Origin of the sequence: Streptomyces sp. NPDC001668 (assembly GCF_042893155.1) — a bacterium.
In the GTDB taxonomy this organism is placed as follows: Bacteria; Actinomycetota; Actinomycetes; order Streptomycetales; family Streptomycetaceae; genus Streptomyces.
In genome coordinates this window covers 1-113,231 of record NZ_JBIAUQ010000015.1, presented here as the reverse complement: position 1 = coordinate 113,231, position 113,231 = coordinate 1, and the positions used below count along the sequence as shown (strand labels likewise).

Genomic DNA, 113,231 nt, shown 5'->3' with positions numbered 1-113,231 from the left:
GTTCCCGCCGACCGGATCATCGCGATGGTCTGGGGTGACGAGGCGCCGGTCCACGCCCTCAACCTCGTGCAGAAGTACGTCTCGGGGCTTCGGCGCTGTCTGCCCGTCTCCCTGCCTCTCACCCATTCCCAGGCCGGCTACGTGCTCGGCGCGCCGGGCGGGTTCGACTGCGATCTCCTGGAGTTCGAGGAGCTGTTCGCCGCCTCCCGCGCCCTGGGTGAGTCGGGCCGGCCGGCGGAGGCCGCCGAAACCCTGGCCAGGGCGATCGCCCTGGCCCGTGGCCCGCTCGCCGAGGGGATCGAGGGCCGTGGAATCGAACTGGAGCGCGATCGCCTCCAGGAGCGCCGGCTGTCCGCACAGGAGGAGCTGTACGCCCTGGACATCTCGCTCGGACAAGGCGAACGCCATCTCCCCGAACTCATACGCCTCATCAGTGAGCATCCGCTCCGAGAGCGCCTGCACGCCCTGCTCATGCGGACGCTCGCCGGCAGCGGCCGGCAGGTGGAGGCGCTCGACGCCTATGCGCGGATCCGAGAGCGGCTGGTCGAGGAGTACGGCGTGGAGCCGGGCGCCGAACTCAGGGACGCCCACCAGTTCGTCCTGAACGCGGTGCTCCCCGTGGAGCGGGCTCCGGAAGCGGCCCTCACCCCGCACCAGTTACCGACCGCGGTGCGGGACTTCACGGGGCGCGCGGGGGAGATCGCGCGGATCACGGGCCGGCTGCGCTCCGGGAAGACGCCTCTCGTCTGTGTCGAGGGCACCGCGGGGATCGGCAAGACCGCGCTGGCCGTGCACTGCGCCCACCTGGTCGCCGACGACTTCCCCGACGGCCAGCTCTTCGTCGACCTCAGGGGCTTCGACCGCCTCGGCGCGGCGGATCCGTGCGAGATCCTCGGCTCGTTCCTGCGCGCGCTGGGGGTGGCGGCCCAGCACGTCCCGACGGACTGCGTCGAACGGGGCACGCTCTTCCGCTCGGTCCTCGCCACCCGCCGCGTGCTGATCGTCCTGGACAACGCGGCCGACGCCGACCACGTACGACATCTGCTGCCCGGTGCGCCGGGCTGCGCCGTCCTCGTCACCAGCCGCCGCGCCCTGGTCAGCCTGGCGGTGCACGAGGACGCGCAACGCATCGTGCTGCCCGTGCTGTGTCCCGAGGAGTCGGCGGAGCTGTTGAGAAGCGCGCTGGGCCGCCCGCGTGCCACCGGGGAGCAGGATCCCGCGGTCGCCGCGATCTCCCGGCTCTGCGGCCATCTTCCGTTGGCCCTGCGGGTGGTGGCGGCCGGGTCCGCGGTCACACCGCACTTCGACCTCGGGTCCGTGGCCCGGGAGCTCGCCGCGGCCGGACCGCTGGCCGGAGCCTCTTTGGCGGACGACGAGAGGGCGTCCGTGGGGGCTTCGCTCGACCTGTCCTACCAGCGGCTCGACGACCGGTGCCGCCGCGCCCTGCGCCTGCTCGGCCTTCTCCCGGGCCCCGATCTGACCTGCGCGGCCGCGGCCGCTCTCACCGGCGCGGACGAGGCCGCCGTCCGGCCCCTGCTCAACGCCCTCACCACCGCGAACCTCCTGGTCCAGCACGCTCCCGGCCGCTTCCGCTTCCCGCACGACCTGCTCCGCGAGTACGCCTGGAAGCGGGCCGGGGACGAGGAGCCGAGCGCATCACGGCAGGACGCCCTGAACCGCCTCATGGGCTGGTACACCCAGGTCGCGACCGTCCTGGACGGGCGCGTCAACCGGATACACGTGGTGGGACAGCAGTCCCCCGCCACCGAGCACGCGCCGATCTCGGCGGAGGACGCGGAGGCCGAACTGCGCAATCTCACCGCCGCTGTGGAGCACACCGCGGAGCACGGCCCGTATGTCGTCGCCTGGACACTCGCGGGCATGCTGCGCGACACCTGCAAGCGCCGGTCGCGGGTCCCCGAGTGGCTCACCGTCGCGCGGGCCGGGCTGCGGGCCGCGCAACGGGGGGCGAATCCGCGCGCGGAGACCGAGCTGTCCCTCAGCCTTGTCGACGCCTCGCTCACCGCGGGTCTCGTCGACGCCGCGGAGCACTACGCCCAGCGCGCCCTCCAGCTCAGCGAGCGCCACGGCTGGCCGGATCTGCTGGCCGCCTCCCGTGAGGAGCTGGGCCGTGCTCGCTGGACCACCGGCGCGCTGGACGAGGCGCGCCGGCACCTGACGGAATCCATCAGGCTCTACTCCACGGGAACCGACCATCTGCGGACCGCGCTCGCGTACGGCGCGCTCGCCCGGGTCGAGCTGGACTCCGGGGTGCCCGAGGCCGCGTACCGCCTGTACTCCCGCTGCCTGCGGTTGAGTCGCTCGCAGTCGCATCGCGGGGTCGAGGCGATGACCCTCGTGGAGCTGGGCCTTGTCCATGAGGCGCTGGGCCGCCCGCACACCGCCTCACTCTCCCTCGAAGCCGGCCTCGCTCTCAGCAGGGACAACCGCGGCCTCCAGCGGCCAAAAGCTCTGGCCCAGGCCTATCTGGGTGCTCTGAAGGCGAAAACGGGCGACCGTGAGAGCGCTCGTTCCCTGTGCCTGGCCGGCATCGAGGTGGCGGAGGAACTCGGCGACCTCTGGGCTCAGGCGGAGTGCCGCAACGCGGCGGGGCGGGCGATGGCCGCACTCGGCTGCCCCCGCGAGGCCGCGGAGCACCACCGCGAGGCCCTGCGCATCGCACGGGGTCTGCATTTCCACCGAGCGGAGCGGCATGCCCTGGCGGGCCTTCGCACCCCCGTCTTCGAGCCCTGCGGGGTCGGGTGACGCTCCACGCACCCGCTGACGCGGTGTCCTCTCCCACGGGCCGTCACCCCTCGTAGACGGTGAGGGCGGCACCGTCGATCTCGATCCGGCGGCCCGCCCTCAGGCCGTCGCGGCGCAGTGCTTTCAGACAGGTGTGGAACAGCGGCAGCTCGTCCGCGTCCAGGACGGCGGCGGCCAGTTCCAGGAGTTCGGTCACTGACTGGTCGGTCAGTACCTCGGGCAGCTCACCGGAGAGCAGAACGACCGATTCTCCGGCAGGCCCGCGGACCACGGCCGTGGCCGGTCCGCCATGCACGAACAACACATTCCCCCCTGGGAGCCCGGGGTCGTGCGGCTCTCGCTCCTCGGGCAGGACGAGAGACTAGCGGGGGGAGCCGGACACTTTCGGCCACAGTCGAATTCTTTTTCCGACTGCACGGAAGAGTGAACATTCGCGGTCGTGGACTGCCGGTACCAGCCTTCGGACGGTCACTTCTTCGGTGCGCGAGGCGTGGAGCGGTCCAGCAGGGACTCCACGAGCGCGGCCACATGCCGGCGGTCGTCCGCCGAGAGCTGCTGGACGCTGGCGATGAGCAGGTCCACCTCGGGGTCGGCCGGGCGGGCGGTGCCCTCGGGGTCCTGGCCGGCCGGGGTGCCGTACACGTGGATGCCGCAGGCCTCCGCGGCGGCGCGGCGGACGGTGTCCAACGGGAGTTCCAGGCCCTTGGACAGTCCCTCCAGGGTCGTCGACTGGGGCATGCGGACGACGCGGTCGGTGGTCGCCAGGTGGTGGACGGTGGAGCGCGGGATGCCACCGCGGCGCGCCACCTCGCCGTAGGACCAGCCCTTGCGGTCCAGGCGCTCACGGATCAACTGCTGGAGTGCGTTGGCCACGGGTGGGTCACTTCCTGCTCGCCGCTCGGCGGAACCGTCCATGTCGGAGCCGATTCTACGGGCGGCCCCGCCCGCCGCCGAAAGAGTGATTCCCCGAACGGGTTGCGCAGTCGCCCCGCGAGGCCCTAGTGTCCAATCTCGTTGGACAGCACGTCCGACCAAGTTGGACAGAGTGTGGGGGGAACCTGACTCGGTCCGACCGGAAATGCCCATCCCTGAGGGGGAATTGATCATGATGGACGCTCACGAGCTCGAGGCCGAGTCCGCGGAACTGCTGCCGGGCCGCGAGGCCCTCGGCCGTCTGAAGTTCAGCTTCAACAAGACGACCAACGTCACCAAGCACATCGCCAACGTCGAGGCCCACAACTCGTCCCTCGCCGTCAACGACCACTCCTTCGCCTCGGCCGCCGCCTCGCAGGCCGGCCAGAACATCACCGTCACCCAGTAACACCCGCGCACCACCTCGAACCCGATCCACATCACCTGAAAGGACGTCCGTCATGAGCATGGACATGCACGAGCTGGAGACCGAGTCCGCCGAGCTGCTGCCGGGCCGGGAGGCCCTCGGCCGTCTGAAGTTCAGCTTCAACAAGACGACCAACGTCACCAAGCACATCGCCAACATCCAGGCGGACAACCAGTCCGCGGCGCTCAACGATCACTCCTCCTACTCGGTCGCCGAGTCGCAGGCCTCGCAGTCGATCGTCGTCAAGCAGTAACGACGGCGTGACCACGGCCGTCGGGGTGGGCCGCCCGCACCAGCGGTGCGGTCCACCCCGACGGCCATGCAAGGCGGGAAGCGGGGCGGACGTGGGGGGAGACCACATATGACGGTGCTCGGAGACGGGCCCCCGACGCTGTACGACACCGGGCCCGTGCCCGGGCCGGGCGGCTGGCCGGTGACGTACGAGCAGGTGGCGACGGGCAGCCTGCCGGTCGTCGAACAGCGGCTCGTGCCACGGCTGAGCGCGGGACTGCGGCTGCACGGCGAGTACCAGGGGTCGGGTTTCACCGAGCCCAAGTACATCGCCCGTCGGGGGGACGGGCAGGTCGTGCAGCTGTCGCGGCTGCTGTATCTGGTGGCGTCGTCCGTCGACGGCGTGCGCGACACCGAGTCGATCGCCCACCGGGTGAGCGCGCGGTTCGGCCGCGAGGTCAGCGGCGACAACATCCGCTTCCTCGTGGAGAAGAAGCTCGAACCCCTCGGGGTGACGGTCCCCGAGGGCCAGGAGAGCGACGAGGTCGAGGCACCGCGCTCCGACCTGCTGCTCGCCCTCAAGGGCCACCGGGTCATCTTCGACGAACGGCGCACGGCACGGGTCGCGGGGCTGTTCGCGTGGCTGCACCGGCCGGTCGTGGTCGCGGCCGTGCTGCTCTCGGCCGTGGCCATGGACGTGTGGCTGTTCGGCTTCTTCGGGGCGATCGAACCGGTCCTGGAGGTCCTCGACCAGCCGGTACTGATCCTGATCGTCTTCGCGCTGACCGTGGCCTCGCTCGTCTTCCACGAGTTCGGCCACGCGTCCGCGTGCAAGTACGGCGGCGCCCGGCCCGGCTGCATCGGCTGCGGGATCTTCCTGATCTGGCCGTCCATGTACACCGACGTGACGGACGTGTACCGGATCGGACGCGGCGGGCGGATCAGGACCGACCTCGGCGGGGTCTACTTCAACGTGGTGTTCATGCTCGGCATGGCCGGGCTGTACTTCGCCACGGGGGAGCAGTTCTTCCTGGCCGCGGTGTACCTCGGGCACTTCGAGATCCTCGAACAGCTGATGCCCGCGGTGCGGCTCGACGGCTACTACATCCTCGGCGACCTCGCCGGCGTCCCCGACCTCTACGGCAAGATCAAGCCCATCCTGCTCGGTCTGGTACCGGGGAGGAAGGGGCGGGCCGCGCGGAAAGAGGTCGCCGGGCTGAAGAAGTCGGCGCGGACCATCGTGGCCGCGTGGGTGCTCACCATGGTGCCGCTGATCATCGGTGAGATGGGCTACGGGCTGTGGAACCTGCCCCGGATCATCGCCACGATGATCCGGTCCATGGTCGAGCAGTTCTCCGGCACCGGGGCGGCCTTCGCGGACGGCCAGGTCGTCGAGGGGCTCGTCGGGGTGCTGGGCTGTCTGATGCTGCTCATCCCGATGGGCGGTGTCGCCTACCTCTCCGTGAAGATCGGAGGGCGGATCTGGCGGGGCGCGAAGCGGTCCACGGCGGGGCGGCCCCGGTTGCGGGTGGCGCTGTGCGCGGTGGCCCTCGCCGGGCTGGCGGGCCTCAGCTACGCGTGGACGTCCGGACTCACGCCCCAGCCGCTGCCGAAGAAACCCCCGATCGCGCCGATCCTTCAGCCCGGGGTGTCGACGGAGGAACCGCAGCCCCGGCAGGCCACGACTCCGGACGGCGACGCGTCGGTCTCGGAGGACGGTCCGTCGGACGGTCCGTCGGACACCGGCCCGGGTGCGGTGCCGCCGTCGGCCGGGGGCCCCTCGGGCTCCGACGCCCCCTCGGCCGGCGCCTCCGCGGCCTCGGCGTCCGCCTCCCCTGCCTCGTCCGCGGCCTCACCGGGCGCGGCGACCGGAGGGTCCTCCCGGGCGCCGGCGTCCCCGGCCCAGGGCACCTCGGCGGGCCCGGAACCGTCGTCACCGGGCACGGGCGAGGCCCCGTCGAGCCAGCCCCCGTCCCCGGTCCCGTCGGAGAGCATCCCACCGTCACCGACGGACGCCCCTTCCCCGTCACCGGCCGGCGGATCACCCGCGGCGTCCTGAGGGAACGGCGGCGGCGACCGTACGGCCGACCCGGCGGCGGCTGTTCCGAGTCGCTCCCCCCGGCGCCCCCACATCCGTACTCATCCATCCACCCAAGGAGACCTCTTGAGCAGCCACCGAAAACCCCGTACCTCAACCCCCTTCACCCGGCGTGCCGTTCGCGTCGGGCTGTTCGCCGCCGGTGTCGCCGGTGTGGCGACCGCCGTGCCGGCGCAGGCCGCGACCGCCGGGACCACCAAGGTCGCCGTCGCGTCGGACCACGTCTTCAGCCACGCCGACCGTCGCGACCACACGGAGGAGAAGGACTCCTTCACCATCCGGCAGTTCGGCAAGGTGACCGCCGCCTCCGTGCGCAACCAGGCCAATGCCGTCTCCTCGGGCTGCACCGCCGACGACGACTGCCGTTCGGTGGCGCTGTCGTTCCAGATCGTCACCGTCGCGGGCGAGCACACCCGTCTGAACGCCGTGAACCTCAGCGACGCCACCAACAAGAGCTGCACCGGCTGCCAGACCCTGGCCGGCGCCTACCAGTTCGTGGTCTCCACGCCCGGCCCGCTCACCCTCGACTCCGCCCACCGCCGACAGCTCGCCGACATCCACCGCCGGCTGGACGCCCTGACCCGCTCCGACGTCCCCGCGACGGACCTGCGCACCCGCGCCGACGCCCTCGCCGCCGAGGTCAACACCGTCCTCCAGGACGCCGTGGCCGACGCCCCGAAGGGCGACGCGCAGGAGGACGTCACCATGCACCGCCACCTGGACGGCTGGCCCGGCCGCTGACCCGGTCGGCCGTCCGGCCCGCGGCAGCCAGCCGTGGGCCGGACGGCCGCGCGCAGACCGTTGACATCGGCAGACCCTGGGCGCAGACTCGCTTCACCTCAGTGAAATAAAGTTCACCAGGCGAACACGAGCTATTGTGCACGCCAGCCACAAGGTCCCCGAAGGGAACGCCCGATGCGTACCACCGTCGGCATCATCGGAGCCGGCCCCGCCGGCCTCCTCCTCGCCCGGCTCCTCCACAACGCCGGCATCGACTCGGTCGTCCTGGAGAGCCGCGACCGCGCCTACGTCGAGCAGCGCCAGCGCGCCGGGATCCTGGAGCAGGGCACCGTCGACGTACTGCGCGCGGCCGGCGCGGGCGAGCGCATGGACCGCGAGGGACTCCCGCACGACGGCATCGAGCTGCGCTACGACAGGAAGCGCCACCGCGTCGACTTCCCCGCCCTCACCGGCGGCCGCTCCGTGATGGTCTACGCCCAGACCGAGGTCTGCAAGGACCTCATCGCCCTCCAGCTCGAAGAGGGCGGCCCGCTGCTGTTCGAGGCGGAGGCCCTGGCCGTCGAGGACGCCGACACCGGCACCCCGAGGATCCGCTTCCGGCACGAGGGGCGTGAGGACGTCCTGGAGTGCGAGTACGTCGTCGGCTGCGACGGCTTCTGGGGGGTGGCGAGGAAGGCGGTCCCCGCCGAACTGACCCGGGTCTTCGAGCGGACGTACCCCTTCGCCTGGCTCGGCATCCTCGCCGACGTCCCGCCCTCCCACGACGAACTCGTCTACGCCCGCCACGACCGCGGCTTCGCCCTGCTGTCCATGCGCTCCCCGTCCGTCTCCCGCCTCTACCTCCAGGTCCCCGAGGGCACGGACGCCGACAGCTGGGGCGACGAGGAGATCTGGGACGAGCTGGAGCGCCGCTTCGAGACGGACGACGACTGGAAGCTCGACAGGGGACCGATCACCCAGAAGTCCGTCACCCCCATGCGCTCCTACGTCCACGAGCCCATGCGCCACGGCCGTCTCTTCCTCGCCGGCGACGCGGCCCACATCGTCCCGCCCACCGGAGCCAAGGGCCTGAACCTCGCCGTGGGGGACGTCGTCACCTTCGCGAGGGCGCTGGAGCACCTGAGGGAGACCGGTTCGGCCGAGCGCCTCGACGCCTACTCCGAGACCTGCCTGCGCCGGGTGTGGCAGGCCGAACGGTTCTCCTACGACATGACGAGCCTGCTGCACCGGTCGCCCGACGCCACTCCCTTCGAGGACCGGATGCAGCTGGCCCGGCTGGAGCGGATCGCGGGGTCGCGGGCCGCCGAGACCGACCTCGCCGAGGGGTACACCGGCTTCCCCTTCGGCTGAGGCCCCTCCGGTGCCGGGAATCACGCGTGCGCGTAGCGTGTTGGCCGGAGCAACGAGGGAAGATCCTCCTCAAGCACTAGGGTCATTCCTTTGCCTACCCATTACTCTTGAGGGCAAGGTCCACAGACGGTGGCCATGGAGGAGTGAAATGAGGAGCAGCAACCCGGTCTTCTCGCGACGGGGGTTCAGCCGCGACAACGGCTACGCGGGCTTCAACACCGCGCCGCAGGCCGGGGGCGCAGCCGTGGGCACGCAGGGCAGCCCCTACGCGCAGCCGCAGGGCAACCCGTACGCGACCAACCCCTATGCCCAGCAGGGCCTGCAGCAGGGCGCACCGCCACAGGCCCCGGTGACCACCGGCCGGATGACGATGGACGACGTCGTCATGCGCACCGGCACCACGCTCGGCATCCTGATCGTCACGGCCGCGCTCGCCTGGGCGCTGCTGCCCGTCGACGACGCCAACATCGGCCGCTCGTACGGCATCGGGATCGGCGCCGCGCTCATCGGCATGGTCCTGGCGCTCGTGCAGTCCTTCAAGCGCACGGCCACGCCCGCGCTGATCGTGTCGTACGCCGCGTTCGAGGGTGTGTTCCTCGGCGTCGTCTCCAGCATCGTCGACAACCGCATCGCGAGCGGCGCGGCCATGCAGGCCGTGATCGGCACCCTGGCGGTCTTCGCCGCCGTACTGGTGGCGTACAAGGCCGGCTGGATCCGCGTGAACCGTCGGTTCTACGGCTTCGTCATGGCGGCCGCGCTCGGCTTCGTGCTGCTGATGGTGGTCAACATGCTGTTCGCCGTCTTCGGCGGCGGTGACGGCCTCGGCTTCCGCAGCGGCGGCCTCGGCATCCTGTTCGGCATCATCGGCGTCCTGCTCGGCGCGTGCTTCCTCGCCCTCGACTTCAAGCAGGTCGAGGACGGCATCGCCTACGGCGCGCCGAAGGAGGAGGCCTGGCTGGCCGCCTTCGGTCTCACACTGACGCTGGTGTGGATCTACATGGAGTTCCTGCGGCTCGTCGCGATCCTCAACAGCAGCGACTAGTCCCCGACGGTCGTTCGGGTCGTACGGCGAAGGGCCCCCGGTTCCGACCGGGGGCCCTTCGGCATGTGCGCAGCTCAGAAGTACCTGCGCGCGGCCCTCCTCAGGTCGTACTCGTGGATGATCGCCTTGGCGTGGCCGTACGCGAGGTTGTGTTCGTGGCGGAGCCAGCTGACCTTTTCCTCGAAGCGGAAGAGGGCCGGGCCTTCGTCGACGGTGCGGAGCCAGTCGGAGACTTCACGACCGGTGCACTGGGGGATGCGGGCGAGCAGGTTGCGGTGGGTCTCCTCGGAGAGGACGTGGGACATCGGCGCCTCCGGACGCAAAGGGGATGTAAGCCGGTCCTTCAGGTCACCGTGCCTGAGCGTTCGCCTGTTGGCAACAGTCCCGGTGGGACGCGTACGGTTGCCGGGTGGCTGATACTTCGCGTCTGACCCGGGCTGTGGACCACTTCGCCGACCGGCTCCGGGCCGCACCGCAGAGCCGTCTGCAGCGGGGAGCCGCTGCTGAGGCGCTCGGACTGGCCCGGGAGATGGCCCGCCGGGCACAGCTCCTGGAGGAGCCCGGCACCGAGCTCCGCGAGATGCCCGATGCGGGGATGTTCGCGGCCGCCGACCAGATCACCGTGGCCGTGCACGACTTGGCCCTCGTGCTGGACGACGAGGGCCAGGTGTCCGAGGCTGTGCGGTTGGTGGAGGAGGCGCAGAAGAGGGCGGGGGTCTGAGGTTGCGTCGGCGGGTGCGGGTGCGGGTGCGGGTGCGGGTGCGGGTGCGTGGGGGCTGATCGCGCAGTTCCCCGCGCCCCTGGGTGGGGACAGGTCCCCGGCGCCTCAAAGTGAAGCTATGACCCGGTCCGCCAGGATGTAGACGTTCTCCCCGCCGCACGCGAACGTCAGCGTGTACGCGCCCGAGATGCCCGAGCCGCCCAGCAGCACCGGGGTCTCGCCCGCGCGCAGGGCCGCCGAGAGGCGCTCGGCGGTCTCGCGGTGACCCGGGGTCATGCACAGGGTCGTGCCGTCGACGAAGACGTAGACGTCGAGGGTGCCGAGGGGACCCGGGCGGACGTCGGCCAGCGCGGTGCCGGAGGCGGCCAGGTCCTCCAGGGTCGCCACCGTGCGCTCGTGGTCGCCCACGACCGGTGAGCCCACCGGCACGAAGTCCGGGTGGGAGGGGTGACGGCGGCGGGCCGCGGCCAGTTCGGGGCTGTCGCCGGCGAACTCGTCCGCGTCGGCCGAGGATTCCGACACCGGCTCCAGCGGCTCCAGACCCACGAAATCGGCCTGCCGGGGCAGGAACAGCTCACTGTCGGGCAGCCCGAGCAGCGAGGGCGCGTCGGAGGCGTCACGGGCCTCCTGGGCGGCCCAGAAGGCACGCGCCTCGGCGAGCTCGCGCTCCCGCTCCTCGGCGAGGGCCTCGGCCACGGCGGCGCGTATCTCGTCGACGTCAGCGGCGGGACGGGCGGCCGGTACCAGACCCCGTACGGGCGCGGTGTTGTTCCTGGCGAGCTCGGTGTGCAGGGCGGCGACCTGCCGGCGCAGCACCATGAGGGTGCGCAGGACGGCGACGCCCACGGCGCCCGTGGCGGCCGTGGTGACCAGCAAGGCGATCGGCATGGCGCTCACTGACGTACTCCCGGTTCAAAGTCGACCCCCGACTTCCTACATCAGCTTGAAGGGCGGACTATCCAGCTGTCAGTGCGTAACGTCACGAATCGGACAGGAACTTGGGTCCGGGGTTTAGTGGTGAAACGGCTCTGACCTGCGTAAATCCCTTGCGGAAGGGAGATAGGTCACATCCTGGGGGAGATTGGATCACAAATCGGCCCAGAACCTTGGAGTTTCCCCGGTTCTGGGCCAAAGAGTGACGCTGAGTCCCCGTACGCGTACGGAGAGTTGGGCGATCAGCTCAGGCGCTCGATGACCATCGCCATGCCCTGGCCGCCGCCCACGCACATGGTCTCCAGACCGAACTGCTTGTCGTGGAACTGGAGGGAGTTGATGAGCGTGCCGGTGATGCGGGCGCCGGTCATGCCGAAGGGGTGGCCGACGGCGATCGCGCCGCCGTTGACGTTCAGCTTCTCCAGCGGGATGTTCAGGTCGCGGTAGGAGGGGATCACCTGGGCGGCGAACGCCTCGTTGATCTCGACCAGGTCGATGTCCTCGATCGTGAGACCGGCGCGGCGCAGGGCCTGGTTCGACGCGTCCACCGGGCCGAGGCCCATGATCTCGGGGGACAGGCCCGAGACGCCGGTCGACACGATGCGGGCGAGCGGGGTGAGGCCGAGCTCGCGCGCCTTGGTGTCGCTCATGATGACGACCGCGGCGGCACCGTCGTTGAGCGGGCAGCAGTTGCCGGCCGTGACCATGCCGTCGGGGCGGAAGACCGGCTTCAGACCCTGGACGCCGTCGAGCGTGACGCCGGCGCGCGGGCCGTCGTCCTTGGAGACCACCGTGCCGTCGGGCAGCGTGACCGGGGTGATCTCGCGCTCCCAGAAGCCGTTCTTGATGGCTTCCTCGGCGAGGTTCTGCGAGCGGACACCGAACTCGTCCATGTCCTGGCGGGTGACGCCCTTGACGCGGGCCAGGTTCTCCGCGGTCTGGCCCATCGCGATGTACGGGTCGGGGAGCAGGCCGTCCTCGCGCGGGTCGTGCCAGGTGGAGCCCTCGGAGGCGGCCGTGGCGGCGGTGCGGGCCTGGGCCTCGTCGAAGATCGGGTTGGTGGTGTCCGGGAGGCCGTCCGAGCTGCCCTTGGCGTAACGGGAGACCATCTCGACACCGGCCGAGATGAACACGTCGCCCTCGCCCGCCTTGATGGCGTGCAGGGCCATGCGGCTCGTCTGCAGCGAGGAGGAACAGTAACGGGTGATCGTGCAGCCCGGCAGGTGGTCCATGCCCATCTGCACGGCCACGATGCGGCCCAGGTTGTAGCCCTGCTCACCGCCGGGCAGGCCGCAGCCGAGCATCAGGTCGTCGATGTCGCGCGGGTCCAGCTCGGGGACCTTGGCGAGGGCGGCCTGGATGATCGTGGCGGTCAGGTCGTCGGGGCGCAGGTCCTTGAGGGAGCCCTTGACGGCGCGGCCGATGGGGGAGCGGGCGGTCGAGACGATCACGGCTTCGGGCATCACGGCTCCATTGGCGTACGGGGTGTTCTTCCGGACGGGGCTCCTTGGGAAGTTACCCGGACGTATGGCCCGGGTCACGGGGGTGGCGGTGTGACCTATGTCTAAGCGCTTGCTTGGGCCTACGGCGCTTGAGCCGACACAGCCGCGGGCCGGTGGGGCGCAGCCCCGTCCTGGGGGCTGTGCCCCCAGACCCCCATCGGCCCGAAGGGCCTCGTCCGCCTCGTCCTCAAACGCCGGACGGGCTGGAATCGCCTGGACCGGCATTCACGGCAGGAGCCGGTTCCGTCGCCCGCACCCGCCGCCTGCGCCTGCGCTTCAGCAGCGCCCAGGGCCCCGTCGGACCGGTCGGCATCGCCGCCGCCACCTCCGTACCGGCCTCCGAGGCCGCCTCCGCCGCCGCCCGCGCCACCGGCAGGAAGCCCTCGCGGCGCGAGACGTCCGGACGGTCCTCGTCGGCCGGCCACAGGCTCAGGGCCGCACAGACCGTCGGCAGCACCGCCATCGCCGCCGTCGCGTACCCCTCCGCCGAGGGGTGGTAGTTGTCCGGACCGAACAGCTCACGCGGGTTCGCCTCGAACTCCGGGCCCAGGAGATCGCCCAGCGACACCGTGCGCCCGCCCTGCTCCACCGCGCCGATCGTCTGCGCCGCCGCCAGCTGGCGCGAGGCCCGGCGGGCCAGCCACCGCAACGGCTGCTGGACCGGCTCGATCGTGCCCAGGTCGGGACAGGTGCCGACCACGACCTCCGCACCGGCCGTGCGCAGCCGCCGTACCGCCGCGGACAGATGCCGTACGGAACGCGTCGCCGGCATCCGGTGCGTCACGTCGTTCGCGCCGATCATGATCACGCAGATGTCCGGGACCCGCTCGGGATCCGCCAGTGTCAGCGCGACCTGGCGGTCCAGGTCGTCCGAGGTGGCCCCGGGCAGGGCGACGTTGCGCAGTTCCACCGGGCGCTCCGCCACCGCCGCGAGCCCCGAGGCCAGCAGCGCGCCCGGAGTCTGGCCCGCCCGGTGCACGCCCTGGCCCGCGGCCGTGGAGTCCCCCAGCATCGTCAGGCGCAGCGGCGGATCGCCGACGGCCGCGTAGACGTGGCCGTACCGGCCCTCGGCCTGCGGGACGTGCGGCGTCGTGCCGTTGCCCACCTGCCGTCTCGCCAGCCGCACCTCCGCCAGCAGCAGGCCCATGGCCGCCGCCCCGACCAGACCGATCCCGCCGCCGCCGTATGCCGCGCCGGCTGCGATCCGCCTGGCCGTCCTCGCCCTCGACATGCTCGTCATACGTCGCCGCCACCTCCGTCGTACCCGCTACACCCACTCCTTGCCCCGCACGGACCGTGGCCCAATCCCAACGGGGAGTGAACGGCCGTCATGGCGCCCGAACAGGCCATAGGCTGGCTGGACCACTAGGACCACTTCTTTTGCAAGCATCCGGAGACAACGGTGCAATTCCACGACTCGATGATCAGCCTCGTCGGCAACACCCCGCTCGTGAGGCTCAACAGCGTGACCAAGGGCATCAAGGCGACCGTCCTGGCCAAGGTCGAGTACTTCAACCCCGGCGGCTCCGTGAAGGACCGCATCGCGCTGCGCATGATCGAGGCGGCGGAGGAGAGCGGCGCGCTGAAGCCCGGGGGCACCATCGTCGAGCCGACCAGCGGAAACACCGGGGTCGGGCTCGCCATCGTGGCGCAGCAGAAGGGGTACAAGTGCATCTTCGTGTGCCCCGACAAGGTCTCGACGGACAAGATCAACGTCCTGCGGGCCTACGGCGCCGAGGTCGTCGTCTGCCCGACCGCCGTGGACCCCGAGCACCCGGACTCGTACTACAACGTGTCCGACCGGCTGGTGCGCGAGACGCCCGGCGCGTGGAAGCCCGACCAGTACTCCAACCCGAACAACCCGCTCTCCCACTACCACTCCACCGGCCCCGAGCTGTGGGAGCAGACGGAGGGGAAGATCACCCACTTCGTGGCGGGCGTCGGCACCGGCGGCACCATCTCCGGCACCGGCCGCTACCTGAAGGACGCCAGCGACGGCAGGGTCCAGGTGGTCGGCGCCGACCCCGAGGGCTCGGTGTACTCCGGCGGCTCCGGACGGCCGTACCTCGTCGAGGGCGTCGGTGAGGACTTCTGGCCGACCGCCTACGACCGCACGGTCGCCGACGAGATCGTCGCCGTCTCCGACAAGGACTCCTTCCAGATGACCCGCCGCCTCGCCAAGGAGGAGGGCCTCCTGGTCGGCGGCTCCTGCGGCATGGCCGTCGTGGCGGCCCTGCGGGTCGCCGAGCGCCTGGACGAGAACGGCGTGGTGGTGGTCCTGCTGCCGGACAGCGGACGCGGGTACCTCTCGAAGATCTTCAACGACGAGTGGATGGCCGACTACGGCTTCCTGGAGGACGAGGGCCCCAGCGCCCGCGTCGCCGACGTCCTCAACGACAAGGTGCACGGCGCCATCCCCTCCCTCGTCCACATGCACCCGGACGAGACGGTCGGCGAGGCCATCGAGGTGCTGCGCGAGTACGGCGTCTCGCAGATGCCGATCGTCAAGCCGGGTGCCGGTCACCCGGACGTGATGGCAGCGGAGGTCGTCGGCTCGGTCGTCGAACGCGAGCTGCTCGACGCCCTGTTCACGCAGCGGGCCTCGCTGGAGGACCCGCTGGAGAAGCACATGTCGGCCCCGCTGCCCCAGGTCGGCTCCGGCGAACCGGTCGGCGACCTGATGTCGGTCCTCGGCTCGGCGGACGCCGCGATCGTCCTCGTCGAGGGCAAGCCCACCGGGGTGATCAGCCGGCAGGATCTGCTGGCCTTCCTCGCCAAGGGCGGGAAGTAGCGGCAAACGTCCGGTGAACCCCGGGTGCCGGCGGCGGACCTTGCGGTTTCCTACCGAAAGGGTGGACTTCGCGGAACTGGTACGAGCGTGTCACGTCCGCGCAGCACACGCTTAACACGGGTCCGGCACATTGGTGGATGTCGGCAGGGCGGGAGCGGCTCCCCGCCAGGCCGGCACCGAACGTCCAAGGACCTCCGGAGCGGCTCCCGGACCTCCATGGACGCCGGACGTGAGACCCGGCCTGACCCGGTCAACGTCCCTCGCGGGGACCGCCGTCGTCCCGCCCCCCGGCAACGGGGGTGCGGCGGTCCCCGCGATATTTTTTTGCGCGCGGCTTCTGCGCGCGGCCTCAGCGCGCGGGGCTCGACGCCCAGCTTCCCAGCAGCGCCAGCCGCTCCGCCGTCTCCGAGCCCGGTTCCGGGGTGTAGACGAGCAGGCTCTGGTCGCCGTCCCCGGGGATCGTGAGGGTCTCGTACGGGAAGGTGAGCAGGCCCGCCACCGGGTGCCGGAGGCGCTTCACACCGTAGGCGCACTCCCTGACCTGGTGGTCGGCCCACAGGCGGCGGAAGTCCTCGCTCTTGAGGGAGAGTTCGCCGACGAGCGAGGTCAGTTCGCGGTCCTCCTGGTGATGGCCCGCCAGGACCCGCAGGTGGGCCACGCTCTGGGCGGCCACGGCCTGCCACTCCGGGTAGAAGTCACGGGCGGCGGGGTCGAGGAAGACGTACCGCGGGACGCTGCGCGCCTTGGCCGTGGCGGCGCTGTAGCCGAACACCGCGTCGGCCAGGGCGTTCCAGGCGAGGACGGTCATCCGGCGGTCCAGGACGAAGGCCGGGGTGCGGTCCATGGCGTCGATCATGAGCTGGACGCCCGGGCGGACGCGGGGGCGGGTCGGGCGCTCGGCCTGTCGGCGGGGGCGGGCCACCGCGTGCAGGTAGGCGCGCTCGGTCTCGTCCAGGCGCAGGACGCGCGCGACGGCGTCCAGCACCGCGTCCGAGACTCCCCCGGACTTCGTCCGGGAGGGGCCCCCAGGACCCCTGCCCTGCTCCAGCCGGATGTAGTAGTCGACGCTCACTCCGGCCAGTTGCGCGACCTCCTCCCGGCGCAGCCCGGGCACGCGGCGCCGGCCGTGCGAGGGCAGTCCCACCTCCTCGGGCCGGATGCGGGCGCGGCGTGAGCGTAAGAAGTCTCCGAGGTCCCCGTCCATGGGTTCGATCGTAGGGGAGGACGGGGCCGGGAACCTGGTACTGGCAGACCCAGGAAAAGCGCATCCCTGGGTACGGCGGCCGGGGCGCCGCAGGGTGGTGTCCGAGGCCGGGGAGTCACCCCGGCGGACATCCCAGCCGAGGAGCACGTCGATGTCGTACGAGAATCTGGCCGGACGTACCGCTGTCGTCACCGGGGCGGCGAGCGGGATCGGTGAGGCGGTCGCCGTGCTGCTGGCCGCGCAGGGGGCGCGGGTCGCGCTGCTGGCGCGGCGCGGTGAGCGGCTGGAGGCGGTCGCCGGGAAGATCCGGGCCGACGGCGGTCAGGCGCTGGCCGTGGTCGCCGACGTGACCGACGACGCGTCGGTGGCGGCCGCGGTGGAGAGCGTCCACGCGGCGTACGGGGCCGTCGACCTGGTGGTGAACAACGCGGGCGTGATGCTGCCGAACCCGATCACGGACGCCCGGGTCGACGAGTGGCAGCGGATGATCGACACCAATGTCACCGGTGTCCTGCGGGTCATCGGCGCGTTCGCCGGGGACCTGAACGAGGCGGCGGCGCAGGGCCGTAGCGCGGATCTGGTGAACGTCTCGTCGATCGGCGCGCACGTCACGACCTTCACCGACTTCGCCGTCTACGGGGCGACGAAGGCCGCGGTCACCCAGCTGTCGGCGCTGCTGAGGAACGAGTTCGGGCCGCGCGGTGTGCGGGTCACCAACATCGAGCCGGGGCTGACGGAGTCCGAGCTCGGCACGCACATCGACAACGACGGGCTGCGCGAGCAGCTCGGCGGGATGGCCGAGGCGACGGGCATGCTGGCGGCCACGGAGCTCGCGGACCTCGTCGCCTACGTCACCAGCCGGCCCCGGCACGTCAACCTGCGCCAGGTCGTGGTGCTGCCGACCGCGCAGGTGTGAGCGCCGGGGTCAGCCTTCCCAGTCGCTGCTCCGGGAGGACGGCTTGGCGCGTCGGCCGCCGCGGAAGAGGTCGGGGTTGAGGCGCAGCGCCTGGAAGGCGTTGACGCCGACGATGCCGACCCAGGTGACCAGCAGGCCGGGCAGGTGGGCGACGCCGCCGCCGATCCCGGAGAGCGGGATGGCCAGCACCAGCGAGACGATGCCGAAGCCGAAGCGTTCGCCGAAGGAGTCGGTGGGTTTGGGCGAGCGGGCGCCGCGGGCCGTCACCATCTGCTGCTCGGCGAGCTGCCGGCGCAGCCGGCGGTCCACGGCGCCGTCGATCCGCTGGTCGACCTTCTCCAGGAACGAGTCGACCAGCGCGGACTCGTACTCCTCGCCGAGTTCCCTGCGGGCCTGCAGGGTGGCGTTGAGTTCCTTCTTGAGTTCGGGGTCCCGCGCATCCATTCCGGTCATGGGAACCACGGTAGGCAGGGGGACGGGTGCCCGCACTGGGGATATCCCCCCTGTTGCGCCGGGGGTCCTCCTAGGCCAGCCCGTGCTGCTTCGCGTAGGCGTTGGCCACGTCCTCCGGGTCCTTCTTGTCGTTGTCGACCTGGCTGTTGAGCTGGGTGAGCTGGGCCGTGGTGAGGATGTTGCCGAGGCGGGCGAGGGCCTTGCGGACGGTGTCGTCGGCCTTGCGGTCGGCGATGAGGGGGACGATGTGCTGGCTGGGGATGAGGTTCTTGGGGTCGGTGAGGACGACCCAGTCGTGGGCGGCGATGTCGGTGTCGGTGGTGAAGAGGTTCGCCACGTCGACGTCGCCCTTCCTGAGGGCGCCCTTGACGAGCGGGCCGTCGGAGTCGAGGGACTTGAACTCCTTGAACTCGACGCCGTACACGTCCTTGAGGCCGACGGCGCCGACCCGGCGCTTCTTGACCTCGGGGGCGGCGCCGATGACCAGTTCGCCGTTGTGCTTGGCGAGGTCGGCGAGGGTGACGAGGCCGTACTTCTTCGCGGTGGCGCGGGTGACGGCGAAGCAGTCGGAGTCGGCGGCCTGGCCGTAGGGGAGGACCTGGAGGCCGGCGGGCAGGGCCAGGGTGAGGGCGTTCTGCATGGTGCCGGGCTCGGCGGAGGCGTCCTTGGGGGCGAGGTAGTTGAGGAGGGCGCCCTGGTACTCGGGCAGCAGGTCGATGTCGCCGGCCTTGAGGGCGGGGATGACGATCTCGCGGGTGCCGAGGTTGGGGCGGACCTTCACCTTGACGCCGGCCTGCTGGAGCACGGCCGCGTAGAGGTAGCCGAGGACCTGGTTCTCGGTGAAGTTGGCGGTGCCGATGGTGATTCCGCCCTTGCCGGCGCCGCTGCCGCCGGAAGTGGTCCCGCCGCCGTCGAGGGAGGTGATGCCGCTGGAGCAGGCGGAGAGGGCGGGGACGGAGGCCGCCGCGAGGAGGCCGCCGAGGAGGGTGCGTCGGTTCATCGGAGGGTCCTTACGCGGTGCGGTGGCGGAAGAGGAAGCGCTGGAGGGCGGAGAGGAGCAGGTCGAGGGCTACGGCGATGACGGCGACCAGCACCGCGCCGCCGAGGACCTGCACGAGGTCGCGCTGGGCGAGGCCGTCGAAGACGTAGCGGCCGAGGCCGCCGAAGGAGACGTAGGCCGCGATGGTCGCGGTGGCGACGACCTGGATGAGTGCCAGGCGCAGGCCGGTCATGATCAGGGGGAGGGCGAGGGGCAGTTCGACCTGGAACAGCACCTGGTGGCCGCGCATGCCCTGGCCGCGGGCGGCGTCCTTCACGTCCGGGTCGACGGCCGTCATGCCGGCGTAGGTGTTGGTGACGATCGCCGGGACGGCGAGGGCGACGAGGGCGACGTAGACCGGGAGCATGGACAGGCCGCCGGCGAGGAAGACCAGGACGACCAGGCCGACGGTGGGCAGGGCGCGGCCGAAGGACGCGAGGTTGATAGCGACGAAGGCGCCCTTGCCGGTGTGGCCGATGAGCAGGCCGAGGGGGAGGCCGATCGCGGCCGCGATGAGGGTCGCGAGCAGTGAGTACTGGAGGTGTTCGGCGAGGCGGTGGGCGATGCCGTCGGGGCCGGCCCACTGGGAGCCGCTGGTCAGCCAGGTGCCGAGGTTCTTGAGGAGTTCGTACATCGCTCAGGCTCGCTTCCGGCGCCACGGGGTCAGGGCGTACTGCACGGCCACCAGCAGGGCGTCCGCGACCACGGCGAGCAGGAGCGTGAGGACCACGCCCACGATCACCGGGGTCGGGAAGTCGCGCTGGAAGCCGTCGGTGAAGAGCTGGCCGAGGCCGCCGTCGCCGATGTAGGTGGCGACCGACACCAGGGAGATGGACATGACCGTGGCGATGCGGACGCCCGCCATGATCACGGGGAGTGCCAGGGGGAGTTCGACGGTCAGCAGGGTGCGCAGGGGGCGGGTGCCCATCGCCTTCGCGGCTTCCTTGGTCTTCGCGGGGACCGAGTCGAGGCCCTCGACGGTGTTCCGCAGCAGGACGACCAGGGTGTAGACGGTCAGGCCGATCACGGTGGTGGTGCGGGTGAGGCCGCTGACCGGCAGCAGGAGCACGAAGATCGCGATCGAGGGGATCGTGAACAGGACGTTCGAGAGGCCGAGCAGGAAGCCCCGCAGGGGACGGATCCGGTGGGCGACCACCGCGAGGGGCAGGCTGATCAGCAGGCCGAGGAAGACGGCGGTCAGGGCCGCCTGGAGGTGGGAGACCGTCAGGGTGGTCAGGTCGTCGGTGTGGCCGGAGATCCACGACCAGTCGATGGTCATGCGGCCACCCGGGCTTCGCTGTGGGCCAGGCCCGCGTGCCGGTGGATGTCGTCGCGGGAGGTGACTCCGGTGAGGACGCCGTCGGCGTCGACGCGGGCGACCAGGCTGGTGGGGGAGGCGACGGACTCGTCGAGGGCGGCGAGCAGGGAGTCGCCGTCCTTGAGCGGCCGTACGGGGACTTCGGCGGCGTCGGTCGCCCAGTGCAGGGGCCTGCCCGCCGCGTCGCACACGAGGGACCAGGCGGTCCCTTCCGGCGCGGGGCCCTGCGGGACCTGGGCGAGGGTCTTGAGCGAGAGCAGTTTCAGGCCGCGCTCGGCGCCGAGGAAGTCGGCCACGAAGGCGTCGGCGGGGCGGGCGAGGAGTTCGGCGGGCGGGGCGCACTGGACGAGGTGGCCGCCGGTGCGGAAGATCGCGATGCGGTCGCCGAGGCGGACGGCTTCGTCGACGTCGTGGGTGACGAAGACGATGGTCTTGTTCAACTCCTTCTGGAGTCGGAGCAGTTCGTCCTGGAGCTGGGTGCGCACCACCGGGTCGACCGCGCCGAACGGTTCGTCCATGAGGAGCACCGGCGGGTCGGCGGCGAGGGCGCGGGCGACGCCGACGCGCTGCTGCTGGCCGCCGGAGAGCTGGTGCGGGTAGCGCTTGCCGGCCTCGGCGGTCAGGCCGACGGTCTCCAGCAGCTCGGTGGCGCGGGCGCGGGCCTTCCTGCGGCCGTGGCCGAGCAGGAGCGGGACGGTGGCGATGTTGTCCAGCACCGTGCGGTGCGGGAAGAGGCCGGACTGCTGGATGACGTAGCCGATGGAGCGGCGCAGTTCGGCAGCGTCCTGGTCGGTGACGTCCTTGCCGCCGACCTTGATGGTGCCGGAGGTCGGTTCGACCATCCGGTTGATCATCCTGAGGGTGGTCGTCTTGCCGCAACCGGAGGATCCGACGAGGACGGTCACGCCGCCTTCCGGCATGTCGAGGGTGAGATCGTGCACTGCTGTCGTGCCGTTGGGAAAGCGTTTGTGGACCGCGTCGAACTGGATCATGAGATGTCCCTTGCCCGGCTGTATAACGTCATGCAGAGTTCTCGGTAGCTGAATAGTTTGTCAACGGTTCGGTGTTAATCCGAGGTAACGGATGACCGCCAGGCAAGATCAGGTGTCCGCCTTGAGGGGAGTTTGGGCTATATGTCGTCTCGGATCGTGGACTCTCCTGATCCCATCACGGCCGGGCACACCGGCCTGGTGATCCTCGACGGGATCGGGCTCGGCGTCGCGGACGTCGTCCGCCTCGCCGACGGGAGCGCGCGACCGGTGCCCGGGACCGACGCGATGAAGCGGGTCACCGAGTCCTGGGACGCCGCCCGGCAGATCGCCGCGACCGGACGCGTCTACGGCCGCTCGACCGGCGTCGGCGCCAACCGGAACGAGGACGTGCCCACCGAGGCGGCCGCCGAACACGGCCTGCGGCTGCTGCGCAGCCACGCCGGCGCCATCGGCGAGGAACTCCCCGCCCGGCAGGTCCGCGCGACGCTCGCGGTCCGCGCCAACCAGCTCCTCGCGGGCGGTGCCGGACTGCGGCCGACGGTGGTGACGGCCCTGTGCGAGGCGCTGGAGAGCGGCGCCCACCCGGTCGTCAACGAGTTCGGCTCGGTGGGCACGGGTGACATCGCGGCACTGGCCCAGGTGGGTCTTGCGCTGGCCGGAGAGCACCCCTGGAGAGGACCCGGCGCCCCCGAGCCCCAGCAGCTCGACAACAACGACGCCCTCGCCTTCATCAGCAGCAACGCCCTCACCCTCGGCCAGGCCGCCCTCGCCCTGCACGAGTTGCGCGGGCTCGTCGAGGCCACCCAGGTCGTCGGGGCACTGTCGCTGCTCGCCGTGGACGGGTCGCACGAGGCGTACGCCGCTCCCGTGCACGCCGCCCGCCCGCACCGCGGGTCCGCCGAAGTGGCCCGGAGGATGCGGGAGTTGATCGGAGCCCAGGACCGGCCCACCCCGCCGCTCGGCCGCATCCAGGACCCGTACGGCTTCCGGTGCCTGCCTCAGATCCACGGCCCGGCGCACGACGCCGCCGACGCCCTGGAGGAGGTCCTCGCGATCGAGATCAACGCGGCCGCCGAGAACCCCCTCATCTGCCCCGAGGACATGGCCGCCTACCACCACGGCGGCTTCTACCAGGCCCAACTCGCCCTCGCCCTGGACCACTTCAGGCTGGCCCTCACCCAGGTCGCCCGGCTGTCCACGTCCCGGCTCTCCACCCTCAACGAGCCCGCCTTCACCCGCCTCAGGCCCTTCCTCGCCGACCCGGAGCCCGCCTCCTCCGGCGTGATGATCCTGGAGTACGCCGCCGGAGCCGCCCTCGGCGACCTGCGGGCCTTCTCCGCGCCCGCCTCGCTGGGCCACGCTGTACTCTCCCGGGGCGTCGAGGAACAGGCCAGCTTCGCCTCGCTCGCCGCCCGTCAGACACTGCGGGCGCGCGGCGCGTACCGTCTCGTCGTCGGCTGCGAACTCGTCGCCGCCGTACGGGCGCTGCGCCAGCGCGACCTCCGGCCCGACCCGGACCTCCCGGTGGGCCGCGCGCTGGAGCTCGCCGAGGCGGTGCTGGCGGAGGACCCGGCCGACCGGCCGCTGACCGGCGACGTGACGGCGGCGGCGGCACTGCTCGACCGGTTCACGGACATCTGGAGGGGGATCGAGGCATGAGCGACATGGGTGGGGCGATGGGCGGGGCGGGTGTGGCGGACACTCCCGCGGGACGGCTTCAGGCACTGTTCGAGGGGCACCGGCTCACACCGACCCAGCGGCGCATCGCGCACAGCATGGTGCGGCGCGCCGCCGACGTGCCGTTCCTGTCCAGCGTGGAGCTGGCCGAACTGGCCGGGGTCAGCCAGCCCTCCGTCACCCGCTTCGCCGTCGCCCTCGGCTTCGACGGCTACCCCGCGCTGCGCCGGCACCTGCGCGAGGTCGCGCCCGCCGAACAGAGCGCGGACTCGGCCTCGTACAACGAGTACCAGCAGGCCGTCGAGGCCGAGATCGAGAACCTCAGGCACCTGGCGGAGGTCCTGGCCGACCCGCGCCCGGTGCGGAAGGCCGGCCGGCTGCTCGCCGCCTCCCGCCCGCTGCCGGTGCTCGGTCTGCGGGCCGCCGCCTCCCAGGCGTACGGCTTCGCCTACTTCGCCGCCAAGGTCCATCCGGACGTACGGCTGCTCCACGAGGGCGGCACGATGATCCACGACCGGATCGACGCCGCCGTCCGCGCGGGCGCCTCGGCCCTGCTGTGCTTCGCGCTGCCCCGGCATCCGCGCGAGGTCGTCGACACCCTCGCCTACGCCAAGGAGGCGGGCCTGAGCGTCGTCACGGTCGCCGACTCCGCCTTCGCCCCCGTCGCCAAGGTCTCCGACCTCCTGCTGCCCGCCGCCGTCGGCACCGGCCTCGCCTTCGACACCGCCTGCGCGCCGATGCTGCTCGGCCGGGTGCTGCTGGAGGCGATGTGCGACGACCTGCCGGACGCCCAGGCCCGGCTGGAGGAGTTCGACACGCGGGCCGCGGCGCGCGGACTCTTCGTCGAGTAGGGCGCTTTTTCAGACTGGTCTCACGTTCGCTCGCTACCCTCCCCGACCGGCAGGACTGTGCCAGGACGACGAGGAGGCGGGACGTGGCACACGCAGATCGCAGGACTCAGGGGCTGGCTCGGGTGGCCGTCGTCGTGCGCGCCGGGGCCGCACCCCTGTGGTGGCTCGGGGTGTTCGCGGCGGGCGTCGGGCTGCTGATCCCGGGGCTGACCGGGCGCCGGATCGGGGTGATGGCGGGCGCGGCGCTGTTCATCGTCGCCGTGGCCGTGGTGTCGTACGGCCGGCGCGGGCGGTACACCGCGCTGGGGCGGGCGGCGGCCCGCGCGGGCCGGCACGACGTGCTCCAGGACCGGGCGGTCAGTGTGCGCAACTGGCGCAGAGGGCACCGCTGGTGGCTGCTGCTGGCCTGGCTGGTCGCGCTGGGCTGCAACGTCGCCGTGCCCGTCGCGGGCGGCATGCTGCTCGCCGGGTGCGGTACGGGCCTCGCGCTCAAGGCCGCCTGGCTCGGGCGGCGCGAGCGGGACCTGGACGCGCTGCTGTGGGTGCGGGTGGACTGGCTCGCCGCGGACGGCGGACGCCCGGCGGGCAAGGCCGTCAAGGCGTACCGCAGCACGGGTATCGCGGCGGGCGACGCGGCCCCGGGAGGAGCGCGCCGCCGCACCGCGGCACTCGTCTAGCCTCTGCTTCGGGGCGGGGTCACACCTCCAGGTCGGCTTCGATGGCCCGCAGCTGGTGGCGGGCCATCGCGAGGTTGGAGCGCTTGGCGTCCAGGACCAGGTAGAGGAAGAGCCCGTTGCCACCGCGCCCGCTGATCAGGCGGATCAGGTGGTACTGGTCGGACAGGGTGATCAGGATGTCCTCGATCTGGCCCTTGAGCCCGAGGTGCTCCATCGTGCGCATCTTCGCGCGGACCACGTCGGTGTTGCCGGCGGCGGCCACGTTCAGGTCGAAGCCCTTGCTGCCGCCCATGGTGCCGAGCGCCATGCCGCTGGTGTAGTCGACGAGCGCGACGCCGGTCGCGCCCTCGATGGAGGCGAGGGCCTCCTTCAGTGCGGTTTCGGTGTTGGCCATGACTGTGTCTCCTCGGTTCTCTCAACTTTCGGTGGTGGTGCGGGCCGCCGTCGGGGCGGTGGCCGCGGCGCGGGTGTCCACGGGCTTGGCCCGGGACGTGCGGGCCGCTCTGGCACGGGCCGGAGCAGGCTTCGCGGGCGCCTTCGTGATGGCTTGTGCGGGTTCGGCGAGCGCGCTGTCGACGAGCTCCCCGATCCGGGCCCCGGCCCGGCGGCCCTCCAGGTGGAGGCGGCCGACATTGACCCGGTCCTGCGCGAGCAGGGTGACGACGGCCCCGGCGCCCGCCCCGTACGCGGCGACGTAGCCGTACACGCCCCGCACGAGCAGTTCGCGCAGGTCCCCCTGGCCGGTCTCGTCGGACAGCTGGGCGGCGAGCGCCCGGGTGGCCGCGGTGAGCGCGGCCACGGCCTCCGGGTCGACGCCCGGGGTGTCCTGGGCGAGGACGAGACCCTCGGCGTCGGCCACGAGGGCGCCGGTGAGCTGCGGCACCCGGGCTCTGAGCCGGCGCAGCTCCTCCAGGATGGTGTCCTGAGCTGCTGCCATCAGGTCTCTCCTCTCGGCACGGATCCGCTGCCGCTCAAAGGGCCTCCAGCGCATCCCTGAGCCTCTTCAGCAACGTGATGTGGGGATCGACGGGCTCGACGGGGGAGCCCTCGGCGGGCATACCGGAAAGACCGGAAAGACCGGGTAGGCCGGGCTGAGGTTGCGTGAGGGAGGCGGGCGGACGGGGCGAGACCACTCCGGCCGCCACCAGCCGCCGTACGTCCACCAGCGTGTGGAAGGCCGGGCGGCCCAGCTCGCGCGCGATCTCCGCCGCCGTGCGGACGCCGTCCACGCGGGCCAGCACCGCCTGCCGCCGGGCCGGGAGCAGCGGGGGAGCGGGGCGGTGCTCCCGGGTCAGCGGCACCTCGTCGGGCAGGGCGTCCGGCCAGATGCGGTGCAGCAGGTCGCGGCGGCGCAGGGTCTCGCGCTCCAGCTCGGCGACCGGCACGGGGTGCGGGACGCCGGGGGTGTCGTCGGGGGCGTCGTCGGGGGCGTCGGCCTCGCCGGGAGGTCCGTCCGGGCCGTCCTCGGTGCCGTAGCGGAAGCGGCCCGGTGTGCTGCTCGGGGCGAGGGCGAAGTAGGCCGCGTCGTAGAGCGCGGTCAGCCGGCACAGCTCCAGGGCGCCCGGGGTGAGCAGCCCGCCCTCGACCAGCCGGCGGCCCGCCCGGTGCACGGCCTGGGCACCGGTGAGACGGCGGGCCCCGGTGCCGGCGCTCCCGGAGCTCGCGATGCTCTCGGCCAGGGCCTGCCGCCACACCTCGGCGTCCAGCGTGCCGTGGGCGGCGAGCAGGACGTCGGCGCCGGGGGCGGCCGGGCTCTCGGCGTGCACCACCTTGCCGTCGGCGAGGTGCAGGGTGCCGCGCTCGCGCACCAGGATGCCGGTGGCGCGCTCGGCGGCGAGCCGGGTCAGCATCGGCGAGACTCCGCCCCAGCCGCGGTCCGTCGCGGCCGCCTTGTCGCGCACCGGGAGCCGGGGCGGCGGGGTGGCGGGCGTGGTGCGGACCGCCGTCATCCGAGCTCCAGCCGTCCGGCCATCTCACCGAGCCGGATCCGGGCCAGCGCGAGGTTGCCCTCCGCGCGGGCCAGCCACAGGTGCAGGAACACGCTGCTGTCGAACGACGTCGGCACGAACCGCAGGACGTGGTAGCTGTCCCGGTTGCTGAGGATGAGGTCCTCGACCGGTGGATCCGGCTCCTCCCCGGCGGCCCCCGCCTCGGTGACCGGGAGGCTCTCGGAGGCGAACGCGCGCTGCTCGGCGGCGAGCCGGGCGAGCTCGGCGGCCTCCGCGGCGGCCGCCTCCTGGTCGCCGCCGGGGGATTCCCCCACGGCGCCCAGGGCCAGCCCGCTCGTCCAGTCGACCAGCGCGGCCCCCCGCGCACCCGGCAGCCGCATGGCTTCCAGCAGGCACTCGTCGATTCCCTGCACCGTGGTTCCCCTCCCACCTGGGGTTCGGCTGAGTGACGCCGAAACTACGCAACGTGTGCGCGAGGGGTGAGGGATCTGGCATTTTCCGGTGGAACATGCTCAGGGTGGCTAGAGTGGGTCAACTTGCCTTGATTTACCGGCCCATTGATCGGCGCATCCCGCGGTGTGTGTCAACGGTTCCCGGGCGCGTGCAGGGTGGTGAGCGCACCGGCGTGCGCCCCTCCGGATTCGGCCACGATCGAGGCGAGCGTCTGCGGGGCCCGCACGGTCGCGAAACGTACGCCTCCCGTCCGCGGGTCCGGGGCGAAGCCGTGGACGCCCGGGCGGGCCAGCGAGTTGTACGCGTAGTGGTGCGCGAAGTAGTACGCGCCCGTGTCCAGCGCCGCCGCATAGTCCCCCTGCTCCAGCAGCGGCAGCGCGCGCCCCTCGGCGAGCAGGTCGCCCGCGAAACAGGCCGGTCCCGCCACGTCCTGGACCACCTCGGGCCCGCTCTTCGGCCGCCCCTTGCCGTCGTACGCCGCGATCCGCAGCGGCCACGAGTCCGGTACGTACACCGTCCGCGTCGCCACCTGCACGCCCGCGTGCGTCACCGCGACCGGCCGCCCGCCCGCGCTCTTGGCGTACTCCACCCGCGCCACGATGGTGCCGTGCTTGGCCAGCAGCGACCGCCCGAACTCGGTGACCAGCCCGTACCGCCCGTCGAACAGCCCCGGCACCGCCTCCCTGAGCGCCCGCGCGTACTCCCCGTACGTCGGTGTCGTCACGTCCGAGGCGAAGTTCACCGGCAGTCCGCCGCCGATGTCGATGGTGTCGATCTGCGGCCGCCCGATGCGCCGGTTGATCTCCTCGGCGAGCGCGTACGTCTCCGCGATCCCCTGGGCCATCAGGGAGAGCGGGACGCCCTGCGAGCCGGTGTGCGCGTGCAGCCGGGAAAGCCAGGGCCGGTCGAGGAAGGCCCGCACGACCCACTCGCGCGCCCCCTCGTCGCGCAGCGCCACCCCGAACTTCGAGGTCTGAGTGGCCGTGGAGGTCGCCCCGATGGAGCCGCCGCCGACCTGCGGGTTGACCCGGATGCCGAGCGGGGAGCGGCTGACGGCCGACCTCATGAGGCCGTCGATGCGGTCCAGCTCCTGCGGGTTGTCCGCGTTGACCGCGATGCCCAGCGCCAGCGCCTCCCTGAGCTCGGCCGGCGTCTTGGCGGGCGAGTCCAGCACGGTCCGCTCCGGCGGGAGCCCGGCCGCCCGCGCCAGCGCGAGTTCGCCCGGGCTCGCCACCTCCGCGCCGATGCCCTCCTCGCGCAGCAGTCGCAGCACCGGCACCAGCGGGGTCGCCTTCACCGCGAACGCGTGCAGCACCGGGGTGCCCGGCGCCGTGACCTCGGCGAAGGCCGCGCGCAGCTCCGCCGCCGACTCCCGGATGCCGGTGACGTCGAGAAGCCCGACCACGGGAGCGTCCGGCCCCAGCAGGCCCTGCTCCACGGCCGCCCGCACCGCCTCGTCCCGGCGGACGGCCCGCCCCTCGCCGGTGGTGCCGTACTCGTCCATCACGTCCCCGTCCTGCTCGTCACGCGCCTCGGGTGTCCAGCCGTACATCCCTGTCCTGAAACTTCTCTCTCCTACCGATGCTGACGCCAGAACGTATTGACTAGTTCTATTCAGAAAGACAGGATGTGAATATCGACAGCAACAACCGGCACGCGACCATCCGCGGCAGAGCCCCCAGGAGGCAGACCATGTCAGGACCCCGCCCCGTACGAGCGTCGCGCGGTACGGAACTGAGCGCCCTGGGATGGCAGCAGGAGGCCGCCCTGCGGATGCTGCAGAACAACCTCGACCCCGAGGTCGCCGAACACCCCGACAAGCTCGTCGTCTACGGCGGCACCGGCAAGGCCGCCCGCGACTGGCGCTCCTTCGACGCCATGGTCCGCACCCTGCGCACCCTCAAGCAGGACGAGACCATGCTGGTCCAGTCCGGCCGCCCGGTCGGCGTGATGCAGACCCACGAGTGGGCCCCGCGCGTCCTGATCGCCAACTCCAACCTGGTCGGCGACTGGGCCAACTGGGAGGAGTTCCGCCGCCTGGAGGCCCTCGGCCTGACCATGTACGGCCAGATGACCGCCGGTTCCTGGATCTACATCGGCACCCAGGGAATCCTCCAGGGCACCTACGAGACCTTCTCCGCCGTCGCCGCGAAGAAGTTCGGCGGCACCCTCGCCGGGACGATCACCCTCACCGCCGGCCTCGGCGGCATGGGCGGCGCCCAGCCCCTCGCGGTCACCATGAACGACGGCGTCGCCATCTGCATCGACTGCGACCCGCGTGCCATCGAACGGCGCATCGAGCACCGCTACCTGGACGTGAAGGCCGACAGCCTGGAGCACGCGCTCCAGCTGGCCGTCGAGGCCCGTGACGCCCGCCGTCCGCTCTCCATCGGCCTGCTGGGCAACGCCGCCGAACTGCTGCCGCGCATGCTCGCCGAGGGCGCGCCCATCGACATCGTCACCGACCAGACCTCGGCGCACGACCCGCTCGCGTACCTGCCGGTGGGCGTCGACTTCGACGACATGGCGGCCGCCGCGGCCAAGGACCCGGCCGGGTTCACGGTCCGCGCCCGCGAGTCGATGGCCCGCCACGTCGAGGCCATGGTCGGCTTCATGGACGCGGGCGCCGAGGTCTTCGACTACGGCAACTCGATCCGCGGCGAGGCCCAACTCGCCGGATACGACCGGGCCTTCGCCTTCCCCGGCTTCGTCCCCGCCTACATCCGCCCGCTGTTCTGCGAGGGCAAGGGCCCCTTCCGCTGGGCCGCGCTGTCCGGTGAGGCCTCCGACATCGCCAAGACCGACAAGGCGATCCTGGAGCTGTTCCCCGAGAACGAGTCCCTTTCGCGGTGGATCAAGATGGCGGGTGAGCGGGTGCACTTCCAGGGCCTGCCCGCCCGTATCTGCTGGCTCGGCTACGGCGAGCGCGACAAGGCCGGCGAGCGCTTCAACGACATGGTCGCGAGCGGCGAGCTGGCGGCACCCCTGGCGATCGGACGCGACCACCTGGACGCCGGGTCCGTCGCCTCCCCCTACCGGGAGACCGAGGCCATGCTCGACGGCTCCGACGCGATCGCCGACTGGCCGCTGCTGAACGCCATGGTCAACGTGGCGTCGGGCGCCTCCTGGGTGTCCATCCACCACGGCGGCGGCGTCGGCATGGGGCGGTCCCTCCACGCCGGCCAGGTCACGGTGGCCGACGGCACCAAGCTGGGCGGCGAGAAGGTCCGCCGCGTGCTGACGAACGACCCGGGCATGGGCGTCATCCGGCACGTGGACGCCGGGTACGACATCGCCGAGTCCGTCGCCGACGAGCGGGGCGTGCGGGTTCCGATGCGCGAGGGTGACTCGGCGTGACGGTGGGCGGAACCTCGGGAACCTCCGGAAATTCCGGAACCTCCGGAACGGCGCAAAGCCACAGCACCCCCTCCTTCCACCAGATGTGGCGCGAGCTGCTCCCCGTCGGACGGCACCCCGACTCCCACGGCTACCGCCGGTTCGCCTGGACCGGGCCCGACGCCGAGTGCCGGGCCTGGTTCAAGGAGCAGGCCGAGGCGCGCGGACTGGCCTACGAGGTCGACCGCAACGGCAACCAGTGGGCCTGGCTCGGGGACCCGGCCCAGGGGGACGCCGTCGTCACCGGGTCGCACCTCGACTCCGTGCCCGACGGGGGCGCCTTCGACGGGCCCCTCGGAGTGGTGTCCTCCTTCGCCGCACTCGACGAACTCCGGTCGCGGCGGGCCGAGTTCGCCAAACCCCTCGCCATCGTCAACTTCGGTGACGAGGAGGGCGCCCGCTTCGGGCTCGCCTGTGTCGGGTCCCGGCTCACCGCCGGGCAGCTCACCGTCGAGCAGGCGCACCTGCTGACCGACGGGGACGGCGTCACCCTCCCGCGGGCCATGGAGGCGGCGGGGTACGACCCCGACGGCATCGGCGCCGACCCCGAGCGGCTCGCCCGCATCGGCGCCTTCGTCGAACTCCACGTCGAGCAGGGCAGGGCGCTGGACCTCTCCGGCGACCGGGTCGGCATCGCGAGCGCCATCTGGCCGCACGGGCGATGGCGGTTCGACTTCCGGGGCGAGGCCAACCATGCCGGCACCACCCGCCTCGTGGACCGGCGCGACCCCATGCTGTCGTACGCCGAGACCGTGCTCGCCGCCCGCCGCGAGGCCGAACTCGCCGGTGCCGTCGCCACCTTCGGCAAGATCTCCGTCGAGCCGAACGGCGTCAACGCCATCCCCTCCCTGGTGCGCGGCTGGCTCGACTCCCGCGCCGCCGACCAGGACAGCCTCGACCAGGTGGTCGGCGGCATCGAGAAGGCGGCCCGGGAGTACGCCGACGCTCACGGCATCGCCCTCGACATCGTCCGGGAGTCCTTCACCCCCGTCGTCGAGTTCGACCACGCCCTGCGCGACGAACTCGCCCGGATCCTGGGCAGCGACACCGACCTCAAGGTGCCCGTCCTCGGAACCGGCGCCGGACACGACGCCGGGATCCTCTCCGGGAGCATCCCGACCGCCATGCTGTTCGTGCGCAACCCCACCGGTGTCTCGCACTCCCCGGCGGAGTCCGCCGCCGAGGACGACTGCGTCGCCGGAGTCCTCGCACTCGCCGACGTACTGGAAGGGCTGGCCTGCAGGTGACAGCGAAGACCTACTGGCTGGAGCACGCCTGGCTCGACACCCACGTCGAGCCGGGCGTGGCCATGGACGTACGGGACGGCCGCATCACCGGCGTCCGCACCGGCCTCGCCACCCCGCCCCCCGGCGCCGAGATCCTGCGCGGACTGACCCTGCCGGGGCTGGCGAACGCCCACTCGCACGCCTTCCACCGGGCCCTGCGCTCCACCGTCCAGGTCGGCTCCGGAACCTTCTGGACCTGGCGCGAGGTCATGTACTCGTTCGCCGACAAGCTGACCCCGGAGACCTACCACGCCCTCGCCCGCGCCGTGTACGCGGAGATGGCGCTCGCGGGGGTGACGGCGGTCGGCGAGTTCCACTACGTGCACCACGCGCCCGGCGGAACCCGTTACGCCGACCCCAACGCGATGGGCGAGGCGCTGATCGAGGCCGCCGCCGACGCCGGCATCCGCATCGCCCTCCTCGACACGGCCTATCTCTCCTCCGGCTTCGGTGAGCCCCCCAACACCCACCAGCTCCGCTTCTCCGACGGCACGGCCGACGCCTGGGCCGAACGCTGTTCAGTTCTCAAGGACCGGGATCACGCGAGGATCGGTGCGGCGATCCACTCCGTACGGGCCGTGCCCGCCGACCAGTTGGCGACCGTGGCGCGCTGGGCCGGGGAGCGGCGGGCCCCGCTCCACGTCCACCTGTCCGAGCAGACCGCCGAGAACGACGCCTGCCGTGAGGCCCACGGCTGCACGCCCACCCGGCTGCTCGCCGAGCACGGGGTCCTCGGACCGCGCACCACCGGCGTCCACAGCACCCACCTCACGGACGAGGACATCGCCCTGATCGGCGGCAGCGGCACCGGCACCTGCATGTGCCCGACGACCGAACGGGACCTCGCCGACGGCATCGGGCCGGCCGTGGCCCTCCAGCAGGCGGGGTCACCGCTGTCCCTCGGCTCCGACAGCCACGCGGTCATCGACCTGCTCGAGGAGGCACGCGCGATGGAGCTCAACGAGCGCCTGCGCACCCGCAGACGAGGTCACTGGACGGCGGCGGCCCTGCTGCGGGCGGCCTCGGCCGACGGCCACGCGGCCCTCGGCTGGGACGATGCCGGCACCCTGGAGCCGGGCGCGCTCGCCGACTTCACCACCATCGCCCTCGACTCGGTCAGGACGGCAGGGCCGCTTCCGCGGCTCGGGGCCGAGACGGCCGTATTCGCCGCGTCGGCAGCAGACGTGTCGCACACGGTCGTGGGAGGCCGGCACGTCGTACGGGACGGGGTCCACGCCCTCGTACCGGATGTGCCGAAAGCCCTCGCGGACGCCGTAGCAGCCCTGCGCGGATGAAGCGCCGGAACCCGGGCAGCGAGCCCGCCCCCACCGCCGACCAGGCCACCGAGGACGCCATGAGCAACGCGACGACCGTCAGCCCCGCCCACTCCGCGAGCACCGCAAGCACGCTCATCACCAACATCGCCGCCCTGGTCACCAACGACCCCTCCTCCGGTGACGGATCCCCCCTCGGACTGATCCAGGACGCGGCCGTCGCCATCGAGGGCGACCGTGTCGTGTGGACCGGTGATCAAAGCAAAGCACCCGCCACTGACAATCGGGTCGACGCAGGTGGCAGGGCGGTCCTCCCGGGCTTCGTGGACTCCCACTCCCACCTCGTCTTCGCGGGCGACCGCACCCAGGAGTTCAACGCCCGCATGTCCGGCCGGGCCTACAGCGCGGGCGGTATCCGTACGACGGTCGCCGCCACCCGTGCGGCCACGGACGCCGAGCTGGAGGCCAACCTCACCCGCTACCTCGGCGAGGCCCTCCGCCAGGGCACGACGACCTTCGAGACCAAGTCCGGCTACGGCCTGACGGTCGAGGACGAGGCGAGGGCCCTGCGCATCGCCGCCGCCCACACCGACGAGGTCACCTACCTCGGCGCCCACATCGTCTCCCCGGACCACGCCGACGACCCGGCGGCCTATGTGGCCCTGGTCACCGGCGAGATGCTCGACGCCTGTGCCCCGTACGCCCGTTGGATCGACGTCTTCTGCGAGAAGGGCGCCTTCGACGGCGACCAGGCCCGCGCCATCCTCACCGCCGGCAAGGCGAAGGGCCTGCACCCGCGCATCCACGCCAACCAGCTCTCCTACGGCCCCGGGGTGCGGCTGGCGGTCGAACTCGACGCCGCCAGCGCCGACCACTGCACCCACCTCACCGACGAGGACGTGGACGCCCTGGCCAACAGCCGTACCGTCGCCACACTCCTCCCCGGCGCGGAGTTCTCCACCCGCGCCGAGTGGCCGGACGCCCGCCGCCTCCTGGACGCGGGCGTCACGGTGGCCCTCTCCACGGACTGCAACCCGGGCTCGTCCTTCACGTCCTCGGTCCCCTTCTGCATCGCCCTGGCGGTACGCGACATGGGCATGACCCCGGACGAGGCGGTCTGGTCGGCCACGGCGGGCGGGGCGGCGGCGCTACGACGCGAGGACGTGGGCCGCCTCACCCCGGGCGCCCGCGCCGACCTGCTCCTCCTGGACGCCCCGAGCCATGTGCACCTGGCCTACCGGCCGGGGGTGCCGTTGGTCAGCGGGGTGTGGCGGAAGGGCATGCGTGTAGCAGGGTGATCCCCGCAGTTGCCCCATCGTCCCCCCGCAGTTGACTGACGTTGACTACGCTTGGGCCATTCAGGTCTGGGCCGGACAACTTGTGGCCTCGGCGCCGGTTGAATGGAGAGGGGCGGCCTGTGGCCGAACATCTGGCTGCGGAGTACGTGGACGAAATCGATCCGGGGCTCGGCGAACCACTGCGAGTCCTGCAGTTGAGCCCTACTCGGCTTCTGGCAAGCATGCCCTGGGGCAAGCTGCGGCAGATCGTGCCCGATCCACGGCTCTCGGAGAACGTGCGCGTGCTCCAGGCACTCTCCCCTGAGGTGCAGCGACAGGCCGATGTACGTACTCAGGTCCAGCGGGTCATCAAGTCCACCAAGAAGGCCGAGAACGCCAAGGACTATGCCCGTTACCTGGCGACCGTCATACGGGGTGAGCGCGGCGAGCACTGGGCGACTCCGCCCTTTGCGTTGTGGACCGACGATCAGTTGACCACGGTCAAGGCAAGGAGCCCCTTCGGCGTCGATCACCTGGTCTATCTGCCGTACTCGGTGACCGGGGTGCTGGTCGATGCGGAGACCCAGCACCTGGCGCACTTTTTGCTCTTGGACGATCCCGCCGCTTACGGCGTGACGGCACAGCAGGTCAATGGGCGGACAGTCGGTGTGGAGATCTACCACGGCATCGAACTGAGCGCGGCCCGGCAGATCTTCCACGATCGCAACCTGCTCGGCGTCGTCCCCAACAAGAACGTGGCCTTGGCCTCGGACTCATTGAACAAGGCGACCCAGATCGCGAACGCGCTCTTGACGACGATGTCCGTCGTGGACCCCGAGTCGGGCGAGGCCGTCTTGTTGGAGGAACTGATCGCCGTACGGCAGCGGCAACTGAAGGCCGCTGACCACGCATGGATGACCCTGTCCACGCTGCGTTCGTTCGTGGTGACCGCGATCTTCGGCAAAGCCGGCTTCGAGCGGACGAGCGGATCGATCCATGACCTGCCTGAGCACTGTGACCGGGAGCAGGCCGAGGAGTCCATCGCAGAGGTCCTCGGCCTGCTCTTCGACGAGTTCGCCTTCTGTTTCGCGGACCGGACCCGGCATGTCATCGCGGCCCCAGCGGTGTTCGCCGCGCTGGGCGCCGTCGCCCACCGGTCCATGCCCTGGGCCCCCGCTCCACATCGGAGTCTGGATGAGCTCATGGAACTACTCAAGGGTGTCCAGTGGGCCAGGGACCCCAAGTACTGGGACGGTATCTGCGGCAAGCGCACCAGTAACGGAACCTTCTCTCTGGCGGGGGGCGTCAAGGATTCGGGTTCGCGCACGGCAACGGCCCTGGAGGATCCGGAGTCGGAGAGGTACCGATGGATCCGGTTCGGCCAAGACAGGTAGCGGGATGACAGGAAGTGCGGGGCCCGCACTTTGCTCGTCGTCCGCGCAACAGGTGCGACTTTCCAGGGCGAGGGAGCTACTGGAGGCATCCAAGGTGTCCTGAAGCGTGCCTGGTTCACGATCCGGCGTCCGAACGGCCGTGCAAGAGCGCGTACTTGGGTATCGTCTCTGACTATCCAGCCACGGAGGTGCGTATTGGCTCCTTGGCTCCCCTTTCGGACGCACAGGAGCATCAGGTGGGCGTACAGGTCGCCTCATTGGACATCAGCGGGGGCGACCTCGCCGCTGGGTCGCCGCCAGGAGGGTGGCTGCCCTGGGCGGCCACCCTCCTGCTCCCTCTGGCGTTGGCTCTGCTTTTCCACCGGATCGGGCGGGGCGATCGCTACCAGGATCGGGCGGCAGAGGCAGTGTGTGACTTCAAGGCGCTGGTCGACGAAATCAACCTGGAGGGGCACCGGGTACTTGGGCAAGTGGTGTCGGAGGTTGACCTCAAGCCCCTGCGTGATCTGCAGGTGAAGGCTGAGTTGGCTCCCGACCGGCTGCCCCAGCCACTGCAGTTGTGTGCGCGAGAACTGGAGTCGAGGCTTGCCAAGTACCTTGCGGTGGCCGGGCCTGCGCCGACCGCGTACTCCGTCGAAGAGCGTGAAGCCCGGATGGAGCGGCGCCTGCGTGCGGGCAACCACCTAACGCGCGCCATCGAGGCGGCGTTCAAGGACCTCGACGCGTACAGGACTCGTCGGAAGGACTGACCTGCTCTGGTATTCAGATGTATTCTCTGTCTATGGCCGACACCACGATCAAGATCAGCGAATCAATAAGGGACCGCCTCCGCATGCTGGCGGAAGAGCGGGGTTTGAGTACGCGGGCATACGTCGAGCGGATTGTCGCCGCCACGCCCACTGAGGTCGAGCGGGCCGAGCGGACGGCTCGGGCGGTGGCCTATGTGCGCGCGCACCTGCGCGAGGACTTCACCGAGGGCGACGTGCGGGACGCGCAGGATTGGCGGGCGGCGATCGCCTCCGGCCAAGTGGGGAGTCGTAGGTGATCATTCTGGATCACACCGCGGTCCTTGCCCTCTGTCGTGGGCACCGGTTGCTGTCAGGGCTGGCAGTCGTGGAGGTCGACGATCCGGCCCAGCGAGCCCATGTTCCCGCCCTGTGCCTCGTCGCAGCCAGTTTGGAGCGCCCCGGTGTGGCAGCCCATGTCGGCGCCCTGCCGGGTCTGGAGTTCCTGACGCTCGATTTTGCGGGGGCCGCTGCCGTTGAACAGGTCGTGTCCGCCGGTCTGGACTGGCCGTTCGGCCATGCGGTCTACGCCGCCGCCTCCGGCACTGTCGAAGGGCAGATCCTGACCGCGACGCCGGACGCTTATGACGGTACGGGAGTGTGGGTCGTGGACATCGGCAAGCCGTAACAGTGGGACACCGGGCCCCGTTACGTCGCCCCCGCCCGCCACCGCTGCTCCGCACCTCCGGTCAGCGGTTCCAGAGAGACACCGCCGCCTGCCGGGGTCATCCCCGTCGCGATGGCGATCGCCGGGCGGATCACCCCGTCGGAGTCGACCGTGAAGCGCAGGTTGTCGCCGTTGTCGCCGTCGACCGAGTCGCAGGGCCAGATGCCGAGGCCCTTGTCGACGTCGCCGCGGCTGTCCAGGCAGAAGTCGGGGTCGGCGAAGGACTGCAGGACACCGCGCGCGGTGTCGGCGCGCCAGCGTTGGGAGGGGGCCGAGGTGCAGGGGGCCGTGACGACGTCCGTGCCCTTGGCGAAGTCCCCGGAGACGTCCAGGCAGCGGGCCGTGGAGACGTTGACCACCTGGGCGTAGGCGCCACCCGGCGCGCGGAACGGGGGCGGGTCGGCCCGGCGCGGCGGCTTCGTGCTCTTCGACGGGGAGGGCGACGGGGGCCCGCTCGTCGAGGAGAGCGAGGGGGAGGGCGACGGCGAGGCGGAGGGGGAGACCGTGGCCGTCACCGTCACCCGGGGCGGATCCGGCAGCGCGCCGCCCGCGGCGGAGGCGGAGGGCGACGCCCCGGAGGGCGAGTCGCCGCCCTGCGCCACCAGGAACAGCAGCAGCGGCGCCAGCGCCACCCCCAGCGCCGCCGACGCCAGCACGAGCCGACGCGGCCGCGGCCAGCCGCCCGACGGGCCGCCCCGGGAGAGCGCCCGCCGCCCGGCTCCCGGCCGCGCCCCCGGCGCAGCCACGCCGACTCGCGCCCCGGGCTCACCCGTGCCCGGCCCCGCCCCGGCGTACGCCGTCCCGCCCCACGGCAGCAGCCCCTCCGCCAGGGCCGCCCGCGGGGTGTCCCGCAGGGCGCACAGCTCCTCGTGGGCCGCCGCGCAGTGCGGGCAGCGGGCCATGTGGGCGTGCAGGTCGGTGCTGGCGCGGGGGCTGTCCGGTCGTACGGACTCCTCGATGAGGCGGCGGAAGTCCGCGCACCGGGGATCGTCCGAGGCGGCGAGACGGAACTTCAGAGACGTCCGGGCCAGGGCTTGAAGGGCCCCCTCCGTGCCGTAGACCACGTCCTCGCGGGTGATGCCCAGGTGCTCGGCGGTACGGGGCTCGGGCTCGGCCTCCACCAGGCCGTACCAGACGAGGCCCTGGGTGCGGGCCGGCAGGGACTCGAAGGCGGCCAGCATGGGCGGCACCGGGGCCCCGGGGCCCGCGGTGTTCAGCAGCAGGAGGACGTTCGGGTCCAGGCCGCCCGCCCGGTCGTCCCCGGCCCAGTCCGCCGCGGACCGGGCCGTCAGCAGGAGGAGCCGGTGGCGCCACGGCACCCCTGGGTCGACCCCCCGGGCCGTCTCCCGGGCCGCGAGGGTGAAGGCCTGCGCGGCCAGCTGCCGGGCGGCGCTCTCCCCGGCCGTGCACAGGCGGGCGTAGGCCAGGACCGCGGGCCGGTGGCGGGCGCGCAGCTCCAGCAGGGCCGCGTACGCCGTGGCCGTGTCGGAGCGCAGCAGCTCCGTGAGCCGGGCGTCGGACGCCCCGTCGGGGCGAGTCATGCGCACCCTCCTCCTGACGTACCGGCCAGTCTGTGAGGGACCCATAGTGAGGGAAGTGAACCCTTGGGGAAAGGGTTTCGCCGGGTAATCAGGAGGTAATCAGGAGGTAATCCGGAGGGGCCGTGGACGCACGGTGCCCGGTGTCCCCCAGGACACCGGGCACACGCGCAGGTCAGTGGTGCCGAGACGTCACTCCTCGACGGTCAGGCCCTTCCTCAGGCGTACCAGAGTCCGCGACAGCAGCCGCGAGACATGCATCTGGGAGATCCCGAGCTCGTCGCCGATCTCCGACTGGGTCATGCCCGCGACGAAGCGCAGCGACAGGATCTGACGGTCCCGGGAGGGCAGTTCGGCGATCAGCGGCTTCAGGGACTCCACGTACTCGATGCCCTCGAGCCCGTGGTCCTCGTAACCGATCCGGTCGGCCAGCGCGCCCTCGGAGTCGTCCTCCTCGGGCTGGGCGTCCAGCGAGGCGGCGGTGTACGCGTTCGACGCCGCCATGCCCTCGACGACCTCCTCCTTCGACAGCCCGAGCCGTTCGGCGAGCTCGGCCACGGTGGGGGCGCGGTCGAGCTTCTGGGCCAGTTCGTCGCCGGCCTTGGCCAGGTCGAGCCGGAGCTCCTGGAGGCGGCGCGGCACCCGCACCGACCAGGACGTGTCACGGAAGAAGCGCTTGATCTCACCCACGATGGTTGGCATCGCGAAGGTGGGGAACTCCACACCCCGGCTGAGTTCGAAGCGGTCGATCGCCTTGATCAGGCCGATGGTGCCGACCTGGATGATGTCCTCCATCGGCTCACTGCGGGAGCGGAAGCGGGAGGCGGCGAACTTGACCAGGGCGAGGTTCAGTTCGACGAGCGTGTTGCGGACGTACGAATACTCGTGCGTGCCCTCCTCCAGCGACTCCAGCCGCGCGAAGAGGGTCTTGGAGAGCGCTCGCGCATCCATGGCTCCCACCTCTTCGAAGGGCGGGATCTCCGGAAGCCCGGCGAGCACATCGCCTTCGCTGTCCTGCTCGATGGGATTCAGATGTTCCGGGGGGGATGTCGACGTCGCCTGATGGGTATGCGAGGCGTCGAGCCGGGGTGACATGATGTCCTCCATCGTTCTCGGCATAAGGCTGCCGAAGCCAGTTCGTGCACTGCGGTGTGCGGCGCCTCCAAAGCCGGCCGTGTCGAGTACGTGTCTGTACTAGCCCTACCCGGTTTCCCGACACGACCGCAAGTGTGTTATGTGCGGTTATGTCCGTTTGTGGGTGATTGTTCGGGTGTCGGAGGGTGTGGAGAAGGCGTAGTGTTCGAGGGCGTCATCAGCAGCCACGACGTCGGGAGAGAGAGACGGCATGGACCGCGGGACGGTCGGCAGCGCACAGTCTGGCCGGCTTCTGGTTGAGGTGCGGCAAGAGGGCTCCAGCGCCGTCGTGACTCCAGCAGGTGAGTTGGATCACCACACGGCCGATTTGTTGCGTGAGCCACTCGAGGAATGCCTCGCCAAGGGGAAGAGCCGGCTTGTCGTCGACTGCACACGGCTGGAGTTCTGTGACTCCACCGGACTGAATGTGTTGCTGGGGGCACGGCTGAAGGCCGAGGCGGCGGGGGGTGGCGTACATCTCGCGGGCATGCTGCCGGTCGTGGCGCGGGTCTTCGAGATCACGGGGGCCGACGCGGTCTTCACCGTGCACGACACGCTGGAGGAGGCCCTGGCCGGCGAGACCGGCGCCTGAGGCGGCGACCCGGGTGGCGGCCGCGGTGCCCCGCTCGGGCCCCGTACGTCTCCCGCGGCCGGTGTCCACCGGGTGTCACACTCCTTGTAGCGGACATACGTCTCGTATGGAGTGGTGTTCTCCCGGTCCGCTCGGGCAGGAGACATCCGTACTGACTGTTCGGTGAGCGACCATGCAGTGACGTTTTGAATCGTGAACCGGTGAATCGGTGAGGTGAAGCGCTGATGAGCACCACCCGGCCCTACTCGCCGGGCGACCGTGACCCGGAGCCCAGCGTGGAGCCTGGCGGCGAGGCCGAGGTGCCGACGGGACGGCAGGTCCGTCGGCTGAGCTTCGAGGGGGAGAGCGGGGTCGTCCCGCTGGCGCGCGATTTCACCCGGCAGGCGTTGCAGGCGTGGGGGTGGCTTCCGGCGGCGTCCGCGGACCGCAGGGCCGTGACGGAGGACGTCCTGCTCGTGGTCTCCGAGCTGGTGACCAACGCGTGCCTCCACGCGGAGGGCCCGGACCAGTTGCGGATCTCCAGTGACAACAAGGTGATCCGGGTCGAGGTCTCCGACCGCGGGACCGGACAGCCCGCACCGCGCACTCCGCACCGCGCGGGGCGGCCCGGCGGGCACGGCATGTTCATCGTGCAGCGGCTCTGCCTGGACTGGGGGGTCGTACGGGCTCCCGGGCTGGCCGGCAAGACCGTGTGGGCGGAGCTCGGAGCACCCGCCTAGCATCCCCGCGGTGTTCTCCCGGCACCGTCCCCACAGTTCCGACACTTACTTTCTCTTCCTTCCTCCGGTGCCCCGGCGTACCTTGACGGCCGATCTGATGTGCCGTCAGGAACGAGTAAGGGGAGCGGAACCGTGTCGTACCCGAAACGAACCGCCGCGCTCGCGTCCGCCGCGGCTCTGGCCGGCTCGGCGGTGCTCATGGCCGCCCCCGCTGCCCGCGCCGAGGTCGTGAACGTCAACTACCAGTGCAAGACCCCGATCGGCGACAAGAGCGCCGTCTCGCCCATCGACATCAAGGGCGTCAGGAGCGGCGGCGGCTACAAGGTCACCATGTCCTGGCAGAAGGGCGTCTCCTCCAGCCCCGTCGACCTCGGCAAGGGCGCGATGAACCCGAGCGCCACCATCAAACTGGGCGGCGCGGACAGCGGGACGATGAACGTGACCGGCCCCGCCAACCAGGCCGTCGTGCCGGCCAACACCCCCATCAAGATCAACGACCTGACCGGGACCTACACCCCGAAGAAGTCCGGCAAGGTCACCTTCACCGCGGGCGTGCTCACCATCAAGGCGCTCGGTACGACGACCACCTGCACGCCGACCAACAGCCCCGGCGCCTCCCTGACCCTGGACGTCACCGCCGCCTCGGGCTCCTCCGGCGGCGGCACGCAGAGCGACAGCGGCAGCGACGACTCGGGCGCCGCGCTCCCGCAGACCGGCCCCGAGGACTCGGCGATCGCCCTCGGCACGCTCGGCGGCACGGTGCTGCTCGCGGGCGCGGCGGGCGCGCTGTGGCTGACCCGGCGCCGGCAGACGGTCCGCGCACGCCACTGAGCGGCCCGGTCCGGTCCACCGGGTCCGCCCGGTCTGGCCAGTCCGGTCCGGTGCGGGTTCGTGCGGGTTCGTGCGGGTTAGTGCGGTCGACGGGGCACCGGCCGCGTCCCGTGGCGTGGCGGTCCGGGGCGGCCGGTTCGTCGTACGGCGGCCAAGGCGTCGCAGGGCCGGTCCCGTACCTGAAATCGCGCCCGAATCCCCTCCACAGAAGCCGAGTTGACGGGAGCGACGACGTGAGCCCGAACGGCAAGGTGCGGTGGGCGGCGATGCTGGCGGTGCTCGCGCTGCTGCTCGCGCCCCTCGCGGGGACGGCGGCCGCGGCGGACGGGCCGCGTGTGAAGCTGTCCGAGTCCCAGGCGGGCAGCGGCGGTTCGATCACCGTGAGCGGCAGCGGCTGGCGTGCGCGGGCGCTGCTGATGATCCTGGTCTGCGGACAGGCGGTCCCGTCGCTCGGGGTGCCGGGCGGCACCAACTCCTGTGCCAACGCGGACGGCCGGGCCGTCACCACGGACGCGCAAGGGGGCTTCAGCAGGAAGCTGCCCGTCGCCGAGCCGCCGGTGCCGTGTCCCTGCGTGGTGCATGTGGCCACCGTGACCGGGCCGAAGGCCGAGGCCGACGCGATCCTCCAGGTGGCCGGGCACGCCGTGGAACCGCTGCCCGCCCAGACCGACGGCGGGCGGCTGTCCGCCCTCACCGACACCCGCCTCGACGGCTCCGGGGGACTGCTGACCTGGTTCGGGGCGCCCCCCGTCCGCACCCTCGTCCTCACGGTCGGGAACGTCGGCACCTCCGACGTCAAGAACCCGGTCTTCCAAGTCGGCACCGCGCACGGCGTGTTCGCCCCGCAGTGGGAGGAACAGCAGTGGCGCGGCACGATCCGGCCGGGCGGCAAGGCACGGATCGAACTGCCCGTCGAGCTCACCGGCGGCGCGCACGGCGCGTACACGGTGTCCTTGAAGTACGGCGGCAAGGTGCTCGCCGAGCAGCCCTGGGGCGTGGGCCGCCCTTGGGGCGTGACCCTGTTCTGGGTCCTGGTCTGCCTGGTGGTGCCCGCGGCCCTGTTCCGCATCGGCATGGCGGTGGTGGACCGGGCCCGGCCACGGCCCGCCGGAGGCATCCGGCACCGCGGTCTGCGGCTGCCCGGACCCGCTCTGCGCCTGCCGGTGTTCAAGCCCTCCACGGCCGCCCACGCGGCCCCCGCTACCTCCACCCTGCCGTGGTTCACCCCGGACGCCGATCCGGGCGCGGCCGGTGAACGGCTCTCCGCACCGCACGACGACAGCCCGACGAGTCCCACGACTCCCACCAGAGAGGGTTCCACGTGAGCAAGCGAAGGAGAGTCACGCCGGCCGACGGGCCGAGAAGAGCGAGCGCGGCCGGTGTGGCGCTGGTGCTGGCCGGGGCGGGCCTGGTGCTCGGCCTCGGTGCCGGGCCCGCCCAGGCCGCGGAGGTGTCGTTCGCGACCCGGTGCGTGCCGCCCGCGGGCGTCGGACTGGAACCCGTCGACGGCACCACCAAGGTCGAGATCACCGCGCCGGCCGGCGCGAAGGCCGGGGACGAGATCGACGTGGTGTGGAAGTTCACCCAGGCCGCCTCCAAGAACCCGGACCTCATCGACCTCCCGGCGAACTCGGTCCAGCCGACCGGCACGCTGAAGGTGAGCGGCGCGCAGACCGCCGACCTCGCGATGAGCGGCCCGCGCGAGAACCCGGCCATTCCCAAGGGCGGTGCCATGGTGCTGTCCGACATGAAGGGCACGCTGAAGCTGACGGCGGCCGGAAAGGTCACGCTGACGCCGGGCGCGTACACGGTGAACGCGCTCGGGACGAACACCGTGTGCACGCCGACGGAGACGGTGCCGGCGGCGGGGACGATCGACGTGGCGCAGGGGGACGGGACCGCCACGCCGACGCCGGATCCGACGGACACCGCCACCCCCGCACCGAGCCCGACCGACACGGCCACGCCGACCCCGACCGACACGGCCACGGCGACCCCGAGCACCACCCCCTCCGACGACGGGCAGACCGATTTCACCGGCAAGGCGGTCGACGTCCCCTACACCTGCCAGTCGCCCCTCGGCGAGAAGAGGGCCACCTCCACGATCCAGATCAACGCCAAGAAGGACGGCGGCAGTTACGGCCTCACCGTGCAGTTCAAGAACTCCCCGATGGACAGCCCCGCCGACATCCCCGCGGACTCGGTCAAGCCCTCCATGGAGGTGGCCCTGGGCGGCGCCGACAAGGGCTCGGTCCATGTCGAGGGTCCCACCAACTCCGCGCCCATCACGTCGGGCGACCCGATAGAGATCCCGGACATGACGGGCACGTACAAGCCGGGCGCGACGGGTGAGTCGACGCTGTCGCCGGGAGTTCTGACGATCAAGGCTCTGGGTACGACCACGACCTGCAAGCCGGACAGCACGGCGGTCTCCCTGACCCTGACCACCGAGGAGCAGGAGGGCGGGGCGTCGGGCGGTTCGTCGGGCACCTCGGGCTCCTCCGGCTCGGGCGGCACCGGCGGTTCGTCCACGAGCGGCGGCCTGGCGGCGACGGGCGCCGACGATCACGCGGCCCTGAAGGCACTGGGCCTGGTGGCGGGCACGGCGGTGCTGCTGGGCGGCGCGGTGTTCACGTTCATGCCCGGGAGAAGGGCACGCTGAGACAGGGGCGCGGGGAACCGCGCACAGCACCTGGAACGACGGGGCCGCCGGAACCCACCTGGATTCCAACGGCCCCGTCGGCTCAGACCCGCGTCAGCGTACGCTGCCCATGAGCTCCTTGACCCGGTTGCGGTACATCCACACCGCGACACCGGCCAGCACGGCGAGCGTGGCCTCCAGAGCCACCACGCCGGTCTTGTTGAGGTCGACCCCGGCGATGGACAGCAGTCCGGTCGTGGCGTCGCCCGCGGTCACCGCGAGGAACCAGACGCCCATCATCTGCGAGGCGTACTTCGCGGGAGCCATCTTCGTGGTCACCGACAGACCCACCGGGGACAGCAGCAGCTCACCCACGGTCTGCACGAAGTAGATCGCGACCAGCCACAGCGCTGCGGCCTTGTGGCCACCGTCCGCGATGGCCAGCGGCGCGAGGAACAGGAAGAAGGACGCACCGACGAGCACCAGACCGGAGGCGAACTTCACGGCCGTGCTCGGCTCCTTGCCGCGCCGGTTCAGCGCCAGCCAGAACCAGGCGAAGACCGGGGCCAGCGCCATGATGAGGACGGGGTTGACCGACTGGTACCAGGAGACCGGGAACGTCCAGCCGAGGACGCTGTTCTCGGCGGAGGAGTCGGCGAAGATCGACAGGGTCGAGCCGCCCTGGTCGTAGATCATCCAGAACACGGCCGCGGCCACGAAGAACCAGATGTACGCGGACATCGACTTCTGCTCGGTGCGGTCCAGGTCCTTGTCGCGCTTGATGTTGACCAGGACCATCACCGGAATGATCACGCCGAGCAGGGTCAGCGGGACCAGGATCCAGTTCAGCGTGTAGTGGCCGGAGAAGCCGACGATCGCGTAGAAGACGACGGCGATCGCGGCCCAGATCGCGGCCTTGCGCAGGGTGGACGCCTTCTCCGCGGCGGACAGCGGCGTCGGGACGACGCTGGAGCGGTCGGCCAGATGGCGGCTGCCGATCAGGAACTGGGCGAGACCCAGGGCCATGCCGGCCGCGGCGAGGGCGAAGCCCAGGTGCCAGCTGACGTTCTCGCCGATGGTGCCGATGACCAGCGGCGCGGCGAAGGCGCCGAGGTTGATGCCCATGTAGAAGACGGTGAAGCCGCCGTCGCGGCGGGGGTCGTCCGGGCCCTCGTAGAGGTGGCCGACCATCGTGGAGATGTTGGCCTTCAGCAGACCGGAACCGATCGCGACCAGGCCGAGGCCGGCGTAGAAGGTGCCCGAGGAGGGCAGCGCAAGCGTGAGGTGACCGAGCATGATCACCGCACCGGCGACGGCCACGGTCTTGCGGGGGCCCCACACGCGGTCGCCGAACCAGCCGCCCGGCATCGCGAGCAGGTACACCAGCGACACGTACACGGAGTAGATCGCGGTCGCGGTCGCGGCGCTCAGGTGCAGGCCGCCCGGGGCGACGAGGTACAGCGGGAGCAGAGCCCTCATGCCGTAGTAGGAGAACCTCTCCCACATCTCGGTCATGAAGAGTGTGGCCAGTCCGCGGGGGTGGCCGAAGAAGGCTGTGTCGGAACCGGGGGTGCCCGGAGTCACCGAGTCCTTCGTCAGGCTGGACGCCATGGTCGTTCCTTGCTGGTGGGGATTACCGCACACAAAAGAGACCTTCAGCGACGGATGCGCGCCAAAGGTCCCCACGATGCGACAGGCATTGATTCACCATACGACAGGATACGGACGGAAATGGAAGGACTTGAGAGCTGAATCACAGGTGACCGAGGAACCGTACACCCGGTTTCTAAGGTCCTTACAGGATTGGCACCGCACAGTCACAGGTTCACACCAGATCCTTGAAAGGTAAGAACCACGGGGTTGCGATCACACCCCAGCATCTGTCAAGAGCGGTCTACCATCAGCTCATGACCCGTGTACTGCTCGCCGAGGACGATGCGTCCATTTCGGAGCCGCTGGCCCGCGCCCTGCGCCGGGAAGGGTACGAGGTCGAGGTGCGTGAGGACGGCCCCACCGCACTCGACGCCGGAATGCAGGGCGGCATCGACCTGGTCGTCCTCGACCTGGGTCTGCCCGGCATGGACGGCCTCGAGGTGGCCCGCCGACTGCGCGCCGAGGGCCACGCCGTACCGATCCTCATCCTGACCGCGCGCGCCGACGAGGTGGACACCGTCGTCGGTCTCGACGCGGGCGCCGACGACTACGTGACCAAGCCCTTCCGGCTCGCCGAGCTGCTCGCCCGGGTCCGGGCGCTGCTGCGGCGCGGGGCGGCCGAGCCGGCGCAGCCGCCCGCCACCCACGGCGTGCGGATCGACGTCGAGTCGCACCGGGCGTGGATGGGCGACGAGGAACTCCAGCTCACCGCCAAGGAGTTCGACCTGCTGCGGGTCCTGGTGCGGGACGCCGGCCGGGTGGTGACCCGTGACCAGCTGATGCGCGAGGTCTGGGACACCACGTGGTGGTCGTCGACCAAGACCCTCGACATGCACATCTCCTGGCTCCGCAAGAAGCTCGGCGACGACGCGGCCAACCCGCGGTACATCGCGACGGTACGAGGCGTGGGCTTCCGCTTCGAGAAGAGCTGAACCCCGGGTACCCCTCGCGGTATCCGCCTGGCAGGTAAGAGGACATGCGCCGTCGACTGATCCAGTCCACGCTCGCCGTGGTGCTCGTGGTGATCGCCGTCTTCGGCGTCTCCCTCGTCATCGTCGAGACCCGCACCATCAGCAACAGCGCCCAGGAACGGGTCGACTCCGAGGCGATCCGGCTGGCCGGGATCGTGGACAGCCGGCTGTTCGCCGCGGAGGACGTGACGTCGGAGATCCTGCGCGACCAGGTCGGACCCGACCGCCACGCCGTGATCCGGATCTCCGGCCAGCCGCCGATCGAGGTCGGCGCCAAGCCCTCCGGCCAGGTCATCAGCTCCACCGAGAAGGGCGAGGAGGGCGAGACGGTCACCGTGCAGGAGCCGCGCTCCTCGGTGACCCGCGAGGTCGGCCGTACGCTCCTGATCATCGGCCTGGTGGCGCTGCTCGCGGTGATCGCCGCGGTGCTCCTCGCGATCCGCCAGGCCAACAAGCTCGCCTCGCCGCTCACCGACCTCGCCGAGACCGCGGAACGCCTCGGCTCCGGCGACCCGCGCCCACGGCACAAGCGGTACGGCGTCCCCGAGCTCGACCGGGTCGCGGACGTACTGGACTCCTCCGCCGAGCGCATCGCCCGCATGCTGACGGCCGAACGGCGCCTGGCCGCCGACGCCTCCCACCAGCTCCGCACCCCCCTGACCGCCCTGTCGATGCGCCTGGAGGAGATCACCCTCACCGAGGACCTGGACACGGTGAAGGAGGAGGCGAACGTCGCGCTCACCCAGGTGGAGCGGCTGACGGACGTGGTCGAACGGCTGCTCACGAACTCCCGCGACCCCCGCGCAGGCAACGCCGTCACCTTCGACCTCGACGAGGTCATCCAGCAGCAGCTCGCGGAGTGGCGGCCGGCGTACCGCAGCGCGGGCCGGGCGATCGTCAGCTCGGGCAAACGCCACCTCACGGCCGTCGGCACACCGGGCGCGGTGGCCCAGGTCCTGGCCGCGCTGATCGAGAACTCCCTGATGCACGGCGGCGGCACGGTGGCCCTGCGCACCCGCGTCACCGGCAACCAGGCCGTCATCGAGGTCACCGACGAGGGCCCCGGCGTCCCCGCCGACCTCGGCGCCCGCATCTTCGAGCGCACGATCAGCGGCCGCAACTCCACGGGTATCGGTCTCGCGGTCGCCCGGGACCTCGCGGAGGCCGACGGCGGCCGCCTGGAAATGCTCCAGGCCCAGCCCCCGGTCTTCGGCCTGTTCCTCTCCCGCACCCCGCTGAAGTCGACGCTGCCGGACGACGAGGAGCCGATGGTGCGGTGAGCTGCGCGGGCTTGAGCGGGTACGGGTTGGTGGGGCCGGGGGGCAGCCGTTCAGGTGCGGGTCGGTGGGGGCGGGCGTTTTGCGCAGTTCCCCGCGCCCCTGAGCCGCTCGCCGCGTGCGTGGGCGTCAGAGGACTCGCTGGCGCGGTCGGAGTTTCCCGGCCGTACCCTGCTCCGCCTCCTCCAGGAAGGACTCCGCGCTCGCCACGGCCTCGCGGGCCGGGAGGGTCTTGAAGACCCAGCTGCGGTAGGACCAGAAGCGGAAGAGGGTGGCGATGCCGATGCCGACGAACTTGAAGATGTTGCTCTGCAGCGGGCTGTCCCAGCCGAAGCCGTAGGTCGCCGCGTACAGGATGCCGTTCTCGATGACGAGGCCGACCACGCTGAACAGCAGGAACAGGGTCAGTTCCTTCGTACGCCCGCTCTTGTCGCGGTCGCGGTACGTGAAGTAACGGAACCCTATGTAGTTGAAGACGATCGACACGACCGTCGCGATCACGCTCGCCCGGACCACCGGAAGGTCGGTGAGATGGCGGACGACGTTGAAGACGAGGAGGTTGACGAGGAGCCCCGCTCCGCCCACCGCACCGAATTTGGCGACCTCGCGAACGATCCTTCGCAGCCCTGAGGAACCATGTCCCATGGTTGTACAGTCCCCCAGTCGGGTCAGTCAGTCGAGTGATTTCGTCAACCCAGCCATGCTAACCATCCCCTCTGCCCGTTGCCTGTGGATGAACTCACACACAGGGAAACAAGCTGGTAAGAGGACCGGTAAGAGGCGCGGAATCCGGCCGCCGTGGCGCGACCGATACCCTGGTGCCGTGACGTTCCCGGTAGTCGGCATGGTCGGCGGGGGCCAGCTCGCGCGTATGACACACGAGGCAGGCATCCCGCTCGGCATCAGGTTCAAGCTTCTCAGTGACACCCCTCAGGATTCCGCGGCGCAGGTGGTGAGCGATGTCGTCATCGGCGACTATCGCGACCTCGACACGCTCCGCGAGTTCGCGAAGGGCTGCGACGTGATCACCTTCGATCACGAACACGTACCCACCGAGCACCTCAGAGCCCTGGAGGCGGACGGCATCCCCGTGCGCCCCGGCCCCGACGCGCTCGTGCACGCCCAGGACAAGGGGGTCATGCGCGCGCGGCTCGACGCGATCGGCGTCCCGTGCCCACGGCACCGGATCGTCAGCGATCCCGAGGACGTGGCGGCCTTCGCGGAAGAGGGTGACGGCTTTCCCGTCGTCCTCAAGACCGTCCGCGGCGGCTACGACGGCAAGGGCGTGTGGGTCGTGGACTCCGTCGAGGAGGCCGCCGACCCCTTCCGGGCCGGTGTCCCCGTCCTCGCCGAGGAGAAGGTCGACTACGTCCGCGAGCTCGCCGCCAACGTCGTACGGTCGCCGCACGGCCAGGCCGTCGCCTACCCGGTCGTCGAGTCCCAGCAGGTGAACGGCGTCTGCGACACGGTGATCGCCCCGGCCCCGGACCTGGACGACTCCCTCGCCCTGCGCGCCGAGGAGATGGCGCTCAACATCGCCAAGGAACTTGACGTCGTCGGCCACCTCGCCGTCGAGCTGTTCCAGACCCGCGACGGCCGCATCCTCGTCAACGAGCTCGCGATGCGCCCGCACAACTCGGGCCACTGGTCCATGGACGGCGCGATCACCTCGCAGTTCGCCAACCACGTCCGGGCCGTCCTGGACCTCCCGCTCGGCGACCCGCGCCCCCGCGCGAAGTGGACCGTGATGGTCAACGTCCTGGGCGGCGACTTCCCCGACATGTACTCCGCGTACCTGCACTGCATGGCCCGCGACCCCAAGCTGAAGATCCACATGTACGGCAAGGACGTGAAGCCCGGCCGCAAGGTGGGCCACGTCAACACCTACGGCGACGACCTGGACGACGTTCTCGAACGCGCACGTCACGCTGCCGGCTACCTGAGAGGCACGATCACCGAATGAGCCCCGTTGTAGGCATCGTCATGGGTTCGGACAGCGACTGGCCCGTCATGGAGGCCGCCGCCCAGGCCCTCGACGAGTTCGAGATCGAGTACGAGGTCGACGTCGTCTCCGCGCACCGCATGCCGCGCGAGATGATCGCGTACGGCGAGCAGGCGGCCGAGCGCGGACTGAAGGCGATCATCGCGGGGGCCGGGGGAGCCGCCCACCTCCCGGGCATGCTCGCCTCCGTGACCCCGCTGCCGGTCATCGGCGTCCCGGTGCCGCTGAAGTACCTCGACGGCATGGACTCGTTGCTCTCCATCGTGCAGATGCCGGCCGGCGTCCCCGTGGCGACCGTGTCCGTCGGCGGCGCCCGCAACGCCGGTCTGCTCGCGGCCCGCATCCTCGCCGCGCACGACGAGGAACTCCTCGGCCGGATGCGGGAGTTCCAGCAGGAGCTCAACGACCAGGCCACCGAGAAGGGCAAGCGCCTGCGGTCCAAGGTCGAGGGCTCCAACGGCTTCGGTTTCGGCAAGTGACGGCCGTGTCCCCGCTGGAGGCGGCCCGGGAACTCCTGCGCGAGTTCCCGGTCGTCGACGGCCACAACGACCTGCCGTGGGCCCTGCGCGAGCAGGTCCGCTACGACCTCGACGCCCGGGACATCGCCACCGACCAGTCGGCCCACCTGCACACCGACCTGGCGCGCCTGCGGGCCGGCGGGGTCGGCGCGCAGTACTGGTCGGTGTACGTCCGCTCGGACCTGCCCGACGCGGTGCCGGCGACGCTGGAACAGATCGACTGCGTCCGGCAGTTGATCGCGCGGTACCCGCAGGCGCTGGCGCCCGCGCTGACCGCCGCCGACATGGAGGCGGCGCGCGGGCAAGGCCGTATCGCTTCCCTCATGGGCGCCGAGGGCGGCCACTCGATCGCCAACTCCCTCGCCACGTTGCGCGCGTTGTACGCGCTCGGCGTGCGCTACATGACCCTCACCCACAACGACAACGTGGACTGGGCGGACTCGGCGACCGACGAGCCCGGCGTCGGGGGCCTGTCGGCCTTCGGCCGGGCGGTGGTGGCGGAGATGAACCGTGAGGGCATGCTCGTCGACCTCTCGCACGTGGCGGCGACGACCATGCGGGACGCGCTGGACGCGAGCGCGGCCCCGGTGATCTTCTCGCACTCCTCCGCGCGGGCGGTGTGCGACCACCCGCGCAACATCCCGGACGACGTCCTGGAGCGCCTGCCGGCCAACGGCGGTATGGCGATGGTGACCTTCGTGCCGAAGTTCGTCCTCCAGGCCGCCGTCGACTGGACGGCCGCGGCCGACGAGAACATGCGCGAGCACGGCTTCCACCACCTCGCCACCACCCCCGAGGCGATGAAGGTGCACCGCGCCTTCGAGGAGCGCACCCCCCGCCCGGTCGCCACGGTCGCGACGGTCGCCGACCACCTGGACCACATGCGCGAGGTGGCCGGAGTGGACCACATCGGCATCGGCGGCGACTACGACGGCACGGCCTTCACTCCTGACGGCCTGGACGACGTCTCCGGCTATCCGAACCTGATCGCCGAACTCCTCGACCGGGGCTGGTCGAAGCCCGACCTCGCCAAGCTGACCTGGCAGAACGCGGTCCGGGTACTGGGCGCGGCGGAGGATGTGGCACGGGATCTCCAGGCGACGCGGGGTCCGTCCCACGCGACCCTGTCCCAGCTCGACGGCTGAGCGTCCGGGGAGTCTTCGGCCTGGTGGCCGGGGCGGCGCGCGGTACCCGAACCGGGGTACCCCCGAACGCCCCGCCCACCAGGAAGCCCCCCGCGCTCCGTGCGACGGTGACCGTACGGCGATCAGAAGGATCACGACGTACGGAGCCCGTCATGGCAGATCTCCAGGACGAACTGGACCCCGCGGCCGAGGTGGGAGAGCTGCCCCAGCTCTTCGAGGCGGTGCCGGAGCGGTACACCCCCGTCTCCGACCCGGACACCGAGCCCCTGGAGCGGGCCCGCGCCATCCTCGCCGCGCATCCCGTCGCCGACGGCTACAGCGGGCTGCCCTGGGCGCTGAGGCATCTGCCCTGGTTCGATCTGGAGCTCGGCGAGAGCGCCGTGGACACCGATGTGCCGAGGCTCAGGGAGGGGCACGTGGGCGCCCTGATGTGGTCGTTGCACCTGCCCGAGGGGCTCGACGGGGACCGGGCGGTGGGGGCCACGCTGGAGCAGCTCGACCTGGTGAAGACGGTCGTACGGAACCATCCGGAGGGCCTGCGGCTCGCCTGTACCGCCGGTCAGATCACCGACGCCCGCAACTGCGGACGCGCCGCCGTCCTGCTCGGGCCCGCCGGTGCCGCCGCCCTCGGCGACTCGCTGGGCATCCTGCGCTCCCTGCACGCCCTGGGCCTGCGCGCCCTCACGCTGTCCGGGGTGTCCTGGGCGAGCGCGGTGGGGCTCACCCGGTTCGGTGAGGAGGTGGTGCGCGAGATGAACCGGCTCGGCGTCCTCGCCGACCTCTCCGGCGCCTCCGACGCCACCATCCGGCGGGCCCTCGCGGTGTCCAAGGCGCCCCTGCTGTTCACCCGCTCCGCCGCCCGCGCCCTGCGCCCCCACCCGGCCAACCTCCCCGACGACCTGCTCGCCGAGGTGGGCGCCGCCAACGGCCTGTGCATGGTGCCGCTGACCGCCGAGCAGACCGGCCCGACGGTCCGGGACGTCGCCGACCACCTGGACCGGGTGCGCGAGATCGCGGGCGCCGGGTGCGTGGGCCTGTCCGGCACCTACGACGCCGGCACCGCCCACCCGCAGGAGCTCGGCGACGCCTCCTGCTACCCGCACCTCGTCGCCGAGCTGCTGCGCCGCGGCTGGGAGGAGGCCGACCTCGCGCTGCTGACCTGGGGCAACGTCCAGCGGGTGCTGCGCGAGTCCGACTTCACCGCACGCGCGGCCCAGCAGCGGCGCGAGCCGTCCACGGCGAGGATCGCCGAGCTCGACGGGTGACCCGACGACGGTCGGCGGGTGACCGGTGCCGTTACACCGGGTCGATCCGGCACAGGCAGAAGGGGTGGCCCGCCGGGTCCGCGTACACCCGGAAGTCCTCCTTGTCCTCGGCGTGCAGCAGCCGGGCGCCGAGCTCCAGGACCTTGGCCTCGGCCGCGTCGATCTCCTCCCAGGTGGTCCCGCCGTCGAAGTCGAGGTGGAACTGCTGGGAGTTGCGGTCCGCCCGCGGCCACTCCGGCGGGGTGAGCCCCGGTGCGCTCTGGAAGGCCAGGCGGGGGCCGGCGGGGACGCGCAGGACCACCCAGTCGGGGTCGTCGTCCTCCGGGGTGCCGCCCACGATGCCCGCGTAGAAGCGGGCGAGGGCGCGGGGATCGGGGCAGTCGAGCACGACGGAACGGAAACGGGCGACAGTCACGAGAGCTCCTCGGGGTTCGGCTGGCGTTTCAGCAGGCGCAGAGGCAGAACGGGTGCCCAGCCGGGTCCGCGTACACACGGAACGTGCGGGAGCGGTCCTCGGCGTCCAGCGGCTTCGCCCCGAGCGCCAGCACCTCCTTCTCGGCCGCGTCCAGGTCCTGGACGGTCAGGTCCAGATGGAACTGCTGCGAGGCGTCGGCGGCGGGCCACTTCGGCGGGACGAAACCGGGGGCGGCCTGGAAGGCCAGTGACGGCCCGGCCGGGGTCCTGAGGTCCACCCACTCGCCCTCGCCCTCGACGGTGCCGCCGAGGACACCGGCGTAGAAACCGGCGAGCGCGCGGGGATCCGGACAGTCCAGTACGACGGCGCCGAGTTCGGCGACGGCCATGGCTTCCTCCTTGAAGCGCGGTTACCTGTAGAGGCGGGTAACCAGTAACGGTTACCGCATGCTCCCGCATCGGAGGTAACGTCGCAAGGGAATTCACTGGTTCACCAGCTAGGTAGCGTGCAGCCATGAGTGAGCGATCGCCCGCGCCCGGGGGCCTGGCCCTGGTCGAGTCCCTGGTCAACTCCGTGGACCTGGAGTCGGGCGCCGACGCGCTGGACACGGCGCAGGGGCGGGCGCGGTTCGGGATCGCCGAGGCCGAGCTGGCGCGGGCGCGGGAGCTGCGGGAGTCGCTGCGGGTCGCTCTGCTGGCCCACGCCGGGCATCCGCCGCACCGCACGGTGACGCCGCTCGGGGAGCTGCTGGCGGCGGCGCCCCTGCTCCTCACGGTCGCCGCGGCCGACGGCTCGGCGGCGCTCACCCCGGCCGACGCCCGGCCCCTGCTCTCCCGCGTCGCCGCCGCCGTCGCCGAGTCGCTGGTCGCGGGCACATGGACCCGCCTCAAGGCCTGCGAGGCCGTGGACTGCCACTGGGCGTACTACGACCGCAGCCCGGCGGGGCGGGGGCGCTGGTGCTCCATGCAGGTGTGCGGGGCACGGGCGAAGATGCGGCGGTACCGGGCCAGGGGGTGAGGTCCGCCGTCAGGTCAGGGTTCCTCCCGCTGTGCCCGGGACGTCCTGGAGCCCACCAGCAGCAGACACAGGACCGCCACCCCGGCCACCAGTCCGGCCAGGACCAGCAGGGGATCCAGGGGACGGGCTGTGGAGGCCGCCGTCTGGATCGCGGGCTGCGGTGACGCCTGCGGCGCGGTCTGCGGTCCGGTCTGCGGTACGGCCGCCGCGGACGCCGTCGGGGACGGGGACGCCGACGGCATGGTCATCGTCATCGACGGGGTCGAGGGGGCCGCGTGTGACGGGGTGCGGGCCGGTGCCGGTGCCTCCTGGCGCGTCGGAGCGCTGGTGTGCACGTGCTGTGGCGGCGCCGGTGCCGGTGCCGCCGCCCGGACCGTGATCCCCGCGGTCATGTCGGGGTGGACCGTGCAGACGTAGCCGTAGGAGCCCGCCGTGGTGAACGTGAAGCTCCAGCTCTGGCCCTTGTTCAGCATGGGGGAGTGGATCGAGAGCGGCCCTGAGGTGGTCTTCACGTCGTGCGGGGCCGTGTCGTAGTTGGTCCACGTCACCGTGGACCCGGCGGGCACGCTCAAGGACGCGGGCGAGAAGGCGTACCCCTTCATGGCCACGGAGTAGCTCGCCGCCGACGCCTGTCCCGACGGCAGCAGCCACACGACGAGGAGGGCGAGCGCCGCCGCGGCCCGCAGCAGCCCCCTCATGCGAACTCCGCCGCGACGAGCAGCCTCAGCCGCGTGGCCGGCAGGCGCCACGGCAGCCGGAACCCGGTGGCCCGGCGCAGCAGCCGGTACGGCAGCCGGGCGGTGCCCAGGACCAGCAGCCGGTCCTGTGTGCGGTCGATCACGCGCATCCTCAGCAGGACGGGGAAGGCGGCCTCGTCGAAGGTGAGGTCGCCGGTGAGCTGGAGGCGGTCGCCGGGCAGGTCCTCGACCTGCTCGGAGGTGAGGACGGCCCGCAGCTCGCGGTCGTCGAACTCGAAGCGGTACGCGGGGTGCCCGGTGTCCGCGGGCGTCTCCAGGGCTGCCGCGGCGAGCGGTACCCGCCGGCGCCGTACCGGCAACGGCCCGTACCAGGCGGTGAGTTCGGCGAGCGAGCGGCCGGGGGCCACGGTGAGGCGGCGGGGTGGAGGAACGGTGGGCAGGGTGACGGTTGTCATCCCGAACTCCTTGGAAAGCGGTTCCCGAAATGTGGCGGGGGTGTGGAGAATGGCGGTGGACGCCGTTCCGGCCGGCTGAGCCCCGGCCGGAACGGCGTCCACCTGTCCGTCAGCAGCTGGTGGTGAGGAAGTCCGTGGTGGGCGTGAGCAGGTGCTCGGCCCAGACGGTGTGCATCTTCACGTAGGCGTCGGGGTTCAGCAGGTCGCCGACCTGCTGTCCGAGCGACTCCTCCAGGTGCGCGGAGTTGATGTGGGCCAGCAGCACGCTGAGCGTGCTGTCGAGCACCGTGGAGCCGTCGTTGACGGCCGGCTTGAGGATGCTCTCGATCCACACCGTGTGCATCTTGATGTACGAGTCGAGCGCCAGCGCGTCCTGCACCTGCTGGCCGGGCGACTCCTCCAGGTGGGCCGCGTAGAGGTGCTGGAGGATCGGCAGCAGCTCGTTGCGGATGCTGGTGCACTGCTCACCCGAACCGGAACCGGAGCCGCCACCGCTGGTGGGCGTGGCCGTCGGAGTGGCCGTCGGCATCGGCATACCGGTCGGAGTCGACGTGGGGGTGGCCGTCGGCGTGCTCGTGGGGGGTGCCGTCGGACCCGTCGTGGGGGTCGCGGTGGGCGTCGGCGCGGGAGTCGTACCGCCGCCGCCGGAGGCCGCCACGACCTTCACGGAGGACACCATGTCCGGGTGCACCGCGCAGTAGTACTCGTACGTCCCCACCTTGGTGAAGGTGTACGACCACGAGTCGCCCTTCTGGAGCGTCCCCGAGTCGAAGGCCACCGGGGCCTTGGTCGTGGTCACGGTGTGCGGAGCGCTGTCGTGGTTGGTCCACCGGACGGTCTGGCCGACCTGGACGACGAGCTGCTTGCCGTTGCCGAACTTGTAGCCGGTGATGTCGACCTGGTAGTCGGGGGTGGCGGCGGCCTTCATGGCGGCGGCGTCGGCAGCGGGCGCCTGAGCCGCGCCCGCGGCCTGCTGCGAGGCCGCCGTGGAACCCGTGGCCGCGCTCAGCAGTCCGAGACTGAGCACGGCGGCGAGGGCCGCCCCGAGGCCGGCGAACAGCAGGGACCGGTTACCGGTCGGCGACTTGCTGCGCCGGCCACCGGTCTCGTCTTTGCTTCTCACTGCAACTCCTTTTGCTCTTGCGGGTGTCAGCGGCCGGGATCGGCCGTGACCAGCAGACTCGTCACGGCGAGCACGACGAGGACCAGCCCCGTCTCGGCCGCGACCGAGTAACCGAAGGGCCGCACGGTGGCGGCGTCGCCGCGCAGCAGCACGGCGAGATCGAGGCGGGTGCGCACCCACTGGCGGCTCGCGTAGGCGGCGACCAGGACGCTCCCGAGGACGGCGGTCTTGATGAGCAGCAGATGCCCGTAGGAGGTGTGCAGCAGGGCGTCGTACGACCCCACGACCTGCCACGCGAGCACCAGCCCGGCGCCGACGATGCCGGTGACGCTCAGCGCCGCCAGCCGCGAGTAGCCCGGCACGACCTCCGCCAGCTCAGCGGCCCGGCGGCGCGGCAGCACGGCCAGCGCGAGCATCGCGAGCCCGCCGATCCACAGCGCGGCACCGAGCAGGTGCACGAAGTCGGCGACGGCACCCCAAGTGGGCTCGCTGCCTTCGGAGTTGTGGCCCGTCATGCCGGCGGTGCGCAGCAGCCCGAAGGTCACCGCGAGCGCGCCCACCCGCCAGCCCGGGGAGCGCGCGGCACCCTGGAGCAGCGCGGCTAGCACCACGGCCGCGAGCACCCACATCAGCCCGCGCGCGGCGAGCACGATGCCGGGTTCGGTGGCCAGGACGTCGGCGTAGGTCGCCGGGCGCAGGGCGTCCCGCAGGCCGCCGAGGGAGGCGTACGCCCCCTGGAGCCCCACGGTCGCCACGGTCGACAGCAGTCCGCCCGTCCAGGCCAGGCCCAGCAGTGCCCGGGCCCGCGGTTCGTGGGCTCCGCCCGGCCACAGCAGCGCGATGAACGCGAGTCCGCCGATGAAGAGCGCGAGCGAGAGGTATCCGGCCCAGCGGGCGGTGACGAGGGCCTTGCGCACCGAGGGGGACGGCGCCGGAGCGGCGGCCGGGGTCTCGTCGGCGCCGGTCTTGGCGGCGCCGGTCTTGGCGGCGGCCGCCCCCGCGGTGAAGGCGATCCGCCCGGAGGAGGCGTGCCCGTCCTCCTTGTCGACGACGGACCACACGAGGGCGAACTTCCCGTCGGCCGGGCTGCCGAGGGCGACCCGTACAACGTTGTCCTTCCCGGCGCGGGAGGCGGGCAGCCGGTCCCCGTCCACCGTCAGCACCCGTACGTCGGCCAGGTCGACGGCCTCGTCGAAGGTGAGGGTGAGATGGCCGGGAGCCTTCGCGAGCGTGGCGCCGTCCTTGGGGGAGGACTTCACCAACTCGGTGTGCGCGGAGGCGGGTTGGGTGACGCCGAGGAGGGCGCAGAGGAGGGCGGCGAGGAGCAGCAGGGCCCGGTGCGTGGTCCTCACGGGGTCACCTCGGGCTGCGGGGAGGCGGAGGGGGAGGGGGAGGGGGAGCCGGCGAGGACCCCGCCGAGGAGGGCGGAGGCGGGGGCGAGGCCGACGCAGGGGGACGGGGTGGGCGTGGGCGAGGGCGAGGGGGAAGCGCTTGCCCCGGAGCCGCCCAGGAGGCCGAGCACGGGCTCGGTGAGACCGGTGAGCAGCGGCTGTACGAGGGTGACCTGACCGTCCTTGCAGCCGGCCGGGGCGGAGGGGGTGGGGGTCGGGGACGGCGTGGGTGAGCCGGTGCCCGGGGCCGGCGGGGAGCTCTGGTGCCCGGTGTGGCCGCCGCCGTCCGCTCCGCCTCCCACGACGGGACCGGAGCCGGGGCCGGTCACGACGCCCCCGCCGCCGCCGTACCCGAGGCCGGCACCGCCGCCGTATCCGGTGTCCGCGCCGGTCCCGCCACCGACGTACGGCGGCAACTCGCCGGATCCCACCGGAACTTGACCGCTTCCCGGCATGGCCGTCGCCGGCGCCGAGACCGCGGGTGACGCGGCGGGGGGAACCGCGGCCTCGGCCGTTCCGGAGCCGGCCGGGGCGCCGATGCCCGAGGCGTACCCCAGCACGATCACCACCGCTCCGACGAGTGCGCCGGCGATCAGCTCGTCGCGGTGATCCCGCGGCCACTCCCCCCTGCGGAACAAGGGCATGAGTCACTCCTGACATGCTCATATCAATCCGGCCGAAGAGCTCGGCGGATGACGAACAGTGGAGTGGAGGGCGGATTCCGCTTGACTACGCACCGGTTAACCGACCGTTGCCTACCTCTCCTTTGCGGGGTCGTGGTCTGTGAGAACGGTCAATTCCCCACTGTGCTCGAATGCAAATCGAACTCGTCTTGGGGATTCCAAGGAAGCCCGCATATGCCGATCACGGCCTCCGCCTGTGCAGGGTGTTCCGCGAGCCATGCGGAGACGTGCTCCCGGACGGCCTCCTCGACGCAGGCACGCACCTCGGTGCCGCCGAGCAGGCCCCTCGTGGCGCCCTCGAACTCGGGACGGTCCAGCCGCACCGACACGACCGACGTCAGTCCCCTGCCGATCCGGTCGGGGCCGAATCCGGGGTCGGCCGCCGTCAGCAGCCCGTGCCTCCGCCCGTGCGCGCTGAGCGCGGCGGCCAGTCCGGCGCGCAAGCCCGCCGTGTGCGCCCCGCCCTCACCGGTGGCCCGGCTGTTGGCGAAGGACCGCATCCGCTCCTGGTCCGAGTCGGACCAGCGCAGGGCCACCTCCACGGTGCCCGCCATACGCGGGTCCTCCTGCTCGAAGTGGATGACGTCCGCGTGCAGGGGACGGGCGCCCGGCTCTTCGATGAGGGGCACGAAGTCCCTCACCCCGCCCGGGAACCGGAACCGCTGAGACCGGGCCGTCTCCGGTGCGCGCTCGTCGGTCAGGGAGATCTCCAGGCCCGGGTGCAGCAGGGCCAGCTCCCGCAGGCGCTGCTCCAGCGCGGGGAGCGAGCACTCCGTCGTCTCGAAGATCTCGGCGTCGGGCCGGAAGAAGAAGGCGGTCCCGGTGCCGGTCGCCGGGCCGGCGGCGACGGGCGGGGCGAGGGCGACGCCCCGCGCGTACTCCTGGGTCCACCGGACCCCGTCGCGCCGCACCTCGGCCGTCAGGCGGCTGGACAGGGCGTTGACGACGAGGAGCCCGCTGCGGAAGAAGGGCGCCACGTCCACGATGTGGCGCCCCGAGGGCGACTCCTCGGCCTCCCAGCGGGCCAGTACGGCTTCGAGGGTGGCGCCGCCCGAGTGCCCGGCGGCCTCGACGGGGATGCCCGGCCCGCCGTCGGCGACTCGCACGCCGTCGGGGGTGAGAGTGACGTCCACGGAGCCGGTGCCCGCGGCCAGAACGTCGTTCACCGCGCGGTCGACCACCGTGAACACCATGTGGCGCGGACCGCGTTCACCGGTCGAACCGACCCACATCCCGGGCCGCTTCCGCACCGCGTCCCGCCCCTCCAGAACCTCTGTCCGGCCGGCCTCGTACCCTGACGTCTCCCCGCCCATGATGCCTCCCGTGATGCCGTCCCAGCGACCTCGTCAGCCTAGGTGAGATCGAGGAAAACGCCAGGTCAGAGTAGGTTCGCCGAGGTCCTGTGCGAGGGGCCGGACGCCGGGTGCGGGGCCGCCGGTCACACGGGTGCGAACCGCCCCCGAATCGCCCCCCGAACCTCACCGAGCCCGCCCGCGGGCCAATTCCCGGCGGACCTGGGGTCGTTGATTCGCCGCGTGTTCCTGAGCGCTGTGGGCGTATGTCATTGGCCCAGCCGCCCAGCCGCCCAGCCGCCCAGCCGCCCAGCCGCCACGAAACAACGTCTTCGCGCCCGCCGGACCGATCAGCGCCGCACTGGGCGTTCGGGTGCCGACGGCCTTCCGGTACGACGGTGAGCGGCGCTCGCGGACACCCCGATCGACCCGGAGGGCATGGACGTGGACGGCGAGCCGGGCTACGTCTGGGACCACCACCCCATGCGCCGAGCACCGCGGGCGCTCGCGGAGGTGCTGGACGGCACCGAACTCGTCGTCCTGGGCGCCGGTGAACCGTTGTTCTGAAGCACCGTCACCGCTGCCGCAGGGCTCAGGCGGTCGGCCGTCCCATCGCCCGGTACGTCCAGCCCGCCTTGCGCCACAGCACCGGGTCCAGGGCGTTGCGGCCGTCGAGGACGACCTTGGCCGCCGCGACCTCGCCGAGGGCCGCCGGGTCCAGTTCGCGGAACTCCCGCCACTCCGTGAGGTGGAGGACGACGTCGGCGCCCCTGACCGCGTCCACGGCGGTGTCGGCGTAGCCGAGGGTCGGGAACAGACGGCGGGCGTTGTCCATGCCCTTCGGGTCGTAGACCGTGACCTGGCCGCCCTGGAGGTGGATCTGCCCGGCCACGTTCAGCGCGGGGGAGTCGCGCACGTCGTCCGAGTCGGGCTTGAAGGTGGCGCCGAGCACCGCGACCCGCTTGCCGAGGAACGGCCCGCCGCCCAGTATCTGCCGCGCCAGCTCCACCATCTGCCCCCGCTGACGCATGTTGATCGAGTCGATCTCCCGCAGGAAGGTCAGCGCCTGGTCGGCGCCGAGCTCACCCGCGCGGGCCATGAAGGCGCGGATGTCCTTCGGGAGGCAACCACCGCCGAAGCCGATCCCGGCGCGCAGGAACTTCTTGCCGATCCGGTCGTCGTAGCCGATCGCCTCCGCGAGCCGCGCGACATCGCCGCCGGAGGCCTCGCACATCTCCGCCATCGCGTTGATGAAGGAGATCTTCGTGGCCAGGAAGGAGTTCGCGGACGTCTTCACCAGCTCGGCCGTCGGGAAGTCCGTCACCACGAACGGCGTGCCCTCGCCGAGCGGCGTGGCGTACACCTCGCGCAGCAGCTTCTCCGCGCGCTCGCTGCGGACGCCGACGACGATCCGGTCCGGGCGCAGCGTGTCGTTCACCGCGAAGCCCTCGCGCAGGAACTCCGGGTTCCAGGCCAGCTCGGCGTCGGCGCCCGCGGGGGAGTGGTCGGCGAGGTAGTGGGCCAGCCGGTCGGCGGAGCCCACGGGCACGGTCGACTTGCCGACGACCAGGGCCGGGCGGGTCAGGTGCGGGGCGAGGGAGGCGATCGCCGCGTCGACGTACGACATGTCGCAGGCGTACTCGCCGTGCCGCTGCGGAGTGTTCACGCACACGAAGTGCACATCGCCGAAGGCGCCCACCTCGGCGAAGTCCATGGTGAAGCGGAGCCGGCCGGTGGAGCCCTCGATCCCGGCGACATGCTTGCGCAGCAGGTCCTCCAGGCCCGGCTCGTACATCGGGACCTCGCCCCGCTGGAGCATCTCGATCTTCTCGGGCACCACGTCGAGCCCCAGCACCTCGAAACCGAGCTCGGCCATGGCCGCGGCGTGCGTGGCGCCGAGGTAGCCGGTGCCGATCACGGTGATCTTGAGGGCCATGGGGACTCCAGAAGGGGGGACGGGCCAGTGCGCGCCCGAGCATAGTCGGAGGCTCTGACGGGCATTTTTCCCGCTGTCGCCAAGCTCACGTATCCGTCTCCGTGGGCGGACCTCTAAAATTTGAGTTACTTAACGGTAGTTAGCGCAGCATCGCAGCGTCCTTGGAGCGTGAGAGACCTTGGCCGGATCGGCTGATTTCGACCTGTACCGCCCGTCCGAGGAGCACGACATGCTCCGGGACGCCATCCGCTCGCTGGCGGAGGCGAAGATCGCGCCCCACGCCGCCGCGGTCGACGAGGAGGCCCGCTTCCCTCGGGAGGCACTGGACGCGCTGGTGGCCAACGACCTGCACGCCGTGCACGTCCCCGAGGAGTTCGGCGGCGCCGGCGCCGACGCGCTCGCCACGGTGATCGTCATCGAGGAGGTCGCCCGCGTCTGCGTCAGCTCCTCCCTCATCCCCGCCGTGAACAAGCTGGGCTCCCTCCCGGTGATCCTCTCCGGCTCCGAGGACCTGAAGAAGAAGTACCTGTCGCCGCTCGCCAAGGGCGACGCGATGTTCTCGTACGCCCTCTCCGAGCCGGACGCCGGCTCCGACGCGGCCGGCATGAAGACCAAGGCGGTCCGCGACGGCGACCACTGGATCCTCAACGGAGTGAAGCGCTGGATCACCAACGCGGGCGAGTCCGAGTACTACACGGTGATGGCCGTCACCGACCCCACCAAGCGCTCCAAGGGCATCTCCGCCTTCGTCGTCGAGAAGTCCGACGAGGGCGTCTCCTTCGGCGCCCCGGAGAAGAAGCTCGGCATCAAGGGCTCCCCGACCCGCGAGGTCTACTTCGACAACGTCCGCATCCCGGCCGACCGCATGATCGGCGAGGAGGGCACCGGCTTCGCCACCGCGATGAAGACCCTGGACCACACCCGCATCACCATCGCCGCCCAGGCGCTCGGTGTCGCCCAGGGCGCCTTCGACTACGCCAAGGGCTACGTCCAGGAGCGCAAGCAGTTCGGCAAGGCCATCGCCGACTTCCAGGGCATCCAGTTCATGCTCGCCGACATGGCCATGAAGATCTCCGCCGCCCGCGCCCTGACCTACCAGGCCGCGGCCGCCTCGGAGCGCCTCGACAAGGACCTCACCTTCCAGGGCGCCGCGGCCAAGTGCTTCGCCTCGGACGTGGCCATGGAGGTCACCACGGACGCGGTCCAGCTCCTCGGCGGCTACGGCTACACGCGGGACTACCCGGTGGAGCGGATGATGCGCGACGCCAAGATCACGCAGATCTACGAAGGCACGAACCAGGTCCAGCGGATCGTGATGGCAAGGAACCTTCCCTAGCAGGGTTCTTGCAGGTCAGGGGTTCTTGCGGCTCTCGGTGGGCATCTTCGGCGGTCTGTCGGCTGCGGCTGCGGATGCGGCTGCGGCGGTAGAGGCCGCTCGTGGACGTCATGCCGGGGGGGCCTGGGAACCGGCGACGACCGAGCCCCCGGACGTGTTCCGGGGGCTTTTGTCGTGGCGCGGGTGGGGTGTTTCGGAGCGGATTGTTCGCGTCCGCCCGATGGCGTCGGGCGGGGGAGGGGCGTAGGACGGAAGGACACGGGGCCCGCCCCGGGCTCCCGCGCCCCCCAGGAGGAGCCATGACCCAGGCCGAGAGCATGTCCGCGATGAGCAAGGAGATGCAGGACTGCGTGGCGGCGTGCATGGAGTGCCACAGCGTCTGCGAGGAGACCATGAGCTCCTGCATGCAGATGGGCGGCCAGGGACAGATGCGGATCATGCGCGCGCTCATCGACTGCGCCGACATGACCCGCATGTGCGCGGACATGATGATGCGCCGCTCGCCCATGTCGGCGGAGATGTGCGCGATGTGCGCCAAGGCGTGTGAGATGTGCGCCGAGGCGTGTATGTCCATGCCGGACGACGCCCAGATGATGCGCTGCGCCCAGGCGTGTCGTCGCTGCGTGGAGACCTGTCGCGCGATGGCGGGCATGGCGATGTGACACCGGCCGGCCGGCCGGATCGAGGGCGCCCGATGGGTGCCCTCGATCATGTGTCGGGCAGGCTGGGGCCCATGACGCCGACGAACAGGACCGAGGCCTTCGACGCCGCCGAGCGCGCGATGTGGCAGGGCCGTACCGAGGCCTACGCCGGGAGTTTCGCGCGCCTGTGCGCCTACCCCGTGGAGGCCCTGCTGGACGCCGCCGGAGCCGGTGAGGGGACGCGTGTCCTCGACGTCGGCACCGGGACGGGTACGGCGGCCGTGGCGGCGCTGGCGCGTGGCGCCAGGGTGAGCGCCGTGGACGCCGACGCCGGGATGGTGGCGGCGGCGTGTGCCCGCGGGGTCGACGCGCGCACCGGGGTGCTTCCCGAACTGCCCTACCCCGAAGGCGAGTTCGATGCCGTCGTCGGCAACTTCGTCCTCAACCACGTCGGCCGCCCCCGCGCCGCGCTCGCCGAACTCCACCGCGTCCTGCGCCCCGGCGGCCGTGTCGCCCTCACCACGTGGAGCGCGAAACGCGGCGCCGGACAGGATCTCCTCGGCCGGGCCTGCGAGGCGGGCGGAGCCGTACCCCCGTCGTACCTTCCGCGACTGGATCCGGCGGAGGACTGGCCCCGCACCGCCGAAGGGCTCGCCCAACTCCTCGGCGGGGCGGGCTTCGTGGCGGCGGAGGCGGCCGAACTCGCCTGGGACCACCGGGCCGGCGTCGAGGAGTGGTGGAGCGGTGCCGCGGGCGGCGTCGCCACCATCGGGCTCGTCGTCACCTCGCAGGACCCGGAGACCGTCGTACGGATCAGGCGGGAGTACGACCGGCTGTGCGCCGAACACACGGTGGCGGAAGGGCGGTTGGCCCTTCCGCACATCGCGCTGCTCGGGTCGGGACGGCGGGCGTAGGGCCCCGGGCCTCAGTTGCCGGAGACCGTGACCTTCTCGTCGTTGTTCAGCTCCTGCACCAGCTGCTTGACCTTCGCCTTGTCCCAGACGAGGTTGCCTCCGGTGGACCCGGAGATCGGCATGTTCAGCGAGGTGCCGTCGCCGCCGTTGACGCCCTTCATCGCGAAGAACATCGACCCCAGGTCGTACAGGCCCATGTCCTTGTCGACGATGAGCGAGTCCAGGCCCGCTCCGAGCGTCGGATAGAGCTTGAAGGGGTTCAGGACCGTGCCGGGGGTGGCCACCTGGTGGGCGAGGGCCGCGAGGAACTTCTGCTGGTTCTTGGTGCGCTGGAGGTCGGACGCGGCGAACGCGTGCCGGGTGCGCACGAAGGCGAGCGCCTGGTCGCCGTTCAGCTTCTGCTTGCCCGCCTGGAAGTCGGCGCCCGAGTACTTGTCCTTGAACCCCTTGTCGATGTCGATCTCGACGCCGCCGACCGCGTCCACGATGCTCGCGAAGCCGGCGAAGCCGATCTCGACGTAGTGGTCGATGCGCAGCCCGGTGTTGAACTCGACGGTCCGCACCAGCAGCTCGGGCCCGTCCTCGGCGTACGCGGCGTTCAGCTTCACGTGCCGGCCGGTGCCCTTGTAGGTCTTGCCGGACTCGGAGCCCACGAAGGTCGGGATCTCCACGTCCGAGTCACGCGGCAGCGAGATCAGCGTGTCCCCGTTGCTCCCGGTGTGCAGGATCATCATCGAGTCGGTGCGCTTGCCCTCGGCGGACCCCGTGTGCAGCTGCTTCTTCTGCTCGGAGGAGAGCCCGGCCCGGCTGTCGGAGCCGACGATGAGGTAATTGGTGCCGTCGCCCTGCTCCGGCCGGTCGATGACCTTGGACAGGTCGACCTCGCGGTTGAGCTTGGAGTCGGCCCAGAAGTAGGTGGAGACGGTCGTCACGACCAGCCCGGTGATCACGACGATCGCGGTCCACTTGATCCGCTTGCGCCAGTTCGGCGCGGGACGCGGGCCGCGGCTGCCGCCCGGGTCACCGGGACCGCCGGGGCCACCGCCACCGGGGCTGCCGTAGACCTGGCCGGTGTTGTAGCCGCTGTCGTACCCGTCCTGGCCGTCGTAGCCGCCGCCGTAGCCCTGGCCGTTGACGTACGACGCTTGCTGCTGCTGCGGCACGCCGTTGCCGTACGGGGGCGCCGGCTGACCGCGGCGGACCTGCCGCATCACGCGGGCGCTCTCGGGCTGCGCGCTCGCGCTGCCGCGTCCGTACCGGTCGCCGCGGTTGTCGCCGGACCATCCCTCGGGCCAATCGTTCATGGGCCCCAGTGTGCAGGTACCCGCTGGGCCCTATACAAGGGTCGTCGGAAAATCAGGGCAGCGCTGTTGCCAAGCTGACACAAATTCCCGGATTGTCGTCACGGCATAGGGTGGGGCCATGACAGACCAGGCCACCGCCGCGGACAGCACGGGATCGGGTGCTCAGGAGATCCCCGGCAAGCCCACCTCCGCGTCCCGCACCACGCTGAGCCACATCATGACCCAGGCCGACACCAACCTCCTCGGTACCGTGCACGGCGGCGTGATCATGAAACTGGTGGACGACGCGGCGGGCGCGGTGGCCGGGCGGCACAGCGGCGGGCCCGCGGTCACCGCCTCCATGGACGAGATGGCCTTCCTGGAGCCGGTCAGGGTGGGTGATCTCGTCCATGTGAAGGCCCAGGTCAACTGGACCGGCCGGACCTCGATGGAGGTCGGTGTGCGGGTCCTGGCCGAACGCTGGAACGAGTCCACGCCCGCCACCCAGGTCGGCTCCGCCTACCTCGTCTTCGCCGCGGTCGACGCCGACGGCAAGCCCCGCCGGGTCCCTCCGGTGCTCCCGGAGACGGAACGCGACAAGCGCCGCTACCAGGAGGCCCAGATCCGCCGCACGCACCGCCTCGCACGACGCCGGGCGATCATGGAGCTGCGGGAGAAGCGGGCGGCGGAGGGCTTCGAGGACTGAGCCACGCATTGTGGGTGCTGGTGGGTGTCCCGAGTGCGCTCGCACCCTGTGCCCGGCCGCCGGGCGGGGTCCAGGCCCTGCGCGGCCGCTTCGGCACCGTTCGGTCGGCAAGGGCGAGCCGGCCGACGCCGGGCCCCACCGGTCACCCGGCCCCAGCGGTCTGACCGGCCCCGCCGGTCACCCGGCCCCCGCGTAGGTCCAGGCCCTGCGCGGCTGCTTCAGCACCGTTCGGTCGGCAAGGGCGAGCCGGCCGACGCCGGGCCCCATCGGTCACCCGGCCCCAGCGGTCTGACCGGCCCCGCCGGTCACCCGGCCCCCGCGTAGGTCCAGGCCCTGCGCGGCCGCTTCAGCACCGTTCGGTCGGCAAGGGCGAGCCGGCCGACGCCGGGCCCCACCGGTCACCCGGCCCCGCCGGTCACCCGGCCCCACCGGTCGCCCGGCCCCGCCGGTCACCTGGCCGCACCGGTCACCCGGCCCCGCGTGCTCTTGTCTGCATGGGCCGGGCTCTGGCTCCGCCGTTGAGCCCGGTCCCCCGTACGTTCCCGTCCGCACGGGCCGCACCCCGGGATCCTCCCCGGCGCACCGACCCCGCCCAGGCCCCAGGCCGCCGTATCGGCCCCGGCCCCCGCCTACACGCACCCCACCTCATCCCCCGTGACCACCCCGAATTCCCCCTGCAGCTCATCCTCGGCCCGCACTTTCCGTACCCGCTCGAAGTCCGCCCCCGCGATCACCTTCAGCACCGCCCCCTGTCCCTTCACCGCCCGCAGTTCGCTCCCGGGCAGGGCCGCCGCCAGCGAGCGGGCGGAGCGGTCCCAGCGGGGGTCGTAGGAGACGATCGTGCGCTTGACCGCGTGGTCGGCCGACGTCGCCGGGACACCCGTCGTGCGGAACCCCGTCGAGGCCAGCGCCGCGTCGACCCGTCTGCCGAGGCCGCCCGTCGCCGTGCCGTTCTCGACCTGGACGCGGATCTGCTGCGGGGAGACCGGGACCAGCAGGGCCTTGGTCTTCGGCTTGTGCGCGGCCAGGGGCTGGTCCTCGCGCAGGGCCTTGAACAGGCGCCCGGCCTTCACCGGGTCCCACTTCAGGGTCGACCCGACGCCCTTGACGACGTATCCCATCTGACCGATCGGCACGGTGGTGAACTCCGACGAGGAAGGGGAGAAATGGCGCATGGCGCGGCCCAGGTCCAGCAGCTCGTCCGTGCCGAAGCCCTTGTCGGCCCGTACCGAGCCGAGGACGGCGTGGGTGACGTCGCGGAACTTCATGGGGTTCAGCAGGATCCCGGAGGACGTCGCCCGCTCGATCAGCGCCGCCAGGAAGCGCTGCTGCCGTTTCATCCGGCCGAGGTCGGAGGAGCCGTCGGCGTGCCGGGAGCGGACGTACTGGAGGGCCTGTCCGCCCAGCAGCCGGTGCCGGCCCGCCGCGAGGTCGAGACCGGTGTAGGAGTCTTTCAGCGGGTCGGCGTTGCAGATCTCGACCCCGCCGAGGACGTCCACCGTCTTCATGAAGCTGGTGAAGTCGACCTCCAGATAGTGGTCGATCTTCACATGGGTCATGCTCTCCACGGTCCGGACGGTCAGCTGCGGCCCGCCCTCCGCGTAGGCCGCGTTGATCTTGATCGGGTGCCCGTGGTGGCGTTCCCCGGTGGTCGCGTCGACGTGCGCCGGTGTCATCGCGTACGAGTCGCGCGGCAGGCTCACCACGCTCGCGCGCTCCCGGTCCTCCGAGATGTGCACGATCATGATCGTGTCGGTGCAGTGGCAGGGTGCCCCGCCCAGCCGGTACTTCTGCCGCTCCGTCTCGGTGATCTTGTCGCGGCCGTCGGTGCCGACCAGCAGGACGTTCATGCCGTGCCCGGCGCGCGGCCGGTTCTTCATGTCCTTGAAGGGGTCAACGCGCGCGATGTCCGCGTCGAGGCTGGTCATCACCGCGTGGCCGATCCCGGCGGAGGCCAGCACGACGACGGACAGCGTGGTCGCCGCCCGCATGGCCCAGCGGGGTCTCTTCCGTCGCACGGGGGGCCGGGCGGCCCTGCGCTGCGGGGGCCGGGGGCGGGTGGCGGAGGGGCGGGGCGGCGTGGCGGGCATGGGGGGACACCTCCGCGAGGAACAGCCGAACGAGGGATCCTGAGCACCGTAGGCCCATACGATCTGCGACGACCGGCACCGCCCCGGGCGGGGCGCATCGGTGTCCCCCGTTCGCGGTAACGTGAGCCCCCTATGAACGCCAAGCCCGACGTGCGGCTCCCCGCCGTGTCTGTGATCATGCCCGTCCTCAATGAGGAGCGGCACCTGCGCGGAGCCGTCCAAGCGATCCTCGCGCAGGAGTACGCCGGCGAGATGGAGGTCGTGATCGCCCTCGGTCCGTCCACGGACCGCACGGACGAGATCGCCGCCGAACTCGTACGGGAGGACCCCCGCGTCCACACCGTCCCGAACCCCACCGGCCGCACCCCCGCCGCCCTCAACGCCGCGATCAAGGCCTCCCGCCACCCGATCGTCGTCCGCGTCGACGGCCACGGCATGCTCTCGCCGAACTACATCGCCACCGCCGTACGGCTCCTGGAGGAGACCGGCGCGCAGAACGTGGGCGGCATCATGCACGCCGAGGGCGAGAACGACTGGGAGCACGCGGTCGCCGCCGCCATGACCTCCAGGATCGGCGTCGGCAACGCGGCCTTCCACACCGGTGGTGAGGCGCAGGCCGCCGAGACCGTGTACCTCGGGGTGTTCCGGCGCGAGGCCCTGGAGCAACAGGGCGGCTACAACGAGGAGTTCATCCGCGCCCAGGACTGGGAGCTCAACTTCCGGATCCGTGAGGCGGGCGGGCTCATCTGGTTCTCGCCCGAGCTCAGGGTGTCGTACCGGCCGCGGCCGAGCGTGAAGGCCCTCGCCAAGCAGTACAAGGACTACGGCCGCTGGCGGCACGTCGTCGCCCGCTACCACGAGGGCTCCATCAACCTGCGCTACCTCGCCCCGCCGACCGCGGTGTGCGCCATCGCGGCCGGGATCGTGGTCGGCGCCGCGCTGACCCCGCTCGGCTTCGTGATCCCCGGCGGCTACCTCGCGGCGATCGTGCTGGGCTCGCTGCCGGCCGGCAAGGGGCTGCCGCTGAAGGCCCGCCTCCAGATCCCGGTCGCCCTCGCCACCATGCACATGTGCTGGGGCTACGGCTTCCTGACCAGCCCGCGTTCACTGGCCCGCAGAGTGATCGCGAGCCGGCGCCCCGCGGTCCGCGTGGACGCCCGGCCGAGCTGAACGTGGCGTGGTGGTGGGCCGGCTTCTCGTCGTGACGGCTTCGTGGGCCGCCGAAGATCCTCACACGACGGGTCGGCTGTGAGGCAAGTGTGAGAGCCATGTATGGCCGAATGAAGATCTCGGTGGCCTGAAGTCAACAGCGAGTAAAGCCATGGCCATGGAAATTGCTTGACGACCCCTCGGATCGCGTGATGACCTCTGACGCGGACATGGCCGTGAGAGCCGGGGCCGACCACCCGGGCGCGGCCACTGAGCTTGGGGGGATGCATGTCCGAACCGGGGGAGAGCTCTGGGCTGTCCCGGCGCAGACGCGCCGTGGCCGCCCTGGCGACGGGCGCGGTCGTGCTCGCCGGCGCCGCCGTGTGGACGTCGACCTTCGTGAAGTCGCCGGCGCAGGCCGCGGCCGACGCGGGTCCGCCGGCCCCCGACGTGCTCACCGCGCCGGTCGAGCGCCGCGTCCTCGCCGACACCGTCGTCACCCGCGGCGCCGTCTCCGCCTCGCAGACCGTGAACCTCGCTCCCGTCGGCGCCGCCGAGGGTGTCGGCGCGCCCGTCGTCACCAAGGTGATGGTGCGCTCCGGCCGGACGTTCACGGCGGGCCGCGTCCTCATGGAGATCTCGGGCCGCCCCGTCTTCGCCCTGCCGGGCAGACTCCCCGTCTACCGGGACCTCAAGCCGGGCAGCCACGGCGACGACGTACGCCAACTCCAGGAAGCCCTGCGGACGTTGGGTCACTCCACCGGCTCCGACCGGTCCGGCACCTACGGCCCGGGCACCAAGCGCGCCGTCGCCGCGCTCTACGCCGCCATCGGCTACGAACCCGTCCCCGCGGGCGGCGCCGACGCGGACACCGACCCCGTGACCGCCGCCGAGGAGCAGGTCAAACAGGCCAGGCGACACCTCGACGGCCTGCTCAAGGCCGACAGCGGGAAACGGGACGCCGACGAGATCCGGTACGCCCGCGAGGACCTCGCCGACGCCGAGAGGCGGCTCGCCGGGGCCCAGGCGGTCACCGGCCCCATGGTGCCCGCGTCCGAGGTGGTGTTCCTCTCCGGCTTCCCGGCCCGCGTCGACTCCTTGACCGCCAAGGTCGGCGGCGAGGTCGGCGAGAAGCTCGCCACCGTCTCCGCGGGCCGGCTCGTCGTCAAGGGCTCACTCGGCGCCCAGGAGAAGGACCTGATCCGGCCCGGCCAGAAGGTCGAGGTGCTCTCCGAGGTGTACGGCGACGAGGTCACCGGCACGGTCTCGGCGGTGGCCGACGTCCCCACCGCTCCCGAGGGCGAGGAGACCGCCTCGGGCGGACAGGGCTACGAAGTCCTCGTGAAGCCGGACTCCGCGCTTCCGGCCCGGCTCGCCGGCCAGGACGTACGCCTCACCATCGAGGCGGCCTCCTCGGGGAAGAAGGTGCTCGTCGTCCCCGTATCCGCCCTCAGCGCCGGAGCCGACTCCCGGATCACCGTCACCGTGCTGGAGGCGTCCGGCCAACGGCGCCGCGTCGAGGTCCGCGCCGGGACCTCCGGAGACGGCTACACCGAGGTCACCCCGGTCAGGGGCGCCCGGCTCGGGGCCGGCGACAAGGTCGTCGTGGGCGTCTCACGATGAGCGCCCCGACCGCCGTGCCCCCGGTCCTGGAGTTCCGGGACGCCGGTCTCACCTACCCCGGGCCGCCCCCGGTCCAGGCCCTGAAGCCGTGCGAACTGACCGTGGCACAGGGCGAGTACGTCACGGTCGTCGGCCCCTCCGGTTCCGGCAAGTCCACCTTCCTCAACATCGCCGGACTGCTGGACGCGCCCACGGAGGGCCGCTTTCTCCTCGACGGCATCGACACCGCCGCCCTGACCGACGCGGACCGCACCAGCCTGCGCGGCCGGCGGATCGGCTTCGTCTTCCAGAGCTTCCACCTGCTGCCGCACCGCTCCGCGCGGGAGAACGTGATGCTGGCCATGGTCTACAACTCGAGCCCGCGCGGCGGCCGTTCGGGGCGGGCCGGTGAGGCGCTGGAGAGAGTCGGACTCAGCCACCGCGCCGACGCGCTGCCCACCCGGTTGTCGGGAGGTGAGAGGCAGCGCGTCGCCATCGCCCGTGCCCTGGTCGCCCGCCCCTCGCTGCTGCTGTGCGACGAGCCGACGGGCAACCTCGACACCGTCACCGCCGAGTCGGTCCTGCGGCTCCTGGACGAACTCCACCGCGACGGCATGACCCTGTTGGTCATCACCCACGACCCGGAGGTCGCGGCCCGCGGCCGACGCACCGTCGCCATCCGGGACGGTGTGCTCAGCGAGCAGGTGAGGGCCGTATGACGTCACGTCGCGGCAGGGCACCGCGCGTCGAACGGTCCCGGCTGGGCTCCCGTGACCTGGTCTCCGAGTCCGTCGCCGGCATCCTCCAGCGCCCCGCCCGCTCCGCGCTCACCGCGCTCGGCACCGTGCTGGGCGTCGGCACGTTCGTCGCGGTCCTCGGCCTCACCGCCACCACGTCCTCGCAGATCGACTCCCGTTTCAATGAGCTGACCGCCACGGAGGTCACGGTCGAGGACACCGGCGGCGACCAGCCGGAGTACCTCGAGAACGCCTTCCCGGCCGACGCGGACCGCCGTATCGGAAAGCTCAACGGGGTACGCGCGGCAGGTGTGTACTGGCCGGTGCGGCTGGGCCCGGAGGACCTCGTCTCGGCCGCGCCGCCCGGCACGGGGGACGCGGGGGAGCGAGTCCAGGTCGTCGCCGCGTCACCCGGAGTCCTGGATGCCGCCGGGCCGGTGCTGGAACAGGGCCGGACGTTCGACGCGTACCACGACCGGCGGGGTGAGAACGTGGCCGTGATCGGCTCGGGTCTGGCCGCCCGGCTGGGCGTCACCACGCTCCAGACCGCGCCCGCCGTCTTCGTCGGGGACCACGCGTTCACCGTCGTCGGCATCGTCGACGACGTCGAGCGCAAGGCGGACCTGCTGCTCTCGGTGGTGGTGCCGCGGACCGCGGCCGAGCGGATCTGGGGCGGCCCGGACAGCGGTGAGCGGGCCAGGATGCTCATCGCGACCGACCTGGGGGCGGCCCGGCAGATCGCCTCCGAGACGGCACTGGCGCTCGACCCCGCGCACCCCGAGTACTTCAAGGCCGTACCGCCACCGGACCCGAGGAGCCTGCGCGGCAACGTCACCTCCGACCTGAACGAACTGTTCATGCTGCTCGCCGGGGTCTGCCTGGTGATCGGCGCGGTCGGCATCGCCAACACCACCCTGGTCGCGGTGCTCGAACGCACCGGAGAGATCGGACTGCGCCGGGCTCTCGGCGCCCGCGGCCGCCACATCACGCTTCAGTTCCTGGCCGAGTCCGGAGCGCTGGGCGCACTCGGCGGCCTGGTGGGCACCAGTCTCGGCACGGTCGCCGTGGTCGCCATGGCCGTGCTGCGCGACTGGACTCCCGTCATCCATCCGGCGACGGTCCTCGCCGCCCCGGCGGTCGGCCTGGTCACCGGGGTGGTCGCCGGGCTCTACCCCGCGTGGCGGGCGAGCCGTATCGAACCCGCGGAAGCACTGCGCCGCTGATCCTTCCGGCCCGTCCGGCGGGCCCGCCATGCCTTCTTCGAGGGAAGAAAAGGGAAGAGACGTGCGAAAGACGACAGCAACCGTCCTGTTCACCGGCACCCTGCTGCTCGCCGGCTGCTCCGGTTCCGGAGACGGCGCGCAGTCGGCTGTGCCGCGACAGCCGGACACCTCCATCGCGCCCAGGTCGAACAGCCTCACGGCGGACCTGGCCCTGCCCGTCGAGAGCTACATCTTCTCGGAGGCCGAGATCGGCCAGCTGACCCGTGCGATGAGCAGCCTGGCCGGACGCTGCATGCAGGACGCCGGCTTCACCTACCGCCCCGAAGGCACCGAGTCCCCGGACATCGGCGTCATGGACCGCCGCTACGGCATCGCCAACTCCCACACCGCCCAGTCCTACGGCTACCACTTCCCGGCGTCGAAGGCCGACCGGGAGAGCGCCGCCAAGTCCCTGAGCCAGGCGGGCCGCGTCGCCCTGGTCGGCAAGCCGGAGGCGGACGGTTCGCTGGATCCCGACGGCGGGTGCATCGGCGAGGCCAAACGGCGACTGGCGGGCAGCGACGCCGAGTTCGGGCCGGACGAGACCGCCCGCGCGCTGAACCTGGAGAGCTACGCACGCAGCCAGAAGGACCCGCGCGTCCTGTCCGCCTTCCGCGACTGGTCCTCCTGCATGGCAGCCAAGGGCTATCGCTACGACTCACCCATGGACGCCATCGACGACCCCGCGTTCGCGGGCGAGAAGGCGAGCCTCACCGAGATTTCGACGGCCCGAGCGGACGTCGGATGCAAGAAGAAGACCGGACTCGTCCGCACCTGGTTCGACGTCGAGTCCGAGTGGCAGCGCACGGAGATCGAGAAGCACGCCGAGGAGCTCGCCCGGATCAAGCGGCACAAGAGCGACCAGCTCAAGCGTGCCGCCGAGGAACTGGGCCGGACCGGCTGATCCCCGTCACACCCCGCTCACCACGACGGGGCTTCCCCACGGAAGTCCCCATGACTGAAGGGACGAACCACCCATGCGTCTGCGTACCTCCGCCGTCGCCGCCGCCCTGGCCGCGGCAGGCACCCTCGGCATGCTGGCCACCGCCGCGCCGGCCCAGGCCGACTCCATCCCGGACGACCTGTGCGGCGGTGTCATCGATGTCGACTACTGCCTCTGGTACAACTCCAACCAGAAAGGCGGCTGGACCGCCACGTACCACGACATCGCCAACTGGGGCGGCACCAACCCCTGGATCTTCTCCGACGGCGGTCAGGGCACCAACGGCGTCAACACGCCGGTGAAGAACAACGCCGCGTCCTACGCCAACAGCCATGACAGCAAGACCGGCGTCTCCTACTTCAACTCGAACTACGCGGGTGCCTCCGACGTCGCTCCGCCGCGCGACAAGGGCAACCTCGTCAACACCTACAACAACAACGCGTCCTTCCGCTGGCGCTGACGTCCACCACCGACTCGCACAGGAGCAGACATGCGTATCCGTTCACTGTTAGTAGCCGGCGGCGTCCTTGCCGCGGGCACCCTGGGACCCGTCGCGATGGCGGCGCCGGCGCAGGCCGATGTCTCCGACATCTGCGGCGGTGTCGTCGGGGGGATGTTCTGCCTGTACTACAACTCCGGTCAGAAGGGCGGCGCCACCGGCATGCGGTCGGCCGTCGCCAACTACGACAACTACAACGGCACCGGGCTCCCGCTGAACTTCGCCGACTGGGGCCTCGGCACGGCCGGCGTCAACCAGCGGGTCAAGAACAACGCCGCGTCCTGGGCCAACTCCCACGACCGCGCCGGTCTGTCGTACTTCAACTCCAACTTCGCGGGTGCGTACGACGTGGGCAACCCGAACTCCAAGGGCCAGCTCGTCAACACCTACAACGAGAACGCGTCCTTCCGCTGGCGGTGAGCCGGTGAGTGCGCGGGACTGAGTGCGCGGGCCCCTCTCCCTCGGGGAGGGGCCCGTTCGCGTGGCTCGTCAGGACCAGGTGAAATCGGGATCGACGTGCATACAGGCCTCGTCGTCCGCGCCGTTGAGCGCTTCCGCGGTCTTGGGGGTCTCGTCGTCCTGCTCGGCGGCCTGGTAGGCCGCGCCCTCGCGCCAGTCCGCTCCCACGACGAGCGTGACGCCGGAGACGTCGGTCGACTTCTTCACCGAACTCATGGGAATCCCCAGGGACTTGGCGACCGCCTGGGCGTCGCCCTCCAACTCGGCGCTCGGATAGCGGACCAGGGTCGTCGCTTCGCTCAGGGAGGCGGTCCGGTCGGAGGCCGCCTTGGTGTACCCCTTCTCCACGAGCAGTCCGGCCACCGTACCGGCCCGTCCCTTCGCCGCGGCCAGCGTGTCGGTGCGGGTGCCGTTCTGGACCAGGACCCCGATCTCGTCCTTCGCCGCGGCGGTGTCGTCGGAGGCCGCCCCGGTCTTCTGAGCGGTCGCCTTCTTCGCGTCCTTGCCGTCCAGCGCGATGTCCTCGCGCACCAGCCGGAAGAGCTTCTCGGCGTCCGAAGTGGGCTCCACGCGCGCGCCGACATAGCGGTTCGGCATCGTGGTCATGGTGACGCGCTCCGGCTTCACCTTCCGCAGCTCGTTGCTGAGGTCGTAGAGCTTCTTGACGGTGCCGAGTCCCGAGTCGACGGTGATGGCCCCGGTCGCCTGCTCGGCGAGCTTGCGCAGCTTGTTCGGGCTGCTCAGAGTCGCGTTGTCACGCAGCTCACGGACCATCGAGTTCATGTACATGTGCTGGGCCTTGGCCCGGGCGAGGTCGCTGCCGTCCTCGAAGCCGTAGCGGGTGCGCAGCCACTGGAGCGCCTGCACGCCCTTGATCGGGTGCGTGCCCTTTTCCAGTTTCAGCCCCGAGCCGTGCCCCTGGCTGTCCCGCGAGTGGATGTTGGCGTCCACGCAGACCGGGACCCCGCCGATGGCGTCCGCCATGGACACCACGCCGGAGAAGTCGACCATCATGAAGTGGTCGATGTGGATCCCGGTGAGCTCCTGCCAGGTGGCCACCGTGCAGCCGGGGCCGCCGTGGCCGAGGCTCTGGTTGGCCATCACCCGGCCCTCGCTCGCCGCGTACACCTTGCCGTCGTCAGGATCGGTGCACTTGGGGATCTTCACGAGGGTGTCGCGCGGCATGCTGACGACCGACAGGTTGGAGCGGTCGGCGGACAGGTGCAGCAGCATCTGCACGTCCGCGAGCGGAGTGGAGCCGAACGTCTCCCTGGCGCCGCCGAGTTCCTGGTTCTCCTTGCTGTCCCGCGCGTCGGAGCCGATGACGAGGATGTTCAGCGGGGTCTGGCCCTGCGCGTTCGGCGTCGGCTCCTCGACCTTGTTGTCCCCGAGGTTCAGGTCGTCCTGCTCGATGTTGGAGTTCAGGTGCCGGTAGTACACGTAGCCGGTGCCGGCCACCGTGAGTATCAGCACCGCGAGCGTGGCCGCCGACCATCTGAGCACCCGGTGCTTGCGCGGTGCCCTGCGGCTGCCGTGCCCGCTGTCCGCCTCGGTCTTTGGCGCGACGTCCTGCACGCTGTATTGCGTTGTCAACGTTCCCGTCCTCCCCGCCCACCCCACCGGACCCGCCATGCCATGCCACGGGCCCGCCGCACGTCTTAGACATACGACGGGCCCGTGAGGTTGCCCTACGAAGCCGTGCGAGACCCGGGAGGCCTCAGCTCGCGCACTGGACCTTGTCGGCGGTGGACTTGTCCACGGCCGGGGCGGCTGACGAGCCGGAGTTCAGCTTCACACCCGCGCCCTTGAAGTCCTTGCCCAGGGTGAGGGTCATGGCCGGCAGCCCCTGGGAGTTGGTGACGCTCTTGCCCGGCTTCAGCGCCGAGCCCGACAGACCCATGATGTCCGCGAGACGGCGGGCCTGGTCGGCCTGGTCGGGGTCGTACTCCAGGGTCGTCTTCGCCAGCGCCGCCTCGGCGTTGCCGTCGTTCTCGGACTTGGTCACGCCCTCCTGGGTCTGGAGGTAGGCCAGCTGCTGCTGCGCGCTGCCCGCCGCCGCACCGCCGTTGAGGATGCGCACCCGTACGTCGGACGCGGCGGACTTGGTGCCCTTGAGCCGGGCCGCCACCTCCGCCTTCTCCTTCTTCTGCTCCGCCTTGACCTCGGTGAACGAGACGTCGTTCTTGATCGCGTCGAAGATCGCGGGGGCCTTGGCCGGGTCGACGACCACCGTCGCCTTGACGGTCTCGGCGGGGTTGTCGACCACCGGGACCGTCATGAAGCTGATGTTCTTCGTCGGCACCTTCTTCAGCTCCAGGGCGATGTCCTTGAGCGTGCCGACCTTGCCGATCGCCTTGTCCACGGTCAGCGCGTTGGTGGCGGCCTCCGCCAGTTTCAGCAGCTTGGTGGGGCTGGTGAGGGTGTCGCCGGAGGTCATCTTGCGCATCAGCGAGCCCAGGAACTGCTGCTGCACCTTGATCCGGTCCAGGTCGCCCTCGTTGCCGAAGGCGTGCCGGGTGCGCACGAAGGCGAGGGCCTGCTCGCCCTCCACCTTCGACTCTCCGGCGGGCAGGACGAGCTTCGACTTCTTGTCGTTGACGGCGTTCTCCACACAGACCGTGACCCCGTCCACCGCCGTGGTCAGAGTCTTCACCGCGTTGAAGTCGGCCATCACGAAGTGCTGGGGCTTGATGCCGGTGGCCGCCTCGACCGTGCGCATCGTGCAGCCCGCGTCCCGGCCGCTCTCACCGAGGCTCCGGTTGAAGCGGACGCCGTCCTGCCCGGCGACGACCGTCTCGTTGCCGTCCTCCTGCTTGGTCTCGCAGTCCGGGATGTCGACGATCAGGTCGCGCGGGATGCTCAGCGCGGTCGCGTTCGTCCGGTCCTTGGAGACGTGCAGCAGGATGTTGGTGTCGGCGTGGCCCACACTGCCCGCGTCGCCGTAGCCCTCGTTGCCCTCACCGGTGCGCTTGTCGGTGCCGATGATGAGGATGTTGAAGGCCTCGTCCTTGCTGAAGCTGCTCGCGGCCGCGTCACCGACGTCGGTGGTGCCGACGTTGCCTTCCAGGTGCTTGAGGTAGAACCAGCCCGTCGTGGCACCGGCGACCAGCACGAACGCCATCGTGCCGCCGGTCCACAGCAGGGCCTTCTTCGCCTTCGACTTCTGCTTGACCGGCCGGCGCCCGCGCCGCCCCGGCAGCGGTTCCTCGGGCGGCGTGCCCCGCCGCCTGCGCGGCGGCGGAACGTCACGTCCGGGGGCCGCGGGGGTGGTCGTGCGGCCGCGTGGAACGCTGTTCGCGGCGGGCGCGGCCCTGCGGGAGCCGGGAACGGCCGACTGCGGTGCGGAAGGGCTCAGTCGCAGTTCGTATTCGCCGGTGTTCGGATTGAGTACCCACTGGTCTGCGGGATCGACGTCGTTCGCCCGCCCATGGCCTTGTGTGTCCACGTTGGTCCGAATCCTCCGTCAGGGCCACGCGGCACCTTCCCCCCGGAAGGCGCACAGTTGTTGGTCGACACAGCGCTCGATCCCAGGACAGGTCTCGTGGCCGGGGATCACTGGATCGCTCACACTATCCGCCCGGTTGGGCGTCGAGCGAAGCAGTGAGGCAATCCACGGCCTCACAACCGGCCATTCCACCCCAATTCCCGAAAGGAAGTTCACCGTCTCGGTGTGCGAGTTGCTCCTGCCTGCTGAATACGTACGCCGCAGCCGTCCCGTTCGACTACCACTGGTAGACCGAGTACACGTCCATGCACTGTCCGGTGTCCGAGCCGTTCATGGCGTCCGAGTTGGCCGGCAGATCGCCGGCCTTGGCCTCGGGCTGCTTCGGATACGTCGTGCCGGTGCGCCAGTCGGCTCCCACTACAAGAGTGACGCCGGACACATCGGTCGACTTCTTCACCGAACTCATCGGGATACCAAGGGACTTGGCGATGCGCTGCGCGTCGCCCTCCAGGTCGGCACTCGGGTAGCGCACGACCGTCCGGTCCTCGGAGAGGCCCGCCGTCGCGTCCTTGGAGGTCTGCGAGAAACCTTTTTGCACGAGTTCCTGGGCGATCGTGCCCGCGCGGCCGCTCACCGGGCCGAGCGTGGAGGTGGCCGTGGCGTTCCGCACGACCACGCCGATCTCGGCATCCGGAGCCGAGGGGGCCTTGGTGGCCTCGGTGGTCTTCTCCGCCTTCGACGCCTTCGACGCCTTGCCGTTCTTGTCGAGGGGCACGTCGTCGCGGAGCATCTCCCACAGCTTGTCGGCGTTGGCGCCGTCGGGTACCACGTGGACCTTGTTCTTCGAGTCCTGGACGTTCGGCATCGTCACCGAGGTGATGCGGTCCGTCGGCACCGACTTGAGCTGCATGCCCAGGTCGTAGAGGTTCTTGACCGAGCCGATCTCCTCGGACACCTTCAGCGACTTCGTGGCCGCCTCGGCCAGGTCCATCAGCCGTGGGGTGTCGGTGAAGACGTTCTGCCCCTTCAGCGTGCGGATCATCGAGTTCAGGTACAGGTGCTGGGCCTTGGCCCGCATCAGGTCGCTGCCCCAGGCGTGCCGGGTGCGCAGCCACTGCAGGGCCTCCTTGCCCTGGACCTTGTGCGTCCCGGCCCGCATCTTCAGTCCGGAGCCGCCGGGCACGTCGGCCGTCGGGTGGTCCCACACGTTCTGCCGGACACAGACGTTGACGCCGCCGATGGCGTCCGCCATCCGCACCACGCCCGAGAAGTCGATCGTCATCCAGTGGTCGATGTAGACCCCGGTGAGGTTCTGCCACGTGGCGAGCGTGCAGCCGGGGCCGCCGCGTGCCAGGGAGGTGTTGATGATGTCGTTGGTCGGCGGATACTTCTTCCCGGTGTCCGGGTCCACGCACCTGGGGATGTCGACCCGGGTGTCGCGCGGGATGCTGACCATCGCGGCGCTCTTGCGGTCCGCGGACAGGTGGATCAGCATCTGCACATCGCCCAGCGGCGGGTTGCCGCGGTTGTCCCTGCTGCCGCCGAGCTTCACGTTCTCGTCCGAGTTACGGCTGTCCGAGCCGATCAGCAGGATGTTGAGCGGCGTCTGCCCTGCCGCGTTGGCCTCGGTCTTCTTCGCCTTGGAGTCACCGCTGCTGCGCTCGCCCTTGCGGATGTTGTCGTTGAGATGCTGGTAGTAGAGGTAGCCCGCCCCGGCGGACCCGAGTATCAGCACCGCGAGCGTGGTCGCGGACCATCTGAGCATCCGGTGTCCGCGCTTGGCCCGCCGCCGCCCGTGCCGCCCCGGACCCTCCGGACTCCCACCCCGCTCGGGCCGGACCTTCGCCCGAGGCGCCTCCCCCTGGACACTGCTGTGCACCATCCCCTGTCTCCCCACCCTCACACCGAACGAACGAACGAAAAGACCTGCCGTACGTCCCGTTAGACGCACGACAGGCCCTTCAGGTCACACGAGAGCCGGTGAACACCCCCCGGCGGACTCTCACTTGGCGCACTCGACCTTGTCGGCCGTGGACTGCTGCACCCCCTCGGGGGCCTTCGTCGCCGTGGTGAAGGAGACTCCCGCGCCCTTGAAGTCCTTGCCCAGGGTCAGGGTCATCGTGGGCAGGCCCTGGGAGTTGATGACGCTCTTGCCGGGCTTGAGCTGCGCCCCGGACAGACCGAGGATGTCCGCCAGCCGGCGCGCCTGGTCGGCCTGGTCGGGGGCGTACTCCAGGGTCGTCTTCGCCAGCGAGGTGCCCGCGTTGCCGGCGTTCTCCGACTTCAGTACGCCCTCCTCGTTCTGGAGGTACTCCAGCTCGGCCTGCGCGCTGCCCGCCGCCGCACCGCCGTTGAGGATGCGCACCCGTACCTCGGACGCGGCGGACTTGGTGCCCTTCAGCCGGGCCGCGGCCTGAGCCGCCTCGGCGCTCTTGGCCGCGCTCGCCTTCTTCTTGACCTCGGTGAAGGACACGTCGTTCTTGATCATGTCGAAGACCGTGGGAGCCGTCGCGTCGTTGAGGACGACCGTCGCCTTCACCTTCTCCGCCGGGTTGTCGACGACCGGCACGGTGGTGAACGTCAGGTTCTTCACGTTCAGCTTGCCCAGCTCCAGACCGAGGTCCTTCAGCTTGGAGATGCTGTCGAGCTGCGAGTCGACGGTCAGCGCCTTGGTGCCCGCCTCGGCCAGCTTCAGCATCTTCGCCGGGTTGGTGAGCGTGTCGTTCGACTTCAGCTTGCGCATCAGCGCGCTCAGGAACTGCTGCTGGAGCCCGATCCGGCTCAGGTCACCGCCGAAGCCGACCGAGTGCCGGGTACGCACGAACGCGAGGGCCTCCTCACCGGAGATGGTGTGCTTGCCCTTCGACAGCTTGAGCTTGGAGTCCTTGTCGTCGATGTCCTTGCCCAGACAGACCTCGACCCCGCCGACCGCCGTGGTCAGCGTCTTGACCGCGTTGAAGTCGGCCACCATGAAGTTGTCGGCCTGGATCCCGGTGAGCTCGGTGACGGTCCGCACCGTGCAGCTGGGCGTACGGCCGTCCTGCCCGAGGCTGGTGTTGAAGCGGACGCCGTCCGTACCCGGGATGACCTTGCTGGAGCCGTCCTCCTGCGTGGTCGGGCAGTCCGGCACATCCACGATCAGGTCGCGCGGGATGCTCAGCGCGGTCGCGTTCGTCCGGTCCTTGGAGACGTGCAGCAGGATCGTGGTGTCCGCGTGCCCGACGCTGCCCGAGTCGCCGTAGCTCTCGTTGCCCGCGCCGGTGCGCTTGTCGGTGCCGATCAGCAGGATGTTGATCGCCTTGTCGGTCTGGAAGCCGCCGGTGCTGGCGCCGTCGTCGGAGACGGAGGTGATGTTCCCGTTGAGGTGACGGATGTAGAGGTACCCGCCGCCCGCGGCCGCGACCAGCACGAACGCCATGGTGCCGCCGGTCCACAGCAGCGCCTTCTTCGCCGTCGACTTCTTCTTGACCGGCCGGCGCCCCCGCCGCCCCGGCAGCGGCTCCTCCGGCGGCGCGCCCCGCCGCCTGCGCGGCGGCGGCACGTCACGGCCCGGCGCCACGGGGGCGGTCGTACGCCCGGCGGGTGCGCCCACCTTGCTCGGGGAGGGCATGGATCTACGGGGACCGGGAACACCTGACTGCGGTGCGGAAGGGGTCAGTCGCAGTTCGTATTCACCGGTGTGCGGGTTGAGTACCCACTGGTCGGCGGGGTCGATGTCGCCCGCCCGCCCACGGCCTTGTGCGTCCACGGTTGCTGAATCCTCCGTCGGCCGGATGCACCGGGCGCTCACACTAGCCGTCCGATTCGCCGACAGGTTACGACGGTGACGAATTCCACGTCCCTACAACCGGGCAATCCGCCCATTTGCCAGGACACCACTTCGCCGCCTTGGTGAACGCTTTACCCGCAGGTGTCCTCGGCGGCCGTGTTGCCCCGGAAGGTGGGTGCTCCGCCGCCGTTCTCAGATTCTTCATAGGGTTCTTCGGCATGGGAATGTTCTGAAACGTTCGGGGCTTTCTCCGTCACCTTCACCGGCGCATCCTTGCGCAACCGTTCGAAAAGCCGCCGGGCCGCGGGTTCCGCGAGTTGATCACGATTGGCGTCGTGGATGTACGGCTCGCGCGGCACGGTGAGGAATTGCACCCGCCCGGTGGGGATGTGCCTCAGGCCGCGCACGAGGTCGTACAGCCCGCGCAGACTCGCCAGACCCGGATCGGTGGTGAGCGAGGAAGTCGCCGCGTCCAGCACGGGATAGAGCTTCACCGGATTCAGCAGTACGTCATTGCTCTGCACCTTGTTGACGAGCGCCCCGAGAAAACGCTGCTGACGGTCCATCCGCTCGGTGTCGCTGCCGTCGCCGAGGGTCTTGCGGGCGCGTACATAACCGAGCGCCTCCTCGCCGTTCAGCGTCACCCGGCCCGCCGGGAGCCGCAGCTTGGCGGCCTTGTCGTCGATCGGTTCGGTGAGGCAGACGGTCACTCCGTCGACGGCGTCCACCATGTCCTTGAACCCGTGGAAGTCGACGACCATGTGATGGTCCACGCGAATGTCGGTGAGTTTCTCGACGGTCCGGATCGTGCAGGCCGAACCGCCCTTCTGGAAGGCGTGGTTGAACATCGTGAACACGGGTTCGCCCCGGTTCCCGTCCGGCCCCAGACAGGCCGGCACGTCCACCATCAGGTCCCGCGGCAGCGACACGGCGGTCGCGGTGTGCCGCCCCGCGGCCAGGTGCAGCAGGATCGTGGTGTCCGACCGCTCGGTCCCCGAGTCCCGCCCGTACCGCGCGTTTCCGTCCCCCGACCGCGAGTCCGACCCGATCAGCAGTATGTTCTGCGCGTCCTTGACCAGCGAGGTCGGCCGCTCGCTCTCGTACCGGGCGAGCTCGGCGGCGGCGGCGTCATCGGGGGTGATGTTCCCGTCGAGCTTGGCGTAGACGGCCCACCCGGCACCGGCGGCGACGAGGGCGATCGCGCCGGCACCGACCCCGGCACCGTGCAGCCATCGCCGCCGACGCCGCCGTACGAGCCCTTCACCGTGGGCCGACGCACCGAGGCCGGGCCCGAGGGCACGAGCTGTGTCGGTCACGGGTCGGTCCCCCTCACGGCCTGCGGGAGTGAGTGCGGTCTGCTCCTACGACCATGGCGCGGAAGGACTGCGGAGGCCGGCCGGTACTGCTCTGTCCGGGTGACAGCACCCCCTCGGGGGCGCGGGGAACCGCGCGACCAGCCACATGCGACCTGTGCCCCGCCGACCGGTCTCGGCCACTCCCTCTCAGCGGCGCACAACAGCCACCCGCTCATCCTCGACCCGCTTGGCGAGAGCCTCCTCGCCCAGCTGCTCCAGATGACGGCACAGCACCACAGAACCTCCCGTGGCCAGCGGCCCGTACAGCCCGGCGCACACCCCGTCCCACGTGTCGTACGGCAGCCCCGACAGCACGCGGTCCCCGGTTCCCTCGGCCCGCGCCCGCTCCACGACCTCCGCCCCGCTGAACTCCCGCCCCGCCACGACCAACGCGGGCTCGTCGGGGTCCACCGGGGCGAACGGAACGAACCGGTCCCCCTGCCCCGGCACCTCCACGGCGTAGTCCACGAATCCGTCCGGTGTCTGCGGGAACCGCCCGCCCAGCGGCCGCAGGGCCAGCGCGATCCGCTCCCCGGAACACGCCCGGGCCGCCTCCAGCGTGTCCGGCCCGCTCACCACCACGTCAGCCGCCGAAGGATCCCCGCCGATGTCCGCGACGGCTCCCACCGACGCGCACGCCAGCAGCCACACCGCCGTCTGCCAGTGCGCGGGCAGCAGCAGCACCACCCGGTCACCGGGCGCAGCGGCGAGGTCGCCCTGGAGGAGGTTGGAGGTCTTGGCCACCCAATTGGCGAAGGTGGCCACGGACAATTCGACACGTTCGCCCGTGGCGTCGTCGTAGAAGGTCACCAGGGGGCGTCCGGGATCCGCGGCGAGCGCGGAACGCAGCAGGTCGGCAGGGGTGCGATCGGTGGCGTTCATCCGCGAAAGCGTACGCGGGCACGCGGCCGGGCACCCGCGCGCGGGGCCACCGGTTCGGCGCAACAGGACCCGACGGTCCGTCAGTTCCCCGATGGACAGATTTATATGACTATGTCCAGGATCGGGAGCATGCGTGGACTTCTTGCTTCCTCGGTAGGCGTCACCTGCGCGGCCGCCCTCGCCCTTCCCCTCACCTCGACCGCCGTCGCGGCGAGACCGGTGTCCCCGGCGGCCGTGCGGCCGGCGTCGGGCGCGGAAGCCCTCGGGGGCACCCAGTCACTGCCCCTCGCGCCCCTCGCCTCCCGTGACCGCACCCTCGCCCCGGTTGCCGAACAGGGCCTGCCCCGCCGGGACGTCCGGCACTTCTCGCTCGTGGGCGTGATCTGGGACGACCCGGACACCGTGTTGCACGGCCGCGTCCAGGTCCGCACCCGTGCGGTCGGCACCGACAGCTGGTCCGGCTGGCAGGACCTGGAGACCCACAACGACGACGCCGCCGACCCCGGCACGGCCGAGCGCACCTCCGGCGGCGTCCACGGCGCCACGGCACCGCTGTGGGTGGGTGACTCCGACGGCGTGGAGGTAAGGGTGCGCGCCGAGGCCGACCGCAGGACCGAGGACACGGCCCGCGGGCCCCGTACGGCGACCACGACCGCGCCTCTCCCGACGGGGCTGCGTCTGGAACTGGTGGACCCGGGGGAGAGCGCACCGGCGCCCGCCCGGCAGGAGACCACAGCGGCGGGCGCCCCCCACCGCGCTGCCACGCCCCGCTCCGCCCCCACCGCCGAACCGGCCGAGGCACGCGCCGCGACGGACGCGGCCGCCGCCAACGCCGGACTGGCCGGCCTCGATGCCACCGAGATCCCGGCGCTGGACCGGCAGCAGACCGAACAGGAGCTGTTCGCCCTGCGCGCGGGGGAGTTGACGGAGCAGCAGCGGGTCAAGCCGTACATCGGGCCGCGCCCGCGCATCGTCACCCGGCACGGCTGGGGTGCCGACGAGGGGCTGCGCGAGCGGGGGTTCGTCTACACGAAGAAGGTCAAGGCGGCCTTCGTCCACCACACGGCGTCCGGCAACGGGTACCGCTGTACGCAGGTGCCCTCACTCATCCGCGGTATCTACCGCTACCACGTCAAGAGCATGGGCTGGCGTGACATCGGCTACAACTTCCTCGTCGACAAGTGCGGAAACATCTACGAGGGCCGGGCGGGCGGGGTGGCGAAGCCGGTCCTCGGCGCCCACACCCTCGGCTTCAACACCAACAGCATGGGGATCGCCGTGCTCGGCAGCTACGGAACCAAGAAGCCACCCGCCGCCGTGACGAAGGCCGTCGCACGGCTCGCCGCGTGGAAGCTCGGTCTCCACGGCGCCAACCCGAAGGGCAAGACGTATCTGAAGTCGGGCGGTGGCAACCTGTATCCGAAGGGTAGGAAGGTACGACTGAACGTGATCTCCGGCCACCGGGACGGCTTCGCCACGGAGTGCCCCGGATGGCAGCTCTATCGCAAACTCGCGTCCACCCGTACGACAGCTGCCCGTCTCCAAGGTCGCTGACGGTCGCTGAGGGCCGCGGAGAGTACCGAGGAAAGCCCGTACCACCCGTTTCACCGCCGTCGGGGGGCAGGCGCGAATGCCGCACGGCCGCCGAAGGTGCCGCACATCGGTCTGCATACACTGGCCGCTCGAAAAACAGTTCGGGCCGGTCCCGGCAGGAAGCGGAGACGACAGGTGACAGAAGCGATCCTCCTGGTCGGAGGCAAGGGCACGCGGCTGCGACCCCTCACGGTCCACACCCCGAAGCCCATGGTCCGCGCGGCCGGCGTCCCCTTCCTCACCCATCAGCTGGCCAGAGCGAGAGCGGCGGGCGTCGACCACATAGTCCTCGCGACGAGCTATCTCGCGGAGGTCTTCGAGCCGCACTTCGGCGACGGTTCGTCCCTGGGGCTCCACCTCGAGTACGTCACCGAGGAGGAGCCCCTCGGCACGGGCGGCGCGATCCGCAACGTGGCCGCCCGGCTGCACTCCGCCCCCGACGACCCGGTCCTCATCTTCAACGGCGACATCCTGACCGGCCTGGACATCAGGGCCCTGGTGCGCACCCACGAGACGACGGGCGCCGACGTCTCCCTCCACCTCACCAAGGTCACGGACCCCCGCGCCTACGGACTGGTCCCCACCGACGAGACGGGCAGGGTCCTCGCCTTCCTGGAGAAACCCCAGACCCCCGAGGAGATCGTCACCGACCAGATCAACGCGGGGGCGTACGTCTTCCGCCGCTCGGTCATCGACACGATCCCGCAGGGCCGCCCGGTCTCGGTCGAACGCGAGACCTTCCCCGAACTCCTGGCGGCCGGGGCGCACCTCCAGGGCATGGTGGACTCGACGTACTGGCTGGACCTCGGCACCCCCGCCGCCTTCGTCCGCGGCTCGGCGGACCTGGTCCTCGGCCGGGCCCCGTCCCCGGCGGTCCCCGGCCGCTGCGGCGACCGCCTGATCCTGCCCACGGCCAGGGTCGCCCCCGACGCGAAACTGACCGACGGCACGGTGGTCGGCGAGGGCGCGTACGTCGCGGAGGGCGCGCGGGTCTCCGGTTCCACGATCCTCCCGGGCGCCGTGATCGAACCGGGCGCGGTGATCACCGACTCCCTGATCGGCACCAGGGCCCGCGTGGGCGAACGCTCGGTCCTCACCGGCACGGTCATCGGCGACGGAGCGATCATCGGCGCCGACAACGAACTGAAGGACGGCATGAGGATCTGGTGCGACGCCAGAATCCCGGCGGGAGCGGTCCGCTTCTCCTCGGACCAGTAACTGCGTGCGATTCAGCCCACCTCCGGTAACTCAGCCCCTCCGGCGTTTGAGGAGCGGGGGTCCGGGGGCGGAGCCCCTGGTAGCGGGGTCGAAGGGGCGGCAGCCCCTGGGGAGGGGGCGGGTAGGGGCGGCGGGGGCGAAAAACCCAACGTCGCCCCGCACACCCTCACAACCGCCCGATGTCCCCCCGAGTCATCCGCGGCGCCCGCCGCGAAGGCGTACGACCGCTCAGCAGGATCAACCGAGCCGCCCGATGCCGCTGCCCCGCATACGGCTCCAGCAACGACAACATCAAAGCGTCATCCGCGTCCCGGTCCCCCGCGAGCGCGAACCCCACGATCCCCGGCAGATGCAGATCCCCCACGGTCACCGCGTCCGCCGCCCCATGACTGCGCTGCACCACCTCCGCGGAGGTCCACGGCCCCACCCCCGGCACCACCTCAAGCCGGGCCTGCGCGGCAGCCGGGGACATCCCCACCGCCTCTTCCAGCCGCGCGGCCACCCGCACACACCGCAGAATCGTCGAGGCCCGCTTGTTGTCCACGCCGGCCCGATGCCACTCCCACGACGGGATCAACGCCCACGTCCGCGGCGCCGGCATCACCCACAACCGCCCACCCGCCGCGGGCCCCGGCGCCGGTTCCCCGAACTTCCGCACCAGCAACCGCCACGCCCGATACGCCTCGTCGGTCGTGACCTTCTGCTCCAGCACGGAGGGAATCAGCGACTCCAGCACCAGCCCGGTCCGCGTCAGCCGCAGCCCCGGCCGCCGATGCCAGGAATGCGCCACGACCCGGTGCCGCGGCACGAACGCGGAGGGATCGTCCGCGGCCCCGAGCATCTCCGGCAACCGCGAGAGCAGCCACTCACCCCCGGGCCCCCACGCCTCGCCGCGCACCTCACCGCCGTACACGCACACCCGAAGGGTCCCGGGCCCGACCGGCGTGAGACTGGCCCGCCACACGGACCCGTCCGGAAGCGCCCGGAACGTGGGATCAGCGGGCCCCCGCCGCAGCGCGCCGAGCACCAGCCCGAGGTCGACGGGCCACGGCGGCGTCCACCTCCGCACCAGCGGGGCCGCCACCCGTGCCGCCGGCCGCCGCGCGGCGGGCACCACGACCTCCCCGCCGCGCACGGTCGTACGCGTGGGCCGCGGAGTGAAACGTCCTGCCACGATGGAAGTCCTGAGGTGCGAGAGAGACTGGAAGAAGCTCTACGAGACTAGGCGCAAGCCGGGACCGGCCACCGCACCTCGGCGAAACCGGCGCACCGCACCTCACCGCACCTCGATGAAGCTCCCCGCGTCCCGCTCCGGCCGGGGCCGGGGCGCCTCCGCCGGATGCCCCACCGCCACGGCCCCCATCGGATCCCAGTCCTCCGGCAGCCCCAGCACCTCCCGCACCACATCCCGGCAGAACATCGTGGACGACACCCACGCCGACCCCAGCCGCTCCCCGGCCAGCGCCACGAGGAAGTTCTGCACCCCGGCGCCCGTGGCGACGACGAACATCTCCCGCTCGGCCGCGTCCCGCCGCGCGTCGCCGTAGGTGTGCGACCCGTCCATCACCAGACAGGGCACGACGAGATACGGCGCGTTGCGCAGGACGTCGCCCCGCCGCACCCGCTTGGCGATGGACTCCTCGGACTTCCCGTCCCGCCGCAGGTCGGTGATCCAGGCGTCCCGCATGGCGTCCAGCAGCCCGGTCCGCGCGCCCTCGGACTCCAGGAGCACGAACCGCCACGGCGTGGTGTGGTGCGGCGCGGGCGCGGTGACGGCCGCGGCCACGGCCCGTCGTACGGCCCCGGGGTCGACCGGCTCGTCCGTGAAGGCCCGTACGGTGCGGCGCTGGGTGACCGCCTCCCGGACCGCCTCCGAGGTCCCGAGCCGGAACATGTCGTCGCGCGCGTGGCGCACGATGGCCCGCGCCCCCTCCCCGTGCTCCCCGGCCACCACATGCGCCAGTCCGCGCACCACGGCGACGGGCAGCCCGGCGGCCTTGCCCTTGACGAGATCACCGGCGGCGGCCAGTTCGTCCGCCGTCGCCACCACGGTCGCGCTCAGCGGATTGCCGTACGCGTCCGTGCCGCCCCGCAGGTCGTCCAGCACCCGCACCCCGGCCGCGCCGATCGCGACATCGGTGAGCCCGGCGCGCCAGGGCCGCCCGAAGGTGTCGGTGACGACGACCCCGACGTCGACCCCGAGCGCGTCCCGCAGCCCGTCCCGGATGGCCCGCGCGGACGCATCCGGGTCCTCGGGCAGCAACAGCACGGTCCCCGAAGGGGTGTTGGAGGCGTCCACCCCGGCGGCGGCCATCACGAGCCCCTGCCGGTTCTCCACGATCCTGAGCGGCCCGCGCCGCGCCACGACCCGCACGGTCTCGGCGTCGATCGCGGCCTCCCGGTCGTCCGCACGGACGACCCGCCCCTCCGCCTTGGACACGATCTTCGAGGTGACGAGGAGGACGTCCCCGTCGACCAGCCCGGGCTCGGCGGCGGCGATCATCTTGGCCAGGTCGTCCCCGCGCTGCACCTCGGGGAGGTTGGGGACGGCCCAGACCCGGTAGCCGTCGGCCTCGGTGGCGATCTCGCTCAAGCTCCGCGCACCTCCTCCCCCAGCTCCAGGGCCTCCCGCGCCATCCGCGCGGTCGCGTCGAGGTCGGTCATCATCAGCGGTACGGCCCGGCAGCGGATGCCGGCCGACTCGACCCGCCCGACCGCGTCCGCGTCGACGGTGTCGACGAGCCAGCCGTCAAGGAGCCCCGAGCCGTAGTGCTCGGCGACCGCCGCGGCCGTGGACTCGACGCCGACCGCCGCGAGGACCTTGTCGGCCATGCCGCGCACGGGCGCGTCCCCGACGATGGGGGACAGGCCCACGACCGGCACCCCGGCCTCGGCGATCGCCTCGCGGATCCCGGGGATGGCGAGGATGGTGCCGACGGACACGACGGGGTTGGACGGCGGGAACAGCACCACGTCCGCCTCCGCGATCGCCTCCAGGACCCCCGGAGCCGGCTTGGCCTGCTCCGCGCCGACCGGCACGACCGCGTGGGCCGGCACGGACGCCCGCAGCCGCACCCAGTACTCCTGGAAGTGCACCGCCTTGCGCTCACCGTCGATCTCGACCGCGACATGCGTCTCGACCCGGTCGTCGGTCATCGGGATCAGCCGTACCCCCGGCTTCCACCGGTCGCACAGCGCCTCGGTCACCGCGCTCAGCGGATACCCGGCGCCGATCATCTGGGTCCGCACGATGTGGGTGGCGAAGTCCCGGTCCCCGAGCCCGAACCACTCGGGGCCCACCCCGTACGCCGCGAGCTCCTCCTTGAGGTGGAAGGTCTCGTCGGCCCGCCCCCAGCCCTGCTCCTCGTTGATGCCACCGCCGAGCGTGTACATCACCGTGTCGAGGTCCGGGCAGACCTTCAGCCCGAACAGGTGGATGTCGTCCCCGGTGTTGCCGATGACCGTGATGTCCGCGTCCGGCGCGGCCTGCTTCAGACCACGCAGAAAACGGGCACCGCCGATGCCGCCTGCCAGAACCACGATTCGCATGGAAGCCAGTCTTGCAGGCGGGTACGACAACGCGTCACGCGGTCACGGCGTCCGCGTCGTCGTAGGACTCGCGGGCGGTGCAGGCGGTGTGCATCGGCATCTCGGTCAGGCCGGGGTAGTAGACGTGCAGGCTCACCGCCGGCTCCAGCGCGTCGTTGACGACCTCGTGCACGTACCCCGGCGCGAACACCCGCTGCGCCCCCGCCCCCAGCGCGCGCGTGCCGCGCTCGGTGCGCTCGGTCAGCGTGCCCTCCAGGACGGTGAGGACCCCGGAGGAGCGGCCGTGGTCGTGCAGCCCGCTGCCCTGGCCGGGGACCCAGGACAGCAGCCACACCTCGTAGCCGGGCCCGGTACGCAGCCGGTGGTACCAGCGGCTCGTCGCGTCGTACTGGACGAGGTGCGCCCACTGCGAGCGGTCGGCGGCGATGGCGCGGGCCAGCCCGACGAACTCGGCGACCGTGGACGGGTGCTCGCGGGGGGTCTGGAGGAGGTGCGGCACCTCGAGGAGGTCGCCGGCGATCTGGAGGTCGTTGTCGCTGTTCATGGGGTGCGGTGGGTCCTCGGCGAAGAGTGGGGGGCTGGCTGGGTGTCGCGTACCGTCCGCCCGGGTCACGGTAGGACAGGAAGGCCCTGGTGGGGGCGGGGAACAAGCAGCCGAGTCACGGTGGACTCAGAGACAGCCGGAGCGCGTTGGGCTCAACAGCTGGAACAGCAACAACAGCTACAGCGAGCGCGGGCAGCACCGTGGGACCCGGCCGTGCGGGTCGAGGTGAGTGCCAAGTTCGCGAGCATGCCCACAAGGACAGCGGCTCACACCTTCACTGTCAACTCGACACCCTGGAAGTGGGACATGTTTCACCTCATCCGGTCCATCTCCAAGGTGAAAGGTTTGTGCAGGCGGTGACCGGGACACATGGTGCGCACAACCGGGCGCAGGGGCCGCGCGACGCCGCAAGGACTCCGCACGACTTCCACGCGCGCGTACGGAACGAGTTCGAACTGACGGGCGTCCTTCCCCGTACAGGCCCGAAAGGCCTGGCGTGGCTCGGCGGCCCTCTCGGGTCTCGTCTGCCTGTCAAGGTTTATGCCGATTTGAACACTTTCAGCTAGGCCTTGGTTCCGCAGAGTGAATAAGGGGCCCAATAGCAGATCTCGGCTTGACTCGCCCGGAGCAGCACACTTGTAATTTCACTCGTGTCGTTCAGCCGAAATCGGTAACGGCCGTCACACGGGGACGCGAAGACAGACGAGGGGCGCACATGACCGAGCTGGTGCAGCAACTGCTGGTCGACGACGCGGACGAGGAACTCGGCTGGCAGGAGCGCGCGCTGTGCGCCCAGACCGACCCCGAGTCCTTCTTTCCCGAGAAGGGCGGCTCCACCCGCGAGGCCAAGAAGGTCTGCCTGTCCTGCGAGGTCCGCTCCGAGTGCCTCGAATACGCCCTCGCCAACGACGAGCGCTTCGGCATCTGGGGCGGCCTGTCGGAACGCGAACGCCGCAGGCTGAAGAAGGCCGCCGTCTGACGCGAGGCACGCCTCGCCACCCTTCTCGTACGCAACCGAACGGCCCGTCGCACCTGGGTTATCCACAGGCGGCGGGCCGCCGTCCTGCCCAGCCGATAGTGTGGGCGCTCGTCCGAGACGCCTCGCCGCCCCCTCAGGGCACAGGCGTCCACCGCAGTCCACCGAACCGGGGCCCGTACCTCGATGTCCGTGCACAGCCACACGGCAGCCCAAGACCACGCTGCCACTCCTGAGTTCCCGCGTCATGTGGTGACCGCGGTGCTCGTCTCCCACGACGGCGCCCGCTGGCTGCCCGACGCGCTCGCCGGGCTGCTCGGCCAGGAGCGCCCCGTGCAGTTCGCCATGGCCGCCGACACCGGCAGCGCGGACGCCTCCGCCCAGCTGGTCACCGAGGCACTCGGTGACGACCGGGTCCTGCACCTCGCCCGGCGCACCGGCTTCGGCCAGGCCGTCGAGGAGGCCGCCCGCACGGCCCCCGTCCTGACCCCGGACGAGCTGCCGTACCTGAAGCGGCCCAGCGGCTGGGACCCGGTCACGCGCACCTGGCGCGACGACGCCTACGACCTGCCGGAGCTGCCGCACGGCGAGCCGGTCCAGTGGCTGTGGCTGCTGCACGACGACTGCGCCCCCGAGCCCGACGCCCTGGCCCAGCTGCTGCGCGTCGTGGAGAACGAACTGGAACTCGGCCGCGACGACGTCGCCGTCGTGGGCCCCAAGCTCCGCGGCTGGTACGACAGGCGGCAGCTCCTGGAGGTCGGCGTCTCCATCGCCAACTCCGGCCGCCGCTGGACCGGCCTCGACCGCCGGGAACAGGACCAGGGCCAGCACGACCACGTGCGGTCCGTGCTGTCGGTGTCCACCGCCGGCATGCTGATCCGCCGCGACCTCTTCGAGCAGCTCGGCGGCTTCGACCGGCACCTGCCCCTCATGCGGGACGACGTCGACCTGTGCTGGCGCGCCCAGGCCGCGGGCCACCGCGTCCTCATCGCCCCCGAAGCCGTCGTACGCCATGCCGAGGCCGCCTCCCGCGAGCGCCGTACCGTCGACTGCGCGGGCCGCACCACCGCCTCCCCGCACAAGGTCGACAAGGCCGGCGCCGCCTACACCCTGCTCGTCAACGCACGTACCGCCGCGCTGCCCTGGGTGCTGGTGCGCCTGGTCGTCGGCACCCTGCTGCGGACCGTCGCCTACCTCGTCGGCAAGGTCCCCGGACAGGCCCTCGACGAGATCCGCGGTCTCCTCGGCACCCTGCTGCGGCCCGAGCGGATCATCGCCGGGCGCAGCAGGCGCGGCACGCCGGTCGTCGACAAGGCCGAGCTCAGACAGCTGTTCCCGCCGCCCGGCGCGACCGTGCGGGCCACCGTCGAACAGGTCGCGGGCAACCTCTTCGGCGGCTCCGAGACCGAGACCTCCACGGCCGGACGCCACGGCGGTGGCATCGAGTCGGGGCCCGGCGGCGACGACGCGGAGTTCCTGGAGATCGAGCAGTTCGCGCGCCTCAAGCGCATCGCCCGCAAACCGGGCCCGGTGCTCTTCCTGGTGCTGCTGCTGGTCGCCCTGGTCGCCTGCCGCAACCTCCTGGGTGGCGGTGCCCTCGCGGGCGGCGCCCTGCTGCCCGCCCCGGCCGACGCGAGCGAGCTGTGGTCCCGCTACGCGGACGCGTGGCACGCGGTGGGCGCCGGCGGCACCCCGTCCGCGCCCCCGTACCTGGCGATCATCGCCGTGCTGTCCTCGGTGCTGTTCGGCTCGACCGGTCTTGCGCTGACGCTCCTGCTGATCTGCTCGGTGCCGCTGGCCGGGGTCACGGCGTACTTCGCCTCCCGCCCGCTCGTCGAGTCCCGCCTCCTGCGTGCGTGGGCGGCCGTCGTCTACGCCTTCCTGCCCGCCGCCACCGGCGCCCTCGCCGGCGGCCGCGTCGGCACCGCCGTCCTCGCCGTCCTGCTGCCGCTCATCGCGCGCGCGGGCGTGGCGGCCGGCGGACTGACGAACAGCACGGGCACGCGGGGCAGCTGGCGCGCCACCTGGGCGTTCGCCCTCCTGCTCACGATCACCACCGCGTTCACACCGATCATCTGGCCCATCGCGCTGATCCTCGGCATCGGCCTGCTGGCGGTGCGCCGCACCGACATCACCGCCTACGGCCTGCGTTTCCTGGCCCAGTTCGGCACGCCCCTGCTGGTCCTCGCACCCTGGTCGCTGACGCTGCTCCCGTTCGGCTTCTTCGAGCAGGCGGGCCTGGAGTACGGCTCCTCGACCGCCTCCGCCCTCGACCTGCTCGGCGCGAGCCCCGGCGGGCCCGGCACCGTCGACGGGCTGATGCTCATCGGTGTGGTGCTGGCCGCGCTGGCCGCCCTGCTGCGCACCGAGCGGCAGTTCGGCGTCTGGACGGCCTGGGCGGTGGCCCTGGTCGGCCTCGTCTTCGCGGTCCTGTCCAACGAATCGGCCTGGGCGGGCCCCGCCACCCTCGTCTACGGCCTGGCCCTGCTGGCCGCCGCGCTGCTCGGCGCCGACGGGGCACGCGCGCGGGTGGCCGAGCAGAGCTTCGGCTGGCGCCAGCCGGTCGCCGCGCTGATCGCCTTCGCCTCCGCCGCGGGCCCGCTGCTCCTCGCCGCCGGCTGGATGCTCGGCGGCGCCGACGGACCGCTGGAGCGGCGTGACCCGACGCAGGTGCCCGCGTTCGTCGCCGAGGAGAGCGGCACCCGCGACCAGGCCCGCACCCTCGTCCTCGACAGCGACTCCGCCGCCCGCGTCGGCTACATGCTGGTGCGCGGCTCCGGCGCCCGCCTCGGTGACGCCGAACTCGCCGCGGCCGACGGGGAGAACGACAAGCTGGACAAGGTCGTCGCCAACCTCGTCGCGGGCTCCGGCGCCGACCAGGCGAACCAGCTCGGCGGCTTCGCCGTGCGCTACGTCCTCGTCCACAAGGGCGCCCCCCGCGAGGTCACGCGCGTACTGGACGCCACCCCCGGCCTGACCCGGCTCAGCCAGCAGGACGGCAGCGGACTGTGGCGGGTCGACCAGGAGGTCGCGCGCGCGACGATCGTCGCGAAGTCCGGCTCCGGCACCGCGACACCCGGCACCGCGACACCTGTCGCCGCGGGTCCCGTCGACATCCACACCACGATCCCGTCCGGCGCCGACGGCCGGATCCTGCGCCTCGCCGACAGCGCCGACGAGGGCTGGACGGCCACCCTGGACGGCAGGCCGCTGACCCGCACCACCGTCGACGGCTGGGCCCAGGGCTTCGAACTCCCCGTCTCCGGCGGCACCCTGGACGTCACCTTCGACGACCCCTTCACCCACACCCTCTGGCTGTGGATCCAGGGCTCCCTCGCCGTCGTCCTCGTGGTGATGGCCCTGCCAGGCCGCCGCCGCGACGTCGACGACGACCTCCCCGAGGAGCAGCTCGTGCCCGCCCAGGCCGTGCCGGGCGAGGGCCGCCGCGCCCGCCGTCTGCGCGCCCAGGCCGAGGCGGAGGCCGAGGAGACCGAGGGCCCCGATGACTTCCCCGCCCCGCCGCAGGAGGCCCCCGCCCCGGTCCCGCAGCAGCAGTCCTACGGCGACTGGGACGCCCCGAGCTACGCGAACGCCGAGTACGGCAGCTACGCCGGCGACCAGTACCAGGGCACCGCCCAGCAGTACCCGGCCGGCGGCTACGACCAGCAGCCGTACCAGGCGGACCCCTACCAGGGCGGCCAGTACGACCCGTACGCGTACGGCGGGCAGAACCAGCAGACGTCGTACGACCAGACGTACGGCGGCCAGTACGAGCAGCAGTACGACCAGGGTTACGACCCCGCCTACGACCCGGCGCAGCAGCACCCGGGCGCCCCCGGCAGTGAGCGCCCCGACGGGAGTCAGCAGTGAACCGCACCACCGTGTCCCTCATCGCGGGCACCGCCGCGCTCGCCGCCGTCACCGGGTTCGCCACGCTCAGCTCACCGCAGGCCGCCGGCACCGCCAGGACGGCCGCCGAGCTGCCCGTGGAGCGCACCAGCCTGCTGTGCCCCTCGCCGAGCACCTCCGACATAGCGGAGACCTCGTACACGTCGTTCACGCCGGTCACGAAGGACGCGGGCAGCGGCGGCAAGGCCGAACTCCAGGCGGCCGCCGAGGAGTCGGACGGCAAGAGCAAGAGCAAGGGCGAGAACAAGGGCAAGGGCAAGAAGGCCGCCAAACCGGCCCTCGAACCCGAGGAGCCCGGCAAGCCCGCCACCGGTGACACCTCCGGCGGCGACGCGCCGGCCCTCGTGGGCACCGCCGAGGGCAAGTTCGCGCCCGGCTGGACCGTCCAGGAGACCACCGAGGTCGCCGCGGGCTCCGGCCGCGGGCTGCAGGGCGTCAACTGCTCCGCCCCCGACACCGAGTTCTGGTTCCCGGGCGCCAGCACGGCCGCCGACCGCACCGACTACGTCCATCTGACCAACCCCGACGACTCCGCCGCCGTCGTCGACATCGAGCTCTACGGCAAGGACGGCGCCCTGGACTCCACGCTGGGGGAGGGCATCACCGTCGCGCCGCACTCCAGCGACCCGATCCTGCTGTCCACGCTCACCGAGGAGAAGCAGGAGAACCTCACCGTCCATGTCAACGTCCGCAGCGGGCGCGTGGGCGCGGCCGTACAGGCGCTGGACGACAAGCTCGGCGGCGACTGGCTGGCCGCGTCCACGGACCCGTCCGGCAGCCTGGTGCTGCCCGGCATCCCGAAGGACGCCACCGCCGTGCGCCTGGTCGCCTTCGCGCCCGGCGACTCCGACGCCGACCTGAAGGTGCAGCTCGCGTCCCCGTCCGGTCTGATCACCCCCGCCGGGAACGAGACGCTGCATGTGAAGGCGGGCATGACGGCCTCCGCCGATCTCGGCGACGTCACGCGCGGGGAGGCCGGTTCACTGGTGCTGACCCCCACCGACACCTCCGTGCCGGTGGTCGCCGCCCTGCGGGTCGTCCGTGGCAAGGGCGACGACCAGGAGACGGCCTTCATCCCGGCCACGCGTCCCCTCGGCACGCGCGCGACGGTCGCCGACAACAGCGCCAAGGGCACCACGCTCTCGTTGACCGCCCCCACGCGCGCGGCCACCGTCGAGGTCACCGCCTCGGCGGGCAGCGAGGGCGGCGAGGCCGTCTCGAAGACGTTCACCCTCAAGGCGGGCACCACGCAGAACGTGGAGATGCCGACCCCGGCCGGCCTCAAGGGCACGTACGCCCTCACGGTGGAGCACGTCTCGGGAGGCCCGGTCTACGGCGCCCGCACCCTGGCGGCGACGGAGGAGGGCGTCCCGGGCTTCACCGTCCAGACCCTCCCGTACGACCGGGGCATGGTGGCCGTGCCGGAGACGGACCAGGACCTGTCGGTGCTCCAGAAGTAGCCCGGGACGATCCGCGGGCGGTTCAGTCCTCGCCGTACCGCGGATCGACCGTCTCGGGAGTGAGCCCCAGCAGCTCGGCCACCTGCTCCACGACGACCTCGTGCACCAGCGCCGCCCGCTCGTCGCGCCCCTTGGTGCGGATCTCCACGGGGCGCCGGTAGACGACCACGCGCGCGGGACGTCCCTCGCGCGCCGGAATCGTCCCGCCGAGCGGCACCGCCTCGTCGTTCCAGGACTGCCCGTCCAGCCGGGGCACCTCCAGGACCAGGAAATCGATGTCGGCGAGCTGCGGCCAGCGCCGCTCCAGGCGGTCCACGGAGTCCTGCACCAGATCCGCGAAGGCATCGGCCCGGCTCGCGGCGAGCGGTACCTGCGGCGGGGCGATCGGGCCGCGCATGCCCCGTCCGTGGCGATCACGGCGGCGGGGCCCGGGGCCGGTGGCGCGGGGCGGTACGGGGTTGTCCATCACTGGTGAAGGGTAATCCTCGCCGCACTCCCGCGCCCGGCCCCCACGCAGTACCCCGGACGTGGTCCGCAACGGTGTACGGCCCCCTCGTACGGCGTGTCGGCAGTTGACCATTCCAGCCAAGGTTGGGCTCGATTCCGTATCTCTCCGAGACTGTCGATCTCAAGGCAAATGACATGGTTTGTACCAGGTCGTGATCGGGTTCAGGGGTGTTCGGCTCCTCGAAAACGGGTGTCGGCGCAGGTCATGGCCGTGTGGCCGGAGTGGTGTGTGGGGCGTTTCACAGCACGACACGGTGGAGTGACCTGGGGGAGAGTCGTCGCGGCCCGCTCAAGAGTGCGGTACCGTCCAACGTCGTGAGCCCTGTACGTCGCTGTTCGCGCACCGCTTGCGGCCGTCCCGCCGTCGCGACGCTGACGTACGTCTACGCCGACTCGACCGCGGTCCTCGGCCCGCTCGCCACCTACGCCGAACCCCACTGCTACGACCTGTGCGCCGAGCACTCCGAGCGCCTGACCGCCCCGCGCGGGTGGGAGGTCGTCCGGCTCCTCGACGCCTCGGCCCCGGCACGGCCCAGTGGAGACGACCTGGAAGCGCTTGCCAACGCCGTGCGCGAGGCGGCCCGCCCGCAGGAGCGCGCCGCCGAGGCCGGCGGCGGCGCCCGCCGGGCCGACCCGATGGAGGTCGCGCGCCGCGGCCATCTGCGGGTACTGCGGTCTCCCGACAACTGACCTCTCTTCTGTGGGCGTTGCGCACGACCATTCCGCAGCCGAAGTGAGAAATCGCTTTCCGCCTGCCTTGTCTGCGGATCTGCGGAAACCGACTTCTCCGTCGCCCGGTTCGCGGCCTCCACCTACGTCTCCGCGCAACGCGCGGACAGCGGCGCCGCCTTTGGCCGGGGCGGGCGCCCACCTGACGGATCGTCTCCACCGGCGGCACGCTGCGGTGACGTCCGTGCCGACGCTCGTCGGTGCCGCCGGCCGCGCGGAGGACCTGCCGCGCAAGGTGCTGCTGCCCTGACGCTCTGACCTCAGATAACGGCTGGGCGTCCACTGAGCTTCCGCACTACGCACTGTCAGTGCGTGCGGGTAGTTTGTGGTGACCGACAGGACTTTCAGAAGGGTTGGCCGTGGCTGATCTGTCACAGCTCGTGAAGGCGTACGACGTGCGCGGAGTCGTTCCCGACCAGTGGGACGAGACGCTGGCCGAGCTCTTCGGTGCCGCCTTCGTCCAGGTGACGGGCGCGAGCGCCATCGTGACGGGTCACGACATGCGGCCCACGTCCCCGGGCCTGTCGCGGGCCTTCGCGCGCGGAGCGGCCGCCCGAGGCGTGGACGTCACCGAGATCGGCCTGTGCTCGACCGACCAGCTGTACTACGCCTCCGGCGCGCTCGACCTGCCGGGCGCGATGTTCACGGCCTCCCACAACCCCGCCCAGTACAACGGCATCAAGATGTGCCGCGCGGGCGCGGCGCCCGTCGGCCAGGACACCGGCCTCGCCGAGATCCGCGAACTGGTCGAGCGGTGGAGCGAGACAGGCGGCCCGGAGCCGGCCGCCTCGACGGGCGCGATCACTCAGCGGGACACGCTGGAGGACTACGCGGCCCACCTGCTCTCCCTCGTCGACCTGACCTCCATCCGCCCCCTGAAGGTCGTCGTCGACGCGGGCAACGGCATGGGCGGCCACACCGTCCCGACCGTCTTCTCCGGACTGCCACTGGACACCGTCCCGATGTACTTCGAGCTGGACGGCACGTTCCCGAACCACGAGGCCAACCCCCTCGACCCGGCCAACATCGTCGACCTCCAGAAGCGGGTCCGCGAGGAAGGCGCCGACCTCGGCATCGCCTTCGACGGCGACGCCGACCGCTGCTTCGTCGTCGACGAGCACGGCGACCCGGTCTCCCCGTCCGCCGTCACCGCCCTCGTGGCCTCCCGAGAGCTCGCCCGACACGGCGGCAAGGGCACCGTCATCCACAACCTGATCACGTCCTGGTCGGTCCCTGAGGTCGTCGAGGAGAACGGCGGCACACCCGTACGCACACGCGTGGGCCACTCCTTCATCAAGGCCGAGATGGCGCGGACCGGCGCGATCTTCGGCGGCGAGCACTCCGCCCACTACTACTTCAAGGACTTCTGGAACGCCGACACGGGCATGCTGGCCGCCCTGCACGTCCTGGCGGCGCTGGGCGGCCAGGCAGGCCCGCTGTCGTCCCTGGTGGCCCAGTACGACCGCTACACCGGCTCCGGCGAGATCAACTCCACCGTCGCCGACCAGGCGGACCGCCTGGCGGCCATCAGGGCGGCCTACGAGGGCCAGGAGGGCGTACGCCTCGACGAGCTCGACGGCCTCACGGTCACCACCCCCGACTGGTGGTTCAACGTCCGCCCCTCCAACACCGAGCCCCTCCTGCGCCTGAACGCCGAGGCGAGGGACCAGGCGACGATGGCGAAGGTGCGCGACGAGGTACTGGCGGTCATCCGGGCCTGACCCCGTGTGGGGGGCGAGGTACCCCGACCTCGCCCCAACCCCGGCGCCCAACTCTCCCCGGCGGTACCCTGACCAGGCACATCCGCACAAGCAGCCGCACCGCTCCCGAAGGGAACCCCCATGCCGCTCGAAGCCGGCCTCCTGGAGATCCTCGCCTGCCCGGCCTGCCACGCGCCCCTCAAGGAGCAGGACACCGAGCTGATCTGCACCGGCCAGGACTGCGGGCTCGCGTACCCCGTCCGCGACGGCATCCCCGTCCTCCTCGTCGACGAGGCCCGCCGCCCCGCGTGAGCGCTCCGCCGTCCCGCGCGGGCGCCCCGCAGCGGCCGTAGGAGAGACGGCGCCCCAGCTGCCGTAAGCGACAACGACACAGCGACCCCCGGCGTCCCGGACCCGCGCGGCCGACGACCCGGCGAAGCGACCACCCGGCGTCCCGGAGACCCGGCCAAGCGACAATCCGGCGTCCCGGAGACCCGGCGATCGGAGGCTGCCGCCCCATGCTCGACGAATCGCTGCTCGACACCCCCGAGGCCCTCTCGGAGGCCGACCGCCGAGGCCTGCTCCGCGGTGCCGCGGAGGCCGGCGCCCGCGTCCGCACAGCGGCCAGGCACGCCGCCGAGGCCGGGGTGAACGACCTCAAGCCCGACGGCCGCCCGCGCGCGGTCCTCATCGCGGGCCCCGGCGCCGCCGCCACCCACGTGGCCGACCTCCTCGGCACCCTCGCCGGCGCGGGCAGCCCCGTCACCCGTCTCGCCCCCACCGGCGTCGCCCCCGCCGCGGGCGCCCTGCGCTGGGAACTCCCCGGCTGGGCAGGCTCGGTCGACCTGCTCCTGATCGCCACTCCCGACGGCACCGAACCGGGCCTGTCCCTGCTCGCCGACCAGGCCTACCGCCGCGGCTGCACGGTCGTCGCCGTCGCCCCCGGCCACACCCCGCTGTCCGAGGCGGTCGAGGGCGCCCACGGCCTGTTCGTGCCCATGGCGACAGCCCCCTACGAGCAGGACACACCCCTCACCGCGTCCGCGCCCGGCGTGCTGTGGGCCCTGCTCACCCCGCTCCTCGCCATCCTCGACCGCGCCGGGCTGCTCGCCGCCCCGCCCGACACCCTCGAGAAGATCGCCGGCCGTCTCGACCACATCGCCGAGCGCTGCGGCCCCGCCATCGCGACCTACAGCAACCCGGCCAAGACCCTCGCCGCCGAACTCGCCGACGCGCTCCCGGTGATCTGGACCGAGGGCACCTCCGCGGGCCCCGCGGGCCGCCGTTTCGCCGCCGCCCTCGCCGAGCTCTCCGGCCGGCCCGCCCTGGTCTCCGAACTGCCCGAGGCCCTCGCCGCGCACAGCACGCTCCTTTCCGGACCGCTGGCCGCCGGCGCCGACCCCGACGACTTCTTCCGCGACCGCGTGGAGGAGGCGCCCGCGCTGCACGCGCGCGTGGTGCTCCTTCGCGACCGTCCGATCGGCGGCCTCAGCGCCGCCCCTGCCGCCCGTGACCTGGCCCTGAGCCACGACACGCCGATCAGCGAACTGGAACCGGAGGCCGGCGGGGAGATCGAGACCCTCGCGGAACTGATCGCCGTCACGGATTTCGCCGCCGTTTACCTGGCGCTCGCCTCAGGGGCCTGACGTTGCCCAGGACGCCTTGATCGCCGTACGTACAGAAAGAGCCCGATGGACCGCCTCGACAACACCATCCGCCCCTACGCCTGGGGTTCCACCGCCGCCATCCCCGCACTCCTCGGTGTCGAGCCGACCGGTGAACCGCAGGCGGAGATGTGGATGGGCGCCCACCCCGGCGCCCCCTCACGCACCGCGCGGGGCACGCTCGTCGAGGTGATCGACGCGGACCCCGCGCGCGAACTGGGGGAAGGGGCCGTCGCCAAGTTCGGCCCCCGCCTGCCCTTCCTGCTCAAGATCCTCGCCGCGGGCGCCCCGCTCTCCCTCCAGGTCCACCCCGACCTGACCCAGGCGAAGCAGGGCTACGACGACGAGGAGCGCCGCGGCATCCCCGTGGACGCGGGCCACCGCAACTACAAGGACGCCAACCACAAGCCCGAACTGATCTGCGCGCTCACCGAGTTCGACGGCCTGTGCGGCTTCCGCGAACCCGCGCGCGCGGCCGAACTGCTCGACGCGCTCGGCGTCGACTCCCTCAAGCCGTACGTCGACCTCCTGCACGCCCACCCCGAGGAAGCGGCCCTGCGCGAGGTCCTGACGGCCGTCCTGACCGCCGACCGCGCGGAGATGGCCCACACCGTCACCGAGGCCGCGGCCGCCTGCGCCCGCCTCGGCGGCGGCCACGCCCCCTACGCCGACATCGCCCACCACTACCCGGGCGACCCGGGCGTCATCGCCGCGATGCTCCTCAACCACGTCCGGCTGCAGCCCGGCGAGGCCCTGTTCCTCGGCGCCGGCATCCCGCACGCCTACCTGAACGGCCTCGGCGTCGAGATCATGGCCAACTCCGACAACGTCCTGCGCTGCGGCCTGACCCCCAAGCACGTCGACGTGCCCGAACTCCTGCGCATCGTCCGCTTCGAGGCCGCCGACCCGGGCGTGCTGCGCCCCGAGGCGTCCCCCGACGGCGAGGAGGTCTACGAGACCCCCATCGACGAGTTCCGGCTGTCCCGGTATGTCCTGTCCGAAGGGGCCGCCCCCCACGACCTGACCCGCCCGGCCCCGCAGATCCTGCTCTGCACGGCAGGTTCCGTGCGAGCCGGGGAACACGAACTGAGCCCCGGCCAGTCGGTGTTCGTCCCGGCGGGCGAGCAGGCCGAGGTGTCCGGCACCGGCACGGTCTTCAGGGCGACCGTGGTCGTGTGACCGTGACGTGTGATCGTATGACCGGTCCTGTGGACGGCTGAGACGTCCGTGCCGGGGGAGGCTGCAAGAATGGCCCACCGGCAAAGGACGGGCAAAGGCCTGTACGGCGTAGAGGCACTTGAGGCGAAGGGACAACGCGACCAGATGAGCGCGTCAGGCGGAACCAGGGCGATCGTGGCGGCACTCGGCGCCAACCTCGCGATCGCGGCATCGAAGTTCGTGGCGTTCGCCTTCAGCGGCTCGTCCTCGATGCTCGCCGAGGGCGTGCACTCGCTCGCCGACTCCGGAAACCAGTTCCTGCTGCTGCTCGGCGGCAAGAAGGCCCAGCGCGAGGCCACCCCGCAACACCCCTTCGGCTACGGCCGCGAGCGCTACATCTACGCCTTCCTGGTCTCCATCGTGCTCTTCTCGGTCGGCGGCATGTTCGCCATCTACGAGGGCTACGAGAAGATCAAGCACCCGCACGAGGTCGAGCACTGGTACTGGCCGGTCGGCGTCCTCGTCTTCGCGATCATCGCCGAGGGCTTCTCCTTCCGGACGGCCATCAAGGAGTCCAACCCGCTGCGCGGCAACCTCTCCTGGAAGGAGTTCGTGCGCCGCGCCAAGGCGCCCGAGCTCCCGGTCGTGCTCCTGGAGGACTTCGGCGCACTCGTCGGCCTGGTCCTCGCCCTCGGCGGCGTCGGCCTGGCCCTGCTCACCGGCGACGGCGTCTGGGACGGCATCGGCACCCTCTGCATCGGCATCCTGCTCATCCTGATCGCCCTCGTCCTGGCCGTGGAGACCAAGTCCCTGCTCCTCGGCGAGTCCGCCGGCATCGAGGCGGTCCGGAAGATCGAGAGCGCGATCGTCGACGGCGACACCGTCACCGGCATCATCCACATGCGCACGCTCCACCTCGGCCCCGAGGAACTCCTCGTCGCCGCGAAGATCGCCGTCCAGCACGACGACACGGCCTCCGAGGTCGCCTCCGCGATCAACGCCGCCGAGTCCCGTATCCGCGAGGCCGTCCCGATCGCCCGCGTCATCTACCTCGAACCGGACATCTACAGCGAGGCCGAGGCCGCCAAGGGCCCCGACCGGGAGGCGACCCCCGGAGGACCGGCACCGCATCCCGCCGAGCACTGATCGCCGGTCCACCAGGGCTGCAAGGGCCCGCGTCCCATGTGCCGGGGCGCGGGCCCTTCCCTCACCCGATCTCGCTCAGCACGTCCAGTACGGCCCTCTCGTCCGGCGCCGCGACGAGCCGGTCCCGGAACCCCGGATCCATCAGCTTCCGCGACAACAGCGCCAGGATCCGCAGGTGTTCGTCGCCCGCGGCCGCCTCCGGCACGGAGATCATGAACACCAGCCTGGCCTTCGTGCCGTCCAGCGAGCCCCACTCGACACCCTCGGCGGACCGGGCGAACCCGACGACGGGCGCGGTCACGGCATCCGTCTTGGCGTGCGGGATCGCGATCTCCTCCCCGAGCCCGGTGGTTCCCAGCGCCTCCCGCCGCAAGGCGGCGGCGACCAGCTCGTCCAGGTCCACCACCTTGCCGGTCCGGGCGAGCAGCTCCGCCATCTCCCGGATGGCGGCTTCCTTGTCCCTGGCATCGAGGGCGACCTTCACGGTCTGTTCGGTGAGGTGACCGGAGAGGACCTCGCGACCGGGTTCGACCGAAGGGGCGCTGTCGGCTTTGCTGCCGGTGCCTGCCCCGGTACTGATACCGGCCGCGCTGACGGCACCGGCCTCGACGGGAGCTGCGGACACGGCACCGGCCCCAGGCTCCGCGGCCGCAGGTGTCCCGCCCGCTGCCGCCTCCGCGGCGGCCGTACTCGACGAGGCCACGACCCGCTGCGCCACCACCGCACCGACGGCTCCACCGGCCGTCGCCCCGGCGCCCACCCCGACCAGCGCGGGCTCGAGAGGGCCGGCCGCGCCCGCCCCGCCCGCCGCGACCACACCCGGCCCGGCCACCGGCTCCGCACCCTTGCGCCTGCGCTCACCGATGTCGACCAGCGTGACCGTGGTCAGCGCGGTGACCGCCGTGCCGATCAGCACGGCCACGAAGAACATCGGCACCCCGCTCACCGCACCCAGCACCGCCACGATCGGCCCGCCGTGCGGCACCGCGTCCTCCACCCCGGCGACCCCGGCGACCGCACCGGCGACCGCGCCACCGAGCATGTTGGCCGGAATGACCTGCGCGGGCCGCGCCGCCGCGAACGGGATCGCGCCCTCGGAGATGCCGAAGCAGCCCATGAACAGCGAGGCCAGACCGGTCTCCCGTTCCTGCTCGGTGTACAGCCGCTTCCGTATCAGCGTGGCCAGACCCTGCCCCAACGGCATGACCGGGATCGCGGCCGCGCACATGCCCATGACCGTCTGGTTGCCGGTGGCGATGAGCCCCGTGCCGAACAGGAACGCCGTCTTGTTGACCGGCCCGCCCATGTCGAACGCGATCATGAGCCCCAGAATCGCGCCCAGCAGGATCGCGCTGGTACCGGTCATCCCGCCGAGCCAGTCGGTGAGGTGCTGGAACACCCAGGAGATGGGCTTCCCGATCACGTAGATGAAGAACAGCCCGAGCGCCGTGGTCGCCACGATCGGGATCACGATGATCGGCATGATCGGCTGCACGAACTTCGGGACCTTGACCTTCTTGATCCACAGCACCAGATACCCGGCGAGGAACCCGGTCACGATCGCCCCGATGAACCCGGCGCCCGCCTTCGAGTCGTACAGTGACCCCGTGTTCGCGATCCAGCCACCGATCATGCCGGGCACGAGGGCGGGGCGGTCGGCGATGGCGTAGGCGATGTATCCGGACAGGACCGGGATCATCAGCTGGAACCCGATGACACCGACCTGATTGACGTCGGACCAGAAGGTGCCCTCGGGAATCACATAGCCCTTCGACGTCGCGTCGCCCCCGAGCGCCAACGAGACCGCGATCAGCAGACCCCCGACGACCACGAACGGGATCATGTACGACACGCCGTTCATGAGCGCCTTGTAGACCGTGCTCCGCTGCTTGCCACCGTCGGCCGGGCCGGCCCCTGCCGGCTCATCGCCCGCCGCGTGCACCGGAGCCGACCGCACCTGCTCGATCAACCGCTCAGGATGGTGGATTCCCTCCGCCACCCCCACGGTCAGCACCCGCTTGCCCACGAACCGGCTCAGGTCCACGTCCTTGTCCGCGGCGACGATGATGCCGTCCGCGGTACTGACATCGTTATCATCCAGGACGTTTTCAGCCCCGATCGATCCCTGTGTCTCCACCTTCATGTCGATGCCACGGCTCGCGGCGGCCTGCGCGAGCTTCTCCGCGGCCATGTACGTGTGGGCGATGCCGGTCGGGCACGCGGTCACCGCCAGCAACTTCACCCGCTGCCGCTCGCTGCCGCCGCCCGTGGGGGGAGGTCCGGCCGGACTGGTCACGTCGATCTCCTAACGCCTTTGTCACACGGAAACGCCGTCCCAGGCGCCCCGCAAGATCGATCAGTTGTTCCGATCGCTTCGCATCCTCCCTCACCTGCCCAGGCCGCCCGAGGAGCAAAAGTCCTTGCATGACCTGGTCTGTTGCCGCCCGTTCCGCTGTTCGTGGCCCGGTCGTCATCCCTGTCACGGCACCCTGTCAGAACGGCTCGTGCCACCCGGCCCTCCTCCCCGACGGCCGCCCACGGTCGGCCTGATGTATGCGGAGCCGGACTGGGGTGCCCCGGCCGACCGGTGTAGCTTGGGACGGAGCCAGACGTCGCTGCTGATGGCGGTCGGGCGGTCCCACCGCGGACCGGCCGAGGGAGAGAGGGCCTCCGACGGACTGCGCCGCGCGCACCGGGCATGCCTGTGTCCTCTTCGGGCACCCCTGTGTCCGCCGCCGCGCAGACCGGCCGTACCCACCTCGCCCCAACCCCGAGGAGCAGCTCGCATGACGACTGTCGACAACCGACAGGACTTCAAGGTCGCCGACCTCTCCCTGGCCGAGTTCGGCCGCAAGGAGATCACCCTCGCCGAGCACGAGATGCCCGGCCTGATGGCGATCCGCAAGGAGTTCGCCGCCACCCAGCCGCTGGCCGGCGCGCGCATCATGGGCTCGCTGCACATGACCGTGCAGACCGCCGTCCTGATCGAGACGCTGGTCGCCCTGGGCGCCGAGGTCCGCTGGGTGTCCTGCAACATCTTCTCCACCCAGGACCACGCGGCCGCAGCCGTCGCCGTCGGCCCGAACGGCACGCCCGAGAACCCCCAGGGCATCCCGGTCTTCGCCTGGAAGGGCGAGACCCTGGAGGAGTACTGGTGGTGCACGGAGCAGGCGCTGACCTGGCCGAACACCCCCTCCGGCGGCCCGAACATGATCCTGGACGACGGCGGCGACGCCACCCTCCTCGTCCACAAGGGCGTCGAGTACGAGAAGGCCGGCAAGGTCCCCTCGGTCGACACCGCCGAGAACGAGGAGCACCGGGTCATCCTGGAGCTCCTGAACCGCACCATCACCGACGGTTCCCAGAAGTGGACCCAGCTCGCCTCGGAGATCCGCGGCGTGACCGAGGAGACCACGACCGGTGTGCACCGTCTGTACGAGATGCACCGCGACGGCACCCTCCTGTTCCCGGCGATCAACGTCAACGACGCCGTCACCAAGTCGAAGTTCGACAACAAGTACGGCTGCCGCCACTCCCTGATCGACGGCATCAACCGCGCCACCGACGTCCTCATCGGCGGCAAGACCGCGGTCGTCTGCGGCTACGGCGACGTGGGCAAGGGCTGTGCGGAGTCCCTGCGCGGCCAGGGCGCCCGGGTCATCGTCACCGAGATCGACCCGATCTGCGCCCTGCAGGCGGCGATGGACGGCTACCAGGTCACGACGCTGGACGAGGTCGTCGACAAGGCCGACATCTTCGTCACCACGACCGGCAACAAGGACATCATCATGGCCTCGGACATGGCCAAGATGAAGCACCAGGCGATCGTCGGCAACATCGGTCACTTCGACAACGAGATCGACATGGCCGGCCTCGCCCAGATCCCCGGCATCGTCAAGGACGAGGTCAAGCCGCAGGTCCACACCTGGACCTTCCCCGACGGCAAGGTGATCATCGTCCTGTCCGAGGGCCGCCTGCTGAACCTGGGCAACGCCACCGGTCACCCGTCGTTCGTGATGTCCAACTCCTTCGCGGACCAGACCCTGGCCCAGATCGAGCTGTTCACCAAGCCCGACGAGTACCCGACCGACGTCTACGTGCTGCCCAAGCACCTCGACGAGAAGGTCGCCCGCCTCCACCTGGACGCGCTCGGCGTGAAGCTGACCCAGCTGCGCCCGGAGCAGGCGGCGTACATCGGTGTCGAGGTCGACGGCCCGTACAAGCCGGACCACTACCGCTACTGAGCCGCACGGCACAGCATCAGTACCTCCGAGGCAGGCCCCCGCACCCCCGTGCCGGGGGCCTGCCCCTTTGGCCTTGTGACCCTTCTCGGGCCTTGCTCCCTCTCCGTGTGACCATCAGGCCGGACAGCCCGTCAGAACCCAGGACTCCCATGCCCCGCGGCCGTTATTCGCTCCACGATCCGCACGATCACACCCCCCTCGCGGAAGAACACTTCCAGTGCGCCCCCGGCCCGTCCGGCTGGCGCTACGTCTCTCAACTGACCACCCCCGCGGGCGATCACAGCGGCTCGGTCGACCTCACCCTCGACGAACTCGGCCGCCCCATCCGCCTCGAACTCCACGCCGCGGGCTGGCAGGTGCGCGGTGCCGCACTCGACGGCGTCACCTGGGTCCGCACGGACCCGGCCGGCACCCACGCCACCGAAGGCAATGTCCCCGCCCACGCCTTCACCGGCACATCCCCCGCCTTCCTCGTCGCCACCACCCGTCTCCTGCGCCTCACCCCCTCGGCATCAGCAACCCGCGTACGCCTCGTGGCCTTCACGGACCCCGTCCTCGCCCCACGCACCGTGGACCAGTCCTGGACCTTGCTGAAAAGAGAAGCACACGCCACTGACAACGGCCCGCTGACCGTGGAGGAATACCAGGTCACAGCCCTGGACACGGGCGAGCAGCACAGCGTGCACCTCGCCGGGGACGTGGTCCTCGCGGCCCCCGGGATCGAGCTGGAGGACCTTGAGTCACCGCCGTCGGCATTCCCCGGAACACCGCACGACTGAACCGCGCCCGCGCCCGATTCCGGCCTGGGGCGTCCCGGACCCCCGCGGGATCACGCCGGCGGTACGAACCCGGACGCGGGCCTGCTCCCCGGGGGCGCGGCGGACGGGCGCCCGTCGGAGGAAGCCTCGGCCGCAACCGCAGGCCGCTCCACCACCGGGGTCGCATCACCGCCGTACGAAACAGGCGGCTGAGGAGAGGCCGGAGCAGCGGACCCCGCCCCGGGGTCCGGATACGGGTAACCACCCTGCGGCCCGACCGCAGGGCCGGGTCCCGCCGCAGGAAACGCCCCGGGCGCCGCTGTGGCGCCGCCGAAAGCCCGTCGGGACTCGCGGACCTGCCGTTCCTGCACCACCGCCGCCAGATAGGCGCCCGGCGGCACATCCCGCGGCGCCGGAGCCCCCGTACGCGCGGCGAGCTCGGACGCCAGCCGCTCCGCCATGGCCCAGCCGACCTGCGGATCGAGCTGATGCATCCGTGTCAGGTACTGACGGATGGCAAGCCACAGGTCATCGGGAACCGCCGACAGATCGAGCCCGGAGAACCGGCCGGCCAGCCAGGGCGGAGGCGGCGGCACGAATCCACTGCGCGCCACGGGAATCCGCTCCCGCACGACCAGCGTCCCCGCGAAGACATCACCGAGCCGACGCCCACGCGCCGACACGAGAGAGGCGATACAGGCGACGACCCCGAACGTCATCAGAATCTCGACCACGCCGATCGCACCCCGCACCAGCGCATGGCGGAACCGGATCGGGCCGCCGTCGTCCCGCACCACGCGAAGCCCCACGGCCAGTTTCCCCAGCGACCGCCCATGGCTGAGGGTCTCGACCGCGATCGGGCCGCCCACCAACACCAGCAGGAACGCGGCGATCGACAGCGCCATCTGTGCCGCGTCGTCCAGAGAAGCGGAAGCAGCCACCAACGCCACGGTCACGGCGATGTACACGACCACGGCCACGACCAGATCGATCAGCACGGCCAACGCCCTGCTGGGCAGCCTCGCAGGGCGCAACTCGAGCGCCACCGCCTCGCCCGTCACCAGCTCACTCACGCCTGCCGTCCTTCCCCTGCCCTGCCGTGTGAACAGCCAGTCTGCCAAGCTGAGGGCGCATCGCGCCGCAGTACGACAAGCTGACATCCACGACGGACCGCCGACGATCAGCCGAGGAGCAGGCACACCGATGGACCTCGACGTCTTCGTCACCGCCCACCGAGCCGAGTGGGACCGCCTCGACGCCCTGCTCCGGCGCCAGCGCCGCCTCAACGGCGCCGAGACGGACGAACTCGTCACCCTTTACCAGCGCACCGCCACCCACCTCTCCCTGATCCAGTCCAGCGCCCCCGACCCACAGCTCACCGGCCGGCTCAGCCAACTCGTGGCACGCGCGCGTAGTGCCGTCACAGGAACCCGTCGCGCCTCTTGGCGCGATGTCACACGTTTCCTCGCGTACGGCTTCCCCGCCGCCGTCTATCGTTCGCGCCGCTGGTGGGTGCCCACCGCACTGCTGTCCACCGCCGTCGCAGCCCTCCTGGGCTGGTGGATCGGCACCCATCCCGAGGTGCAGTCGTCCATCGCGGCCCCCAGCGAACTGCGCGAGCTGACCCGCCCCGGCGGCCAGTACGAGACGTACTACTCCAGCCACCCCGCGGCGTCCTTCGCAGCCCAGGTCTGGACGAACAACGCGCAGGCCGCCGCCATGTGCCTGGTCCTAGGGGTCTTCCTGGGCCTGCCCGTCCTCTGGATCCTGTTCCAGAACATGCTCAACCTCGGTATCGGCGTCGGCCTGATGTCCTCAGCAGGCCGCCTCGACACCTTCCTAGGCCTCGTCCTCCCGCACGGCCTCCTCGAACTCACCGCGGTCTTCGTCGCGGCCGGCACCGGTCTGCGTCTCGGCTGGACGCTGATCGACCCGGGCCCTCGCACCCGGCGCACCGCACTGGCGGAGGAGGGCCGAGCCGCTGTCGGCATGGCGATAGGCCTCGCCCTGGTCCTGTTCGTCTCCGGCGCCATAGAAGGCTTCGTCACCCCGTCCGGCCTGCCCACCTGGGCTCGCATAGCCATCGGTATCGCCGCCGAGCTGGCCTTCCTCGCCTACGTCTTCGTCCTGGGCGGACGGGCGGCGCGTGCGGGGGACACGGGCGACGTCGAGGCGGCCGAACGCAGCGCCACCGTCCCGACCGCCGCCTGATGTGCGTGGGACCGAGCTGAGCTGCTACTGTCTCCTTCGCCCCACAGGAGCCGTTGACACGGCCCTGGCGGGGAGGTAGATTCGAACAGTTGCCTGGAGCTGGGTGCATCCCGCTCGGTAGCAGTGAGTGTCTGTCTGCTTCTGGAAATCTTGATTTCAAAGAAGCCCCATCCCGATGAATCGGAAAAAGATGGCCGGTCAGTCCGGTCCGAAACTTCTGATAATGTTGGGAACGCCGGAAAGGGAAACGCGGAAGCGGGAACCTGGAAAGCACCGAGGGAATCGGAACCGGAAACGGTCTGATAGAGTCGGAAACGCAAGACCGAAGGGAAAAGCCCGGAGGAAAGCCCGAGAGGGTGAGTACAAAGGAAGCGT

Annotated in this window: 104 protein-coding genes (1 of these 104 running past the window's edge); 59 read left to right on the top strand and 45 right to left on the bottom strand. The window is 71.4% G+C overall.

The features are described from left to right. Positions 1–2,766, top strand: the 3' portion of a protein-coding gene (locus tag ACFYZ8_RS35095; protein WP_359035621.1) for a BTAD domain-containing putative transcriptional regulator. 117 nt of this gene lie to the left of the window's left edge; 2,766 of the gene's 2,883 nt are visible here — the last part of the coding sequence; its start codon lies beyond the left edge, outside the window; it ends in the stop codon at positions 2,764–2,766. Positions 2,767–2,809: 43 nt separating this feature from the next. On the opposite strand, the gene ACFYZ8_RS35090 is transcribed toward ACFYZ8_RS35095, so the two are convergent. Next, the gene (locus ACFYZ8_RS35090) at positions 2,810–3,061 is read right to left on the bottom strand and encodes a hypothetical protein (RefSeq protein ID WP_389050785.1); all 252 of its coding nucleotides are present in this window, start codon (positions 3,059–3,061) and stop codon (positions 2,810–2,812) included. Positions 3,062–3,234: 173 nt separating this feature from the next. After that, the gene (locus ACFYZ8_RS35085; protein WP_359035617.1) at positions 3,235–3,639 is read right to left on the bottom strand and encodes a helix-turn-helix transcriptional regulator; all 405 of its coding nucleotides are present in this window, start codon (positions 3,637–3,639) and stop codon (positions 3,235–3,237) included. Between the two features lie 232 nt (positions 3,640–3,871). Between ACFYZ8_RS35085 and ACFYZ8_RS35080 the strand changes: the two genes are divergently transcribed. The 6 genes from ACFYZ8_RS35080 (at position 3,872) to ACFYZ8_RS35055 (ending at position 9,567) form a co-directional block, all read left to right on the top strand. Further along, positions 3,872–4,087 (top strand): hypothetical protein, encoded by a 216-nt coding sequence (locus ACFYZ8_RS35080; RefSeq protein ID WP_359035615.1) that lies wholly within the window; start codon positions 3,872–3,874, stop codon positions 4,085–4,087. Between the two features lie 52 nt (positions 4,088–4,139). Then, complete coding sequence (locus ACFYZ8_RS35075; protein WP_007382551.1) at positions 4,140–4,358, top strand: hypothetical protein; 219 nt, start codon at positions 4,140–4,142, stop codon at positions 4,356–4,358. A 108-nt stretch (positions 4,359–4,466) separates the two neighbouring features. After that, positions 4,467–6,395, top strand: coding sequence for a hypothetical protein (locus ACFYZ8_RS35070; RefSeq protein WP_388540890.1), 1,929 nt, complete (start codon positions 4,467–4,469; stop codon positions 6,393–6,395). Positions 6,396–6,500: 105 nt separating this feature from the next. Continuing rightward, positions 6,501–7,175 carry a hypothetical protein gene (locus ACFYZ8_RS35065; protein WP_359035611.1) on the top strand — a complete coding sequence of 225 codons (675 nt, stop codon included), beginning with the start codon at positions 6,501–6,503 and terminating at the stop codon, positions 7,173–7,175. Positions 7,176–7,349: 174 nt separating this feature from the next. Beyond that, complete coding sequence (locus ACFYZ8_RS35060; RefSeq protein WP_388540887.1) at positions 7,350–8,525, top strand: 4-hydroxybenzoate 3-monooxygenase; 1,176 nt, start codon at positions 7,350–7,352, stop codon at positions 8,523–8,525. Between the two features lie 148 nt (positions 8,526–8,673). Further along, on the top strand, positions 8,674–9,567 hold the full coding sequence (locus tag ACFYZ8_RS35055; protein ID WP_388540884.1) for a Bax inhibitor-1/YccA family protein: 894 nt from the start codon (positions 8,674–8,676) through the stop codon (positions 9,565–9,567). Between the two features lie 74 nt (positions 9,568–9,641). Here ACFYZ8_RS35055 and ACFYZ8_RS35050 read toward each other — a convergent pair whose 3' ends face one another. Further along, a complete protein-coding gene (locus ACFYZ8_RS35050; RefSeq protein WP_359035605.1) occupies positions 9,642–9,872 on the bottom strand; it encodes a DUF4287 domain-containing protein in 231 nt (76 codons plus the stop codon). A gap of 104 nt (positions 9,873–9,976) precedes the next feature. On the opposite strand from ACFYZ8_RS35050, the gene ACFYZ8_RS35045 reads away from it, so the two are divergent. Beyond that, positions 9,977–10,288, top strand: a complete 312-nt coding sequence (locus ACFYZ8_RS35045; protein ID WP_359035603.1) for a hypothetical protein — start codon at positions 9,977–9,979, stop codon at positions 10,286–10,288. Positions 10,289–10,393: 105 nt separating this feature from the next. On the opposite strand, the gene ACFYZ8_RS35040 is transcribed toward ACFYZ8_RS35045, so the two are convergent. From ACFYZ8_RS35040 to ACFYZ8_RS35030, 3 genes are all read right to left on the bottom strand, one after another. After that, the gene (locus ACFYZ8_RS35040; protein ID WP_359035724.1) at positions 10,394–11,176 is read right to left on the bottom strand and encodes a hypothetical protein; all 783 of its coding nucleotides are present in this window, start codon (positions 11,174–11,176) and stop codon (positions 10,394–10,396) included. 287 nt (positions 11,177–11,463) lie between these two features. Beyond that, positions 11,464–12,684, bottom strand: a complete 1,221-nt coding sequence (locus tag ACFYZ8_RS35035) for an acetyl-CoA C-acetyltransferase (RefSeq protein ID WP_388540880.1) — start codon at positions 12,682–12,684, stop codon at positions 11,464–11,466. Positions 12,685–12,910: 226 nt separating this feature from the next. Continuing rightward, positions 12,911–13,963, bottom strand: coding sequence for an SGNH/GDSL hydrolase family protein (locus ACFYZ8_RS35030; RefSeq protein WP_388540877.1), 1,053 nt, complete (start codon positions 13,961–13,963; stop codon positions 12,911–12,913). Positions 13,964–14,125: 162 nt separating this feature from the next. Here ACFYZ8_RS35030 and ACFYZ8_RS35025 point away from each other — a divergent pair, with 162 nt between their 5' ends. Continuing rightward, positions 14,126–15,514, top strand: coding sequence for a cystathionine beta-synthase (locus ACFYZ8_RS35025; RefSeq protein ID WP_359035597.1), 1,389 nt, complete (start codon positions 14,126–14,128; stop codon positions 15,512–15,514). 349 nt (positions 15,515–15,863) lie between these two features. Here ACFYZ8_RS35025 and ACFYZ8_RS35020 read toward each other — a convergent pair whose 3' ends face one another. Beyond that, positions 15,864–16,718 carry a helix-turn-helix transcriptional regulator gene (locus ACFYZ8_RS35020; RefSeq protein ID WP_388540874.1) on the bottom strand — a complete coding sequence of 285 codons (855 nt, stop codon included), beginning with the start codon at positions 16,716–16,718 and terminating at the stop codon, positions 15,864–15,866. Between the two features lie 151 nt (positions 16,719–16,869). Here ACFYZ8_RS35020 and ACFYZ8_RS35015 point away from each other — a divergent pair, with 151 nt between their 5' ends. Next, positions 16,870–17,634 carry an SDR family oxidoreductase gene (locus ACFYZ8_RS35015; protein ID WP_359035593.1) on the top strand — a complete coding sequence of 255 codons (765 nt, stop codon included), beginning with the start codon at positions 16,870–16,872 and terminating at the stop codon, positions 17,632–17,634. A gap of 9 nt (positions 17,635–17,643) precedes the next feature. Here ACFYZ8_RS35015 and ACFYZ8_RS35010 read toward each other — a convergent pair whose 3' ends face one another. The 5 genes from ACFYZ8_RS35010 to ACFYZ8_RS34990 all read right to left on the bottom strand — a co-directional run bounded on the left by ACFYZ8_RS35010 (position 17,644) and on the right by ACFYZ8_RS34990 (position 21,436). Next, the gene (locus ACFYZ8_RS35010) at positions 17,644–18,087 is read right to left on the bottom strand and encodes a hypothetical protein (protein WP_359035591.1); all 444 of its coding nucleotides are present in this window, start codon (positions 18,085–18,087) and stop codon (positions 17,644–17,646) included. A gap of 70 nt (positions 18,088–18,157) precedes the next feature. Further along, a complete protein-coding gene (locus ACFYZ8_RS35005; protein ID WP_359035589.1) occupies positions 18,158–19,087 on the bottom strand; it encodes an ABC transporter substrate-binding protein in 930 nt (309 codons plus the stop codon). A 10-nt stretch (positions 19,088–19,097) separates the two neighbouring features. After that, positions 19,098–19,760, bottom strand: coding sequence for an ABC transporter permease (locus tag ACFYZ8_RS35000; protein ID WP_388540870.1), 663 nt, complete (start codon positions 19,758–19,760; stop codon positions 19,098–19,100). A 3-nt stretch (positions 19,761–19,763) separates the two neighbouring features. Then, entirely contained in the window at positions 19,764–20,405 is a 642-nt protein-coding gene (locus ACFYZ8_RS34995; RefSeq protein WP_359035585.1) for an ABC transporter permease, read from the bottom strand. Then, the gene (locus ACFYZ8_RS34990) at positions 20,402–21,436 is read right to left on the bottom strand and encodes an ABC transporter ATP-binding protein (RefSeq protein WP_388540867.1); all 1,035 of its coding nucleotides are present in this window, start codon (positions 21,434–21,436) and stop codon (positions 20,402–20,404) included. The genes ACFYZ8_RS34995 and ACFYZ8_RS34990 overlap by 4 nt, the downstream gene beginning before the upstream one ends. 141 nt (positions 21,437–21,577) lie before the next feature. Between ACFYZ8_RS34990 and ACFYZ8_RS34985 the strand changes: the two genes are divergently transcribed. From ACFYZ8_RS34985 to ACFYZ8_RS34975, 3 genes are all read left to right on the top strand, one after another. Then, positions 21,578–23,095, top strand: a complete 1,518-nt coding sequence (locus tag ACFYZ8_RS34985) for an aromatic amino acid ammonia-lyase (RefSeq protein WP_388540864.1) — start codon at positions 21,578–21,580, stop codon at positions 23,093–23,095. A gap of 5 nt (positions 23,096–23,100) precedes the next feature. After that, positions 23,101–23,964 (top strand): MurR/RpiR family transcriptional regulator, encoded by an 864-nt coding sequence (locus tag ACFYZ8_RS34980; RefSeq protein ID WP_388541020.1) that lies wholly within the window; start codon positions 23,101–23,103, stop codon positions 23,962–23,964. 122 nt (positions 23,965–24,086) lie between these two features. Then, positions 24,087–24,641, top strand: a complete 555-nt coding sequence (locus ACFYZ8_RS34975; RefSeq protein ID WP_388541018.1) for a hypothetical protein — start codon at positions 24,087–24,089, stop codon at positions 24,639–24,641. Between the two features lie 19 nt (positions 24,642–24,660). On the opposite strand, the gene ACFYZ8_RS34970 is transcribed toward ACFYZ8_RS34975, so the two are convergent. The 5 genes from ACFYZ8_RS34970 to ACFYZ8_RS34950 all read right to left on the bottom strand — a co-directional run bounded on the left by ACFYZ8_RS34970 (position 24,661) and on the right by ACFYZ8_RS34950 (position 28,547). Then, positions 24,661–25,035 carry a hypothetical protein gene (locus ACFYZ8_RS34970; protein ID WP_053852631.1) on the bottom strand — a complete coding sequence of 125 codons (375 nt, stop codon included), beginning with the start codon at positions 25,033–25,035 and terminating at the stop codon, positions 24,661–24,663. 21 nt (positions 25,036–25,056) lie between these two features. Next, positions 25,057–25,578: a roadblock/LC7 domain-containing protein gene (locus ACFYZ8_RS34965; RefSeq protein ID WP_388540861.1), complete on the bottom strand. Its 522-nt coding sequence runs from the start codon at positions 25,576–25,578 to the stop codon at positions 25,057–25,059. Positions 25,579–25,612: 34 nt separating this feature from the next. After that, positions 25,613–26,590 (bottom strand): hypothetical protein, encoded by a 978-nt coding sequence (locus ACFYZ8_RS34960; protein ID WP_388540859.1) that lies wholly within the window; start codon positions 26,588–26,590, stop codon positions 25,613–25,615. Beyond that, positions 26,587–27,003, bottom strand: coding sequence for a hypothetical protein (locus tag ACFYZ8_RS34955; RefSeq protein WP_388540856.1), 417 nt, complete (start codon positions 27,001–27,003; stop codon positions 26,587–26,589). Before ACFYZ8_RS34955 ends, ACFYZ8_RS34960 begins: the two co-directional genes overlap by 4 nt. A gap of 170 nt (positions 27,004–27,173) precedes the next feature. Then, positions 27,174–28,547 carry a diaminopimelate decarboxylase gene (locus ACFYZ8_RS34950; RefSeq protein WP_388541016.1) on the bottom strand — a complete coding sequence of 458 codons (1,374 nt, stop codon included), beginning with the start codon at positions 28,545–28,547 and terminating at the stop codon, positions 27,174–27,176. A 188-nt stretch (positions 28,548–28,735) separates the two neighbouring features. Between ACFYZ8_RS34950 and hutU the strand changes: the two genes are divergently transcribed. From hutU to ACFYZ8_RS34910, 8 genes are all read left to right on the top strand, one after another. Continuing rightward, entirely contained in the window at positions 28,736–30,400 is a 1,665-nt protein-coding gene (gene hutU / locus ACFYZ8_RS34945; RefSeq protein WP_388540853.1) for a urocanate hydratase, read from the top strand. Positions 30,401–30,483: 83 nt separating this feature from the next. Continuing rightward, the gene (locus tag ACFYZ8_RS34940; protein WP_388540850.1) at positions 30,484–31,686 is read left to right on the top strand and encodes an allantoate amidohydrolase; all 1,203 of its coding nucleotides are present in this window, start codon (positions 30,484–30,486) and stop codon (positions 31,684–31,686) included. Continuing rightward, positions 31,683–33,020, top strand: a complete 1,338-nt coding sequence (locus tag ACFYZ8_RS34935; protein ID WP_359035568.1) for a formimidoylglutamate deiminase — start codon at positions 31,683–31,685, stop codon at positions 33,018–33,020. The genes ACFYZ8_RS34940 and ACFYZ8_RS34935 overlap by 4 nt, the downstream gene beginning before the upstream one ends. Beyond that, complete coding sequence (hutI, locus tag ACFYZ8_RS34930; RefSeq protein ID WP_388540848.1) at positions 33,017–34,297, top strand: imidazolonepropionase; 1,281 nt, start codon at positions 33,017–33,019, stop codon at positions 34,295–34,297. Before ACFYZ8_RS34935 ends, hutI begins: the two co-directional genes overlap by 4 nt. 119 nt (positions 34,298–34,416) lie before the next feature. Continuing rightward, the gene (locus tag ACFYZ8_RS34925) at positions 34,417–35,670 is read left to right on the top strand and encodes a DNA sulfur modification protein DndB (protein WP_388540845.1); all 1,254 of its coding nucleotides are present in this window, start codon (positions 34,417–34,419) and stop codon (positions 35,668–35,670) included. A gap of 236 nt (positions 35,671–35,906) precedes the next feature. Further along, positions 35,907–36,419, top strand: coding sequence for a hypothetical protein (locus tag ACFYZ8_RS34920; RefSeq protein WP_388540843.1), 513 nt, complete (start codon positions 35,907–35,909; stop codon positions 36,417–36,419). A 32-nt stretch (positions 36,420–36,451) separates the two neighbouring features. After that, positions 36,452–36,715 carry a hypothetical protein gene (locus ACFYZ8_RS34915; protein WP_388540841.1) on the top strand — a complete coding sequence of 88 codons (264 nt, stop codon included), beginning with the start codon at positions 36,452–36,454 and terminating at the stop codon, positions 36,713–36,715. Then, the gene (locus ACFYZ8_RS34910; RefSeq protein WP_212672836.1) at positions 36,712–37,083 is read left to right on the top strand and encodes a hypothetical protein; all 372 of its coding nucleotides are present in this window, start codon (positions 36,712–36,714) and stop codon (positions 37,081–37,083) included. Before ACFYZ8_RS34915 ends, ACFYZ8_RS34910 begins: the two co-directional genes overlap by 4 nt. 20 nt (positions 37,084–37,103) lie before the next feature. Here ACFYZ8_RS34910 and ACFYZ8_RS34905 read toward each other — a convergent pair whose 3' ends face one another. Beyond that, entirely contained in the window at positions 37,104–38,663 is a 1,560-nt protein-coding gene (locus ACFYZ8_RS34905) for a ricin-type beta-trefoil lectin domain protein (protein WP_388540838.1), read from the bottom strand. A gap of 189 nt (positions 38,664–38,852) precedes the next feature. Further along, the gene (locus ACFYZ8_RS34900; RefSeq protein ID WP_359035558.1) at positions 38,853–39,755 is read right to left on the bottom strand and encodes an RNA polymerase sigma factor SigF; all 903 of its coding nucleotides are present in this window, start codon (positions 39,753–39,755) and stop codon (positions 38,853–38,855) included. A gap of 250 nt (positions 39,756–40,005) precedes the next feature. Between ACFYZ8_RS34900 and ACFYZ8_RS34895 the strand changes: the two genes are divergently transcribed. The 5 genes from ACFYZ8_RS34895 (at position 40,006) to ACFYZ8_RS34875 (ending at position 44,598) form a co-directional block, all read left to right on the top strand. Next, positions 40,006–40,386: an STAS domain-containing protein gene (locus ACFYZ8_RS34895; RefSeq protein WP_359035556.1), complete on the top strand. Its 381-nt coding sequence runs from the start codon at positions 40,006–40,008 to the stop codon at positions 40,384–40,386. A gap of 224 nt (positions 40,387–40,610) precedes the next feature. Then, positions 40,611–41,105 (top strand): ATP-binding protein, encoded by a 495-nt coding sequence (locus tag ACFYZ8_RS34890; RefSeq protein WP_359035553.1) that lies wholly within the window; start codon positions 40,611–40,613, stop codon positions 41,103–41,105. Between the two features lie 132 nt (positions 41,106–41,237). Then, a complete protein-coding gene (locus ACFYZ8_RS34885; RefSeq protein WP_388540835.1) occupies positions 41,238–41,936 on the top strand; it encodes an LPXTG cell wall anchor domain-containing protein in 699 nt (232 codons plus the stop codon). Between the two features lie 266 nt (positions 41,937–42,202). Beyond that, a complete protein-coding gene (locus ACFYZ8_RS34880; protein ID WP_388541013.1) occupies positions 42,203–43,261 on the top strand; it encodes a hypothetical protein in 1,059 nt (352 codons plus the stop codon). A 65-nt stretch (positions 43,262–43,326) separates the two neighbouring features. Further along, positions 43,327–44,598, top strand: a complete 1,272-nt coding sequence (locus ACFYZ8_RS34875) for a hypothetical protein (RefSeq protein WP_388541012.1) — start codon at positions 43,327–43,329, stop codon at positions 44,596–44,598. A gap of 93 nt (positions 44,599–44,691) precedes the next feature. Here the strand turns inward: ACFYZ8_RS34875 and ACFYZ8_RS34870 are convergent, their stop codons facing one another. Continuing rightward, positions 44,692–46,188 (bottom strand): oligopeptide:H+ symporter, encoded by a 1,497-nt coding sequence (locus tag ACFYZ8_RS34870; protein WP_359035549.1) that lies wholly within the window; start codon positions 46,186–46,188, stop codon positions 44,692–44,694. Between the two features lie 296 nt (positions 46,189–46,484). Here ACFYZ8_RS34870 and ACFYZ8_RS34865 point away from each other — a divergent pair, with 296 nt between their 5' ends. After that, positions 46,485–47,162, top strand: a complete 678-nt coding sequence (locus ACFYZ8_RS34865) for a response regulator transcription factor (protein ID WP_007382513.1) — start codon at positions 46,485–46,487, stop codon at positions 47,160–47,162. Positions 47,163–47,206: 44 nt separating this feature from the next. Next, positions 47,207–48,481, top strand: a complete 1,275-nt coding sequence (locus ACFYZ8_RS34860) for an ATP-binding protein (protein WP_359035547.1) — start codon at positions 47,207–47,209, stop codon at positions 48,479–48,481. Between the two features lie 126 nt (positions 48,482–48,607). On the opposite strand, the gene ACFYZ8_RS34855 is transcribed toward ACFYZ8_RS34860, so the two are convergent. Further along, positions 48,608–49,123, bottom strand: a complete 516-nt coding sequence (locus tag ACFYZ8_RS34855; protein ID WP_359035545.1) for a GtrA family protein — start codon at positions 49,121–49,123, stop codon at positions 48,608–48,610. Positions 49,124–49,301: 178 nt separating this feature from the next. Here ACFYZ8_RS34855 and ACFYZ8_RS34850 point away from each other — a divergent pair, with 178 nt between their 5' ends. The 4 genes from ACFYZ8_RS34850 to ACFYZ8_RS34835 all read left to right on the top strand — a co-directional run bounded on the left by ACFYZ8_RS34850 (position 49,302) and on the right by ACFYZ8_RS34835 (position 53,408). Continuing rightward, positions 49,302–50,441, top strand: a complete 1,140-nt coding sequence (locus ACFYZ8_RS34850; protein WP_359035543.1) for a 5-(carboxyamino)imidazole ribonucleotide synthase — start codon at positions 49,302–49,304, stop codon at positions 50,439–50,441. A 20-nt stretch (positions 50,442–50,461) separates the two neighbouring features. Further along, positions 50,462–50,959, top strand: a complete 498-nt coding sequence (purE, locus tag ACFYZ8_RS34845; RefSeq protein ID WP_037900329.1) for a 5-(carboxyamino)imidazole ribonucleotide mutase — start codon at positions 50,462–50,464, stop codon at positions 50,957–50,959. Further along, complete coding sequence (locus ACFYZ8_RS34840; protein WP_388540832.1) at positions 50,956–52,143, top strand: dipeptidase; 1,188 nt, start codon at positions 50,956–50,958, stop codon at positions 52,141–52,143. The genes purE and ACFYZ8_RS34840 overlap by 4 nt, the downstream gene beginning before the upstream one ends. Positions 52,144–52,295: 152 nt before the next feature. Further along, positions 52,296–53,408, top strand: a complete 1,113-nt coding sequence (locus ACFYZ8_RS34835) for a dipeptidase (protein WP_388540829.1) — start codon at positions 52,296–52,298, stop codon at positions 53,406–53,408. Positions 53,409–53,439: 31 nt separating this feature from the next. Here the strand turns inward: ACFYZ8_RS34835 and ACFYZ8_RS34830 are convergent, their stop codons facing one another. Together ACFYZ8_RS34830 and ACFYZ8_RS34825 are read right to left on the bottom strand one after the other, a co-directional pair. Beyond that, on the bottom strand, positions 53,440–53,823 hold the full coding sequence (locus tag ACFYZ8_RS34830) for a VOC family protein (RefSeq protein WP_359035537.1): 384 nt from the start codon (positions 53,821–53,823) through the stop codon (positions 53,440–53,442). 28 nt (positions 53,824–53,851) lie between these two features. Then, complete coding sequence (locus ACFYZ8_RS34825) at positions 53,852–54,211, bottom strand: VOC family protein (protein WP_359035535.1); 360 nt, start codon at positions 54,209–54,211, stop codon at positions 53,852–53,854. 125 nt (positions 54,212–54,336) lie between these two features. On the opposite strand from ACFYZ8_RS34825, the gene ACFYZ8_RS34820 reads away from it, so the two are divergent. Continuing rightward, positions 54,337–54,840: a CGNR zinc finger domain-containing protein gene (locus ACFYZ8_RS34820; RefSeq protein WP_388540827.1), complete on the top strand. Its 504-nt coding sequence runs from the start codon at positions 54,337–54,339 to the stop codon at positions 54,838–54,840. 14 nt (positions 54,841–54,854) lie between these two features. Here the strand turns inward: ACFYZ8_RS34820 and ACFYZ8_RS34815 are convergent, their stop codons facing one another. From ACFYZ8_RS34815 to ACFYZ8_RS34790, 6 genes are all read right to left on the bottom strand, one after another. Next, the gene (locus ACFYZ8_RS34815) at positions 54,855–55,538 is read right to left on the bottom strand and encodes a plastocyanin/azurin family copper-binding protein (RefSeq protein WP_388540824.1); all 684 of its coding nucleotides are present in this window, start codon (positions 55,536–55,538) and stop codon (positions 54,855–54,857) included. Next, on the bottom strand, positions 55,535–55,993 hold the full coding sequence (locus ACFYZ8_RS34810) for a hypothetical protein (RefSeq protein WP_359035530.1): 459 nt from the start codon (positions 55,991–55,993) through the stop codon (positions 55,535–55,537). Before ACFYZ8_RS34810 ends, ACFYZ8_RS34815 begins: the two co-directional genes overlap by 4 nt. Before the next feature lie 109 nt (positions 55,994–56,102). Then, positions 56,103–57,116 (bottom strand): cupredoxin family copper-binding protein, encoded by a 1,014-nt coding sequence (locus tag ACFYZ8_RS34805; RefSeq protein ID WP_388540821.1) that lies wholly within the window; start codon positions 57,114–57,116, stop codon positions 56,103–56,105. 26 nt (positions 57,117–57,142) lie between these two features. Beyond that, complete coding sequence (locus ACFYZ8_RS34800; RefSeq protein WP_388540818.1) at positions 57,143–58,468, bottom strand: copper resistance CopC/CopD family protein; 1,326 nt, start codon at positions 58,466–58,468, stop codon at positions 57,143–57,145. Then, a complete protein-coding gene (locus ACFYZ8_RS34795; RefSeq protein WP_388540815.1) occupies positions 58,465–59,151 on the bottom strand; it encodes a hypothetical protein in 687 nt (228 codons plus the stop codon). Before ACFYZ8_RS34795 ends, ACFYZ8_RS34800 begins: the two co-directional genes overlap by 4 nt. Before the next feature lie 149 nt (positions 59,152–59,300). Then, on the bottom strand, positions 59,301–60,503 hold the full coding sequence (locus tag ACFYZ8_RS34790; RefSeq protein ID WP_388540813.1) for a DNA gyrase subunit B: 1,203 nt from the start codon (positions 60,501–60,503) through the stop codon (positions 59,301–59,303). 417 nt (positions 60,504–60,920) lie between these two features. Here ACFYZ8_RS34790 and ACFYZ8_RS34785 point away from each other — a divergent pair, with 417 nt between their 5' ends. Next, positions 60,921–61,049, top strand: coding sequence for a hypothetical protein (locus ACFYZ8_RS34785; protein WP_388540811.1), 129 nt, complete (start codon positions 60,921–60,923; stop codon positions 61,047–61,049). Positions 61,050–61,074: 25 nt separating this feature from the next. Here the strand turns inward: ACFYZ8_RS34785 and ACFYZ8_RS34780 are convergent, their stop codons facing one another. Beyond that, positions 61,075–62,418 carry a UDP-glucose dehydrogenase family protein gene (locus ACFYZ8_RS34780; protein ID WP_388540810.1) on the bottom strand — a complete coding sequence of 448 codons (1,344 nt, stop codon included), beginning with the start codon at positions 62,416–62,418 and terminating at the stop codon, positions 61,075–61,077. Positions 62,419–62,596: 178 nt separating this feature from the next. Between ACFYZ8_RS34780 and ACFYZ8_RS34775 the strand changes: the two genes are divergently transcribed. The 3 genes from ACFYZ8_RS34775 (at position 62,597) to ACFYZ8_RS34765 (ending at position 65,309) form a co-directional block, all read left to right on the top strand. Then, positions 62,597–63,754, top strand: coding sequence for an acyl-CoA dehydrogenase (locus ACFYZ8_RS34775; RefSeq protein ID WP_359039076.1), 1,158 nt, complete (start codon positions 62,597–62,599; stop codon positions 63,752–63,754). 299 nt (positions 63,755–64,053) lie between these two features. Further along, a complete protein-coding gene (locus ACFYZ8_RS34770) occupies positions 64,054–64,416 on the top strand; it encodes a four-helix bundle copper-binding protein (protein ID WP_359039079.1) in 363 nt (120 codons plus the stop codon). Positions 64,417–64,487: 71 nt separating this feature from the next. Next, positions 64,488–65,309 (top strand): class I SAM-dependent methyltransferase, encoded by an 822-nt coding sequence (locus ACFYZ8_RS34765; RefSeq protein WP_388540807.1) that lies wholly within the window; start codon positions 64,488–64,490, stop codon positions 65,307–65,309. Between the two features lie 11 nt (positions 65,310–65,320). Here ACFYZ8_RS34765 and ACFYZ8_RS34760 read toward each other — a convergent pair whose 3' ends face one another. Then, positions 65,321–66,613, bottom strand: coding sequence for an LCP family protein (locus ACFYZ8_RS34760; protein WP_388540805.1), 1,293 nt, complete (start codon positions 66,611–66,613; stop codon positions 65,321–65,323). 118 nt (positions 66,614–66,731) lie between these two features. Between ACFYZ8_RS34760 and ACFYZ8_RS34755 the strand changes: the two genes are divergently transcribed. Further along, a complete protein-coding gene (locus ACFYZ8_RS34755; protein WP_359039085.1) occupies positions 66,732–67,298 on the top strand; it encodes an acyl-CoA thioesterase in 567 nt (188 codons plus the stop codon). A 629-nt stretch (positions 67,299–67,927) separates the two neighbouring features. Here the strand turns inward: ACFYZ8_RS34755 and ACFYZ8_RS34750 are convergent. Further along, complete coding sequence (locus tag ACFYZ8_RS34750; RefSeq protein ID WP_388540802.1) at positions 67,928–69,388, bottom strand: LCP family protein; 1,461 nt, start codon at positions 69,386–69,388, stop codon at positions 67,928–67,930. 132 nt (positions 69,389–69,520) lie between these two features. Here ACFYZ8_RS34750 and ACFYZ8_RS34745 point away from each other — a divergent pair, with 132 nt between their 5' ends. The 7 genes from ACFYZ8_RS34745 to ACFYZ8_RS34715 all read left to right on the top strand — a co-directional run bounded on the left by ACFYZ8_RS34745 (position 69,521) and on the right by ACFYZ8_RS34715 (position 76,000). Next, positions 69,521–70,558: a glycosyltransferase family 2 protein gene (locus tag ACFYZ8_RS34745; RefSeq protein WP_359039089.1), complete on the top strand. Its 1,038-nt coding sequence runs from the start codon at positions 69,521–69,523 to the stop codon at positions 70,556–70,558. A 267-nt stretch (positions 70,559–70,825) separates the two neighbouring features. Continuing rightward, complete coding sequence (locus ACFYZ8_RS34740; RefSeq protein ID WP_388540800.1) at positions 70,826–72,160, top strand: peptidoglycan-binding protein; 1,335 nt, start codon at positions 70,826–70,828, stop codon at positions 72,158–72,160. Then, entirely contained in the window at positions 72,157–72,858 is a 702-nt protein-coding gene (locus ACFYZ8_RS34735; protein ID WP_359039093.1) for an ABC transporter ATP-binding protein, read from the top strand. Before ACFYZ8_RS34740 ends, ACFYZ8_RS34735 begins: the two co-directional genes overlap by 4 nt. Then, a complete protein-coding gene (locus tag ACFYZ8_RS34730) occupies positions 72,855–74,099 on the top strand; it encodes an ABC transporter permease (protein WP_359039095.1) in 1,245 nt (414 codons plus the stop codon). Before ACFYZ8_RS34735 ends, ACFYZ8_RS34730 begins: the two co-directional genes overlap by 4 nt. 61 nt (positions 74,100–74,160) lie before the next feature. After that, on the top strand, positions 74,161–75,042 hold the full coding sequence (locus ACFYZ8_RS34725; protein ID WP_359039097.1) for a hypothetical protein: 882 nt from the start codon (positions 74,161–74,163) through the stop codon (positions 75,040–75,042). 73 nt (positions 75,043–75,115) lie between these two features. Further along, positions 75,116–75,541, top strand: coding sequence for a peptidase M23 (locus ACFYZ8_RS34720; protein WP_359039099.1), 426 nt, complete (start codon positions 75,116–75,118; stop codon positions 75,539–75,541). Positions 75,542–75,571: 30 nt separating this feature from the next. Continuing rightward, positions 75,572–76,000, top strand: a complete 429-nt coding sequence (locus tag ACFYZ8_RS34715) for a hypothetical protein (protein WP_359039101.1) — start codon at positions 75,572–75,574, stop codon at positions 75,998–76,000. Between the two features lie 69 nt (positions 76,001–76,069). Here the strand turns inward: ACFYZ8_RS34715 and ACFYZ8_RS34710 are convergent, their stop codons facing one another. From ACFYZ8_RS34710 to ACFYZ8_RS34685, 6 genes are all read right to left on the bottom strand, one after another. Then, positions 76,070–77,671 carry an LCP family protein gene (locus ACFYZ8_RS34710; RefSeq protein WP_388540797.1) on the bottom strand — a complete coding sequence of 534 codons (1,602 nt, stop codon included), beginning with the start codon at positions 77,669–77,671 and terminating at the stop codon, positions 76,070–76,072. Positions 77,672–77,756: 85 nt separating this feature from the next. Next, positions 77,757–79,484: an LCP family protein gene (locus ACFYZ8_RS34705; protein WP_388540794.1), complete on the bottom strand. Its 1,728-nt coding sequence runs from the start codon at positions 79,482–79,484 to the stop codon at positions 77,757–77,759. A gap of 277 nt (positions 79,485–79,761) precedes the next feature. Further along, positions 79,762–81,366 carry an LCP family protein gene (locus ACFYZ8_RS34700; protein ID WP_359039105.1) on the bottom strand — a complete coding sequence of 535 codons (1,605 nt, stop codon included), beginning with the start codon at positions 81,364–81,366 and terminating at the stop codon, positions 79,762–79,764. 120 nt (positions 81,367–81,486) lie between these two features. Then, positions 81,487–83,232: an LCP family protein gene (locus ACFYZ8_RS34695; RefSeq protein WP_359039107.1), complete on the bottom strand. Its 1,746-nt coding sequence runs from the start codon at positions 83,230–83,232 to the stop codon at positions 81,487–81,489. A gap of 152 nt (positions 83,233–83,384) precedes the next feature. Further along, the gene (locus tag ACFYZ8_RS34690) at positions 83,385–84,569 is read right to left on the bottom strand and encodes an LCP family protein (protein WP_388540790.1); all 1,185 of its coding nucleotides are present in this window, start codon (positions 84,567–84,569) and stop codon (positions 83,385–83,387) included. Positions 84,570–84,755: 186 nt separating this feature from the next. Further along, positions 84,756–85,490 carry a TIGR03089 family protein gene (locus ACFYZ8_RS34685; protein WP_388540787.1) on the bottom strand — a complete coding sequence of 245 codons (735 nt, stop codon included), beginning with the start codon at positions 85,488–85,490 and terminating at the stop codon, positions 84,756–84,758. Between the two features lie 129 nt (positions 85,491–85,619). Between ACFYZ8_RS34685 and ACFYZ8_RS34680 the strand changes: the two genes are divergently transcribed. Together ACFYZ8_RS34680 and ACFYZ8_RS34675 are read left to right on the top strand one after the other, a co-directional pair. Continuing rightward, complete coding sequence (locus ACFYZ8_RS34680) at positions 85,620–87,044, top strand: peptidoglycan recognition protein (RefSeq protein WP_388540784.1); 1,425 nt, start codon at positions 85,620–85,622, stop codon at positions 87,042–87,044. A 174-nt stretch (positions 87,045–87,218) separates the two neighbouring features. Next, a complete protein-coding gene (locus ACFYZ8_RS34675; RefSeq protein WP_359039115.1) occupies positions 87,219–88,301 on the top strand; it encodes an NDP-sugar synthase in 1,083 nt (360 codons plus the stop codon). Positions 88,302–88,467: 166 nt separating this feature from the next. Here ACFYZ8_RS34675 and ACFYZ8_RS34670 read toward each other — a convergent pair whose 3' ends face one another. The 4 genes from ACFYZ8_RS34670 to ACFYZ8_RS34655 all read right to left on the bottom strand — a co-directional run bounded on the left by ACFYZ8_RS34670 (position 88,468) and on the right by ACFYZ8_RS34655 (position 92,394). Beyond that, positions 88,468–89,475, bottom strand: coding sequence for a DNA-3-methyladenine glycosylase family protein (locus ACFYZ8_RS34670; protein ID WP_388540781.1), 1,008 nt, complete (start codon positions 89,473–89,475; stop codon positions 88,468–88,470). Positions 89,476–89,577: 102 nt separating this feature from the next. Continuing rightward, positions 89,578–90,894 carry a coenzyme F420-0:L-glutamate ligase gene (locus ACFYZ8_RS34665; RefSeq protein WP_388540779.1) on the bottom strand — a complete coding sequence of 439 codons (1,317 nt, stop codon included), beginning with the start codon at positions 90,892–90,894 and terminating at the stop codon, positions 89,578–89,580. Beyond that, a complete protein-coding gene (gene cofD / locus ACFYZ8_RS34660) occupies positions 90,891–91,850 on the bottom strand; it encodes a 2-phospho-L-lactate transferase (protein ID WP_388540776.1) in 960 nt (319 codons plus the stop codon). Before cofD ends, ACFYZ8_RS34665 begins: the two co-directional genes overlap by 4 nt. 34 nt (positions 91,851–91,884) lie before the next feature. Next, a complete protein-coding gene (locus ACFYZ8_RS34655; RefSeq protein ID WP_388540774.1) occupies positions 91,885–92,394 on the bottom strand; it encodes a cysteine dioxygenase in 510 nt (169 codons plus the stop codon). A gap of 715 nt (positions 92,395–93,109) precedes the next feature. Between ACFYZ8_RS34655 and ACFYZ8_RS34650 the strand changes: the two genes are divergently transcribed. From ACFYZ8_RS34650 to ACFYZ8_RS34640, 3 genes are all read left to right on the top strand, one after another. Next, on the top strand, positions 93,110–93,373 hold the full coding sequence (locus ACFYZ8_RS34650) for a WhiB family transcriptional regulator (RefSeq protein WP_003990679.1): 264 nt from the start codon (positions 93,110–93,112) through the stop codon (positions 93,371–93,373). A gap of 183 nt (positions 93,374–93,556) precedes the next feature. Then, positions 93,557–97,240: a glycosyltransferase gene (locus ACFYZ8_RS34645; protein WP_388540771.1), complete on the top strand. Its 3,684-nt coding sequence runs from the start codon at positions 93,557–93,559 to the stop codon at positions 97,238–97,240. After that, on the top strand, positions 97,237–98,739 hold the full coding sequence (locus tag ACFYZ8_RS34640) for a DUF5719 family protein (RefSeq protein ID WP_388540769.1): 1,503 nt from the start codon (positions 97,237–97,239) through the stop codon (positions 98,737–98,739). Before ACFYZ8_RS34645 ends, ACFYZ8_RS34640 begins: the two co-directional genes overlap by 4 nt. A 22-nt stretch (positions 98,740–98,761) precedes the next feature. Here ACFYZ8_RS34640 and ACFYZ8_RS34635 read toward each other — a convergent pair whose 3' ends face one another. Then, a complete protein-coding gene (locus ACFYZ8_RS34635) occupies positions 98,762–99,205 on the bottom strand; it encodes a metallopeptidase family protein (protein ID WP_359039155.1) in 444 nt (147 codons plus the stop codon). Positions 99,206–99,561: 356 nt separating this feature from the next. Here ACFYZ8_RS34635 and ACFYZ8_RS34630 point away from each other — a divergent pair, with 356 nt between their 5' ends. From ACFYZ8_RS34630 to ACFYZ8_RS34605, 6 genes are all read left to right on the top strand, one after another. Beyond that, a complete protein-coding gene (locus tag ACFYZ8_RS34630; RefSeq protein WP_359039130.1) occupies positions 99,562–99,936 on the top strand; it encodes a DUF3499 domain-containing protein in 375 nt (124 codons plus the stop codon). A gap of 392 nt (positions 99,937–100,328) precedes the next feature. After that, on the top strand, positions 100,329–101,696 hold the full coding sequence (locus ACFYZ8_RS34625; protein ID WP_388540767.1) for a phosphomannomutase/phosphoglucomutase: 1,368 nt from the start codon (positions 100,329–100,331) through the stop codon (positions 101,694–101,696). Positions 101,697–101,816: 120 nt separating this feature from the next. Beyond that, positions 101,817–101,987 (top strand): Trm112 family protein, encoded by a 171-nt coding sequence (locus tag ACFYZ8_RS34620; protein WP_007382472.1) that lies wholly within the window; start codon positions 101,817–101,819, stop codon positions 101,985–101,987. Positions 101,988–102,193: 206 nt separating this feature from the next. After that, a complete protein-coding gene (locus ACFYZ8_RS34615; RefSeq protein WP_359039135.1) occupies positions 102,194–103,321 on the top strand; it encodes an SIS domain-containing protein in 1,128 nt (375 codons plus the stop codon). Between the two features lie 45 nt (positions 103,322–103,366). Further along, positions 103,367–104,518: a mannose-6-phosphate isomerase, class I gene (gene manA / locus ACFYZ8_RS34610; RefSeq protein ID WP_388540764.1), complete on the top strand. Its 1,152-nt coding sequence runs from the start codon at positions 103,367–103,369 to the stop codon at positions 104,516–104,518. A gap of 144 nt (positions 104,519–104,662) precedes the next feature. Then, entirely contained in the window at positions 104,663–105,643 is a 981-nt protein-coding gene (locus tag ACFYZ8_RS34605; protein WP_388540761.1) for a cation diffusion facilitator family transporter, read from the top strand. A gap of 61 nt (positions 105,644–105,704) precedes the next feature. Here ACFYZ8_RS34605 and ACFYZ8_RS34600 read toward each other — a convergent pair whose 3' ends face one another. Beyond that, a complete protein-coding gene (locus tag ACFYZ8_RS34600) occupies positions 105,705–107,939 on the bottom strand; it encodes a fructose-specific PTS transporter subunit EIIC (protein WP_388540758.1) in 2,235 nt (744 codons plus the stop codon). Between the two features lie 490 nt (positions 107,940–108,429). Here ACFYZ8_RS34600 and ahcY point away from each other — a divergent pair, with 490 nt between their 5' ends. Next, positions 108,430–109,887, top strand: a complete 1,458-nt coding sequence (gene ahcY, locus ACFYZ8_RS34595; protein ID WP_359039143.1) for an adenosylhomocysteinase — start codon at positions 108,430–108,432, stop codon at positions 109,885–109,887. 149 nt (positions 109,888–110,036) lie between these two features. Beyond that, entirely contained in the window at positions 110,037–110,666 is a 630-nt protein-coding gene (locus tag ACFYZ8_RS34590; RefSeq protein ID WP_388540756.1) for a hypothetical protein, read from the top strand. A 50-nt stretch (positions 110,667–110,716) separates the two neighbouring features. Here ACFYZ8_RS34590 and ACFYZ8_RS34585 read toward each other — a convergent pair whose 3' ends face one another. After that, a complete protein-coding gene (locus ACFYZ8_RS34585) occupies positions 110,717–111,718 on the bottom strand; it encodes an RDD family protein (protein WP_388540753.1) in 1,002 nt (333 codons plus the stop codon). Between the two features lie 130 nt (positions 111,719–111,848). Between ACFYZ8_RS34585 and ACFYZ8_RS34580 the strand changes: the two genes are divergently transcribed. Beyond that, positions 111,849–112,856, top strand: a complete 1,008-nt coding sequence (locus ACFYZ8_RS34580) for a stage II sporulation protein M (RefSeq protein WP_388540750.1) — start codon at positions 111,849–111,851, stop codon at positions 112,854–112,856. The last annotated feature ends 375 nt before the right edge of the window (positions 112,857–113,231 follow it).

Bases quoted from the DNA above. Each gene is read 5' to 3' on its own strand.
- ACFYZ8_RS35080 (WP_359035615.1), top strand. From the start codon at position 3,872: ATGATGGACGCTCACGAGCTCGAGGCCGAGTCCGCGGAACTGCTGCCG.
- ACFYZ8_RS35075 (WP_007382551.1), top strand. From the start codon at position 4,140: ATGAGCATGGACATGCACGAGCTGGAGACCGAGTCCGCCGAGCTGCTG.
- ACFYZ8_RS35070 (WP_388540890.1), top strand. From the start codon at position 4,467: ATGACGGTGCTCGGAGACGGGCCCCCGACGCTGTACGACACCGGGCCC.
- ACFYZ8_RS35060 (WP_388540887.1), top strand. From the start codon at position 7,350: ATGCGTACCACCGTCGGCATCATCGGAGCCGGCCCCGCCGGCCTCCTC.
- ACFYZ8_RS35055 (WP_388540884.1), top strand. From the start codon at position 8,674: ATGAGGAGCAGCAACCCGGTCTTCTCGCGACGGGGGTTCAGCCGCGAC.
- ACFYZ8_RS35050 (WP_359035605.1), bottom strand. From the start codon at position 9,872: ATGTCCCACGTCCTCTCCGAGGAGACCCACCGCAACCTGCTCGCCCGC.
- ACFYZ8_RS35040 (WP_359035724.1), bottom strand. From the start codon at position 11,176: ATGCCGATCGCCTTGCTGGTCACCACGGCCGCCACGGGCGCCGTGGGC.
- ACFYZ8_RS35035 (WP_388540880.1), bottom strand. From the start codon at position 12,684: ATGCCCGAAGCCGTGATCGTCTCGACCGCCCGCTCCCCCATCGGCCGC.
- ACFYZ8_RS35030 (WP_388540877.1), bottom strand. From the start codon at position 13,963: ATGACGAGCATGTCGAGGGCGAGGACGGCCAGGCGGATCGCAGCCGGC.
- ACFYZ8_RS35020 (WP_388540874.1), bottom strand. From the start codon at position 16,718: ATGGACGGGGACCTCGGAGACTTCTTACGCTCACGCCGCGCCCGCATC.
- ACFYZ8_RS35015 (WP_359035593.1), top strand. From the start codon at position 16,870: ATGTCGTACGAGAATCTGGCCGGACGTACCGCTGTCGTCACCGGGGCG.
- ACFYZ8_RS35010 (WP_359035591.1), bottom strand. From the start codon at position 18,087: ATGACCGGAATGGATGCGCGGGACCCCGAACTCAAGAAGGAACTCAAC.
- ACFYZ8_RS35005 (WP_359035589.1), bottom strand. From the start codon at position 19,087: ATGAACCGACGCACCCTCCTCGGCGGCCTCCTCGCGGCGGCCTCCGTC.
- ACFYZ8_RS35000 (WP_388540870.1), bottom strand. From the start codon at position 19,760: ATGTACGAACTCCTCAAGAACCTCGGCACCTGGCTGACCAGCGGCTCC.
- ACFYZ8_RS34995 (WP_359035585.1), bottom strand. From the start codon at position 20,405: ATGACCATCGACTGGTCGTGGATCTCCGGCCACACCGACGACCTGACC.
- ACFYZ8_RS34990 (WP_388540867.1), bottom strand. From the start codon at position 21,436: ATGATCCAGTTCGACGCGGTCCACAAACGCTTTCCCAACGGCACGACA.
- ACFYZ8_RS34985 (WP_388540864.1), top strand. From the start codon at position 21,578: ATGTCGTCTCGGATCGTGGACTCTCCTGATCCCATCACGGCCGGGCAC.
- ACFYZ8_RS34980 (WP_388541020.1), top strand. From the start codon at position 23,101: ATGGGTGGGGCGATGGGCGGGGCGGGTGTGGCGGACACTCCCGCGGGA.
- ACFYZ8_RS34970 (WP_053852631.1), bottom strand. From the start codon at position 25,035: ATGGCCAACACCGAAACCGCACTGAAGGAGGCCCTCGCCTCCATCGAG.
- ACFYZ8_RS34965 (WP_388540861.1), bottom strand. From the start codon at position 25,578: ATGGCAGCAGCTCAGGACACCATCCTGGAGGAGCTGCGCCGGCTCAGA.
- ACFYZ8_RS34960 (WP_388540859.1), bottom strand. From the start codon at position 26,590: ATGACGGCGGTCCGCACCACGCCCGCCACCCCGCCGCCCCGGCTCCCG.
- ACFYZ8_RS34950 (WP_388541016.1), bottom strand. From the start codon at position 28,547: ATGGACGAGTACGGCACCACCGGCGAGGGGCGGGCCGTCCGCCGGGAC.
- hutU (WP_388540853.1), top strand. From the start codon at position 28,736: ATGTCAGGACCCCGCCCCGTACGAGCGTCGCGCGGTACGGAACTGAGC.
- ACFYZ8_RS34940 (WP_388540850.1), top strand. From the start codon at position 30,484: ATGTGGCGCGAGCTGCTCCCCGTCGGACGGCACCCCGACTCCCACGGC.
- hutI (WP_388540848.1), top strand. From the start codon at position 33,017: ATGAAGCGCCGGAACCCGGGCAGCGAGCCCGCCCCCACCGCCGACCAG.
- ACFYZ8_RS34915 (WP_388540841.1), top strand. From the start codon at position 36,452: ATGGCCGACACCACGATCAAGATCAGCGAATCAATAAGGGACCGCCTC.
- ACFYZ8_RS34905 (WP_388540838.1), bottom strand. From the start codon at position 38,663: ATGACTCGCCCCGACGGGGCGTCCGACGCCCGGCTCACGGAGCTGCTG.
- ACFYZ8_RS34900 (WP_359035558.1), bottom strand. From the start codon at position 39,755: ATGTCACCCCGGCTCGACGCCTCGCATACCCATCAGGCGACGTCGACA.
- ACFYZ8_RS34895 (WP_359035556.1), top strand. From the start codon at position 40,006: ATGGACCGCGGGACGGTCGGCAGCGCACAGTCTGGCCGGCTTCTGGTT.
- ACFYZ8_RS34890 (WP_359035553.1), top strand. From the start codon at position 40,611: ATGAGCACCACCCGGCCCTACTCGCCGGGCGACCGTGACCCGGAGCCC.
- ACFYZ8_RS34880 (WP_388541013.1), top strand. From the start codon at position 42,203: ATGCTGGCGGTGCTCGCGCTGCTGCTCGCGCCCCTCGCGGGGACGGCG.
- ACFYZ8_RS34870 (WP_359035549.1), bottom strand. From the start codon at position 46,188: ATGGCGTCCAGCCTGACGAAGGACTCGGTGACTCCGGGCACCCCCGGT.
- ACFYZ8_RS34865 (WP_007382513.1), top strand. From the start codon at position 46,485: ATGACCCGTGTACTGCTCGCCGAGGACGATGCGTCCATTTCGGAGCCG.
- ACFYZ8_RS34860 (WP_359035547.1), top strand. From the start codon at position 47,207: ATGCGCCGTCGACTGATCCAGTCCACGCTCGCCGTGGTGCTCGTGGTG.
- ACFYZ8_RS34855 (WP_359035545.1), bottom strand. From the start codon at position 49,123: ATGGGACATGGTTCCTCAGGGCTGCGAAGGATCGTTCGCGAGGTCGCC.
- purE (WP_037900329.1), top strand. From the start codon at position 50,462: ATGGGTTCGGACAGCGACTGGCCCGTCATGGAGGCCGCCGCCCAGGCC.
- ACFYZ8_RS34835 (WP_388540829.1), top strand. From the start codon at position 52,296: ATGGCAGATCTCCAGGACGAACTGGACCCCGCGGCCGAGGTGGGAGAG.
- ACFYZ8_RS34825 (WP_359035535.1), bottom strand. From the start codon at position 54,211: ATGGCCGTCGCCGAACTCGGCGCCGTCGTACTGGACTGTCCGGATCCC.
- ACFYZ8_RS34820 (WP_388540827.1), top strand. From the start codon at position 54,337: ATGAGTGAGCGATCGCCCGCGCCCGGGGGCCTGGCCCTGGTCGAGTCC.
- ACFYZ8_RS34815 (WP_388540824.1), bottom strand. From the start codon at position 55,538: ATGAGGGGGCTGCTGCGGGCCGCGGCGGCGCTCGCCCTCCTCGTCGTG.
- ACFYZ8_RS34810 (WP_359035530.1), bottom strand. From the start codon at position 55,993: ATGACAACCGTCACCCTGCCCACCGTTCCTCCACCCCGCCGCCTCACC.
- ACFYZ8_RS34795 (WP_388540815.1), bottom strand. From the start codon at position 59,151: ATGCCCTTGTTCCGCAGGGGGGAGTGGCCGCGGGATCACCGCGACGAG.
- ACFYZ8_RS34790 (WP_388540813.1), bottom strand. From the start codon at position 60,503: ATGGGCGGGGAGACGTCAGGGTACGAGGCCGGCCGGACAGAGGTTCTG.
- ACFYZ8_RS34785 (WP_388540811.1), top strand. From the start codon at position 60,921: ATGGACGTGGACGGCGAGCCGGGCTACGTCTGGGACCACCACCCCATG.
- ACFYZ8_RS34780 (WP_388540810.1), bottom strand. From the start codon at position 62,418: ATGGCCCTCAAGATCACCGTGATCGGCACCGGCTACCTCGGCGCCACG.
- ACFYZ8_RS34770 (WP_359039079.1), top strand. From the start codon at position 64,054: ATGACCCAGGCCGAGAGCATGTCCGCGATGAGCAAGGAGATGCAGGAC.
- ACFYZ8_RS34765 (WP_388540807.1), top strand. From the start codon at position 64,488: ATGACGCCGACGAACAGGACCGAGGCCTTCGACGCCGCCGAGCGCGCG.
- ACFYZ8_RS34760 (WP_388540805.1), bottom strand. From the start codon at position 66,613: ATGAACGATTGGCCCGAGGGATGGTCCGGCGACAACCGCGGCGACCGG.
- ACFYZ8_RS34755 (WP_359039085.1), top strand. From the start codon at position 66,732: ATGACAGACCAGGCCACCGCCGCGGACAGCACGGGATCGGGTGCTCAG.
- ACFYZ8_RS34750 (WP_388540802.1), bottom strand. From the start codon at position 69,388: ATGCCCGCCACGCCGCCCCGCCCCTCCGCCACCCGCCCCCGGCCCCCG.
- ACFYZ8_RS34745 (WP_359039089.1), top strand. From the start codon at position 69,521: ATGAACGCCAAGCCCGACGTGCGGCTCCCCGCCGTGTCTGTGATCATG.
- ACFYZ8_RS34740 (WP_388540800.1), top strand. From the start codon at position 70,826: ATGTCCGAACCGGGGGAGAGCTCTGGGCTGTCCCGGCGCAGACGCGCC.
- ACFYZ8_RS34735 (WP_359039093.1), top strand. From the start codon at position 72,157: ATGAGCGCCCCGACCGCCGTGCCCCCGGTCCTGGAGTTCCGGGACGCC.
- ACFYZ8_RS34730 (WP_359039095.1), top strand. From the start codon at position 72,855: ATGACGTCACGTCGCGGCAGGGCACCGCGCGTCGAACGGTCCCGGCTG.
- ACFYZ8_RS34720 (WP_359039099.1), top strand. From the start codon at position 75,116: ATGCGTCTGCGTACCTCCGCCGTCGCCGCCGCCCTGGCCGCGGCAGGC.
- ACFYZ8_RS34715 (WP_359039101.1), top strand. From the start codon at position 75,572: ATGCGTATCCGTTCACTGTTAGTAGCCGGCGGCGTCCTTGCCGCGGGC.
- ACFYZ8_RS34710 (WP_388540797.1), bottom strand. From the start codon at position 77,671: ATGGCGGGTCCGGTGGGGTGGGCGGGGAGGACGGGAACGTTGACAACG.
- ACFYZ8_RS34700 (WP_359039105.1), bottom strand. From the start codon at position 81,366: ATGGTGCACAGCAGTGTCCAGGGGGAGGCGCCTCGGGCGAAGGTCCGG.
- ACFYZ8_RS34685 (WP_388540787.1), bottom strand. From the start codon at position 85,490: ATGAACGCCACCGATCGCACCCCTGCCGACCTGCTGCGTTCCGCGCTC.
- ACFYZ8_RS34680 (WP_388540784.1), top strand. From the start codon at position 85,620: ATGCGTGGACTTCTTGCTTCCTCGGTAGGCGTCACCTGCGCGGCCGCC.
- cofD (WP_388540776.1), bottom strand. From the start codon at position 91,850: ATGCGAATCGTGGTTCTGGCAGGCGGCATCGGCGGTGCCCGTTTTCTG.
- ACFYZ8_RS34655 (WP_388540774.1), bottom strand. From the start codon at position 92,394: ATGAACAGCGACAACGACCTCCAGATCGCCGGCGACCTCCTCGAGGTG.
- ACFYZ8_RS34650 (WP_003990679.1), top strand. From the start codon at position 93,110: ATGACCGAGCTGGTGCAGCAACTGCTGGTCGACGACGCGGACGAGGAA.
- ACFYZ8_RS34645 (WP_388540771.1), top strand. From the start codon at position 93,557: ATGTCCGTGCACAGCCACACGGCAGCCCAAGACCACGCTGCCACTCCT.
- ACFYZ8_RS34635 (WP_359039155.1), bottom strand. From the start codon at position 99,205: ATGGACAACCCCGTACCGCCCCGCGCCACCGGCCCCGGGCCCCGCCGC.
- ACFYZ8_RS34620 (WP_007382472.1), top strand. From the start codon at position 101,817: ATGCCGCTCGAAGCCGGCCTCCTGGAGATCCTCGCCTGCCCGGCCTGC.
- ACFYZ8_RS34615 (WP_359039135.1), top strand. From the start codon at position 102,194: ATGCTCGACGAATCGCTGCTCGACACCCCCGAGGCCCTCTCGGAGGCC.
- manA (WP_388540764.1), top strand. From the start codon at position 103,367: ATGGACCGCCTCGACAACACCATCCGCCCCTACGCCTGGGGTTCCACC.
- ACFYZ8_RS34605 (WP_388540761.1), top strand. From the start codon at position 104,663: ATGAGCGCGTCAGGCGGAACCAGGGCGATCGTGGCGGCACTCGGCGCC.
- ahcY (WP_359039143.1), top strand. From the start codon at position 108,430: ATGACGACTGTCGACAACCGACAGGACTTCAAGGTCGCCGACCTCTCC.
- ACFYZ8_RS34590 (WP_388540756.1), top strand. From the start codon at position 110,037: ATGCCCCGCGGCCGTTATTCGCTCCACGATCCGCACGATCACACCCCC.
- ACFYZ8_RS34580 (WP_388540750.1), top strand. From the start codon at position 111,849: ATGGACCTCGACGTCTTCGTCACCGCCCACCGAGCCGAGTGGGACCGC.